The organism is Pseudomonas graminis (assembly GCF_001705435.1).
In the GTDB taxonomy this organism is placed as follows: domain Bacteria; phylum Pseudomonadota; class Gammaproteobacteria; order Pseudomonadales; family Pseudomonadaceae; genus Aquipseudomonas; species Aquipseudomonas graminis_B.
On the sequence record NZ_MDEN01000061.1, the window covers coordinates 1 to 112750 of the forward strand.

At 61.9% G+C, this 112750-nt stretch carries 107 protein-coding genes (1 of these 107 cut by a window edge); 48 read left to right on the forward strand and 59 right to left on the reverse strand.

All coding sequences use genetic code 11. The features are described from left to right. Window positions 1–292: 292 nt before the first annotated feature. Window positions 293–1849: a nitric oxide reductase transcriptional regulator NorR gene (norR, locus tag BBI10_RS10695; protein ID WP_065988483.1), complete on the reverse strand. Its 1557-nt coding sequence runs from the start codon at window positions 1847–1849 to the stop codon at window positions 293–295. A gap of 373 nt (window positions 1850–2222) precedes the next feature. On the opposite strand from norR, the gene BBI10_RS10700 reads away from it, so the two are divergent. The 7 genes from BBI10_RS10700 (at window position 2223) to BBI10_RS10730 (ending at window position 9263) form a co-directional block, all read left to right on the forward strand. Beyond that, window positions 2223–3674: a UbiA family prenyltransferase gene (locus BBI10_RS10700; RefSeq protein ID WP_065988484.1), complete on the forward strand. Its 1452-nt coding sequence runs from the start codon at window positions 2223–2225 to the stop codon at window positions 3672–3674. Then, entirely contained in the window at window positions 3671–4987 is a 1317-nt protein-coding gene (locus BBI10_RS10705; protein ID WP_065988485.1) for an FAD-binding oxidoreductase, read from the forward strand. Before BBI10_RS10700 ends, BBI10_RS10705 begins: the two co-directional genes overlap by 4 nt. 8 nt (window positions 4988–4995) lie before the next feature. Further along, entirely contained in the window at window positions 4996–5736 is a 741-nt protein-coding gene (locus tag BBI10_RS10710; protein WP_065988738.1) for an SDR family oxidoreductase, read from the forward strand. Beyond that, the gene (locus BBI10_RS10715) at window positions 5733–6719 is read left to right on the forward strand and encodes a lysylphosphatidylglycerol synthase transmembrane domain-containing protein (protein ID WP_244160341.1); all 987 of its coding nucleotides are present in this window, start codon (window positions 5733–5735) and stop codon (window positions 6717–6719) included. The genes BBI10_RS10710 and BBI10_RS10715 overlap by 4 nt, the downstream gene beginning before the upstream one ends. A gap of 38 nt (window positions 6720–6757) precedes the next feature. Further along, entirely contained in the window at window positions 6758–8242 is a 1485-nt protein-coding gene (locus BBI10_RS10720) for a DUF2723 domain-containing protein (RefSeq protein WP_065988486.1), read from the forward strand. Window positions 8243–8320: 78 nt separating this feature from the next. Then, window positions 8321–8635 (forward strand): hypothetical protein, encoded by a 315-nt coding sequence (locus BBI10_RS10725; protein ID WP_065988487.1) that lies wholly within the window; start codon window positions 8321–8323, stop codon window positions 8633–8635. Between the two features lie 361 nt (window positions 8636–8996). Then, the gene (locus BBI10_RS10730) at window positions 8997–9263 is read left to right on the forward strand and encodes a hypothetical protein (RefSeq protein WP_065988488.1); all 267 of its coding nucleotides are present in this window, start codon (window positions 8997–8999) and stop codon (window positions 9261–9263) included. A gap of 91 nt (window positions 9264–9354) precedes the next feature. Here BBI10_RS10730 and BBI10_RS10735 read toward each other — a convergent pair whose 3' ends face one another. Continuing rightward, window positions 9355–10116: a carbon-nitrogen hydrolase family protein gene (locus BBI10_RS10735; protein ID WP_065988489.1), complete on the reverse strand. Its 762-nt coding sequence runs from the start codon at window positions 10114–10116 to the stop codon at window positions 9355–9357. A 142-nt stretch (window positions 10117–10258) separates the two neighbouring features. After that, a complete protein-coding gene (locus tag BBI10_RS10740) occupies window positions 10259–11803 on the reverse strand; it encodes an EAL domain-containing protein (protein WP_065988490.1) in 1545 nt (514 codons plus the stop codon). A 222-nt stretch (window positions 11804–12025) separates the two neighbouring features. On the opposite strand from BBI10_RS10740, the gene BBI10_RS10745 reads away from it, so the two are divergent. After that, window positions 12026–12418, forward strand: a complete 393-nt coding sequence (locus BBI10_RS10745; RefSeq protein ID WP_065988491.1) for a RidA family protein — start codon at window positions 12026–12028, stop codon at window positions 12416–12418. Window positions 12419–12519: 101 nt separating this feature from the next. Here the strand turns inward: BBI10_RS10745 and rlmKL are convergent, their stop codons facing one another. Then, entirely contained in the window at window positions 12520–14790 is a 2271-nt protein-coding gene (gene rlmKL, locus BBI10_RS10750) for a bifunctional 23S rRNA (guanine(2069)-N(7))-methyltransferase RlmK/23S rRNA (guanine(2445)-N(2))-methyltransferase RlmL (protein ID WP_065988492.1), read from the reverse strand. 571 nt (window positions 14791–15361) lie between these two features. Here rlmKL and rmf point away from each other — a divergent pair. Next, window positions 15362–15577, forward strand: coding sequence for a ribosome modulation factor (rmf, locus tag BBI10_RS26575; RefSeq protein WP_074887169.1), 216 nt, complete (start codon window positions 15362–15364; stop codon window positions 15575–15577). A gap of 140 nt (window positions 15578–15717) precedes the next feature. On the opposite strand, the gene BBI10_RS10755 is transcribed toward rmf, so the two are convergent. Beyond that, window positions 15718–16740 (reverse strand): quinone-dependent dihydroorotate dehydrogenase, encoded by a 1023-nt coding sequence (locus tag BBI10_RS10755; protein WP_065988493.1) that lies wholly within the window; start codon window positions 16738–16740, stop codon window positions 15718–15720. Between the two features lie 273 nt (window positions 16741–17013). Between BBI10_RS10755 and BBI10_RS10760 the strand changes: the two genes are divergently transcribed. The 4 genes from BBI10_RS10760 (at window position 17014) to BBI10_RS10775 (ending at window position 22020) form a co-directional block, all read left to right on the forward strand. Continuing rightward, the gene (locus BBI10_RS10760; protein WP_065988494.1) at window positions 17014–18222 is read left to right on the forward strand and encodes a CmpA/NrtA family ABC transporter substrate-binding protein; all 1209 of its coding nucleotides are present in this window, start codon (window positions 17014–17016) and stop codon (window positions 18220–18222) included. 12 nt (window positions 18223–18234) lie between these two features. Beyond that, window positions 18235–18810, forward strand: a complete 576-nt coding sequence (locus BBI10_RS10765) for an ANTAR domain-containing response regulator (protein WP_037011032.1) — start codon at window positions 18235–18237, stop codon at window positions 18808–18810. 294 nt (window positions 18811–19104) lie between these two features. Beyond that, the gene (locus tag BBI10_RS10770; RefSeq protein WP_065988495.1) at window positions 19105–20316 is read left to right on the forward strand and encodes a nitrate/nitrite transporter; all 1212 of its coding nucleotides are present in this window, start codon (window positions 19105–19107) and stop codon (window positions 20314–20316) included. Between the two features lie 51 nt (window positions 20317–20367). Further along, complete coding sequence (locus tag BBI10_RS10775; RefSeq protein ID WP_065988740.1) at window positions 20368–22020, forward strand: bifunctional protein-serine/threonine kinase/phosphatase; 1653 nt, start codon at window positions 20368–20370, stop codon at window positions 22018–22020. A gap of 160 nt (window positions 22021–22180) precedes the next feature. Here BBI10_RS10775 and BBI10_RS10780 read toward each other — a convergent pair whose 3' ends face one another. The 8 genes from BBI10_RS10780 to ppsA all read right to left on the reverse strand — a co-directional run bounded on the left by BBI10_RS10780 (window position 22181) and on the right by ppsA (window position 30494). Continuing rightward, complete coding sequence (locus BBI10_RS10780; protein WP_065988496.1) at window positions 22181–23215, reverse strand: OmpA family protein; 1035 nt, start codon at window positions 23213–23215, stop codon at window positions 22181–22183. Between the two features lie 107 nt (window positions 23216–23322). After that, window positions 23323–23913 carry an RNA polymerase sigma factor SigX gene (gene sigX / locus BBI10_RS10785; RefSeq protein ID WP_065988497.1) on the reverse strand — a complete coding sequence of 197 codons (591 nt, stop codon included), beginning with the start codon at window positions 23911–23913 and terminating at the stop codon, window positions 23323–23325. Between the two features lie 89 nt (window positions 23914–24002). Continuing rightward, window positions 24003–24827, reverse strand: a complete 825-nt coding sequence (locus tag BBI10_RS10790) for a mechanosensitive ion channel family protein (RefSeq protein ID WP_065988498.1) — start codon at window positions 24825–24827, stop codon at window positions 24003–24005. Window positions 24828–24829: 2 nt separating this feature from the next. Continuing rightward, complete coding sequence (locus BBI10_RS10795; RefSeq protein ID WP_065988499.1) at window positions 24830–25099, reverse strand: CrfX protein; 270 nt, start codon at window positions 25097–25099, stop codon at window positions 24830–24832. 86 nt (window positions 25100–25185) lie between these two features. Further along, the gene (locus BBI10_RS10800; RefSeq protein ID WP_065988500.1) at window positions 25186–26181 is read right to left on the reverse strand and encodes a zinc transporter ZntB; all 996 of its coding nucleotides are present in this window, start codon (window positions 26179–26181) and stop codon (window positions 25186–25188) included. A 42-nt stretch (window positions 26182–26223) separates the two neighbouring features. Beyond that, window positions 26224–26712 (reverse strand): ribonuclease E activity regulator RraA, encoded by a 489-nt coding sequence (gene rraA / locus BBI10_RS10805; protein ID WP_065988501.1) that lies wholly within the window; start codon window positions 26710–26712, stop codon window positions 26224–26226. Between the two features lie 239 nt (window positions 26713–26951). After that, window positions 26952–27947, reverse strand: a complete 996-nt coding sequence (locus tag BBI10_RS10810; protein ID WP_065988502.1) for an alpha/beta fold hydrolase — start codon at window positions 27945–27947, stop codon at window positions 26952–26954. 171 nt (window positions 27948–28118) lie between these two features. Continuing rightward, window positions 28119–30494, reverse strand: coding sequence for a phosphoenolpyruvate synthase (gene ppsA, locus BBI10_RS10815; protein ID WP_065988503.1), 2376 nt, complete (start codon window positions 30492–30494; stop codon window positions 28119–28121). Between the two features lie 150 nt (window positions 30495–30644). On the opposite strand from ppsA, the gene ppsR reads away from it, so the two are divergent. Then, window positions 30645–31463: a posphoenolpyruvate synthetase regulatory kinase/phosphorylase PpsR gene (gene ppsR, locus BBI10_RS10820; RefSeq protein WP_065988504.1), complete on the forward strand. Its 819-nt coding sequence runs from the start codon at window positions 30645–30647 to the stop codon at window positions 31461–31463. A gap of 63 nt (window positions 31464–31526) precedes the next feature. Here ppsR and prpF read toward each other — a convergent pair whose 3' ends face one another. From prpF to BBI10_RS10845, 5 genes are all read right to left on the reverse strand, one after another. Beyond that, window positions 31527–32717 carry a 2-methylaconitate cis-trans isomerase PrpF gene (gene prpF / locus BBI10_RS10825; protein WP_065988505.1) on the reverse strand — a complete coding sequence of 397 codons (1191 nt, stop codon included), beginning with the start codon at window positions 32715–32717 and terminating at the stop codon, window positions 31527–31529. A 51-nt stretch (window positions 32718–32768) separates the two neighbouring features. Then, window positions 32769–35363 carry a Fe/S-dependent 2-methylisocitrate dehydratase AcnD gene (gene acnD, locus BBI10_RS10830; RefSeq protein ID WP_065988506.1) on the reverse strand — a complete coding sequence of 865 codons (2595 nt, stop codon included), beginning with the start codon at window positions 35361–35363 and terminating at the stop codon, window positions 32769–32771. 62 nt (window positions 35364–35425) lie between these two features. Then, window positions 35426–36553 carry a bifunctional 2-methylcitrate synthase/citrate synthase gene (prpC, locus tag BBI10_RS10835; protein ID WP_065988507.1) on the reverse strand — a complete coding sequence of 376 codons (1128 nt, stop codon included), beginning with the start codon at window positions 36551–36553 and terminating at the stop codon, window positions 35426–35428. A 54-nt stretch (window positions 36554–36607) separates the two neighbouring features. Next, a complete protein-coding gene (gene prpB, locus BBI10_RS10840; protein WP_065988508.1) occupies window positions 36608–37498 on the reverse strand; it encodes a methylisocitrate lyase in 891 nt (296 codons plus the stop codon). Continuing rightward, window positions 37495–38202 (reverse strand): GntR family transcriptional regulator, encoded by a 708-nt coding sequence (locus tag BBI10_RS10845; protein WP_065988509.1) that lies wholly within the window; start codon window positions 38200–38202, stop codon window positions 37495–37497. Before BBI10_RS10845 ends, prpB begins: the two co-directional genes overlap by 4 nt. 293 nt (window positions 38203–38495) lie before the next feature. Between BBI10_RS10845 and BBI10_RS10850 the strand changes: the two genes are divergently transcribed. The 9 genes from BBI10_RS10850 (at window position 38496) to BBI10_RS10890 (ending at window position 49342) form a co-directional block, all read left to right on the forward strand. Beyond that, a complete protein-coding gene (locus tag BBI10_RS10850; RefSeq protein WP_083233081.1) occupies window positions 38496–39059 on the forward strand; it encodes an ATP-dependent zinc protease family protein in 564 nt (187 codons plus the stop codon). Between the two features lie 4 nt (window positions 39060–39063). Next, window positions 39064–40614, forward strand: coding sequence for an inactive transglutaminase family protein (locus BBI10_RS10855; protein ID WP_065988742.1), 1551 nt, complete (start codon window positions 39064–39066; stop codon window positions 40612–40614). Next, the gene (locus tag BBI10_RS10860; protein WP_167355790.1) at window positions 40614–41582 is read left to right on the forward strand and encodes an alpha-L-glutamate ligase-like protein; all 969 of its coding nucleotides are present in this window, start codon (window positions 40614–40616) and stop codon (window positions 41580–41582) included. The genes BBI10_RS10855 and BBI10_RS10860 overlap by 1 nt, the downstream gene beginning before the upstream one ends. A 414-nt stretch (window positions 41583–41996) precedes the next feature. Further along, entirely contained in the window at window positions 41997–43016 is a 1020-nt protein-coding gene (locus BBI10_RS10865; RefSeq protein WP_065988511.1) for a FecCD family ABC transporter permease, read from the forward strand. Further along, the gene (locus BBI10_RS10870; RefSeq protein WP_065988512.1) at window positions 43013–43777 is read left to right on the forward strand and encodes an ABC transporter ATP-binding protein; all 765 of its coding nucleotides are present in this window, start codon (window positions 43013–43015) and stop codon (window positions 43775–43777) included. Before BBI10_RS10865 ends, BBI10_RS10870 begins: the two co-directional genes overlap by 4 nt. 8 nt (window positions 43778–43785) lie before the next feature. Further along, the gene (locus tag BBI10_RS10875) at window positions 43786–45897 is read left to right on the forward strand and encodes a TonB-dependent receptor (RefSeq protein WP_065988513.1); all 2112 of its coding nucleotides are present in this window, start codon (window positions 43786–43788) and stop codon (window positions 45895–45897) included. A gap of 17 nt (window positions 45898–45914) precedes the next feature. Then, window positions 45915–46982, forward strand: coding sequence for an ABC transporter substrate-binding protein (locus tag BBI10_RS10880; RefSeq protein ID WP_083233082.1), 1068 nt, complete (start codon window positions 45915–45917; stop codon window positions 46980–46982). A gap of 61 nt (window positions 46983–47043) precedes the next feature. Further along, complete coding sequence (gene pabB, locus BBI10_RS10885; protein WP_065988514.1) at window positions 47044–48387, forward strand: aminodeoxychorismate synthase component I; 1344 nt, start codon at window positions 47044–47046, stop codon at window positions 48385–48387. Window positions 48388–48607: 220 nt separating this feature from the next. After that, on the forward strand, window positions 48608–49342 hold the full coding sequence (locus tag BBI10_RS10890) for a phosphoadenylyl-sulfate reductase (RefSeq protein ID WP_065988515.1): 735 nt from the start codon (window positions 48608–48610) through the stop codon (window positions 49340–49342). Window positions 49343–49451: 109 nt separating this feature from the next. Here BBI10_RS10890 and cysB read toward each other — a convergent pair whose 3' ends face one another. The 5 genes from cysB to BBI10_RS10915 all read right to left on the reverse strand — a co-directional run bounded on the left by cysB (window position 49452) and on the right by BBI10_RS10915 (window position 53451). Further along, on the reverse strand, window positions 49452–50426 hold the full coding sequence (gene cysB / locus BBI10_RS10895) for an HTH-type transcriptional regulator CysB (RefSeq protein WP_065988516.1): 975 nt from the start codon (window positions 50424–50426) through the stop codon (window positions 49452–49454). A 151-nt stretch (window positions 50427–50577) separates the two neighbouring features. Continuing rightward, complete coding sequence (locus BBI10_RS10900) at window positions 50578–51072, reverse strand: universal stress protein (protein ID WP_065988517.1); 495 nt, start codon at window positions 51070–51072, stop codon at window positions 50578–50580. 95 nt (window positions 51073–51167) lie between these two features. After that, window positions 51168–52088: a 5'-nucleotidase gene (locus BBI10_RS10905; RefSeq protein ID WP_065988518.1), complete on the reverse strand. Its 921-nt coding sequence runs from the start codon at window positions 52086–52088 to the stop codon at window positions 51168–51170. Window positions 52089–52134: 46 nt separating this feature from the next. After that, window positions 52135–53103, reverse strand: a complete 969-nt coding sequence (locus BBI10_RS10910; RefSeq protein ID WP_065988519.1) for a putative 2-dehydropantoate 2-reductase — start codon at window positions 53101–53103, stop codon at window positions 52135–52137. Window positions 53104–53115: 12 nt separating this feature from the next. Continuing rightward, window positions 53116–53451, reverse strand: coding sequence for a thioredoxin family protein (locus tag BBI10_RS10915; protein ID WP_244160342.1), 336 nt, complete (start codon window positions 53449–53451; stop codon window positions 53116–53118). 212 nt (window positions 53452–53663) lie between these two features. Here BBI10_RS10915 and BBI10_RS10920 point away from each other — a divergent pair, with 212 nt between their 5' ends. After that, entirely contained in the window at window positions 53664–54740 is a 1077-nt protein-coding gene (locus BBI10_RS10920) for a 3-deoxy-7-phosphoheptulonate synthase (protein ID WP_065988520.1), read from the forward strand. A 65-nt stretch (window positions 54741–54805) separates the two neighbouring features. Here BBI10_RS10920 and BBI10_RS10925 read toward each other — a convergent pair whose 3' ends face one another. Then, window positions 54806–55087: a GNAT family N-acetyltransferase gene (locus BBI10_RS10925; RefSeq protein ID WP_065988521.1), complete on the reverse strand. Its 282-nt coding sequence runs from the start codon at window positions 55085–55087 to the stop codon at window positions 54806–54808. Window positions 55088–55732: 645 nt separating this feature from the next. On the opposite strand from BBI10_RS10925, the gene BBI10_RS10930 reads away from it, so the two are divergent. After that, the gene (locus tag BBI10_RS10930; protein ID WP_065988522.1) at window positions 55733–55984 is read left to right on the forward strand and encodes an Lpp/OprI family alanine-zipper lipoprotein; all 252 of its coding nucleotides are present in this window, start codon (window positions 55733–55735) and stop codon (window positions 55982–55984) included. A gap of 77 nt (window positions 55985–56061) precedes the next feature. Here BBI10_RS10930 and BBI10_RS10935 read toward each other — a convergent pair whose 3' ends face one another. The 4 genes from BBI10_RS10935 to BBI10_RS10950 all read right to left on the reverse strand — a co-directional run bounded on the left by BBI10_RS10935 (window position 56062) and on the right by BBI10_RS10950 (window position 58671). Continuing rightward, window positions 56062–57030: a L,D-transpeptidase family protein gene (locus tag BBI10_RS10935; protein ID WP_065988523.1), complete on the reverse strand. Its 969-nt coding sequence runs from the start codon at window positions 57028–57030 to the stop codon at window positions 56062–56064. Window positions 57031–57113: 83 nt separating this feature from the next. Further along, window positions 57114–57410, reverse strand: a complete 297-nt coding sequence (locus BBI10_RS10940) for a hypothetical protein (protein WP_065988524.1) — start codon at window positions 57408–57410, stop codon at window positions 57114–57116. A gap of 71 nt (window positions 57411–57481) precedes the next feature. Then, window positions 57482–57946: a thiol-disulfide oxidoreductase DCC family protein gene (locus BBI10_RS10945; protein WP_065988525.1), complete on the reverse strand. Its 465-nt coding sequence runs from the start codon at window positions 57944–57946 to the stop codon at window positions 57482–57484. 119 nt (window positions 57947–58065) lie between these two features. Continuing rightward, the gene (locus tag BBI10_RS10950; protein ID WP_065988526.1) at window positions 58066–58671 is read right to left on the reverse strand and encodes an arylesterase; all 606 of its coding nucleotides are present in this window, start codon (window positions 58669–58671) and stop codon (window positions 58066–58068) included. Between the two features lie 10 nt (window positions 58672–58681). On the opposite strand from BBI10_RS10950, the gene BBI10_RS10955 reads away from it, so the two are divergent. Both BBI10_RS10955 and BBI10_RS10960 read left to right on the forward strand, forming a co-directional pair. Continuing rightward, window positions 58682–59365, forward strand: coding sequence for an ABC transporter ATP-binding protein (locus BBI10_RS10955; protein WP_065988527.1), 684 nt, complete (start codon window positions 58682–58684; stop codon window positions 59363–59365). After that, window positions 59365–61878 (forward strand): ABC transporter permease, encoded by a 2514-nt coding sequence (locus BBI10_RS10960; protein ID WP_065988528.1) that lies wholly within the window; start codon window positions 59365–59367, stop codon window positions 61876–61878. Before BBI10_RS10955 ends, BBI10_RS10960 begins: the two co-directional genes overlap by 1 nt. A 78-nt stretch (window positions 61879–61956) precedes the next feature. Here the strand turns inward: BBI10_RS10960 and greB are convergent, their stop codons facing one another. Continuing rightward, a complete protein-coding gene (gene greB, locus BBI10_RS10965) occupies window positions 61957–62430 on the reverse strand; it encodes a transcription elongation factor GreB (protein ID WP_065988745.1) in 474 nt (157 codons plus the stop codon). 126 nt (window positions 62431–62556) lie between these two features. After that, window positions 62557–63540: a GlxA family transcriptional regulator gene (locus BBI10_RS10970; RefSeq protein WP_065988746.1), complete on the reverse strand. Its 984-nt coding sequence runs from the start codon at window positions 63538–63540 to the stop codon at window positions 62557–62559. Between the two features lie 253 nt (window positions 63541–63793). Between BBI10_RS10970 and BBI10_RS10975 the strand changes: the two genes are divergently transcribed. The 5 genes from BBI10_RS10975 (at window position 63794) to BBI10_RS10995 (ending at window position 68378) form a co-directional block, all read left to right on the forward strand. Then, window positions 63794–64972, forward strand: a complete 1179-nt coding sequence (locus BBI10_RS10975; protein ID WP_065988529.1) for a GGDEF domain-containing protein — start codon at window positions 63794–63796, stop codon at window positions 64970–64972. A 24-nt stretch (window positions 64973–64996) separates the two neighbouring features. Continuing rightward, complete coding sequence (locus tag BBI10_RS10980) at window positions 64997–65515, forward strand: GNAT family N-acetyltransferase (protein ID WP_065988530.1); 519 nt, start codon at window positions 64997–64999, stop codon at window positions 65513–65515. Window positions 65516–66014: 499 nt separating this feature from the next. Further along, window positions 66015–66368 carry a hypothetical protein gene (locus tag BBI10_RS10985; RefSeq protein WP_065988531.1) on the forward strand — a complete coding sequence of 118 codons (354 nt, stop codon included), beginning with the start codon at window positions 66015–66017 and terminating at the stop codon, window positions 66366–66368. Between the two features lie 342 nt (window positions 66369–66710). Beyond that, complete coding sequence (locus tag BBI10_RS10990) at window positions 66711–67193, forward strand: DUF2938 family protein (protein WP_065988532.1); 483 nt, start codon at window positions 66711–66713, stop codon at window positions 67191–67193. 123 nt (window positions 67194–67316) lie between these two features. Then, window positions 67317–68378: an SDR family oxidoreductase gene (locus tag BBI10_RS10995; RefSeq protein WP_065988533.1), complete on the forward strand. Its 1062-nt coding sequence runs from the start codon at window positions 67317–67319 to the stop codon at window positions 68376–68378. 94 nt (window positions 68379–68472) lie between these two features. On the opposite strand, the gene BBI10_RS11000 is transcribed toward BBI10_RS10995, so the two are convergent. From BBI10_RS11000 to BBI10_RS11010, 3 genes are read right to left on the reverse strand one after another with little or no spacing between them, the layout of a single operon-like run. Beyond that, on the reverse strand, window positions 68473–68682 hold the full coding sequence (locus tag BBI10_RS11000; RefSeq protein ID WP_065988534.1) for a DUF2945 domain-containing protein: 210 nt from the start codon (window positions 68680–68682) through the stop codon (window positions 68473–68475). A 25-nt stretch (window positions 68683–68707) separates the two neighbouring features. Next, window positions 68708–70549 carry a glycoside hydrolase family 15 protein gene (locus BBI10_RS11005; protein WP_141695158.1) on the reverse strand — a complete coding sequence of 614 codons (1842 nt, stop codon included), beginning with the start codon at window positions 70547–70549 and terminating at the stop codon, window positions 68708–68710. Beyond that, window positions 70542–71342 (reverse strand): glucose 1-dehydrogenase, encoded by an 801-nt coding sequence (locus BBI10_RS11010; protein ID WP_065988535.1) that lies wholly within the window; start codon window positions 71340–71342, stop codon window positions 70542–70544. Before BBI10_RS11010 ends, BBI10_RS11005 begins: the two co-directional genes overlap by 8 nt. Window positions 71343–71800: 458 nt before the next feature. Between BBI10_RS11010 and BBI10_RS11015 the strand changes: the two genes are divergently transcribed. Beyond that, complete coding sequence (locus BBI10_RS11015; RefSeq protein WP_065988536.1) at window positions 71801–72724, forward strand: LysR family transcriptional regulator; 924 nt, start codon at window positions 71801–71803, stop codon at window positions 72722–72724. Window positions 72725–73013: 289 nt separating this feature from the next. On the opposite strand, the gene pstB is transcribed toward BBI10_RS11015, so the two are convergent. The 13 genes from pstB to cydP form a co-directional block, all read right to left on the reverse strand. After that, complete coding sequence (pstB, locus tag BBI10_RS11020; protein ID WP_065988537.1) at window positions 73014–73793, reverse strand: phosphate ABC transporter ATP-binding protein PstB; 780 nt, start codon at window positions 73791–73793, stop codon at window positions 73014–73016. Next, the gene (gene pstA, locus BBI10_RS11025) at window positions 73793–74671 is read right to left on the reverse strand and encodes a phosphate ABC transporter permease PstA (protein WP_065988538.1); all 879 of its coding nucleotides are present in this window, start codon (window positions 74669–74671) and stop codon (window positions 73793–73795) included. Before pstA ends, pstB begins: the two co-directional genes overlap by 1 nt. After that, a complete protein-coding gene (gene pstC / locus BBI10_RS11030) occupies window positions 74668–75663 on the reverse strand; it encodes a phosphate ABC transporter permease subunit PstC (RefSeq protein ID WP_065988539.1) in 996 nt (331 codons plus the stop codon). Before pstC ends, pstA begins: the two co-directional genes overlap by 4 nt. Before the next feature lie 70 nt (window positions 75664–75733). Further along, entirely contained in the window at window positions 75734–76753 is a 1020-nt protein-coding gene (pstS, locus tag BBI10_RS11035; RefSeq protein ID WP_065988540.1) for a phosphate ABC transporter substrate-binding protein PstS, read from the reverse strand. Between the two features lie 413 nt (window positions 76754–77166). Then, complete coding sequence (gene bla / locus BBI10_RS11040; RefSeq protein WP_065988541.1) at window positions 77167–78057, reverse strand: class A beta-lactamase; 891 nt, start codon at window positions 78055–78057, stop codon at window positions 77167–77169. Window positions 78058–78235: 178 nt separating this feature from the next. After that, window positions 78236–78439, reverse strand: coding sequence for a hypothetical protein (locus BBI10_RS11045; RefSeq protein ID WP_065988542.1), 204 nt, complete (start codon window positions 78437–78439; stop codon window positions 78236–78238). Between the two features lie 29 nt (window positions 78440–78468). Continuing rightward, window positions 78469–80526, reverse strand: coding sequence for a pyridoxamine 5'-phosphate oxidase family protein (locus tag BBI10_RS11050; protein ID WP_065988543.1), 2058 nt, complete (start codon window positions 80524–80526; stop codon window positions 78469–78471). A gap of 28 nt (window positions 80527–80554) precedes the next feature. Continuing rightward, entirely contained in the window at window positions 80555–81178 is a 624-nt protein-coding gene (locus BBI10_RS11055; RefSeq protein WP_065988544.1) for a glutathione S-transferase family protein, read from the reverse strand. Between the two features lie 304 nt (window positions 81179–81482). Beyond that, a complete protein-coding gene (locus BBI10_RS11060; RefSeq protein ID WP_065988545.1) occupies window positions 81483–81785 on the reverse strand; it encodes a cyd operon YbgE family protein in 303 nt (100 codons plus the stop codon). After that, window positions 81775–81891 carry a cytochrome bd-I oxidase subunit CydX gene (cydX, locus tag BBI10_RS11065; RefSeq protein WP_065988546.1) on the reverse strand — a complete coding sequence of 39 codons (117 nt, stop codon included), beginning with the start codon at window positions 81889–81891 and terminating at the stop codon, window positions 81775–81777. Before cydX ends, BBI10_RS11060 begins: the two co-directional genes overlap by 11 nt. Window positions 81892–81916: 25 nt before the next feature. Further along, window positions 81917–83059: a cytochrome d ubiquinol oxidase subunit II gene (cydB, locus tag BBI10_RS11070; protein ID WP_065988547.1), complete on the reverse strand. Its 1143-nt coding sequence runs from the start codon at window positions 83057–83059 to the stop codon at window positions 81917–81919. A 10-nt stretch (window positions 83060–83069) separates the two neighbouring features. Then, window positions 83070–84662 carry a cytochrome ubiquinol oxidase subunit I gene (locus BBI10_RS11075; RefSeq protein ID WP_065988548.1) on the reverse strand — a complete coding sequence of 531 codons (1593 nt, stop codon included), beginning with the start codon at window positions 84660–84662 and terminating at the stop codon, window positions 83070–83072. Then, window positions 84659–84856, reverse strand: coding sequence for a cytochrome oxidase putative small subunit CydP (cydP, locus tag BBI10_RS11080; RefSeq protein ID WP_065988549.1), 198 nt, complete (start codon window positions 84854–84856; stop codon window positions 84659–84661). The genes BBI10_RS11075 and cydP overlap by 4 nt, the downstream gene beginning before the upstream one ends. A 747-nt stretch (window positions 84857–85603) precedes the next feature. Between cydP and BBI10_RS11085 the strand changes: the two genes are divergently transcribed. From BBI10_RS11085 to BBI10_RS11105, 5 genes are all read left to right on the forward strand, one after another. Continuing rightward, the gene (locus BBI10_RS11085; RefSeq protein WP_065988550.1) at window positions 85604–86401 is read left to right on the forward strand and encodes a substrate-binding periplasmic protein; all 798 of its coding nucleotides are present in this window, start codon (window positions 85604–85606) and stop codon (window positions 86399–86401) included. Window positions 86402–86403: 2 nt separating this feature from the next. Next, window positions 86404–87762: a GGDEF domain-containing protein gene (locus tag BBI10_RS11090; protein WP_083233084.1), complete on the forward strand. Its 1359-nt coding sequence runs from the start codon at window positions 86404–86406 to the stop codon at window positions 87760–87762. Between the two features lie 15 nt (window positions 87763–87777). Continuing rightward, window positions 87778–88518, forward strand: coding sequence for a substrate-binding periplasmic protein (locus BBI10_RS11095; protein WP_065988551.1), 741 nt, complete (start codon window positions 87778–87780; stop codon window positions 88516–88518). A gap of 232 nt (window positions 88519–88750) precedes the next feature. Then, on the forward strand, window positions 88751–90388 hold the full coding sequence (locus tag BBI10_RS11100) for a phosphoethanolamine transferase (protein WP_065988749.1): 1638 nt from the start codon (window positions 88751–88753) through the stop codon (window positions 90386–90388). Between the two features lie 6 nt (window positions 90389–90394). Further along, window positions 90395–91228, forward strand: coding sequence for an AraC family transcriptional regulator (locus BBI10_RS11105; protein WP_065988552.1), 834 nt, complete (start codon window positions 90395–90397; stop codon window positions 91226–91228). Between the two features lie 28 nt (window positions 91229–91256). On the opposite strand, the gene BBI10_RS11110 is transcribed toward BBI10_RS11105, so the two are convergent. The 3 genes from BBI10_RS11110 to BBI10_RS11120 form a co-directional block, all read right to left on the reverse strand. Continuing rightward, window positions 91257–91844, reverse strand: a complete 588-nt coding sequence (locus BBI10_RS11110) for a LysE family translocator (RefSeq protein ID WP_065988553.1) — start codon at window positions 91842–91844, stop codon at window positions 91257–91259. Window positions 91845–91943: 99 nt separating this feature from the next. Further along, window positions 91944–93413: an MFS transporter gene (locus BBI10_RS11115; RefSeq protein WP_065988554.1), complete on the reverse strand. Its 1470-nt coding sequence runs from the start codon at window positions 93411–93413 to the stop codon at window positions 91944–91946. Between the two features lie 470 nt (window positions 93414–93883). Next, window positions 93884–94183: an ArsR/SmtB family transcription factor gene (locus tag BBI10_RS11120; protein ID WP_065988555.1), complete on the reverse strand. Its 300-nt coding sequence runs from the start codon at window positions 94181–94183 to the stop codon at window positions 93884–93886. Between the two features lie 216 nt (window positions 94184–94399). On the opposite strand from BBI10_RS11120, the gene BBI10_RS11125 reads away from it, so the two are divergent. Together BBI10_RS11125 and BBI10_RS11130 are read left to right on the forward strand one after the other, a co-directional pair. Next, the gene (locus BBI10_RS11125; protein WP_065988750.1) at window positions 94400–95881 is read left to right on the forward strand and encodes a nucleobase:cation symporter-2 family protein; all 1482 of its coding nucleotides are present in this window, start codon (window positions 94400–94402) and stop codon (window positions 95879–95881) included. 42 nt (window positions 95882–95923) lie between these two features. Further along, entirely contained in the window at window positions 95924–96406 is a 483-nt protein-coding gene (locus BBI10_RS11130; protein WP_065988556.1) for an LEA type 2 family protein, read from the forward strand. A 156-nt stretch (window positions 96407–96562) separates the two neighbouring features. Here BBI10_RS11130 and BBI10_RS11135 read toward each other — a convergent pair whose 3' ends face one another. Next, window positions 96563–96820: a hypothetical protein gene (locus BBI10_RS11135; RefSeq protein WP_065988751.1), complete on the reverse strand. Its 258-nt coding sequence runs from the start codon at window positions 96818–96820 to the stop codon at window positions 96563–96565. A 201-nt stretch (window positions 96821–97021) separates the two neighbouring features. Between BBI10_RS11135 and BBI10_RS11140 the strand changes: the two genes are divergently transcribed. Then, window positions 97022–97342 (forward strand): DUF883 family protein, encoded by a 321-nt coding sequence (locus tag BBI10_RS11140; protein ID WP_065988557.1) that lies wholly within the window; start codon window positions 97022–97024, stop codon window positions 97340–97342. A 73-nt stretch (window positions 97343–97415) separates the two neighbouring features. Here BBI10_RS11140 and BBI10_RS11145 read toward each other — a convergent pair whose 3' ends face one another. Then, complete coding sequence (locus BBI10_RS11145; protein WP_065988558.1) at window positions 97416–97769, reverse strand: SPOR domain-containing protein; 354 nt, start codon at window positions 97767–97769, stop codon at window positions 97416–97418. A 404-nt stretch (window positions 97770–98173) separates the two neighbouring features. Here BBI10_RS11145 and BBI10_RS11150 point away from each other — a divergent pair, with 404 nt between their 5' ends. From BBI10_RS11150 to BBI10_RS11170, 5 genes are all read left to right on the forward strand, one after another. Continuing rightward, the gene (locus BBI10_RS11150; protein ID WP_065988752.1) at window positions 98174–98800 is read left to right on the forward strand and encodes a paraquat-inducible protein A; all 627 of its coding nucleotides are present in this window, start codon (window positions 98174–98176) and stop codon (window positions 98798–98800) included. Beyond that, entirely contained in the window at window positions 98797–99414 is a 618-nt protein-coding gene (locus BBI10_RS11155; protein ID WP_065988559.1) for a paraquat-inducible protein A, read from the forward strand. Before BBI10_RS11150 ends, BBI10_RS11155 begins: the two co-directional genes overlap by 4 nt. Beyond that, window positions 99404–101080: an intermembrane transport protein PqiB gene (locus BBI10_RS11160; protein ID WP_065988560.1), complete on the forward strand. Its 1677-nt coding sequence runs from the start codon at window positions 99404–99406 to the stop codon at window positions 101078–101080. The genes BBI10_RS11155 and BBI10_RS11160 overlap by 11 nt, the downstream gene beginning before the upstream one ends. Beyond that, the gene (locus tag BBI10_RS11165) at window positions 101077–101700 is read left to right on the forward strand and encodes a PqiC family protein (RefSeq protein WP_065988561.1); all 624 of its coding nucleotides are present in this window, start codon (window positions 101077–101079) and stop codon (window positions 101698–101700) included. The genes BBI10_RS11160 and BBI10_RS11165 overlap by 4 nt, the downstream gene beginning before the upstream one ends. 321 nt (window positions 101701–102021) lie before the next feature. Then, a complete protein-coding gene (locus BBI10_RS11170; protein ID WP_065988562.1) occupies window positions 102022–102492 on the forward strand; it encodes a helix-turn-helix domain-containing protein in 471 nt (156 codons plus the stop codon). A gap of 73 nt (window positions 102493–102565) precedes the next feature. On the opposite strand, the gene araH is transcribed toward BBI10_RS11170, so the two are convergent. The 5 genes from araH to BBI10_RS11195 all read right to left on the reverse strand — a co-directional run bounded on the left by araH (window position 102566) and on the right by BBI10_RS11195 (window position 108040). Then, window positions 102566–103531 (reverse strand): L-arabinose ABC transporter permease AraH, encoded by a 966-nt coding sequence (gene araH / locus BBI10_RS11175; RefSeq protein ID WP_065988753.1) that lies wholly within the window; start codon window positions 103529–103531, stop codon window positions 102566–102568. 45 nt (window positions 103532–103576) lie between these two features. After that, window positions 103577–105106 carry an L-arabinose ABC transporter ATP-binding protein AraG gene (gene araG / locus BBI10_RS11180; protein WP_065988563.1) on the reverse strand — a complete coding sequence of 510 codons (1530 nt, stop codon included), beginning with the start codon at window positions 105104–105106 and terminating at the stop codon, window positions 103577–103579. Between the two features lie 93 nt (window positions 105107–105199). After that, entirely contained in the window at window positions 105200–106210 is a 1011-nt protein-coding gene (locus tag BBI10_RS11185; RefSeq protein ID WP_065988564.1) for a substrate-binding domain-containing protein, read from the reverse strand. A gap of 164 nt (window positions 106211–106374) precedes the next feature. Beyond that, window positions 106375–107253, reverse strand: coding sequence for an SMP-30/gluconolactonase/LRE family protein (locus tag BBI10_RS11190; RefSeq protein ID WP_065988565.1), 879 nt, complete (start codon window positions 107251–107253; stop codon window positions 106375–106377). Between the two features lie 76 nt (window positions 107254–107329). Then, on the reverse strand, window positions 107330–108040 hold the full coding sequence (locus BBI10_RS11195) for a FadR/GntR family transcriptional regulator (RefSeq protein ID WP_065988566.1): 711 nt from the start codon (window positions 108038–108040) through the stop codon (window positions 107330–107332). 359 nt (window positions 108041–108399) lie between these two features. Here BBI10_RS11195 and BBI10_RS11200 point away from each other — a divergent pair, with 359 nt between their 5' ends. Then, a complete protein-coding gene (locus BBI10_RS11200) occupies window positions 108400–109542 on the forward strand; it encodes an aldose epimerase family protein (protein ID WP_065988567.1) in 1143 nt (380 codons plus the stop codon). A 260-nt stretch (window positions 109543–109802) separates the two neighbouring features. Continuing rightward, window positions 109803–110027 carry a DUF6555 family protein gene (locus BBI10_RS11205; protein ID WP_037011182.1) on the forward strand — a complete coding sequence of 75 codons (225 nt, stop codon included), beginning with the start codon at window positions 109803–109805 and terminating at the stop codon, window positions 110025–110027. Between the two features lie 390 nt (window positions 110028–110417). On the opposite strand, the gene BBI10_RS11210 is transcribed toward BBI10_RS11205, so the two are convergent. From BBI10_RS11210 to BBI10_RS11220, 3 genes are all read right to left on the reverse strand, one after another. Continuing rightward, window positions 110418–111158: an S-methyl-5'-thioinosine phosphorylase gene (locus BBI10_RS11210; protein ID WP_065988568.1), complete on the reverse strand. Its 741-nt coding sequence runs from the start codon at window positions 111156–111158 to the stop codon at window positions 110418–110420. Window positions 111159–111167: 9 nt separating this feature from the next. Next, a complete protein-coding gene (nagZ, locus tag BBI10_RS11215) occupies window positions 111168–112169 on the reverse strand; it encodes a beta-N-acetylhexosaminidase (protein ID WP_208600751.1) in 1002 nt (333 codons plus the stop codon). Window positions 112170–112274: 105 nt separating this feature from the next. Further along, window positions 112275–112750 carry the 3' portion of a TetR/AcrR family transcriptional regulator gene (locus BBI10_RS11220; RefSeq protein WP_065988570.1) on the reverse strand. The gene runs 235 nt beyond the window's last position, so the window shows 476 of its 711 coding nt (coding positions 236–711); its start codon lies beyond the right edge, outside the window — the gene reads right to left on this strand; the stop codon is at window positions 112275–112277.

Consider the following 112750-nt stretch of genomic DNA (forward strand, 5'->3'; position numbering starts at 1 on the left):
CCGCATGGATGCGGCGAGAGCGCCGTCAGGACATGGATGTCCGTTCGGCGCGGGCCCACGGAGCGGGACCGGAGTGAGGGTATTCCGACGAAGGAGGAACCAAACCGAGAGCAAGCACCTTTGGTTACTTGGGGTGCTTTTCCAAGTAACTCGCCGAAGGCGAAACAGTCTGCCCCTAGGCAGACGCCCTTGATCTTGACGTAGGAAGCCGCACCGCATACCCCGGGGACAGATTAATTTACGGTGAAGCGCTGTAAATAAATCAGTCCCCTCTGGCCTTGATTTAAAGAACCTACCGAATCCCGAGTCGCCGGGCCAGGCGACTGAGGTTAGCTCGATCAACGTCCAGCTCCCGCGCCACATCCGCCCATTTCCCCTGATGCCGCTCCAGCGCCTCGCCGATCAACCGCTTCTGAAACCCATCCACCGCCCCCTTCAACCCCTCGCCCGGCTGAATCACCGGCATGACGCCATTCGAATGCAACACAACAGGAGCAGGCCCCCCTGACTCCTCAAGCCCCAACACATCCGCCTCGATCGTCAAAATCCGCGGCCGCTCACCCTGCACCGACAGCGCCTTGAGCACCGCGCGGCTGATCAGATGCTCCAGCTCCCGCACGTTTCCCGGCCATGCATACGCCAACAGCACCGCCTGCGCTTTCGGGCTCATGCGCAAACTGCGCAGCCCCATCCGCGCCCGGTTCTCCTCGAGGAAATACCCCGCCAGCAACAACACATCGCGCCCCCGTTCGCGCAACGGCGGCACCACCAACGGGTAAACGCTCAGGCGGTGATAGAGATCCGCGCGGAAGCGCCCGGCGCGCACTTCTTCTGCCAGATCACGGTTGGTCGCGGCGATGATGCGCACGTCCACGCGATGCTCCTGATCGGACCCGACGCGCTGCAACTGGCCGCTCTGCAACACCCGCAGCAACTTCGACTGCACCGGCAGCGGCAGCTCGCCGACCTCGTCGAGGAACAACGAACCGCCATGGGCCAGCTCGAACTTGCCGCTGCGTCCGCTGACCGCTCCGGAGAACGCGCCTTTCACATGGCCGAACAGCTCGCTCTCCACCAACAGTTCGGGCAGCGCGGCGCAGTTAAGGCTGATCAGTGGCTTCGCCGCCCGCGGCGACTGAAGGTGAGTGGCCTCGGCGACCAGCTCCTTGCCGACGCCGGTTTCGCCCGTGATCAGCACCGTCAGCGGGCTGTTGCCCACCAATTGGATTTCCTGCTGCAAACGCCTGTGCACCGGGCTTTGCCCGATCAGCTCCCGAGGCCCGCGTCCGCCTGCGGCGCGTTTGTACACCTCGGCCAACTGGCGCTGATCCTCAAAGCCACGGGCCAGTTGGCTGATCCGTTCGCTGGCCATCACCGTTGCCGCCGCCAGGCTGGCAAACGCCTGGAGATTGCCCAGATCGGCCTGGCCAAAGCGTGCAGGATCCAGGGAATCCAGGGTCATCACCCCCCACAGCGTGTTCTGCACATACAGCGGGCAACCGAGGCAATCGTGCACTTCCAGGTCGCCGTGCACGCCTTCAACCAGCCCGTCGTAAGGGTCCGGCAGATCGCAGTCGGTGGAGAAGCGGGTCGGTTCGCGGTTTTGCAGAATGATGTCCAGCCGCGGGTGCTCCCCCAGTCGGAACCGTCGCCCCAGGGTATCCGGACTCAGTCCCTCGACCGACAAAGGCACCAGCGCCTCATCCTCCAGCTTGAGCAACGCCACGGCGTCACACGGGAATAGCTGGCGCAGTGACCGCAGCAGGCGTCGGTAGCGCTCATCGTCCGGCAGGTCCCGGGACAGGTCGGCGACCAGCGGAGTGAGCGCCAGCAGCAAAGGATGGGTCATGAGAACTCCCGGTAACGGCATGGGAAGGGGGCAGTGGCGAGTCATTATGACTGCGATGCCAGTCGAAACGACAGCGCCGTCGCCAAGGCGGCTCCTGCCGGTCTGCAGGAAGCACGCTCGACACACATAGCCGTGAATCGCCTTATTAAACACGGCACTAAACCGTCATTACCGAGAAGTCATTAGTTGGTCGCCAATTCTCCGGCAGCGCTTGTGTAATAAATGAAAAACTGCCGCGCTCACTTTTCTCAAAAACTCGCTACTTAATTCTGACGCCACCTCGCCGACGTCACGCGCGGGGCCCTTTAATTTAAATGAAGTTGTGAACATCCGATTTTGTTTATAGTCAGCCGACCCCACAGGAGCACTCACTATGGCCAGAATTCAGGGACGAGTTCTTGAAACTTACCCTCCCTTGGTAGTTGATCTCGACGGCACGTTATTGCGCTCGGATTTGCTCATGGAGACGGCCATGGCGTTCATTCGCGGCCAGCCGCTGAAAACCCTGAAAATGCTGGGCTGGCTGTTCAAAGGCAAAGCCGCGCTGAAAGAAGGCCTGGCGCTGAGCACCGAAATAGACGTCTCCGTGCTGCCTTACGATCCGCAGATCATCGAAATGATCCAGCGCGAACGAGACACCGGCCGCATGGTGGTACTGGCCACGGCGAGTCATGTAAGCCTCGCCGAGCGAATCGCCGAACACTTGCAGTTATTCGATCTGGTGCTGGCGTCCAATACCCACCGCAACTTGTCCGGCCACAACAAACGTGACCTCTTAGTTGCTCACTTCGGCGAGGGGGGATTCGATTACATCGGCAACTCGAAAGATGACTTGCCCATATGGGATGTGTCCCGCCAGGCCTATGTGGTCAATCCCGACAGAGGCGTGGAAGCCCAAGTAAAAGCACAAGTCAGCGTCGAGCCGACTATCCGCAGCAACTCGCCGGGCCTTCGGGACTGGCGCAAGGCCCTGCGCTTGCACCAGTGGTTGAAAAACGCGCTGATCTTCGTGCCGCTATTGGCGTCCCATCGCCTGGCGCAGTTCGAGTTGATGCGCGACGGCGTCATCGCGTTCCTTTGTTTCGGCCTGTGCGCCTCCAGCGTCTACATCCTCAATGACCTGCTGGACCTGTGCGACGACCGCCATCACAAAAGCAAATGCAACCGACCGTTCGCCAGTGGCCGCCTGTCGATCAAGACCGGGCTAGTGATGGTGCCGGCGCTGCTGGCGATGGCCTTCGGCGCCGCGATGCTGCTGTTGCCGTGGCAGTTTTCAGCGGTGATGGCCGCCTACTACGGCCTGACCCTGACCTACTCGCTGAGACTCAAACGCCTGATGGCCTGGGACGTGATCGCCCTGGCGATGCTCTACACCGCGCGAATCATCGCCGGCGTCGCGGCGTTCAGCCTCACTCTGACGTTCTGGATCCTCGCGTTCTCGATGTTCATTTTCCTCAGCCTGGCCATGGTCAAGCGTTACGCCGAGCTGCGCGATGCCCGCGCCCGGGAGATCAACACGTTGGCGAGGGGTCGCGGTTACCACCCCGGCGACCTGGACATGATCGCCTCACTGGGAGCGTCGTCGGGTTACCTCGCGGTGATGGTCCTGGCGCTGTACATCCAGGACGCGAAAACCACTGAGCTGTACGTCACCCCGCACATCATCTGGCTGGCCTGCCCGCTGCTGCTGTTCTGGGTGACGCGGGTGTGGATGCTGACCCATCGCGGGCAGATGAACGAAGACCCGGTGGTGTTCGCCATCCGCGACCGCACCAGTCAGCTGATCGGCGCGGCGTTTCTGATGATGTTCTGGATCGCCGCATGAGCACGCCGTTGTATTCCTGGGGACGTTTCCCCCGTCGTCCGCAACGCGGTCATGGCTGTGTGTGGCTCGACGAATTGCCTGCGCAGATGGACCGCGTGATCGGCGCCCACCGCAGCAGCCTGCCCTACGGCAACGGCCGCAGTTACGGCGACAGTTGCCTGGCGGCCAGCGATGAGGTGCTGCACATGCGCTCGCTGGACCGGCTGATCGAGGCCGACTGGAGCACCGGCGTGATCAAGGCCGAGGCCGGCATCACCCTGGCGGAAGTGCTGGCCGTGGCCATCCCCCAAGGCTGGTTTTTGCCAGTGACGCCCGGGACCCAGTTCGCCACCCTCGGCGGCGCCATCGCCAACGACGTTCACGGCAAAAACCATCATGTGCGCGGCACCTTTGGCCGCTACCTGCTGAGCTTCGGCCTGTTGCGCCACGGCGAGCCGGAGGTGATCTGCTCGCCTGAAGATCATCCAGCCCTGTTCGCCGCGAGCATCGGCGGGCTCGGCCTGACCGGGGTCATTCACTGGGCGCAGATCCAGTTGATGCCGATCCGCGCCAGCCAGATCGACACCACCACGGTGCGCTTCGCCAATCTGGCCGAGTTTTTTGCGCTGTCGGCCGAGCTGGACGCGCGTCATGAGTACAGCGTTGCCTGGGTCGACTGCCTGGCCAAGGGCGCCGAGACCGGACGCGGGGTGTTCATCGTCGGCGATCACGCGCAGTACGGCTCCCTTGACGTCGGTCAGCGCAAGAAACTCAGCGTGCCCCTGACGCCGCCGGTGTCGCTGATCAACACAGTCTCCCTCAGCGCCTTCAACAGCCTGTACTGGCGCCTGCACACCCGCCAGCGCAAGCAGGGCCGCAACGCCTACGAACCGTTCTTCTACCCCCTCGACCGGATCCTGCACTGGAACCGGATTTATGGCCGCCGGGGGTTTCAGCAATACCAGTGCGTCGTGCCTGCGGCGAATGCCGAAGCGGCCATGGGCGAACTGCTGCGCACCATTGCCGACGCCGGCCAGGGGTCGTTCCTTGCCGTGCTCAAGCGCTGTGGCGATATAGCCTCGCCGGGGCTGCTGTCGTTCCCCCTGGAAGGCACCTCCCTGGCGCTGGATTTTGCCCAGAGCGAGGCGCTGGAGAACGTGTTGTTCCCGCGTCTGGACGACATTGTTCGCGCCGCTGGCGGGCGCTTGTACCCGGCCAAGGACGCCCACATGAGCGGTGCCGATTTCCGGCGGGCCTACCCCGCCTGGGAGCAGTTGGAAGCGCTGCGCGATCCCTCTTTGATGTCCCGTTTCTGGAGCCGTGTGATCCTATGAAAACTGCAGTGAAGAAAGTCCTGATCATCGGCGCCACCTCCGCCATCGCCAGCGCGTGCGCACGGTTGTGGGCCACGGAAGGCAGCGATTTTTTCCTGGTGGCGCGCAACGTCGAGAAGCTGCAGCAGACCGCCGCCGACCTCAAGGCGCGCGGAGCGACCCACGTCACGCTGCACGAGATGGACGCCAACGACATCGAGGCGCATCCGCTGATGATGGGCCGCTGTCTGACTGCGCTGGGACAGATCGACATCGCCCTGATCGCCCACGGCACGCTGCCCGATCAGAAGGCCTGTGAGCGCGACGTGCACCTGGCGCTGAAGGAATTCGCCAACAACTGCACCTCGGTGATCGCCCTGCTCACGGTGCTGGCGATGCAGTTCGAAACCCAGCGCTGCGGCAGTCTGGCGATCATTTCTTCGGTAGCGGCTGACCGGGGTCGCCCTTCCAATTACCTCTACGGCAGCGCCAAGGCGGCGGTGTCGACCTACTGCGAAGGCTTGCAGGCGCGGCTGTTCAAAGTCGGCGTGCACGTCACCACCATCAAACCGGGCTTTGTCGACACGCCGATGACCCAGGGGCTGTCGTTGCCGGCGGCCCTGCTGGCACAACCGGCGCAGGTCGCCCAGCGCATCGTCAAAGGCATCGCCAACAAGGTGCCGACGCTCTACGCACCGGGTTTCTGGGCGCTGATCATGCTGGTCATTCGTTCGATCCCGCAGCCGGTGTTCAAGAGGCTGAACCTGTGAGCGAAGCGGTGCCCGAGACTTCGCACCTGTCCGGCTGGCGCTACCGCGCGGTGGTGCTGTCGGTGGTCGGCTCGGCGTTGGGCTATCTCGGCTTTTCGCTGTGGGGCGGCTGGCAGGCAGTGGGCGCTGCGGTGAGCGAGGTCGGGCTGGTGGGCATTGTCATCGCGCTGCTCATGTCATCGGTCAACTACGGCCTGCGCTTTGTGCGTTGGCAGACCTACCTGAAAGTGCTCGGCCATCCCATGCCGTGGCGGCCGAGCCTGAACATTTATCTGGCCGGCTTTGCCCTGACCACCACGCCAGGCAAGGCCGGAGAAGCGTTGCGCGGCGTGCTGCTGAAACGCTGGGGCGTGCCCTACCCGCAGAGTTTCGCGGCGTTTTTCAGCGAGCGGCTGTCGGACCTGTTCGCGGTGGTCTTGCTGACCCTGTTCGGCCTGTCGCTGTACCCCCAGGCGTGGCCGATGATCGTGGTCGGCGTGGCGCTGGTGGCGGTCGGGCTGGTGGTGCTGTCGCAACGTCGCCTGCTTGAGCGGATCACCGACAAGGTGCCTGTGGGTGGCGGCAAGGTGCTCGGGCTGCTGCGCCATCTGCTGCAAGTGATGGTGCATGCGCAGCAATGCCATCGTCTGCGACTGATGCTCGGGCTGACCGCATTGAGCGTGGTCGCCTGGAGCGCCGAAGCCCTGGCGTTCGACTGGATTCTGAAATGGATGGGCGCGGATATCCCGCTGACGTTCGCGGTGTTTGTCTACGCCCTGGCAATGCTGGCCGGCGCAGTGAGTTTCATGCCTGGTGGACTGGGCGGCGCGGAGGCGGTGATGGTCGGCCTGCTGGTCTGGAAAGGCATGGACAGCGCCGACGCCGTGGCCGCCACCGTGCTGATTCGTCTGGCCACGCTGTGGTTCGCCGTGGCCATCGGCGCGGTGATGCTGATCAGGCTCAAAAGCGAGGCTGCGACGCCTCAGGCTCAACCGGTTCAATAACGCTTTTCGACGGGATTAAAGGGACAGGAGTGCAAGTCATGGTGGCAGCAGTACGTTATCGAGCGTTATTCGGCATTCCCCTGTTGCTGGCGGTGGCCGCCGTGGTCTGGAGCTTTCTGGCCTCCAGCGGCCCGATTCAATGGATGGACAACGGCATCTTCATCGCAGACGCCTCGGAGGGTCGCTATTTCAGCGACACCCTCGGCCCGCTGGATCACCCGTTGTACCTGTTCGTGACCACGGCGCTGTTCGCTCACTTCGGCCCGCTGGTGCTGAGTTTCATGAACTCGATGCTGCTGATCCCGCTGGGCTGGGCGATCTTTCGTCTGGCCAAAGGCGTCGGCGCGACGTCGCAGCAGGCCTTGCTGGCGATTGCCGCGGCGGTGTTGTGCCATTGCGTGTTCTGGGTCTCGACCAAAGCCGAGGTTTATCTGCTGCACACGCTGCTGGTAACCCTGGCCTACATGGTGCATTTTCGCGATAAATCGCGCTTGGGCCTGCTCACCGCGCTGTTCGTCATCGGCATCCTCACCGGCCTCGCCGCCGCCATTCACCAACTGACGTTCATCGTGCTGTTCCCGCTCTACGTGCAGCTGGTCTGGCAGCACAGGGCGCGGGTGCTGTTGACGATCCCGGGGTTTGTGCTGGGCTTTGCGGTGGCGATCCCCGGTATTTTGCAGGAGCTGCAAAACGGCTTGAGCCTGATCGACATCGGCCACCGTTACCTGATTGGCATCCCCGACAAGACCACGGAACAGAGCTGGCAGGGTTCGCTGTTTCGCTTCGACGACATGTGGCACGAGAAGAACTCGGTGGTGCTGCTGATGCTTTCCCTGCTCGGCCCGCAACTGGTGGCGCTGGTGCTGTTCCCGAAAAGCCGGCGGCTGCGGCTGCTGTGGTGCGCGGCGGTGCTGAACTTCCTCTTCGCCGTGTCATACAACGTCACCGACCGCTTCACGTTTTTTCTGCCTGGCGCGGTGCTGCTGAGCATCATCGGCGTGATCCATGTGCAGGCGTGGCTGGCGCGGCACAATGCCGCCGTTGTCGCCTATGCCCTGCCCCTCAGCGGCCCGGTGACCCTTCTGACGGTGTACGCGATTTACGCCAGCGGTGTCGTTGCGCTGCCCACCCACAAGGAAGCGCTGCCTTTCCGTGACGATATCCATTACTTCATGGCGCCGTACCTGCGCGATCGTTCGGCGGAGGCGTTCGTGCACAGTTACGAACAATCAGCTCCCCTAGGCGCGCTGATTGTTGCGGACTGGACGCCCAACGGCGCATTGCGTTCGGCGCAAGCCAGCGGCCTGCTCAAAGGACGAACCGTGGCGCTGTGCGAAGGCGCAAAAAACATCGAGTCGTACTTGAACGGCCCGGGTGCCTTCCTGGCGCGGACCAGTTACTGCTCGAGCATCTCGGATCGCTTTGATCTGCAGACGTTGGCGGTGGGGTACGAATTGCGCGCGAAAAAAGCGGACGGGCAAAGCAGCCCAAACGTGCTCGTGAATCCACTGAGAGGCGGATGACCGTCCGTCGGATCGAATGCACCTCTTGCGTTGGCGGGTTGACCAATAGGTATCCATGACAACAAAGGGATTCACATCATGATCAAGACTAAATTGACTGCCCTGACACTCGCTGGCCTGATGGCTGTTGCTACTGGCTCCGCGTTCGCTGGTTCCACCGGCCCAACCGATCCGATCGACAAGAATGGCCCGAAGCCAAGCACCTCGACCAGCGGTCAAAACAACGACGGCAGCTCCCCAGGCACGTCGACCCCAGGCACCAAAGGCATGGGCAGCACCAACGGCACCAACCGTGGTGACGCTGACGGCGGCGGCATGACCAATGGCAGCGGCATGGGCGGCAGCGGCGGCGGTACCGGTGGTGGCGCGAGCGGTTCCAGCGGCAGCAAGTAAATCGCTGTGCTGACCGTGTGCCTCTGAGCGAGCTTAGCGCCGAGGCAGCACTGAATACGATGAAGGGCCGAATAAGATTCGGCCCTTTTTTCGTTTCTGGTTTTATTCCCGGGAAAGGCCGACCTCCTCACGCCACTGCCCAAATGTCATCAAGGGTGGACCACCCGGCCTCTTCCCGGCTGAAGCCGGTCATCCGATGGAATTGCGGCATTCCGCAGGACTGCTTTAGGCGGGAAAGCGTATGACTTTTCATTGCAAAACCCGAGGAGAAACACGGGCCTAAATTTTCCGCCGTCGCTGTCGATACGCTATTTGTAGAGCCCCAATAGCGGGTTGGACCCGATCAGTGAAAGGCAAAAGCATGTACACAAACATTTTTCTGCTGGTAGAGCATGGCCGCGATCAAGGTGAAGTATCTGTTTTGGGCTGGTTCGATGACGAACGCGCCGCGCAGGACACCGCCGAGGCCATGGAGTGGAAAGCGTATCGCGACGAAGCCAAACGTCATCATCAATGGTCGAGCCAGCCGTTGCTGCCGCCGGACCAGACGGCCCATCGACGGTTCTGGGTCAAAGGCATCTCGAAATTCAGCCACACCCCGGCGCCCCGTTCGTGGGCGGTGCATTGATCTCTGTTGAGCAGAAACTCAGCGCAGCGGGCACCGCCGAGGTGCCCTGCTACTTGTAATTGCCCGACGCTGGCTTGTCAGCAGAACTGATTCAAGACAGAGTCGGTCGCTCGACAACCTCGCCCTCCCACACGCCTTCATGCCGACGGGCAATCACCAGGCAGTCGCCCGTACCCGTCGCGCTTACCACCCGCTCACCTCTGGGTGACCAAAATGCGCTGCGTCCCGCGCAGGCCCAGCCTCCCGACGGTCCGCCATGGTTGGCCATCAACACGCCCATCGAATGCGCACAGGCATAGCTCTGCAGCAATTCAGCGTCTCGCGCATAGCCTTCTTCGCTGATCAAGACGCTGCTGGCGTACAGACTGGCGCCAACTTGCGCCGCTGCCTGGGCGTGGCTGGCGTGGGTAAAATCCGCACAGACCGACAGCGCAATGCGCTCGGCGCCGATATCCACCAGCGCACCGCCCTCCCCGCCACTGAAAACCGCCTCTTCTCCCGAATGAAGATGCTGCTTGGTGTAGACCGACTGCGATCCATTGGCGGCCATCACCAGTGCGCCAATCAAGATGATTTCGCTGCCGGGTTGACGCAGTGGCAGCCCCACCACGGTGGTCATCCCTGACTGCGACGCGAGCTCACGCAGCGGTTGCAAACACTCGGCGTCAGGTGTCTGAGCGAGTTCGCGCGCGAGGAACGGCTCGTAGCCGGTCAAGGACAACTCGGGGAACAGCAGAAACTGAACGCCATGCTCGACCGCGCGGCGCATGGTGTGAAGATGCCGGTCGATGTTGACGTTGATGTCACCGGCGACCGAGCAGTATTGAGCAGCACATATCACGAGGTTTGTCATAGGAACTCGTTTTTTTCAGACAGCGAGGGAGTGACGAATGCTTCGATCAACTGACGTTGCGGCGGCGGCAAGCGGTCAGGCACGCGCAGTGTATTCTTCACGCTGCACAGCTCCTCGACCCGTCTGACATCGCGGAGACTCCCTAGCGGTTTTTCTGGGTATTAACAAAGTTTAGAAAATCCTGAGAGGGCAATGCTTTCGAATATAACCAGCCCTGGGCGTAATCCACCTTATACAGCCGCAGGTAATCTGCCTGATGGGGGCTCTCGATGCCCTCGGCAACAATTTCCAGACCCAGCGTTTTAGCCATTGCAATAATATGCGTCACCACCGAACTGGACGCTGAAGATTTATCGATGGCGTCCACGAAGGATTTATCAATCTTGAGCACATTGACAGGAAGGCGCTCAAGGTATTGCAAGCTGGAGTACCCCGTACCAAAGTCATCGATTGCAATCTTGAAGCCCAGCGCCCGCGCTTTTTTTAATGTCGTAACGGCCGATTCAACATCAATGAAGCCTCGCTCAGTGGCCTCTATCCATATTTGACTGTTGTTAATCATCGAGCCTTTCAGTGCCTGATCAAGCGTGTCAAGAAAACGCCCGGATTTTAGATCATCTGCACAGATGTTGATGGCCACATGAAGACGGCGGTTATCTCGTAGAAGTTGCGCCATGTCTCTGACGACGCCTTGGATGACTTGGTCAGTGATAGGCAAAATCAGCCCTGTTTCTTCAGCCAGCGGAATGAACTGATCAGGGGCCACAACCGTGCCGTCTGGTCTCAGCCACCGAACCAACGCCTCGGCCCCAATACATGCTTCTGTTTCAAGATCTATAATCGGTTGATAGTGAACAGTGAACTCCCGCTGGGCGATTGCGATCTGCATCTCGGCCATCGGCGAGAGTCTGATTCGCATGATCCGGATGACTGACAATACGACAATCAAGCCGATCCCAAGGCCTATGGGCAGCATCCAGGCCAACTCGCTATAAAAGCTGGTGTCGACGCTTTTTATCGGCTCAGCCACAAGGGCGGACCAGTCGTCTTGAGTGGAAACAGCATAGAGATAGTCTTTACTTTTGCGATCTCGGTTTGATACGAGTTGGGAAATCGTCTTCTCATCCGCTCCCTGAGAAATATTCACCAATTGGCCTTGGTAGAAAACACCGAGTTGCATTCGATCATCCAGAATGATGTCGCTGAGCCTTCCCGCATTTATAAGGACGCGGTAGGCGCCACGATGCATGATCGTGATCGGCTGGATCCCCTGGTCACTCGGGATCAGGCGAACATTGATTTTATAGCCTCTCGCATCGGTATAAGTCGACGTCGTCGATTCAGACAGTATCGACGTGCCCCCCCATGATGTGCAGGCAAGCGACCCTCGCTCCAGATAATCAATTTCTTCGACCGCACGGGTGTTCACGGTCGCTTTTCGCATTAACGAAATATGCTCTGGAGAACACGGCACCCCAGCCCAGTTCTCCATCTGCGCTATAACATTGAGCCCTTGTTGCAATGACAAGCTAATGTTTTTGAGCGCTCGCTCGGAGTAAGTCGCCAAATGAGTCCTTTCTTTGGCCAGCGCCCTTTCCCAGGAAATGTAAGCCATCGTGATCATAGGCAGAACTGCCCCTATCAGCCCTGACAGGGTGGCTATGATGATGACTCTGGATTTACGCATTCCCTTGCCTCAAAAAATGGACTCATCCTGTACTGATGCTCATTACCTCTCGTTCAGAGTGTGATTTATCCGGAACGACCGAGCAAGAAGGCGCGGAACGTTTTCACCCCTAAGAAATTCTGCGCACCCCATCGCCGCTCGAAAACCCAAAGGCCACTCACTGGACGGACGTCCGGCACCTGAGATAGCGTGCGGCTCCGACCGACTTCCAGGCAGCCTCCCATGACCGACCGTCAACTCATCGTCCCGGATGAAATGCGCCTGCTCGCCGAACGCGCAGGCTATGCCCCTGCCGTCAAGGTCGGCAAAACCCTCTACTGTGCCGGCCAGGTCGGTCGAACCCATGAGCTGGCCGTGATCGAAGACCCGGAGCAGCAATTCCTGGCAGCGTGGGAAAACCTGCGGCGTGTATTGGCCGCTGGAGGATGCACCTTCGAGGACGTCGTCGATCTGACCACCTACCACATCGATCTGCACCGCCATATGCCCGTATTCAGGGCGGTCAAGGACAGCGTCTTCCCTCGGGGCACCTGTGCATGGACATGCCTGGGCGTCAGCGACCTCGCAAAGCCTGGCCTGCTGGTGGAAATCAAATGCGTCGCGGTGCAGCGCTGATCATGAAGGGGGTGCCTTGCGCGGGACACGCAAGGCGAAAGGGCTCGGATAACGCAGGCTGACCCGCCGGGTATTCCGACACGTCAGCCTGGCGATTTGCCTCAACGCGCGGTGATTTTCCAGGCGCGGTGGATTTTGCCGTTGCGTGCAAAGTCCGGGTCGACCGTGTGCTGGGTGATTTCTTCCACCGCATAACGCTCGACCAGCGTCTCTTCGAGCTGGAATTTGCGGAAGTTGTTGGAGAAATACAGCACGCCGCCCGGCGCCAGGCGCGCCATCGCCAGGTCAATCAGTTGAACCTGATCGCGCTGCACGTCGAACACGCCTTCCATGCGCTTGGAGTTGGAGAAGGTCGGCGGGTCGATGAAGATCAGGTCGTACTCATCGCGACTGGCCTCCAGCCACACCATCACGTCGCCCTGCTCCAGACGGTTCTTGTCCGAGAAACCGTTCAGCGACAGGTTGCGACGCGCCCAGTCCAGATAGGTTTTCGACAGGTCGACGCTGGTGGTGCTGCGCGCCCCGCCCTTGGCCGCGTGCACGCTGGCGGTCGCGGTGTAGCAGTACAGGTTGAGGAAACGCTTGCCCGCCGCTTCGCGCTGAATGCGCATGCGCATCGGCCGGTGATCGAGGAACAGGCCGGTGTCCAGGTAATCGGTGAGGTTGACCAGGAGCTTCACGCCGCCTTCGTTGACCTCATTGAATTTGCCCTGGGCGCTCTGGCGTTCGTACTGCTTGGTGCCGCTCTGCCGTTCGCGGCGCTTGACTACCACGCGGCTCTTGTCGATGCCGAGCGCCTGGGGAATGGCCGCCAGGGCGTCGAACATGCGGATCGAAGCCTTTTCCGGGTCGATGGACTTCGGCGCGACGTATTCCTGAACGTGGACCCAGTCGTGGTACAGGTCGATGGCCATGGCGTACTCGGGCATGTCCGCATCGTAGACGCGGTAGCAATCGATGCCTTCGCGCTTGACCCACTTGCTCAGCGCCTTGACGTTCTTCTGCAAGCGATTGGCGAACATCTGCCCGCCCTCGCTCAGGCGCGGTTGCTCGATGACCGGCGCAGGGGCCGGCATCGGCTTGATCGGGTTGCCATTCTTGTTGTACTGGCGCTCTTGGGTTTCGTCCCGCGCCTGATCGTAAGCGGCTTGCTCACGCTCGGCCTGACGCTGCTCCGGGGTGCGACGCTCGCCGGTGACGAACTGATCCGGCAGCACTTTGATCAACAACAGCTTGCAGGGCAGTGCGCCGTTCCAGAACGCGTATTGCTTGTGGCTGCGAATGCCCATGCGCTTGCCCAGATCGGGCGCGCCGGTGAACACCGCCGCTTCCCAGTTCAGGCAGGCCTGACGCAGACGCTCGCCGAGGTTCTGATAGAGGTACAACAGGCTCGCCTCGTCGCCAAGACGCTCGCCGTACGGCGGGTTGCAGATCACCAGACCGGTCTGGTTCTGGTCGGGACGCGGCTCGAACGTCGCCACTTCGCCCTGGTAGATCTTGATCCACTCGCTCAGGCCTGCGCGCTCGACGTTGTTGCGGCCTGGCTGAATCAGGCGCGGATCGGCTTCGTAACCACGAATCCACAGCGGCGGCTTGGCCAGGCCCGCTTGCGCACGTTCCTGCGCTTCGTCATGCAGCTTGCGCCAGATCGCCGGCACATGGCCGAGCCAGGCGGAGAAACCCCAGCGCTCGCGCTTGAGGTTGGGCGCGATGTCGGCGGCAATCATCGCCGCCTCGACCAGGAACGTACCCACGCCGCACATCGGGTCAGCCAGCGCGCCGCCTTCAGCGGCAATGCGCGGCCAGCCCGAACGGATCAGGATCGCGGCGGCGAGGTTTTCCTTGAGCGGCGCGGCGCCCTGCTGCAGACGATAGCCGCGCTGGTGCAGGCTGTGGCCGGACAGATCCAGGGACAGAATCGCTTCGCCCCGGTCCAGACGCAGGTGCACGCGCAGATCCGGGTTGAGCTTGTCGACCGACGGGCGTACGCCTTCTGCCGTGCGCAGGCGGTCTACGATGCCGTCCTTGACCTTCAAAGCACCAAAATGGGTGTTGTCGATGCCCGAACCGTGACCGCTGAACTCCACGGCCAGCGTGCCTTCCGCTTCCAGATGGTCAGCCCACTCGATGTCGTGCACGCCGTGGTAGAGGTCCTCGGCGTCCTTCATCGGGAAACGCTTGAGCACCAGCAGCACCCGGTTGGCAAGCCGCGACCACAGGCACAGCCGGTAGGCAGTTTCCATGTCGGCGGTGCCGCGGATGGCGGAAGTGTGTTCGCGGGTTTCCTCGAGACCGAGGGCGGTGGCTTCCTCGGCCAGCAAGCCTTCGAGGCCTTTTGGGCAGGTGAGGAAAAGTTCGTAACGGTCCGACATGAGTATTCCAGAGCCTAAGGCTATAGCGGCCGGACAACGCATTGTCCGGCCCGATTCCAACAGACGCCTTTCAAGGAGGACGCCTGCGCGGCACACAGTTTGTGCCTGTCCCTCGCACCGATACATTTCGAGTGCGACGGTCCGCCAGCACTTGAGCGCCAACGTTTTGATGCTAAAAAAACACTATTCAGCACGACGGCGGCTGCAATAAAAAGTCACATCGCTGACCCTTCGTCGTTTTTCCTCTGAGCGCAAACCGCCAGTACTCTCAATTGCGAAACACTTGCACTGCGACTTGAGAGCCCCGTTTAAAAGGGGCCCCCGCAAAAAACACTGGTCAAACGAGTGATTGCTTATGGTCGTAATGCCTGAATGGTTACGTTCTTATGACAAAACGATCATTCACAGCGCATCTTTCATTGGTTAGAAATCACTCAAGGTCATCGCCGCAACGGCGGTGGCATCAAGCCCGCGACGCCGGCAGCGGGCCGCTAACGGCAGAAGATTTTCTGCCGGACCTCAACCTGAGGTCTCCAGGGACATTACAGTCAACAAACGAGGGCGATACCCTATGAGAAGACTTAAGCGTGATCCGATGGAAAGAGCATTTTCGCGCGGATACCAATACGGCGTATCCGGTAAATCCCGTGAGCTTTGCCCATTTACTCTACCGTCAGTGCGTCAAGCCTGGATCAATGGCTGGCGAGAAGGACGCGGCGACAACTGGGACGGTATGACCGGCACTGCGGGCATTCACAGACTCAACGAACTTCACGCGGTCGGCTGACGCAACCCTCACGTTACAGCCTGACCTAAAGCTTTTTCGACATTCTTGATCGCTTCACCATTACCACGCACGCCCCACCCGGGCGGCGGGCCAAGGCCCAAGAGGGGTTCCAGTCGGAACCCCTCTTTTCGTCTGGATGATCAGTGGGACATCGACGCGATCGCGTCCACCGACTGGCGAATCAACGCCGGCCCCTTGTAGATAAAGCCTGAATAAATCTGCACCAGACTCGCCCCTGCCGCGATCTTCTCGGCCGCGTGCCTGCCTTCGGTAATGCCGCCGGCGGCAATGATCGGCAAGCGCCCGCCCAGCTCACCGGCCAGCACCTTGACGATGTGCGTGCTCTGCTCGCGCACCGGCGCGCCTGACAGGCCGCCTGCCTCGTCGCCATGGGGCAACCCTTCGACGCCCTGACGGCTGAGGGTGGTGTTGGTGGCGATCACCGCGTCCATGCCCGACTCCAGCAGCGCGCCGGCAACCAGCACGGTCTCTTCGTCGCTCATGTCCGGGGCAATCTTGATGGCGAGCGGCACGCGTTTGCCGTGGATCAGCGTCAGCGCTTCCTGACGCACCCGCAGGGCTTCGAGCAGTTGCTTGAGTGAATCGCCGAACTGCAGGCTGCGCAGGCCCGGCGTATTGGGCGAGCTGACGTTGACGGTGACGTAACTGGCGTGGGCGTACACTTTGTCCAGGCAGATGAGGTAATCATCCACGGCGCGCTCCACCGGCGTATCGGCGTTCTTGCCGATGTTGATGCCCAGCACGCCTTTGTACTGCGCGGCCTGCACCCGGCTGACCAGATTGTCGACGCCCAGGTTATTGAAGCCCATGCGGTTGATGATGGCTTCGGCGTGGGGCAGACGGAAAATGCGCGGTTTCGGGTTGCCCGGTTGCGGGCGCGGCGTGACGGTGCCGACCTCGACGAAACCGAAGCCCAGCTGCGAGAAGCCGTCGATGGCCGCGCCGTTCTTGTCCAGCCCCGCCGCCAATCCGACCGGGTTGGGGAAGCGCAGGCCCATGACGGTCACCGGCAGCTGCATCGGCGCCTTGTTGAACAGGCCGTTGAGCCCCAGACGCCCGCCCGCTCCGATCAGGTCGATGGACAGATCGTGGGAAGCTTCGGGGGAGAGTTTGAACAGTAACTGGCGGGCCAGGTTATACATGGGCGGGGGCGGCTCGATTGCGGCTGGGATCAGCGGCGGATTATAAACGCCGGTGCAGGCGAAGCGCGAGGCATGTCGCGAACTTTGCTGACTGCCCTGCTCGACGCTGGCATATCGCTTGCTTTAAGTCCTGCATCGACTCGATCCAATGGCGGAGCGAGACACTGGACAATGACGTCGCTGTCGCCCCGGTTTCAATGGGGCGAGGCGGCGTTTTTTTTGGACGACCGGCAGCGTTGAAAGGCGCGTCGGCCTCCACGCGGAATGGCACTCATGAATGACACGCTCACCCCCTCGCTGGCCTGGGTCAACGGCAGCGATGCACCGGAGCTGGCCAGCGTCGACCTCGGTTTCATGGCGCTCACCGACAGCGCCTCGCTCATCGTCGCCGCGACCCAGGGCTTCGCCCAGCCCTATGGCCTGCACATCAATTTGCACCGGCAGTCATCGTGGGCCAGCCTGCGCGACAAACTGGTCAGCGGCGAACTGCATGCCGCTCACAGCCTTTACGGGCTGGTCTACGCCGTGCAACTGGGGCTGGCCGGGCCGGCGAAGCACATGGCAGTACTGATGGGGCTGAACCAGAACGGTCAGAGCATCAACCTGTCGAGGGCGCTGCAGGACGCAGGTGTGACCACTCCTGATGCACTCGATCGACGCACGCACCAAAGCGACCCAAAACTCACGTTCGCCCAAACCTTCCCCACCGGCAACCACGCCCTGTGGCTGTATTACTGGCTCGCGAGCCAGGGCATTCACCCACTGCGCGACGTCGACAGCGTGGTGGTGCCGCCGCCGCAGATGGTCGAGCACCTGCAGGCCGGTCGCATCGACGGCTTTTGTGTCGGCGAGCCGTGGGGTGCCAGCGCCGTTCAGCAGAACCTGGGCTTCACCCTGGCGACGTCCCAGGCCATCTGGCCGGATCACCCGGAAAAGGTGCTGGGGTGCAGCCTGGAATTCGTCGAGCAATACCCCAACACGGCGCGCGCCCTGGTGATGGCCGTGCTTGAAGCCAGTCGCTTCATCGAAGAAAGCGCTGACAACCGCCGAAGCACCGCGCAGTTGCTCGGCGCCGCCGAGTACGTCAATGCACCCGTCGGCGCTATCGAATCGCGGCTACTGGGCGAGTACGACGACGGGCTCGGCAACCGGTGGCACGACCACCATGCCATCCGCTTCCATGATGAAGGCCGGGTCAACATGCCGTGGCTGTCTGACGGCATGTGGTTCATGACCCAGTTTCGCCGCTGGGGCTTGCTGCGCGAAGACCCGGATTACCTCGGCGTCGCCCGCACCGTCCAACAGCTTGGCCTGTACCGCGAGGCCGCCGAGGCACTGGGCATCGCCGTGCCGCCCTCGCCCATGCGCAGCAGCCAGTTGATCGACGGCAAGATGTGGGACGGCAGCGACCCGGCGTGTTATGCCCGCAGCTTCAAGCTGCACGCGCTGGCCGATGCCGCCCTCGCTCATGCCGATCGCTGAGGAGACGCCACCATGCTGCGAATCCTGCTGATCAATGACACCCCCAAAAAAGTCGGTCGCCTGAAAGCGGCGCTGACTGAAGCCGGTTTCGAGGTCATCGATGAATCCGGGCTGATCATCGACCTCCCCGCACGGGTTCAGGCCGTGCGACCGGACGTGATCCTCATCGACACCGAATCACCGGGGCGTGATGTGCTGGAGCAAGTGGTGCTGGTGACCCGGGATCTGCCGCGCCCGATCGTGATGTTCACCGACGAGCACGACCCCGGCGTGATGCGCCAGGCGATCAAGTCCGGGGTCAGCGCCTACATCGTCGAAGGCATTCACGCGCAACGCCTGCAGCCGATTCTGGACGTCGCCATGGCCCGCTTCGAAAGCGACCAGGACCTGCGCGCGCAACTGCACGCCCGCGATCAGCAATTGGCCGAACGCAAACGCATCGAGACGGCGAAAGGCCTGTTGATGAAGATGAAGCAGTGCAACGAAGAAGAGGCCTACACCCTGATGCGACGCCAGGCCATGAGCCGGCAGCAGAAACTGATTCAGGTGGCGGAGCAGATCATTGCCATGAGCGAACTGTTGGGCTGAGCCCCTCCACGTCCGAACCGCGCGCGCTGATTTCATTCGGCCTGCATACCGGCGCACCTTTGGCCCATGTATTGCTAGTCACACCTCACAGGTAGCCAACGGCGGTTGCCCACTCACGACAAAGACGTCGCACCCCTTCGCGCAAGCGCACAGGGCTGCGGCGTTTTTTCGTTTTTGCCTTGAACACATCGAGGCGGGTGGAGTGCCGGTCTGGTGCTTCGCCTGCATGACCTGACCCGTAGCGGTGCGAGCAACACCTCCACCGAACACGAATCCCTGCAGATGAGGTGTTAGATGAACACGAGTTTCTGGAAAGCCGGCCACAAACCGACATTGTTCGCAGCGTTTCTGTATTTCGACCTGAGCTTCATGGTCTGGTACCTGCTTGGCCCGATGGCCGTGCAGATTGCCGCCGATCTGCACCTGACTACCCAGCAACGCGGCCTGATGGTTGCCACGCCGATTCTCGCGGGTGCCGTGCTGCGCTTCATCATGGGCATGCTGGCCGATCAGTTGTCGCCGAAAACCGCCGGAATCATCGGCCAGGTGACTGTCATCGCCGCGCTGCTCTGCGCCTGGCAACTGGGCATTCACAGCTATGAGCAGGCGCTGCTGCTCGGTGTGTTCCTCGGGATGGCGGGCGCATCGTTCGCCGTGGCGCTGCCGCTGGCTTCGCAGTGGTATCCGCCGCAGCATCAGGGCAAAGCGATGGGCATCGCCGGCGCCGGCAACTCCGGTACCGTGTTCGCGGCACTGATCGCACCTGTGCTCGCCGCCAGCTTCGGCTGGAACAATGTGTTCGGCTTTGCCGTGGCGCCGCTGCTGCTGACCCTCATCGCGTTCTCGCTGATGGCAAAAAACGCTCCGGAACGTCCGAAAGCCAAATCCATGGCTGACTATTTCAAAGCCCTGGGCGACCGCGACAGCTGGTGGTTCATGTTCTTCTACAGCGTGACTTTTGGCGGCTTCATCGGCCTGGCCAGTGCCCTGCCCGGCTATTTCAACGATCAATACGGCCTGAGCCCGGTGACCGCGGGTTACTACACCGCCGCCTGCGTCTTCGGCGGCAGCATGATGCGCCCACTGGGCGGCGCACTCGCCGATCGCTTTGGCGGCATTCGAACGCTGTCCGGCATGTACGCCGTCGCGGCGATCTGCATCGCCGCCGTCGGTTTCAACCTGCCCAGCTCGTGGGCAGCGCTGGCACTCTTCGTCGCGGCCATGCTCGGCCTTGGTGCCGGCAACGGCGCGGTGTTCCAGCTCGTGCCGCAACGCTTTCGCAAAGAGATCGGCGTCATGACCGGCCTGATCGGCATGGCCGGCGGCATCGGTGGCTTCCTGCTCGCCGCCGGGCTTGGCGCCATCAAGCAGAACACCGGCGAGTACCAACTGGGCCTGTGGCTGTTTGCATTCCTGGGTGTGCTCGCCTGGTTCGGCCTGATGAACGTCAAGCGTCGCTGGAGAACCACCTGGGGTTCGGCCGCTGTCACCGCTGCCCGCGTTTAGACCGTGAGCGTCAATCAGCCGCTGACGCCGGTCGCGCCCACCACGAGCGGCTTGCAGCTGCGCGTTGCCGAATTCAGCGCAACCGGGCCGCGGGCGGAGAATCAGGACGCCATTCGCGTGGTAACTCCTGCTCCGGCGCTGGCGGCCAGCAAGGGGTACCTGTTCGCCCTCGCCGACGGCGTCAGTCAATGTGCCGACGGCGGACTGGCGTCCCGGGCCACGCTGCAGGCGCTGGCCATGGATTACTACGCAACCCCGGAAACCTGGAGCGTCGCCCAAGCCCTCGACCGCCTGCTGCTGGCGCACAATCGCTGGCTGCTGGCCAACGGCTTATTGACCACGCTGAGTGCGCTGGTCCTGCGCGGGCGTCGCTTCACCCTCGCCCATGTCGGCGACTGTCGCGTGTATCGCTGGCACACAGGGCAGCTCCAGCGCATCAGCCAGGACCACGTCTGGGAACAGCCGGACATGCAACACGTGCTGAAACGCGCGCTGGGTCTGGATCAATACGTGGTCATGGATTACCTCGACGGCGAACTGCGCCAGGGCGAGCGCTTGCTGCTGGTGAGCGACGGCGTGTGGGCAACGTTGGGCGATGAACGAATCGCCTCGATTCTCAACGAACAGGCCGATCTGGATACGACAGTCCGAACGCTGATCAACGCCGCTCATCTGTCTGGCAGTGCCGATAACGCGAGCGCGTTGCTGATTCAGGTCGATCAGTTGGGCTCCGACAGCCTGGGCGAAACGCTGCTGCAACTTCAGCAATGGCCTGTCCCGCCCCTTCTCAAGGCAGGCCAGACGTTTGAAGGTTGGCAAGTCGAGACACGTTTGAGCGACTCGCGACAGTCCCTTGTGTATCGCGTACGCGACAGCCAGCAGCAACATTGGTTATTGAAGACGCTGCCGCCTTCTCGCTTTGACGAGGCCGGCGCGGCGAAGGCTTTGCTGCTGGAGGAGTGGTTCTTGCGTCGCGTCGCGGGTCGCTTCTTTCCAGCCCTGCACCCCCTCGGCCAGCGCCAGCATCTGTACTACGTGATGCGTGAGTACTCCGGCCAGACCCTGGCTGAAATCTTCGATCAGGAAGGGCCAATGGCGCTGTCGCCGTGGCTGAGTCTGGCCCGGGAACTGATCGCTGCCGTCGGTCTGCTGCACCGGCGCAACATCATCCATCGAGACATCAAGCCTGAGAATCTGCTGCACGAGCGGGCGGGAGGTTTACGCATTCTGGATTTCGGGCTTGCCTACAGCCCGGGCCTATCAGTGGATCAAAGCGGCGATGTACCCGGCACCCCCAGCTTTATGGCCCCTGAAGCCTTCGACGGCGCAGAGCCAAGCCCAGACTTTGATCTGTATGCCGCCAGCGTCACGCTGTACTTCCTGCTGACCGGCCACTACCCCTACGGCGAGATCGAGCCCTTTCAGCGCCGCCGCTTCGGTAATCCGCTGCCCGTCAGCCGTTACCGACCGGATGTCCCGGAGTGGCTGGATCAGCATCTGCAGCGCGCCCTGCAAGCTGATCCGCAGAGGCGCTTCGAGACCGCAGAGCACTGGCTCGTGCACTTTCAACAGGGAGAGCTTTCGCCGCTGAATACACGTACGACACCACTGCTGGAGCGTGAGCCCCTCAAGGTCTGGCGCGCAGTGGCCTTGTTGTCGCTGCTGATCAATCTGGTTTTGTGGGTGCTGCTGGTCAAACGATAGTGCGGACTTAGTCGTTTAAGTGGATCCGCTTAGAGGGATCCAGTGTGACCCCGGTCTCTTTGCTTAGACGGCCGGACAGCGAATCAGGGGGGACTGCGGGGTTAAATCGCAGGCAAAGAAAAACCCGGCCTGAGCCGGGTTTTTCGTGAAGCGAGGCTAATTACTTAGCTTGGGCTTCTACTTGTGCTTCTACGCGACGGTTTACAGCGCGGCCAGCGTCAGTTGCGTTGTCAGCAACTGGGCGGGATTCGCCGTAGCCAACCGAGTTTACGCGGTTAGCGCCAACACCGTACTGGTTAACCAGAACTTGCTTAACGGCGTTTGCACGACGCTCGGACAGCTTCTGGTTGTAAGCGTCAGGACCGACGGAGTCAGTGTGACCTTCAACAGTGGTGGTGGTCTGTGGGTACTGCTTCATGAAGTCAGCCAGGTTCTTGATGTCGCCGTAGCTGTTTGGCTTCACAACCGACTTGTTGAAGTCGAATTTAACGTCCAGCTCAACACGTACGACTTCAGCAACAGCTGGGCAGCCGTTAGCGTCAACAGTCACGTTTGCCGGGGTGTCCGGGCACTTGTCAACGTTGTCGCAGACGCCGTCGTTGTCGCTGTCGGAGCACACTTCAGCTACTGGAGCTGGTGCTGCTTCAACTTTCTTCGAACCGCCGCCGAAGTTCACACCGATACCGACGCTTGGCGCCCACTCGGTGTCGCCTTGGTCGATGTTGTACTGAGCTTCAACGCCAGCACGGGCATAGAAGTTGTCAGTGAAGTACAGCTTGGCACCGCCGCCGATGTTGGCGAAGGTGGAGCGGTTACGACCGTTGCTGCCGTTCTGATCGATGCTCTGATCGGAGAAACCAGCCGAAACGTATGGACGCAGCATGTCGCCCGGGTTGTTGAAGTGGTACAGAGCGTCCAGAGCGGTGTTCGCGCCCTTGATGTTCTGGCCATTGTCGCTACGGACGTTGTGCACTTCGTCATAGCCCAGACGCAATTCAACGTCGTCGGTCAGGAAGTAGCCAACAGAACCGCCGAACAGGTTGCCGTCGTTTTTGAAGTTACGAGCGCTGTCGAACTGTTCTTTCTTGGCGAAGCCTTCGATTTCGACTGCGCCTTGGCCTTGAGCCAGAGCGCCGAACGAAGTTGCGGCAACAATAGTACCAATGGCCAAGCCCAAGGTGTTTTTCAGTTTCATCCGTTAAATCCCCATCTGGTGATTGTAAAGCAGTCCCCCTTAGCGAGAGACAACTCGTCGGCAAGTCTATCAGAACTTGCCTGCTCGTTAGAGATATTTGCACCGAGTTAAGTTTCGGTAACGCCTGCAAATTTCTCACGTAATTTATCAAGTGCCCGTTTGTAACGCATTTTCGTGGCACTCAGGCCCATGTGCATGATGTCTGCGATCTCCTGAAATTCCAGCTCTGCGACAAATCGTAGCACCAGAATTTCCCTGTCGATCGGGTTCACATGCACAAGCCAACGATCAAGCCCGCCCTTTTCTTCTGGTTTCGGCGTCTTTTCTTCCGACGCTTCCTCGAGGGGGTCAAGACTCAAAGCGTCCAGTAACCGACGCTTTCGCCGCTCCTTCCTGTACTGCGTGATGCATTCGTTGTACGTGATGCTGTAGAGCCAGGTTTTGAACTTCGATTTACCCTCGAAGTTCTTCAAGCCATACAACACCTTAAGCATCACTTCCTGACAGACATCATCAGCATCGCGATCGTTCCCCAGATACCGTGCGCAGACGTTAAAAAGTGTCCGCTGGTAACGACGCATCAGCTCTTCGTAGGCACGCGTCACATGAAACAGCTCGGCGTGCGAACGCGCAACCAGCTCCTCATCGGAGAGCTCGCGTGGGTCGTAGCGCAGAGAGGGCGTTTGAACGTTATTCAAAACAAGTCGTGCCGACAGTCGGGTAGATGTCCGCCGCGCCCGGGAATCGCCCGGGTTTTGCGGCGGCATACATTAGCAGATTCGCCGGCTCAACGGCTGCTCACTCGCTGCTCGAGGAGGACCCGGTTGGACATCGATACCAACTCGCCTTCCTCGGTCAGCAGGGTGGTCTTCACCGTGCCAATTTCTTCGATCTGCCCTTCGACCTCTCCAACGCGCACTTGTTGCCCTACCTGGTACAACTCACGTACATAAATTCCTGCCAGGATCTGGCTCGCGATCTCGCGACTTCCCAGACCCATGGCCAGCGCAACGGCCAGACCAACGGTAATCAATCCGATAACGATCACATGGTTCAGCAGGTCGGTCTTGACCTCCAGCTGACTGATCGCCACCGAAATACTGATGATGATCACCAGCCACTGGGCGATTCGCCCCAGGCCAGCCGAGTAATCCAGGCCTACGCCTTCCGCAGCGCCGCGAACAATACCGTTGACTAACTGCGCGAGCAAGACCCCGACCAGCAGCACCAGTGCAGCGCCGAACACCTTCGGCAGGTACAGCGCCAGCATGTCCAGCGTCGCGGAAACCCGCTCCAGCCCCAGCGATTCTGCCGCCGACACCAGAAAAATCAAGAGCACGAACCAGTAAACGATCTTGCCGATCAGCGTCGATATCGGGACCTGAATACCCGCGCGGCTGATCAGCTTTGTCAACCCGGTGCCGCCCATCAGGCGATCCAGACCGAGCTTGGCCAACAACTTGGAAAGCAGGGTATCGAGCAGCTTTGCCACCACGAAACCCAGAAGCACCACGACCAGCGCGCCGAACAGATTCGGGATGAAGTTCGCGACTTTGGTCCACAACGCAGTCATTGCAGTAACCAGGCTCTGCGTCCAGAGATCCAATTCCATATTCAATCAGCCTTGTCTTGTACACCGGTCCCGGCAAACGCAGTACCGGTACCTTTCGCCTTGCGGCGGGAAACGGGTGAAACGTGGGCGGAGCCGTTATTCACGGCAATCATCAAAGCCTGCGTGCAACGACCCAGAAGACTGAACAGATCACCGGCGCCGACCTGACGGTTGGCGGTCTTCAACACTCGGCCCAGAACGGCATCATCGTCCCGGCTGCTGGACGAAGCGTTGAGCATGTCGCGCAGTGATTCTTCAAACGGGTCGTGCATAGGCACCTCACGCAATATCACTGAAAGACGCAGCCAATTCTGCTGGAGTCACACGACACTCGTGTGCGCCTTCCGTTTTTTTACACTCACACCCACCGCAATCGCTTGAACAACCACATTTGCCCCACCGCGACGGCCAGCATCAACAGGCAGGCGTACATAAATCCGTAGGGGTTTTCCGATCCCGGGATGCCTCCCACGTTGATACCCAACAAACCGGTCAGGAAGCTCATCGGCAGGAAGATGCCGGTGATGACTCCAAACCGATAGACGGTCCTGTTCATGCGCTCGTTGCGGCGTCTGTCTTCGGCCTCAAGCACAAGCCCCACGCGCTCTTTGGTCAGTTCCAGCTCTTCGAGATAGCGTGTCAGGCTGTTGTTCAACTCGTTCCAGTAATCGGCGTCATCCTCCACAAACCACGGCATCTTGCTGCGCGTCATCTGGGCGTAGATCTCCCGCTGCGGCGCCAGGAACCTTCGCAGCCCCGCCGCTCGCCGACGGATGTGCACCATGTTGCCGTGCTCGGGCAGATACCGTTCGTCGGCATCTATGCGCTCTTCCATGTCATCGACCAGTTCTGTGAGCTCGCCCACCACCGCTTGAACCTTGTCGGTGAGGAACTGAGCCAGATACAACAGCAATTCCGAGGCTGTTTTCGGGCCCTTGCCTTCATCCAATGACGCGATCAGTTCGTCGGTTGCCCGCAGCGAACGAAGGCGCAACGAGATAACGCGCTGGGCGGCGGCAAAAATACGCACCGACACCATGTCTTCGGGCTCGGCGCCAGGGTTCAGGTTGATCCCGCGCAGAAACAGCAGCAATTCGTCGTCCGGCAAGGCCAGCAGCCGTGGCCGGGTGTTCTCTTCCAGCATCAGGTCACAGACGAACTCGCTGAGACCGCTGGTCTTGCGCAACCACGTCTGGGTCTGCGGATGGCTGCGGTCCCAGTGGAGCCACACACTTTCGTGGGGCTCCAATTGAAGGCCATCCAGTGCAGTGCGGGGGATTGAACGCGCCCCGCCCTTTCCGTCCAACACGAGGGCATGAACCAGCCCCCACTGCGCGTTTGTTTCGTCGAACATTCGTGTCCTTGCTGAGTGAATCGCTAACCGCGTAAAGAATAATCAGTCCGGCATTTTCAGTGCGCTGGGCGAGACGATGATGCCGTTGTTGTCGGCATAGATGAATTCGCCCGGCTTGAAGGTCACACCGCCGAAGCTCACCACCGTGTTCAGATCACCCAGGCCGCGTTTTTCAGTCTTGAGCGGGTGACTGGCCAATGCCTGCACACCCAGATCGGTCTGCGCGAGGACGTCGACGTCACGCACGCAGCCGAAAATCACCATGCCCTCCCAGCCGTTTTTCGCCGCCTTCTCCGCGATCATGTCGCCGAGCAGTGCGCAGCGCAGAGAGCCACCACCGTCCACGACCAGGACTTTGCCGTGCCCAGGCTGGTCAGCCTGCTCACGCACCTTCGAATTGTCTTCGAAGCACTTGAGCGTGACGATCTCGCCACCAAATGAATCACGGCCACCAAAATTGCTGAACATCGGCTCTACCACCTGAATCAGCTCAGGGTAGGCGTCGCACAAGTCCGGGGTGATGTAGTGCATGGGTAACTCCTGTCAGGAAAGCTCTGTGATGAGGGTAGACAGCCACTAGGATAGACGGCTACGAGAATAGACGGTCTGTTTGAACGACCGACGCTCCCCGCGCATTGCATCCTTATATAGCACCTCATGGCGCACAGAAAAATCTGACCAACGAGTCGCCACCTGCCGTTCGGCCCCGGTGTCGAGAATGGGTGCAGCTTAGCGCCAAGTCAGCGCCCAAGGAATGGGTGAAACCGCGACTATGACGGAGTTGCCATCATGTTCAGCGTTGATTCAGCCTTTGCCACCGGAACATGGCGATTCAGCCAGTCCGCCACGCGCGGCCACACCTGGGTTTGCGCGGCTTTGCTGACCAGCATCGGCACGTGGCCGAAGTCTTCGCTGAAGCCCTGTTCGCGGCCCAGGACGAGAAACGTCTTGTCGTCGCTGCCGAAGCGCTCGAAGAGCTCGCGGCAGGCCCATTCCGGGTCCTGATGATCGCCAGCGCCAGCCACGCACAGCAGCGGGACCGTGACCTGTTGCAGCCCGGCCCACCAGTCATCCTTCTTGTGGCCGAAGCTGCCGAACAGGCCGCGCCAGCGCATGTTCTCCAGAAGGACGCCCATGGGTTCGTCTTCCGGGCCACGCTTGAAACGCGGGCCCGAAACGTGCTCGAAGCGCTTGAGCAGCAGCCGTGCGACCCATTGCAGCGGCGGCACTTTGAGCGGCCAGTGGCTGCGGGTGACCTGACTGCCGAACAACGCCACCGACGCGGCGTCGTCCGTCGTCAGGTAGTGCCCGCCCAAAGCCGCAGCGAGGGTCGTGCCGCCCAGGGAATGGCCGATCCAGTGGGGCGCCTCGCCAGTCTGCTCGCGCACGAACCCGGCGATGGCCGGCAAGTCAAAGCGCGCATAGTCAGCGACGCCGTTGGATTTATACGCGCTGTTACGCGCCGACAGGCCGTGCCCGCGCATTTCCGGGATCCACACATCGAACCCGGCACGGGCCAGATAAGCGCCCAGTCCGATGCCTTTGGGGGAATACCAGAAGCGTCGATTGGAAAAGCTGCCGTGCAGCAGGACCACCGGCACGCCTCGGGCATCGGGGGCGGACACAAGACCCAGCCGGGTGACGGCGATTTCGACGGTGAAATCCGGGCTGTTGCCGGGCTTCAAACGGTAGACGTCCTCGGTCAGGTCGCCACGACGCTCGGCACTGATCAGGGCCACGGGGAAGAGATGACTGCTGCTTTGCATGGTGCTTTTGCTGGATGCTCTTGGTGGAGGGGGAACGGCGGTTGGGCGAGACAGCAAGTTGACGCTACCAGCGCGCTGAAAATCACCCACAAAAAAGGGCGGATTCGTTAAAGAACCGCCCTCTCGGGAAACCGGCCCATTGAAACGGGCCGGCATCTTACTCGATCTGCATCAGGTTGGAGCGTCCTCTTCGGACAGGAAGAACCAGGTCTCCAGTACCGAATCAGGATTGAGGGACACGCTTTCGATGCCTTGCTCCATCAACCAGCGCGCGAGATCCGGATGATCGGACGGGCCCTGGCCGCAAATGCCGATGTACTTGCCGGCCTTGTTACAGGCCTGAATGGCGTAGGACAGCAGCTTCTTGACCGCAGGGTTACGCTCGTCAAACAGGTGGGCGATGATCCCGGAGTCACGGTCCAGCCCCAGGGTCAGCTGGGTCAGGTCGTTGGAGCCGATGGAGAAGCCGTCGAAGAATTCGAGGAATTCATCGGCCATCAGGGCGTTGGACGGCAGCTCGCACATCATGATCACGCGCAGACCGTTCTCGCCACGGGCCAGCCCGTTTTCGGCGAGCAGATCGATGACCTGACTCGCTTCGCCCAGGGTGCGCACGAACGGCACCATGATTTCGACGTTGGTCAGGCCCATCTCGTTGCGCACACGCTTGAGGGCACGGCACTCCAGCTCGAAACAGTCGCGGAAGTTTTCGCTGATGTAACGGGACGCGCCACGGAAGCCCAGCATCGGGTTTTCTTCTTCCGGCTCGTAAAGCTTGCCGCCGATGAGGTTCGCGTATTCGTTGGACTTGAAGTCCGAGAGGCGCACGATGACTTTCTTCGGCGAGAACGCCGCCGCCAGGGTGCTGATGCCTTCCACCAGCTTCTCGACGTAGAAACCGACCGGATCGTCGTAACCGGCGATGCGTTTGTCGACGCTTTCCTTGATGTCCTGAGGCAGGTTGGCGTAGTTCAGCAGCGCCTTGGGGTGCACGCCGATCATGCGGTTGATGATGAATTCCAGACGCGCCAGGCCGATGCCGGCGTTGGGCAACTGGGCGAAATCAAACGCGCGGTCGGGGTTGCCGACGTTCATCATGATTTTGAACGGCAGGTCAGGCATGGCGTCGACGGAGTTCTGCTTGATGTCGAAGCCCAGCTCGCCTTCGAAGATGTAACCGGTGTCGCCCTCGGCGCAAGACACGGTAACGCCCTGACCTTCCTGCAACAACTCCGTGGCGTTGCCGCAACCCACTACCGCCGGAATGCCCAGCTCGCGAGCGATGATCGCCGCGTGGCAGGTGCGCCCGCCGCGATTGGTGACGATGGCGCTGGCGCGCTTCATCACCGGTTCCCAGTCCGGGTCGGTCATGTCGGAGACCAGTACGTCGCCGGGCTGGACCTTGTCCATCTCGGACACGTCCTTGATGATCCGCACCTTGCCGGCGCCGATGCGCTGGCCGATGGCGCGGCCTTCCACCAGAACGGTGCCCTTCTCTTTCAGCAGATAGCGTTCCATGACATTGGACGAGCTGCGGCTTTTCACGGTCTCTGGACGCGCCTGCACGATGTACAGCTTGCCGTCATCGCCGTCTTTCGCCCACTCAATGTCCATCGGGCACTGATAGTGTTTTTCGATGATCATCGCCTGGCGTGCCAGGTTGCTGACTTCCTCGTCGCTGAGGCAGAAACGCGCGCGATCGGCCAGGTCAACGTCGATGGTCTTGACCGATTTGCCGGCCTTGGCTTCTTCGCCGTAGATCATCTTGATCGCCTTGCTGCCCAGGTTGCGGCGCAGGATCGCCGGGCGACCGGCTTCAAGGGTGTTTTTGTGAACGTAGAATTCGTCCGGGTTGACCGCGCCCTGTACGACGGTCTCGCCCAGGCCGTAGGCACCGGTGATGAAGACGACATCGCGGAAACCGGATTCGGTGTCCAGGGTGAACATAACGCCTGCGGTGCCGGTTTCAGAACGCACCATGCGCTGCACGCCAGCGGACAGCGCCACCAGCTTGTGGTCGAAACCCTGATGCACGCGGTAGGAAATGGCGCGGTCGTTGAACAGCGACGCGAAGACTTCTTTGGCCGCGCGGATCACGTTTTCCACCCCACGGATGTTCAGGAAGGTTTCCTGCTGACCGGCGAAGGAGGCGTCCGGCAAATCTTCTGCGGTGGCGGAGGAGCGCACGGCAACCGCGATGTCCGGGTTGCCCGCCGACAGCGCGGCGAAAGCGGTACGGATTTCGGCGTTGAGCTGCTCGGGGAATTCAGCCTCCATGATCCACTGACGGATTTTCGCGCCGGTTCTGGCCAGCTCGTTGACGTCGTCAACGTCCAGAGCGTCGAGGGCCTGATGGATCTGATCGTTCAGGCCACTCTGCTCGAGGAAATCACGGTAGGCCTGAGCGGTAGTGGCAAAGCCACCGGGAACGGACACGCCTGCGCCCGCCAGGTTGCTGATCATCTCGCCGAGGGATGCGTTCTTGCCCCCCACGTGCTCAACATCATGTTTGCCGAGCTTATCGAGGGAAACTACGTACTCTACCAAGGTGATCTCTCCACTAACCGGTTATTGTTGGGAACGCTTTTGGTGCGGGAATCGCGGCGATTGAAAACAGGTAGAATGCGGCCAGTCATGGCCCGCAAGCCGGCCTATCATATCCACAAATTGTCTTCAGCTTAAGGCCCCGGGGCGCAAATGAAACGATCCGCTTTTTTCATCTCCGATGGCACCGGCATCACCGCCGAAACCCTTGGCCAGAGTCTGCTAGCGCAATTTGAAAACATTACATTCAACAAGTTCACGCGGCCCTATATCGACAGCGTCGAGAAGGCGCGGGCCATGGTGCAGCAAATCAACAAGGCCGCCGAGAAGGACGAAGCCCGTCCGATCATTTTCGACACCATCGTCAACCAGGACATCCGCGAGATTCTCGCGACCTCAGACGGCTTCATGATCGATATCTTCTCGACCTTCCTCGCCCCGCTGGAGCTGGAGCTTAGTTCACACTCGTCCTACTCGGTGGGGAAATCCCACTCGATCGGGCACAACTCCAACTACATGGAGCGGATCGAGGCGGTGAACTTTGCGCTGGACAACGACGACGGCGCCAGAACCCATTACTACGACAAGGCCGACATCATCCTGGTGGGTGTGTCGCGCTGCGGCAAAACCCCGACCTGCCTGTACATGGCCATGCAATTCGGCATCCGTGCGGCCAATTACCCGCTGACCGAAGACGACATGGAGCGCCTGCAGCTGCCCCCTGCGCTGAAACTGCACCGGGACAAACTGTTCGGCCTGACCATCGATCCCGACCGCCTCACCGCGATCCGCCACGAACGCAAACCCAACAGCCGCTACGCCAGCTACGCCCAGTGCGAGTTCGAAGTGCGCGAAGTCGAGGGCCTGTTCCGCCGCGAAAACATCCCGCACATCAATTCCACGCATTTTTCGGTGGAGGAAATCTCGGCGAAGGTGCTGGTGGAGAAAGGCGTGGAGCGGCGGTTTAAGTAGCTGCGCAGCGGCAAGTTTGAAGCTGCAAGCTGCAAGTTGGCCGGAGCAGGCCATGCGCTCCGGTCAGAAGCTGTTGCCCGGCACTCGCACCCATCCTTCCATCAAGACCCGCGCACTGCGGCTCATGATGGCTTTTTTGACTTGCCATTCGCCGTCGACCAATACCGCTTCAGCGCCGACACGCAGGGTTCCGGAAGGATGGCCGAAGCGCACGGCACTGCGCTCGCCGCCGCCCGCTGCCAGATTGACCAGCGTTCCGGGAATCGCGGCTGCCGTGCCGATGGCCACTGCTGCGGTGCCCATCATCGCGTGGTGCAGCTTGCCCATGGACATGGCGCGCACCAACAGATCGGTGTCTGCGGTGGTGACCCGTTTGCCGCTGGAAGACAGGTAGTCCGCAGGCGCGGCCACGAACGCTACTTTGGGCGTGTGCTGACGCGTCGCTGCCTCCTCGACCGTGCCGATCAGCCCCATGCGCAAGGCGCCATAGGCCCGGATCGTTTCGAACATGCTCAGGGCCTTCGGATCGCTGTTTATTGCGTCTTGCAATTCGCTGCCGGTGTAGCCGATGTCCCGGGCGTTGACGAAAATCGTCGGGATGCCGGCATTGATCATCGTCGCCTTGAACGTCCCCACGCCCGGCACTTCAAGCTCGTCCACCAGATGGCCGGTGGGGAACATCGAGCCGCCTGCGCCCTCCTCGTCTGCGGCAGGGTCCATGAATTCCAGCTGCACTTCCGCCGCCGGAAAGGTCACGCCGTCGAGCTCGAAATCGCCGGTTTCCTGCACCGCGCCGTCGGTCATCGGCACGTGGGCGATGATGGTTTTGCCGATGTTGGCCTGCCAGATGCGCACCACCGCCACGCCGTTCCAGGGAATGCGCGCCGGGTCAACCAGACCGTTGCTGATCGCGAACGGGCCGACTGCCGCTGACAGATTGCCGCAATTGCCGCTCCAGTCGACGAAGGGCTTATCGATGGCCACTTGACCAAACAGGTAATCGACGTCGTGATCGGCTTTCTCGCTCTTTGACAGGATCACCGTTTTGCTGGTGCTTGACGTCGCGCCGCCCATGCCATCGATCTGCTTGGCGTAGGGGTCGGGGCTGCCGATCACCCGCAACAGCAAGGCATCACGGGCCGCACCGGGGGTTTGCGCGGCTTCAGGCAGGTCGTCCCGGAGGAAAAACACGCCCTTGCTGGTGCCGCCGCGCATATAGGTCGCGGGAATCTTGATCTGTGCGGTGGAAGCCATCAACTGCTCCTTCTTTATATAGAGCGCGCGTCATAAAGAGCGCGCGTCGGCTCAGGCGACGGCGGAGGATTCGAGGAAGTCCTGGGCGAAGCGTTGCAGCACGCCGCCGGCCTCGTAGATCAACACCTCTTCCCCCGTGTCGAGACGGCAGGTCACCGGCACCTCCACACGCTCGCCATTCTTGCGCTGGATGATCAGCGTCAGCGTTGCGCCCGGCGTACGCGCGCCGATCACGTCGAAGGTTTCAGTACCGTCGATACCCAGGGTCAGGCGATTGGTGCCCGGTTTGAACTCCAACGGCAGCACGCCCATGCCCACCAGATTGGTGCGATGGATACGCTCGAAGCCCTCGGCGACGATGACTTCAACGCCCGCCAGACGCACGCCCTTGGCGGCCCAGTCCCGGGACGAACCCTGACCGTAATCGGCGCCGGCAATGATGATCAGGGGCTGCTTGCGCGCCATGTAGGTTTCGATGGCCTCCCACATCCGCGTGACCTGGCCTTCCGGTTCGATCCGCGCGTAGGAACCCTGCTTGACCTTGCCGTTCTCCACCACCATTTCATTGAACAGCTTGGGGTTGGCGAACGTGGCGCGCTGGGCCGTCAGGTGATCGCCGCGATGGGTGGCGTAGGAGTTGAAGTCCTCTTCCGGCAGGCCCATTTTCTCCAGGTATTCGCCAGCGGCGCTGTCGAGCATGATCGCGTTGGAGGGCGACAGATGATCGGTGGTGATGTTGTCCGGCAGCACCGCCAGCGGACGCATGCCCATGAGGGTTCGTTCGCCGGCCAGGGCGCCTTCCCAATACGGCGGGCGACGAATGTAGGTGCTCATCGGGCGCCAGTCGTAAAGCGGCGCGACTTTCGGGCCGGTGTCTTCGTGGATGGCGAACATCGGGATGTACACCTGACGGAACTGCTCCGGCTTGACCGAGGCCTTCACCACCTGGTCGATCTCGGCGTCGCTCGGCCAGAGGTCTTTCAGGTGGATTTCTTCGCCGTTGGGGCCGAGGCCCAGCACGTCTTTCTCGATATCGAAGCGGATTGTTCCGGCGATGGCGTAGGCCACCACCAGCGGCGGCGAGGCGAGAAACGCCTGCTTGGCGTAAGGGTGAATGCGCCCGTCGAAGTTGCGGTTGCCCGACAACACCGCCGTGGCGTACAGGTCGCGGTCGATGATTTCCTGCTGGATCACGGGATCCAGCGCGCCGGACATGCCGTTGCAGGTGGTGCAGGCGAACGCGACGATGCCGAAACCCAGTTGCTCCAGCTCGCCGGTCAGCCCTGCTTCATCCAGGTACAGAGCGACGGTTTTCGAGCCCGGCGCCAGGGACGACTTCACCCAGGGTTTGCGCGTCAGCCCCAAACGATTAGCGTTGCGCGCCAGCAAACCTGCGGCGATGACGTTGCGCGGGTTGCTGGTGTTGGTGCAGCTGGTGATGGCGGCGATGATCACCGCGCCATCCGGCATTTCGCCCGGGGTCTCCTGCCACGGCGCCGCGATGCCTTTGGCGGCCAGATCGGCCGTGGCTACACGTGCATGGGGGTTGGACGGCCCGGCCATGTTGCGCACCACGCTGGACAGGTCGAAACGCAGGACGCGCTCGTATTCGGCGGTGGTCAGGCTGTCGGCCCAGAGCCCGGTGTGGCGGGCGAAGGTCTCGACCAGCTGCACTTGCTGATCTTCGCGGCCGGTCAGCCTGAGGTAGTCGATGGTCTGTTGATCGATGCTGAACATGGCCGCGGTCGCGCCGTATTCCGGGGCCATGTTCGAGATGGTCGCGCGGTCGCCGAGGGTCAGCGCGCGGGCGCCCTCGCCGTAGAACTCCAGGTACGCGCCGACGACCTTTTGCTGACGCAGGTATTCGGTGAGCGCCAGCACCACGTCGGTGGCGGTAATGCCTGGCTGCGGACGGCCCGACAGTTCGACGCCGATGATGTCCGGCAGGCGCATCCACGAGGCGCGGCCGAGCATGACGTTCTCGGCTTCCAGGCCGCCGACGCCGATGGCGATGACGCCCAGCGCATCAACGTGAGGGGTGTGGCTGTCGGTGCCGACCAGCGTGTCCGGGAAGGCGACGCCGTTCAGCGTCTGGATCACCGGTGACATCCGCTCCAGATTGATCTGATGCATGATGCCGTTGCCCGGCGGGATCACTTCGACGTTCTTGAAGGCCTGCTTGGTCCAGTTGATGAAGTGGAAACGGTCTTCGTTGCGACGGTCTTCAATCGCCCGGTTCTTGCTGAAGGCATCCGGGTCGTAGCCCCCGCATTCGACCGCCAGCGAGTGGTCGACGATCAACTGCACGGGCACCACCGGATTGACCTGCGCGGGGTCGCCGCCCATGTCGGCGATGGCGTCGCGCAAGCCGGCCAGGTCGACCAGTGCGGTCTGGCCAAGGATGTCGTGGCAGACCACGCGCGCGGGAAACCATGGGAAATCGAGGTCGCGCTTGCGTTCGATCAGTTGTGTGAGCGAGGCTGTCAGCGTCGTCGGATGGCAACGGCGCACCAGGTTTTCGGCGAGCACGCGGGAGGTGTACGGCAGCGTGGCGTAGGCACCGGGCTTGATCCCATCGACCGCCGCGCGGGCGTCGAAGTAATCCAGCGCCGTGCCGGGCAGCGATTTGCGGTATTCAGTGTTCATCGTCAGGACTCGATCACGGAAAAGTTACGGGTGGAGAGCCCCGTGGAACTCTCCTTTGCCCATCAGCGCTGTTCGATGGGCACGAATTTGCGCTGTTCGACGCCGATGTATTCGGCGCTCGGTCGGATGATGCGGTTGTTGGCGCGCTGTTCGAACACGTGGGAGGCCCATCCGGTCAGGCGCGAGCAGACGAAGATCGGGGTGAACAGCTGAGTCGGGATGCCCATGAAGTGGTACGCCGAGGCGTGGTAGAAGTCGGCGTTGGGGAAGAGTTTCTTCTGCTCCCACATGGTCTTGTCGATGGCTTCGGAGACCGGAAAGAGCACCGTGTCGCCCACCTCCTCCGCGAGCTTTTTCGACCAACCCTTGATCACCTCGTTACGCGGGTCGTTGTCCTTATAGATCGCGTGGCCGAAGCCCATGATCTTGTCCTTGCGTTCGAGCATCGCCAAAGTGCCCTTCGTCGCTTCTTCGGCGGAGGCGAATTTCTGGATCATCTCCATCGCCGCTTCATTGGCGCCGCCGTGCAATGGCCCGCGCAGGGTGCCGATGGCCGCTGTGATGCAGGAAAACAGGTCGGACAGGGTCGATGCGCAAACTCGCGCGGTAAAGGTCGAGGCGTTGAATTCGTGCTCGGCGTAGAGAATCAGCGACACGTCCATGACCTTGCGGTGCAGTTCGCTCGGCGCCTTGTCCAGCAGCAGCTTCAGGAAGTGTCCGGCAATGGACACCTCGTCGGTGACGCAGTCGATGCGCTTGCCTTCGTGGCTGAAGCGGTACCAGTAGCACATGATCGCCGGGAACGCGGCCAGCAGCCGGTCGGTGGAATCGAGCTGCTGGGCGAAGCTGGCTTCGGGCTCGAGATTGCCGAGCATCGAGCAGCCGGTGCGCATCACGTCCATGGGGTGGGTGTCGGCGGGAATGCGCTCCAGCACTTCTTTCAACGCCTGGGGCAGGTCGCGCAGGCCCTGGAGTTTCTTCAGGTAGCCGTCGAGCTGCGCCTGGGTTGGCAGATCGCCGTACAGCAACAGGTACGCGACCTCTTCGAATCGGGCGTCGGCGGCGAGTTCACGCACGTCGTAGCCGCGGTAGGTCAGCCCGGCGCCGGCCTGGCCGACGGTGGACAACGCGGTCTGCCCGGCCACCTGGCCTCGCAGGCCTGCGCCGCTCAATACTTTTGCTTCAGCCATTGCTGTCTCCAGTCTTGTAGTTGTGTGGGAATCGGCAATTCGTTTGCGGCTTTTCTACGGTTTCTTCTGCGCAAACAGCGCATCGAGCTTCTGCTCGAACGCGTGGTAGTCGATGCGCTCGTACAACTCCATCCGCGTTTGCATGGTGTCGATCACGTTCTTCTGGGTGCCGTCGCGACGAATCGCCGTGTAGACGTTTTCCGCCGCTTTGTTCATTGCCCGGAACGCCGACAGTGGATACAGCACCAACGCCACTTCAGCGGACCTCAGCTCGTCGGTGGTAAACAGCGGCGTCGAGCCGAATTCGGTGATGTTGGCGAGGATCGGCGCCTTTACCCGCGAGGCAAACAGCTTGTACATCTCAAGCTCGGTGATCGCTTCCGGGAAGACCATGTCCGCGCCCGCCTCGATGCACGCTGCGGCGCGGTCCAGTGCGGATTCAAGGCCCTCAACCGCCAGCGCATCGGTGCGCGCCATGATCACGAAACTGTCGTCGGTTCGCGCATCCACCGCCGCCTTGATGCGATCGACCATCTCCTGCTGCGAGACGATTTCCTTGCCGGGCCGGTGACCGCAGCGCTTGGCGCCGACCTGGTCTTCGATGTGCATCGCCGCCGCGCCGAACTTGATCATCGACTTGACCGTGCGCGCCACGTTGAACGCCGAAGCACCGAAACCGGTGTCGACGTCCACCAGCAGCGGCAGGTCGCATACGTCGGTGATGCGGCGCACGTCGGTGAGTACGTCGTCCAGGCCGGTAATGCCGAGGTCCGGCACCCCCAGCGAACCCGCCGCGACACCGCCGCCGGACAGGTAAATCGCCTTGAAGCCCGCCCGTTGCGCCAAGAGCGCGTGGTTGGCGTTGATCGTGCCGACCACTTGCAGCGGATGTTCACTGGCGACAGCGTCACGGAAGCGTTGGCCGGGAGTGGTGCTTGTGGTCATTGTTCACCTCGGGCAGTGGCAGCGTGAAAGCGCTGCTCAATATTGCGTTTGGACGCGGCAATGTGTCGGCGCATCAACAGCTCGGCCAGCTCACCGTCACGCTCGGCGATGGCGTCGAGAATACGGTGATGCTCGGCGAACGCCTGGCGCGGACGATTGGGCGTCGTCGAGAACTGGATGCGGTACATGCGCACCAGTTGGTAGAGGTCATCGCAGAGCATCTGGGTCAGCGTGCTGTTACGCGCGCCCTGAATGATCCGGTAATGAAAGTCGAAGTCGCCTTCCTGCTGGTAATAGCCGACGCCGGCCTGAAAGGCGCTGTCACGCTCATGGGTTTCCAGCACGCGGCGCAGTTCGTCGACCTCTTCAACCGTCATGCGCTCGGCGGCGAGGCGACAGGCCATGCCTTCAAGGGATTCGCGGATTTCATAGAGCTCGACCAGCTCGGCATGGCTCAGGGAAACCACGCGAGCGCCGACGTGGGGCACGCGGACCAACAGGCGCTGGCCTTCAAGCCGGTGGATGGCCTCGCGCAATGGCCCACGGCTGATGCCGTAGGTGCGCGCCAGCTCGGGCTCGGAGATCTTGCTGCCGGGGGCGATGTCGCCCTTGACGATGGCCGCCTGTATGCGGCGAAAGACGTTCTCGGACAGGGTCTCGGCATCGACCGGCGAAGCAGGGAGAATGTCTGCGGCATCCAACATTGTTGACACCTGAAGAGTGAATGCCAGTAAATCTAGCGAAACACGGCTATTACGTCAAAGCTAAATGATTGATTGTCGACAATCGTCTAATGGCGACACGTTCTGGCGAAGTGTCTGACGGCACCTGTCCGCGCCGCCCCTCGGTCGCGCCACAAAAGCTTCATGCTAGAATGCCGGCCGCTCCAGCCCCCAAGGGGCAGCAAGCGGCTTTCGCAGGATCGGCACCCTTGGTCAAACCAAAACCCGATTTCGGCGTCAAAGCAGCTCTTTCACTTTTCATCGCGCCTGGACTTATGAGCCGCCACCCTCTTCTCTTCCTCTTATCCCTGTACCTGCCGGGCCTTTTTCTGCCCGGGGTTTTTCTCCCCAGTCTGGCCTTAGCCGCTGAAAAGACCGTCTATGGCCTGAACGAATACGCGGAGCTTGCCGACATCGACCTGCAGGTTGCCGCCAAACTGGACACCGGCGCCAAAACCGCCTCCCTGAGCGCCCGAGACATCAAACGCTTCAAGCGCAATGGCGAATCCTGGGTGCGTTTTTACCTGGCCATCGACGATGCCCACGAACACCCCATCGAACGTCCCCTGGCCCGGGTCAGCAAGATCAAGCGCCGCGCCGGCGACATCGACGCCGATGACGACAAGAAGTACACCGCCCGCCCGGTCATCAGCCTGGATGTCTGCATGGGCGGGGCGCTGCGCACCATAGAAGTGAACTTGACCGACCGCAGCGCATTCCAATACCCGCTTTTGATTGGCTCCGAAGCCCTCAAGCACTTCGATGCGCTGGTTGATCCAAGTCTGAAATACGCAGCCGGCAAGCCTGCCTGCGTCACCGATGCTCAAACCGCAGAGTAACGACATGCGCTCTCTTACCCTCCATCTGAAAATCCTGATCGCGACCCTCGTCACGCTGGGCATCGCGATCACGGCTTACCAGATATTGGTGCTCGGCATTCCGGTGACCGAAGACGAAACCGACGACCTGTGGAACATCGACGCCAAGGTCGAGTTCGTCGCCAACCCCAAGGACACGGTCAAGGTGCAGATGTACGTGCCACCACTGTCCCGGGATTACATCAGCCTCAATGAAAGCTTCATCTCCAACAACTACGGCGTGAACGTCAATCGTGCCGACGGCAACCGCAAGGTCACCTGGTCCGCGCGCCGGGCCAACGGCAATCAGACGTTGTACTACCGGCTGGTGTTGACCAAGCGCTACAGCGGCGAGAAAGCCAAGATCAAAGGGCCGATCTTCCGCGACAGCATCGTTGTGGAAGGCCCGGAAAAAATCGCCGCCGACGCGCTGCTTGCGCCGATCCGGCAACATTCCGCCGACGTCGAAACCTTCGTCAGCGAAGCCATCAAGCGTGTCAACAATCTGAGCGACGACAACGTCAAGCTGCTGCTGGCCGGCGACACGTCGGTGCAGAACAAGGCGCGGATCACTGAAACCCTGCTGTCCATTGCCCACGTGCCGGTGGAGAAAGCCCATACCATTCGCCTGGTCGCCGATCAGCCGCAGTCACCCGAACTGTGGCTGCGCAGCTTCAATGGCAAGGACTGGCTGTATTTCAATCCGGAAACCGGTGAAGCGGGCCTGCCCCAGGACCGCCTGCTGTGGTGGATCGGCAACGACAACCTGATCTCCGTGGAGGGTGGCAAAAAAGCCACCGTGAGTTTCAGCCTGAACAACAGCGAGATGAACGCGATTCGTCTGGCCAAGCTGACCGATGAAAGCACCGACGCCGACTTCCTCGAATACTCGCTGTACAGCCTGCCGCTGCAAACCCAGCAGACCTTCATGATCATGGTGATGATCCCGATCGGCGTGCTGGTGATCCTGATCCTGCGCAACCTCGTAGGCCTGCAGACGCTGGGGACCTTCACCCCGGTGCTGATCGCGCTGGCGTTCCGCGAGACCCAGCTGGGCTTTGGCATCGTGCTGTTCACCATCATCACGGCGCTGGGCCTGTCCCTGCGCTCGTACCTCGAACACCTGAAGCTGCAAATGCTGCCGAGGCTGTCGGTGGTGCTGACCTTCGTCGTGGTGCTGATTGCCGCCATCAGCCTGTTCAGTCACAAGCTGGGCCTTGAGCGCGGGTTGTCGGTCGCGCTGTTCCCGATGGTGATTCTGACCATGACCATCGAACGCCTGTCGATCACCTGGGAAGAACGCGGCGGCGGCCATGCGATGAAGGTCGCCATTGGCACGCTGTTCGCGGCGTCCCTGGCGCACATCATCATGAGCATCCCGGAGTTCATCTACTTCGTGTTCACCTTCCCGGCCATCCTGCTGATCCTGGTGGGTTTCATGCTGGCGATGGGGCGTTATCGCGGTTATCGGCTGACCGAACTGGTCCGCTTCAAGGCCTTCCTCAAGGAAGACGCCGAGCGGGAAACCCATAAATGATCGGCTGGTGGAAAACCTGGAAGGCGCTGGAAGCCAAGGGGATCATGGGCATCAACCGGCGTAACGCCGACTACGTGCTCAAGTACAACAAGCGCAGCCTCTACCCCATCGTCGATGACAAGATCATCACCAAGGAGCGGGCGATCGCGGCGGGCATTCACGTGCCCGAGATGTACGGGATCATTTCCACCGAGAAGGAAATCGACAAGCTCGACACGATCATCGGCGGGCGCAGCGATTTCGTCATCAAGCCGGCCAAGGGTGCAGGCGGCGACGGCATTCTGGTCATCGCCGACCGATTCGAAGAGCGTTTCCGCACGATTTCCGGGCGCATCATCAGCCACGACGAAATCGAGCATCAGATTTCCAGCATTCTCACCGGGCTGTATTCCCTGGGCGGCCACCGTGATCGCGCGCTCATCGAATACCGGGTTACGCCGGACCAGATTTTCAAGAGCATCAGTTACGAGGGCGTACCGGACATCCGCGTGATTGTGCTGATGGGGTACCCGGTGATGGCGATGCTGCGCCTGCCCACCCGGCAGTCCGGCGGCAAGGCCAACCTGCACCAGGGCGCCATCGGTGTCGGCGTCGATCTGGCGACCGGCCTGACGCTGCGCGGCACCTGGCTGAACAACATCATCAGCAAGCACCCCGACACCACCAACGCGGTGGATGGCGTGCAGCTGCCGAACTGGGACGGTTTCATGAAGCTCGCGGCAGAGTGCTACGAGCTGTGCGGCCTGGGTTATATCGGCGTCGACATGGTGCTGGACCAGGACCGCGGGCCGCTGATTCTGGAGCTGAATGCGCGGCCGGGGCTGAACATCCAGATCGCCAATGACTGCGGGCTGACTCACCGGACCGTGGCGGTGGAAAAGCGCCTCGAAGAGCTGGCGGCGGACGGTGTTCAGGAGAGCCCGGAAGAGCGGGTCAAGTTTGCCCAGGGGTTGTTTGGGCACGTTTGAGTTGTGTCGATTGATCAGGCTGATCGGTGTTCGCCGACAAACTGATGGCGATCACACCGGCCCCTTCCCGGCTAAAGCCGTTCCCACCAGGCAGCGCGTGCGGTCAATGGAATTGGCTGAAATGCCGACTGTGGGACCGGCTTTAGCCGGGAAAACGTCACGCGCCACACCGCAAAACGAATGGCGCCCCCACCGGCCCCTTCCCGGCTGAAGCCGGTCCTACCAAGCACCGCACACATTCGTAGGACCGGCTTTAGCCGGGAAGGCGTCAGGCGGCACACCGCAAAATTCAGCCCAATATTCCCGCCCACAACCTCCTGCCAAATGAAGATTCACCCCATGCGGCATTCCGTCCCTAGAGAACCCTCGCCTATCGCTGTATAGTTTTTTACATACCGAAACAACGAGCAACAGATGTCTTCTGCCAAGCTGTATTCCCCTCTGTTGCTCAGCCTCTTGGCATTGATCGTGACGGCAGCCTGCGCGCTGTTATTGGGTCGCTATCACATCTCAATCCACGAAATCAGCACGTTCATCGCAACGATGCTCGGCCTCAGCGACATGCCCGCCCAGCGCTATGACCTGCTTCACAGCCTGATCATCGAGGCGCGCCTGCCTCGGGTTATCGCAGCGGTTCTAGTGGGCGCCGGGCTTTCCGTCTCGGGCGCGGCGTATCAGGGCGTGTTTCGCAATCCGCTGGTGTCGCCGGGTTTGCTGGGGGTGTTGAGCGGTTGTGCGTTCGGCGCTGCGCTGGGGATCATCTGGCACCTGCCGCCTTTGGCCATTGCGCTGGTCGCCTGCATGACCGGGCTGATCGCCGTGGCGGTCGGTCTGGGCATCGCGCACATGTTCCACACCCCGTCGATCTTGCTGCTGGTGCTCGGCGGCATTGTCGCGAACGCCCTCTTCACCTCGCTGCTGTCCATCGCCCAATACATGGCCGATCCGGTGGATCAATTGCCGAGCATCGTCTATTGGCTGCTCGGCAGCCTCAGCGCCGTGGATGCTCAAGCACTGTGGATCATCGGCCCGATTCTGGCCGTGGCGATTGTGCTGTTGTGCCTGACGGGCCGCGCCATCGATGCGCTGTCCCTGAGTGATGACGAGGCCCTGAGCCTGGGCGTGCCGGTCGAGCAGATCCGTGGCGGCCTGATCGTGCTGACCACGCTGATCTGCGCACTCACTGTGAGTCTGGCGGGGATGGTCGGTTGGATCGGCTTGTTGATTCCGCATCTGGCGCGGCTGCTGGTCGGCCCCGGCAATGCGCGCTTGCTGCCCCTCAGCGCCTGCCTGGGCGGGATCTTCCTGCTGGCGGCCGACGGCGTCGCTCGCAGCGTGTCGGCGGGAGAGATCCCCCTCGGCATCATCACCGAGCTGTTCGGCGCGATCGCCTTTGTGCTGGTGCTGCATCGCGTGCGCAAGGGTTGGCTATGAAACGCTTGCAGGCCCGTCAACTGAGCTATCGAATCGGCGACCGCGTGATCCTCGATAACGTCTCGCTGGACATCGCCGCCGGCGACAACATCGCCCTCCTGGGGGCCAACGGCGCCGGAAAAAGCACGTTGATGAAACTGCTGCTGGGGTTGCTGACACCCCACGCCGGCGAGGTGCTGCTCGACGGCCAACCGATGCGCTCGATGAAGCGCCGTGCCATTGCCCGGCAGATTGCCTACGTACCTCAGAGCCATGTGCCGAGCTTTCCGTTCAGCGTCGCCCACATCGTTGGGCAGGGGCGATTGCCCAGCGTGGGCCTGGGCCATGCACCGAGCCGCGACGACAAGACCTCTGTGCAGCAGGCCCTGACCGACCTGGGCATCCTTCATCTAAGTGAACGGCCGTACACCGAGCTGTCCGGCGGCGAGCGTCAGTTAGTGCTGATCGCCCGGGCCATGGTCCAGCGCGCCAATACCATCATTCTTGATGAGCCGGTCACCGGCCTCGACTACGGCCATCAGCTGCGCCTGCTGGCCTTGCTCAAGCGCCTCGCCGCCCAAGGCATCAGCATTTTGTCCAGCACCCATCGCCCTGAACACGCTCTTGCCTCGGCCAATCGCGTGCTGGTCCTGCACGACGGCCGACTCATCGCCGACGGCGCCCCCCACGACGTCATCGACAGCGCGCTCATGGCGCGTCTTTACCAGGTCGCCGTCGAGCAGATCGACAGCAGCGGCCACCGCTTTTTCATTCCTTGCTGAGTGTTTGCATGACCCGATCCCTTTCCACGCGCCTGGCCTTTGCGCCACTCTTGTTCGGCGGCTTCGCCCAGGTCAGCCTGGCCCAAGAAATGACCCTGGCGCCGCTGGACATCAGTGCCGAACAGTCGATTGCCGATCAGGCGCGGGAGAAGTCGGCGACCCTCGGCCCGATGGGTGAGCGCAGGCTGCTGGACACGCCCTATTCCATTAGCGTGCTGTCCTCGGACCTGATCGACAGCCAGCAGCTCAAGAGCTTCAAGGACATCATCCGCTACATGCCTTCCGTGCAGGCCGACGGCGCCCGGCCGCAAACCCGGGGCCTGCAGGGCAGCGTGGTGCAGAACAGCCGGCTGGACGGCCTCAATGTGGTGTCGACCACCGATTACCCGGCCGAGCAACTGGGCGGCGTCGAAGTGCTGAGCGGACTGTCGGGGTCGCTGTATGGCCCGGCGAATCCGGCCGGCACCTTCAACCTGCTGTCGAAACGCCCGACCGATTTCACCCGCAATCGAGTGACCCTCGGCGTAGGCACCGGGCTGACCTGGCCCAAGGCCGCAGACCTGAGCGGCCCGTTCGACCCGGACGGCAAGATCAAATACCGCCTGAACGTGGCCGACGAGCAAGGCCACAGCTATGCCCCCGGCAGCACCTTGCGTAGGCAACTGGTGAGCCTCGCCACGGATTTCCAGATCGGTGACGACAGCGTCATCGAGACCAGCGTCAGCCACTACAGCTATCTATCCAAGGGCCTGCCCGGCAAGTTCGCCGTCGCCTCGGGCGTGACGCTGCCCCACGCGCCGGACCCGACCCGCAGCAATCTCGGGCAGAATTATTCCGGCGACAACAACACCACGGACACCGCCAGCACGCATTTCAAGCATGACTTCGACGGCAACTGGAAACTCGACATCGGCGCGCTGCGGCAGATCGCCGACCGCGAGTCCACCGCGGTCACCAACACGCTGATCAACAACGCCGGCACCTATCGCAGCTCGGTGGCAAGCGCGACCGCCAGCCGCTTCACCATCAACAGCTATCTGGCCAACCTCAACGGCAGCGTCTACACCGCCGGCATTCGCCACGACCTGACCGTCGGTGTCACCGGTTTCGACTGGGACAACTACAACCCCGTGAACGGCGGCACGAAGACCTTGGGCAGCGCCTCATTAAGCAATCCGGTCGGCTTCGACGAGCCTGACTTCCCCGACTTCACCGATCGATACCACTCGGCCAACGCCCGCCAGCATTCCTTCGTACTGGGCGACACCCTGACCTTCACGCCGAAATGGAGCCTGATGCTCAGCGGCAGCCAGAGCCGTTTGACCGCCGACAACTATTCTCAAGCAGGCGTCCACACGTCATCCCAAGACTCGGGCATCAGCACGGCGACCAGCGTGATGTACAAGCCGGTGGACGACCTGACGCTGTACCTGACGTACGCCGACAGCCTGCAACAGGGTGACAGTGCGGCGGCCGGCAGCAGCAACGCCGGGGCGATCCTGTCGCCGTACCGCAGTCGCATGTGGGAGCTGGGTGGCAAATGGGTCGCGCGCGGGGTCAACCTGTCGCTGGCAGCGTTCCAGATCAAGCGGCCCTTCGCCTACACCCAGGCGGATAACGTCTACGCCGTGGCGGGTGATCAGCGCAATCGCGGGGTGGAATTCCTCGCCGACGGCGACCTGAGCCAGAATCTCAAGCTGTTCGGCGGCATCACCTGGCTGGACCCGAAGCTGCTGTCCACCGGCAACGACAGCACCGAAGACACGCGCATCGTCGGGCTGTCTCGGGTCACTGCCAGCCTGCTGACCGAATACCGCATCGACCAGGTGCCGGGCCTCGCCGTCAACCTCAACGCCCGTTACGCCAGCGCGCGCCCCACCGATGACAGCAACGATCACTGGGTGGGCAGCTACACAACCTTCGACGCCGGCGCCAGCTACAGCACCCGGTTGATGAAACGCGACACGGTCTACCGCCTCGAAGTCACCAACCTGGCCAACGAACGCTACTGGACCAACATCGTCCCCGGCGGGCTGAACGGCTATACCGGTGCCGGGCAAGCCAGCGCCACCCCGGCCGCGCCGCGCATGGTGCAGGCGTCGATTCAGGTGGACCTGTGAACAGGCGGCGGGGCGGCATGGGTCGTTTGCTGAGCGGTTTGCTGCTGGTCAGCCTGAGTGCCAGCGCCTTCGCTGATCCGGGCGACGAGGGCCAGACCATTCAGGCCAGCCGGCTGAAACCCAGGCAGGTGGAGGAGGATGGCGGACAACAGGTCAACGTCCCGGCAGCACCCGCCCGCATCGCTGACGCCTGGTATGCCCACCATGTGCTGCTGATGACGCTGGGGGCCGGTTCGCGCATCGTTGCGACGGTCAACCACCCTGAAAGCCAACCGTGGATGTTCAAGATCCTGCCAACGCTGAACCAGGCCACGGCCATCCAGGGCACGGCGTTCAATGCCGAGAGCTTGCTGGCCGAGCACGTCGATCTGGTGTTCACCGCCCTCGGCGACCGTCAGGCCATCGCCTATCGACAGCTGGGCCTGCCGGTCATGCAGATGGGCTACACCGACCTGGCCGGGTTGAAACGCTCGATGCTCAACACCGCTCAAGCCCTTGGCGGCACAGAACCCGGCGTTCGGGCCATTGCTTACAACAGATTTCTGGATCAGCAATTGGCAGCAGTCAATCGCGTGGTCGCGGGTATCCCGGCGGAGCAGCGGCCCAAGGTGCTGCACATCGCCTCGGTCAATCCGCTGAAAGTGGACGGCGCCGACACGCTGATCGACGACTGGATCAAGCTCGCCGGAGGCCGCAATGCCGCGACGGGACTCAAGGGCAACCTGCAAATCGTGTCGGCAGAGCAGTTGCTGGCCTGGCAGCCGGATGTCGTCATTCTCGCTGCCAACGCAGGCCGGCTGGACCAAGCAGCGCAACCGCAACTGCTGAACCAGCTTGAGGCCGTGCGCAACGGGCGCGTCCTGCGCAACCCGGCCGGAGTTTTTCCGTGGGATCGGTACGGCACCGAAGTGGCGCTTCAGGTCCCGTGGGCGGCGCAGCAGTTGCATCCTGCTTTGTTCCGGGACGTGGACATGGCGGCACAGACGATGGACTTCTACCGGCGCTTTTTCGATTACCCGCTGACGCCGGAGGAGGCCCAACGAATTTTGCACGGTGAGCCGCCAGCGACTGCGCCTTCCCCCTAGGACTCGCCCTTGGGGAAGACTACAATCGCCGTCCTCGCGCACTGACTGATCCACGCCTCGCATGCCAACTTGCTCTGTACACCCACTGCCCTATTACGCCGACCCCAGCGGTTACTTCGCCCACGTGCGCGGTGCCCCGGGCGCCGTGCTGCTGGACAGCGGTCGCCCGACGGCGGACCGTGGCCGCTTCGATCTGATCAGCGCCTGGCCGCTGGAAACCCTGCAGCCGGTGGCGGACGAATCCGGTCCGGGCTTTCTCCAGCGCCTGCGTGAATCACTGGCTCGGCTCGGTGAAGCTGATCTGCCCGAGCACTGCGCGCTGCCGTTCGCCGGTGGGTTGATCGGTTACTTGGCGTATGACTTCGGCCGTCTGTTCGAGCCCCTGCCCGATCAGGCCATCGATGACCTGCACCTGCCCGCCGCGCGGTTGGGCCTCTACGCCTGGGCGCTGGTCAGCGATCACCACGACCACACCAGCCAGTTGGTGTTTCACCCCGCCCTTGATCACGCCGAACGCCAGCGTCTGATCGCGCTGTTCGAGCAACCCGTGGCGCAACCGGCACCATCGTTCACGCTGACAGCGCCCTTCGCGCCGGACATCAATGCCGAGCAGTACCGGCAGGCCATCGAGCGGATTCACGCCTACATTCAGGCCGGCGACTGCTATCAGGTCAATTTCGCCCAGCGCTTTCGGGCGCAGTACCTCGGTGATCCGTGGGCGGCGTATCAAGCACTGCGGGTGGCCTGCCCCACGCCGTTCGCCGGGTATCTGGCCCTGCCAGAGGGGGATGCGGTGTTGAGCCTGTCGCCGGAGCGGTTCGTCAAAGTCAGTCAGCGTCAGGTCGAGACCCGGCCGATCAAAGGCACGCGGCCGAGAGGGCGAGATGCCGTTGAGGACGCCGCATTAGCTCAAGCGCTGCTTGCGAGTGCGAAAGACCGCGCCGAGAACCTGATGATCGTCGACCTGCTGCGCAACGATCTCGGCCGGACCTGCCGGATCGGTTCAGTGAAGGTGCCGGAGCTGTTCAGTCTCGAGAGCTATCCCAACGTGCATCACCTGGTCAGCGCCGTCACCGGCGAATTGGCCGACGGCAAGGACGCGCTGGACCTGATTGGCGGCAGTTTTCCCGGCGGCTCGATCACCGGCGCGCCGAAGATCCGCGCGATGCAGATCATCGACGAACTGGAGCCCAACCGTCGCGCCTTGTATTGCGGCTCGTTGATGTACCTGGACGTGCGCGGCAGCATGGACAGCTCCATCGCCATCCGCAGTCTGCTGGCAAAAGACGGCCAGGTTGCGTGTTGGGGCGGCGGCGGGATCGTCGCTGATTCGCAGTGGGAGGCGGAATATCAGGAGACCTTCACCAAGGTGCGGGTGCTGATGGAGACGCTGGAGGGGATGTGATCGGGACGGTGAACCTGTCCGTTTCGGGTGGCAGCCTTTAGGTGATGTATGGCGGGGAATGCAACCCTGTGGGAGTGACCGGGGTGGCGACCCGACAGGTTTGCCGCCCGCCAAAGCACCCGTGCTCTCCTCGCTTTCAGCCAAACGGCCCGACGTTTTTTGTTACCATCTGCGCCATTACGAGCGCCTAAGCGCCAGCCCTGATCAGGAACCCGCCCAGATGAACCACCCTTTTGACGTTGACGACATCGCCGCCACCTTCGCCAGCAAATCCCCGTCCGACATCCTCAAATTTGCCTTCCAGCACTTCGGCGATGACCTGTGGATTTCCTTCAGTGGCGCGGAAGACGTGGTGCTGGTGGACATGGCCTGGAAAATCAACAAGAACGTCAAGGTATTCAGCCTGGACACCGGCCGGCTGCACCCGGAGACCTATCGCTTCATCGATCAGGTCCGCGAGCAGTACAAAATCGACATCGACATCGTCAGCCCGGACCGCGAAAAACTGGAGCCGATGGTCAAGGAAAAGGGCTTGTTCAGCTTCTACCGCGACGGCCATGGCGAGTGCTGCGGGATCCGCAAGATCGAGCCGTTGCGCCGCAAGCTGTCCGGCGTGAGCGCTTGGGCCACCGGTCAGCGTCGGGATCAGAGCCCGAGCACGCGCAACAACGTCGCCGTAGTGGAAATCGACAGCGCCTTCTCGACCCCGGAACGCACGCTGTACAAATTCAACCCGCTCGCCCAGATGAGCAGCGCCGACGTGTGGAACTACATCCGCATGCTCGAACTGCCGTTCAACAGCCTGCACGAGCGCGGCTTCATCAGCATCGGCTGCGAACCCTGCACGCGCCCTGTTCTACCGAATCAGCACGAACGCGAAGGCCGCTGGTGGTGGGAAGAAGCGACGCAGAAGGAATGCGGGCTGCATGCCGGGAATATGATCGCGAAGGGATAGAGGAGCAGCGCTAAGCGGCAAGCTTCAGGCTGCAAGAGAACAGCAGTCCGCGTGAGGTCTGCTCCTTCTAGCCGCTTGAGACTTGCCGCTTGAAGCTGAGGCTCGCCTATCAATGCTCCGGCAGTTGAACCCCGGCAAACAGCTCTTCCAGCTCCTGCTTGTTGTGGCACTGAATGGCTCTGGCCATAACCTCGCGGGTCAGGTGCGGGGCGAACTTCTCGATGAAATCGCACATGAAACCGCGCAGAAAGGTGCCGCGGCGGAAACCGATCTTGGTTACGCTGGCTTCGAACAATTCGCTGGCGTCGAGCACCACCAGATCGCTGTCCAGCTTCGGATCGACGGCCATTTTCGCGACGATGCCGACGCCTAATCCCAGTCTCACGTACGTCTTGATCACGTCAGCGTCGGCGGCGGTGAACACCACTTTCGGCGTCAGCCCACGGTGACTGAACGCCTCGTCGAGCTTGGAACGGCCGGTGAAACCGAACACGTACGTCACGATGGGATATTCGGCAAGTATTTCCAGGGTCAGCTTCGGCACCTTGGTCAGCGGGTGGCCCTGGGGCACGACCACGCAGCGGTTCCAGGTGTAGCACGGCATCATCACCAGATCGCCGAACAGCTCCAGCGCTTCCGTGGCGATAGCGAAATCAACGGTGCCGTCGGCGGCCATTTCGGCGATCTGCATCGGTGAGCCCTGATGCATGTGCAGCGCGACGTCCGGGTACTGCTTGATGAAATTGCTGATCACCGGCGGCAACGCGTAACGCGCCTGGGTGTGGGTGGTGGCGATGGACAGCGTGCCCTTTTTCTCGTTGGAGAATTCCTGGGCAATCTGCTTGATGCTTTCGACTTTGCGCAGGATCTCGCCGGCGGTCGTGATAATGCGCTCGCCTGCCGGGGTGACGCGGGTCAGGTGCTTGCCGCTGCGGGCGAAGACCTCGACGCCCAACTCGTCTTCCAGCAGGCGGATCTGCTTGCTGATGCCTGGCTGCGAGGTGTAGAGGCTTTGCGCGGTCGCTGAAACGTTGAGGTCGTGGTGCGCCACTTCCCAGATGTAGCGCAGTTGTTGAAGCTTCATATGTATCCCTCAAAGCCGGAAGACGCCACGGGCATCAGCGACGGTATATAACTGGATTATTGGTCAGGAAGGCAAAGCTAGAACTTTTTATCACTTTTATCCGGTAATGGCACGCAGCTTTTGACGCCCTTGGCACATTCCCGGAATGCGATCACCTCGGTGTGTGCCTGTGCAGCATCGGCACCATGTACACCGGCACGTCGGACAGTTGCAGGACTCGCGCCGCCGTCCGGCCAATCGGCGTATCCCCCTCCCCGCCGTGGCTGCGACTGCCCACCACCAGCAGGTCGACGCTGAGCAGGCGCGCCTGATCGAGTATCACATTGGATGGATCGCCTTGGACCACGCGAACGCTGCGAATCAGGGCAAGGTCCTCATGCCCCTCCCCCAGTTCTTCACGAAAGCTGTCCATGACCCGCGCCTCAATGCCATCGATCACCGTGTTGACGCCCTCACTGTGCAGCTCTTTGAGCACGTCGGCGGCCAGATAACTCTGCAACACGGACTCGGCAAACAGGCCCATTGGCTCCACCACATGCACAACGTGCAGCTCGGCATCGAAGGTCCGTGCCAGCACCAGCGCGTGCTGCAGGGTATACGGCGCATAAGCACCGAGGTCCGTGGCGTAGAGCATCGAGCGGATCATGGGACCCCCGGACAGCCTTTGAAGTGAAGACTTAATCAGCGTAGCAGCGCGCCGCGCACTCAGGCGGCCCGACTGCTGCTTTTCGGTCTAACGCCTCAAGGTTTTAGCTCGTTGCTGATGCCGTGGGGCACATGCCCGGTCGCCACCACTTCCCGCGCGCGCTCACAGTGGCCCGGCTGATCGTCGAAGAACACGTCCGCCGCGAAGGCTTCGAGAAACGCAGACTTGTCCAGACCGCCGAGAAACAGTGACTCATCCAGACGAATGTCCCACTCGCGCAGTGTGCGGATGACCCGCTCGTGAGCCGGCGCCGAGCGCGCAGTCACCAGCGCCGTGCGAATCGGGCAGGACTCTTCAGGGAATTCACGCTGCAAGGCGTTCAATGCCGCGAGAAAGGGTTTGAACGGGCCGCCGGGCAAGGGCCGTCGCGCCGCTTCGCGCTCATTGGCCTGAAACGCCTCAAGCCCTCCGGACTGATACACGCGCTCGGACTCATCGGAGAACAGCACGGCGTCACCGTCGAAGGCGATGCGCAGCTCGGCACTGGCCGCGCGACGGGCGCCACCAGAGAGAATGGTCGCGGCGGCGAAGCCGGCGTCCAGCGCGCTGCGCACGTCTTCGGCGTGGGTGGACAGGAACAGATGACTGCCGAAAGCGGCCAGATACGGAAACGGACTGCGCCCGCCGACGAACGCCGCGCGGGAAATGTCGAGGCCGTAATGCTGAATCGAATTGAATACGCGCAAGCCGGTGTCGGCACTGTTGCGCGAGACCAGCACCACTTCCACCCGGGACTGGTTCAGGCTCGCGTTCAGGCTGAGCAGTTTTTCCACCAGCCGGAACGCATCACCGGGCTCAAGGATTTCGTCCTCGTGGTCGATCTGGTACTGGCGATAGGCAGCGACGCCGCTGGCCATATAAACGTCATGGCTTTCCCGCAAATCAAACAGCGCCCGCGAGGAAATCGCCAGCACCAGCTTGCTCCCCGGGGTTTTAACGTTCAGCTCAGTGCTCATCAGTCTTCCTTAAAGCGGGAGGTGGGCAAGCGCACGGCATTGGCCGTCAACGATTGCCGCGATCAATACACGCCAGCGCGTGATACAGGGCGCGCACCTTGGGCATGTCGCAGCCGGCGGCCAGCGCAGCCGCAAGGGGCCGGGCGTAGATGGCGTCAAGTTCCAGCGGGCGTTTTTCGGTGAAGTCGTGGTACATGCTCGGCCGATAATCCGGCATCTGGCCAGTGACCTTGAGCAATTGCTCGGCGTAACCCTCCGGCAGCACGTGCCCGCACGCTTCGGCGCCCTGCACCACTTCCGCCATCAGGCCCTGGATCAGCGCGCGACTGTCGGCGTCAGCCATCAGCGGCGTGGTGCTGGCGTTGAGCAGCACCGATAGCCCGTTGTAGGGCACGTTCCACACCAGTTTCTGCCAGCGTGCTTTGTCGAGGTTGTCCATCGCCACGGAGTCAATGCCCGCCTGGTGAAACAGCGAAGCGCCCTGCTCGACCCAGTGCCCGCGCGTTGCCAAATCGGCCGGCCCGCTGTGGTAGCCGATGTTCACGGCACCAAAGGCCTGATGGGTGATCTGCCCCGGACCTGTGCGATGCACGCAGACAAAACACAGGCCGCCCAATAGATGAAGGGAATCGGGCAGCTCTTCGCGCAACTGGTCCTCAACGCCCAACCCGTTTTGCAGCAGCAACACCTTGGCGTCTGGCGCCGAGGCTTGGACGATAGCGTTGGCCACCCCGCCGTTGCCGGTGGTCTTGGCGCCGACCAGCAGCCAGTCACAGGGCGGCATATCAGCCGCTGAGGCGTAGGCCTGGACATTCTCCAGCACCAACGGGCCGTGCACCTGACTGTCCACGTGCAGGCCGTTGCGGGCGACGGCCTCGAATTCGCTGCGCAGCAGAAAATGTACATCGAAGCCGGCCCGGGCCAGCATCACGCCATAGAAGCCGCCGATCGCACCGGTGCCGATGATGCCGATCCGGGGTTTGACTGCGCTTTCGCTCGTTGCACTTTCGCTCATGGAAACTCCGCTTCAGGGTAATTCGTCTGGCGGCGTCGCCAGCGCGTGTGCCAGGCCCGTGACAATAGCGTCGGCTGACATCTGCGTGCGAAGGGCCCCGAAGAAGGCGCCGTCGCGTATCACAAACATCGTCGGCAGATGAAACACGCCGTAGCGCTCCACCGCGCCGCCGTTTTCTTCGGCATCGATCCAGCACAGCCGATCCAGCGGCAACGATTGCTCGGGCAAATGATGCCGGGCCCAGCGGCAACTGGAGCAGCCCAGGCTGGTGAAAATCAGCAGTGAGACGCCGGGCAGATTGAGAAGTTGCTGGTCGAGGTCGAAGTCCGTCAGTTGCAGTTGATCCACGCGCTTCTCCTCTGAATGATGTTTGGGTGATGCCTGTCGCAACCCCAGACAGGTCAGACAATGCCGCAACCGTTGGACGAAAGCCACGTTTACCCATTGTCGAACCACCGGCTAACGCGCTAAGGTTCGGCTCCCCCGTTGCGCTCAATCATGCTCGGCTCCGCCGCACGGGGACGCTGGCGGCCAGCATCCGTGACCTGATGAGTAACACGATGGCTGATTTACCGATTGACGACCTCAACGTTGCCTCCAACGAGACACTGATCACCCCGGATCAGCTGAAACGCGAAATCCCGCTGACCGCCGCCGCCCAGGCCACTGTCAGCCAGGGCCGCGAAGTCATCCGCAACATCCTCGATGGCAAGGATCACCGCCTGTTCATCGTGATCGGGCCCTGCTCGATCCACGACCTCAAGGCCGCCCACGAATACGCCGATCGCCTGAAAGCGCTGGCGGCCGAGGTGTCCGACACACTGTATCTGGTCATGCGCGTCTATTTCGAGAAGCCACGCACCACTGTCGGCTGGAAAGGCCTGATCAACGACCCGTATCTGGACGACTCCTTCAAGATTCAGGATGGCTTGCACATCGGCCGTCAACTGCTGCGCGACCTGGCCGAAAAAGGCCTGCCGACCGCGACCGAAGCCCTCGACCCGATTTCGCCTCAGTACCTGCAGGACCTGATCAGCTGGTCGGCCATCGGCGCGCGCACCACCGAGTCCCAGACTCACCGGGAAATGGCCTCGGGCCTGTCCTCGGCAGTTGGCTTCAAGAACGGCACCGACGGCGGTCTGACCGTGGCCATCAACGCCCTGCAATCGGTGTCCAGCCCCCATCGCTTCCTCGGTATCAACCAGGAAGGCGGCGTGTCCATCGTCACCACCAAAGGCAACGCCTACGGTCACGTGGTATTGCGCGGCGGCAACGGCAAGCCCAACTACGATTCGGTCAGCGTTGCCCTGTGCGAACAGGCGCTGAACAAGGCGAAGATCAAGCCGAACATCATGGTTGATTGCAGCCACGCCAACTCCAACAAGGACCCGGCGTTGCAACCGCTGGTGATGGAAAACGTTGCCAACCAGATTCTCGAAGGCAACCAGTCGATCATCGGCCTTATGGTCGAGAGCCACCTGAACTGGGGCTGCCAGGCCATTCCCAAAGACCTCGCCGACCTGCAATACGGCGTGTCCATCACCGATGCCTGCATCGATTGGGACAGCACCGAGAAAACCCTGCGCAGCATGCACGCCAAGCTCAAGGACGTACTGCCAACGCGCAAACGCGACTGACCGTACTGCAGAAACGACAACGCCGAGCACATGCTCGGCGTTTTACGGTGTGAAGCGCGGTTCGGTCAGATCTTGGCAGCCTGCCGCTGGTTGCGCTCCATGTAACGCTCCACATAGGAGCACGAAGGAATCACGGTGTAGCCGATCCGGTCGGCATAGTCGAGGGCCACCTTGGTCAAGGCTGCCGCTATCCCACGTCCGCGCAATTCGTTGGGAACGAACGTACGGTAGATATCCAGGGTCTCTTTACCCAGGTCCATGTACGTCAGATAGGCACGGTAGCCGTCGATATTGACTTCGAACTGGTGACCGGTCTCGTCATGGTGGATGGACAACGCCTCGCTCATCACTACTCCTCGCGGGTCTTAGAATTGGACCCTTACCTTATCGACATTTTCCCGGCGAAGGAACCTCTACAGGCAGTACGACTACTATTGGCTTCTGCAATAGGGCCTTCTGCAATAGAGCTGACTGCGCCACCCTGTGCCGTTTGGACACCGCGAAGAGCATCGCTGTTCTCAAACAATTTGAGCACAGGCGAATATAGGCGCCCCGAGCGAATGCGCTCAAGTGAATCAACTGTTAATTGCGTTGCCGCGCATCTGACTGCATGCCCCATGGAACCTGTTATCGCCGACGAATGTCCATTGAGACGCCATGCCCGGACTCAAGTCACTTGAGGGCCATTTAAACGGCTCTCAAGGGTGCGCCTGTCACGATAATCGACTATATAAAAATGGTCGCCGATACGTGGATGGTAGTGGGAAATCGCCTGGGCCGGAGTCACCTGACAGACACCTGCGCCCTGGGGCTTTCTGCGTGCGAAGAAAAAGCGTGAGGAGTTCGACGGAACCCGTTCAAACCCAAGAATTTTCTGCAGATGTTGCGCGCGGTCCGTTTACTTACTACAAACAATGAGTAAGATGTACGCCGGTCATTTTCTCACTCTCGAGAGATGACTAATTTGATAGAAGTCCTTTAAGGGGAACACGATGAACAACGTTCTGAAATTCTCTGCTCTGGCCCTGGCCGCAGTTCTGGCTACCGGTTGCAGCAGCGCATCCAAAGAAACCGAAGCTCGTCTGACTGCAACTGAAGACGCAGCCGCTCGTTCGCAAGCCCGTGCCGATGAAGCCTACCGCAAGGCTGATGAAGCTATGGCTGCTGCTCAAAAAGCTCAGCAAACTGCTGACGAAGCCAACGAGCGCGCTCTGCGTATGTTGGACAAGGCTAGCCGCAAGTAATAATCCCTCGGGATTATTGATAAGCCGACCCCTTAACGGGTCGGCTTTTTTATTGCCCGGCGTTTGGCGTCGCAGCGTTACTGCAGCGTCATCGGCGCGTCGCCCACCACGGGGGCCGGCGTGGTCGGCACGGCAATTTCGACCGGCATGCCGTCTTCGGCAGCCACCACGTCCCGCACTTCGTCCCAATTGATCCGCAGGCTGTTGGCCAGGTCTTCACGCTTGAGCAGTGCGTTGATCACGGCGGTGTGCTTGTCGACCACCGACGGCTTGCCGCTTTCGTCCAGCGGTGTGTGCGCTTCGAGGTAAACCTTGCCGCCGCTGACGCCGAACTTGTACGGCTCGCTCATGATGCGCACGGTGGTGCCCACCGGGACCATGTCCGCCATTTCCAGCACGTTGTTGTTGTACATGCGGAAGCAGCCGTGACTGGTGCGCATGCCGATGCCGAACTTCTTGTTCGAGCCATGGATCAGGTAGCCCGGCAGCCCGAGGCCGAATTTGAACGGGCCCAGGGGGTTGTCCGGGCCGGCCGGGACCACGTTGGGCAGGATATCGCCGTCGGCGGCGTGCTCGGCCTTGACCGACGCCGGCGGCGTCCAGGTCGGATTGGGTGTTTTGGCGGTGACCTTGGTGGTGGAGACCGGCGAACCCCAGCCTTCGCGACCGATACCCAGCGGGAAGGTGTACACCACGTTCCGGCCTTTCGGGTAGTAGTACAAACGGTACTCGGCGAGGTTGATGACGATGCCTTCCCGCGGACCCGGCGGCAGGATAAAACGCGTCGGCAGCACCACCTGGGTGCCTGCGCCCGGCAGCCAGGCATCGACGCCCGGGTTGGCGGCGATCATTTCCAGGTAACCCAGGTCGTAGCGCGTGGCCAGGTCGGCGAAAGTGTCTTCGTACTTGGCGGTCACGGTCTGCACCTGGCCGATGATGTCCTCACCGGGCGGCGGCAACGGAAACTCCAGGGCGGAGACGGGGCCGGCCGCGCACAGCGCAGCGAGCGACAGACAGCGGGCGAAAGCTGGAATGCGCGACAACATCCGGAGAATCCTTGGTAAACGGAAGGCTTGATTGTGCGCGATTGTACACGCACCTCTGCGCGTCCGGGAGTGTTCGCGTGGCCTTAAACGCCGGCTTCCAGTTCCGGCCAGATCGGGTGCCAGCCGCGCCGTTGCGCGTCGATGATCGCCCGGCACAGCGGGCACAGGCGCTCGTCCTGATAAACCGTCTGCTGCACTTCCGACCAGCGCGGCTGCGCCGGCAACAAGGTGCCGCACAACGTGCGGTCGGCGGAGCCTGCCAGTTCGAGCTGGCGAGCGACCAGATGCACAAGGATTTCCTGGCACGCGAACAGGTCGAGCTGTTCGTCAGGCTCGATCAGTTGATAGGCATAAAGGGACCAGGCAGGACGGCGCGGCATTGGGGGCTCCAGAGCGGGGGCGCCACATTAGCCGAAAGCCCCCGTCCGGAAAAGGCCTGCAGGCCTTTAAATCAGCGGTTTTGGTCTGAGGGCTTGGAAACCGTACAACTGCCGTCGCGGCATCGGCGGCTGCCATCCGGATGAGGTAACCACGCCAGCTGGGGACGAAAGCGGCAGAACAGCCGATAACCGAGGTTCAACAGGGGTCTCAACGGCCGCCATGACAGTGGCGCAGCCCAGGCGCCAAGCCCGGCTGCACGCCAGCTCCAGAGCGTCGCATCCAGGCCCGTGACCCAGGTACCATCGTCGAAACGGGCATGCAAAACAGACTGCATCTGCTCATGGGTGAATCCAAGAGCCGGTGCATCAAAGCCCTCTTCGCTCATGTCGACGAACAGCAGTCGCGCGGTTGTTGCGTCTGCGCCTGCCTCCGCGTTCGCGCAAGCGTGGGAACGCAGGAGTTTGATCTCCCGCGCGCAAAGCGGGCAGTCACCGTCGAAGTACAGCGTGAGTGGCCACGGCTCTTTCTTGTACATCTTTTGGGTCCTGTATAGGTTTGGGCCACCATAGGCGCAAACCTTCGTGCTGGCAATGAGCGGTCCCTCGCACCCGATGTTTGACCCCATCGCCGAACGCCTGATGTCTGCAGCCGCGACTAAAGCAAGGGTTTAAGGACCGGCCAGACGTTATCCAGCAAGTACGGCTGAGCCGGAACATTGGGGTGAATGCCGTCTTGCTGGGTCATGTCAGGCCGGCCGCCAACCCCTTCCAGCATGAACGGCACCAGAGGCACATTGGTCTCCTCAGCGACTTTCGGGTACACCGCCGCGAAGGCCGTGGTGTAGCGTTCACCGTAGTTGGGCGGGATTTTCATGCCCAGCAAGAGCACCTTGGCCCCCGCCGCCTTGGACTGCTCAACCATGTCGGTAAGGTTTTGTTGCAATTGCGCCGGCGGTTGCCCGCGCAGGCCGTCATTACCGCCCAGTTCGAGGATCACCAGATCCGGTTTGTGCTCGGCAAGCAGCGACGGCAGCCGCGCCTGGCTTCCTGCGCTGGTGTCGCCGCTGACCGACGCATTGACCACTTTTTCCTTGAAGCCTTCCTTCGCCAGACGCTGTTCCAGCAGACTGACCCAACCCAACCGGGTATCCAGGCCGAAAGCCGCGCTGATACTATCGCCAACGATCAGCACCGTGCCTGCCATCGCGCCTTGTGATACCAGCAGCAAACCCAGGCCAGCACTTAAAAACCACGCACGCATCGGATTCTCCATGAGCGAAAGTATTCTCAGTGCTCGGAACCTCAGCAAAGTGGTCCCAAGCACCGAAGGTGACTTGACCATCCTGCACGAACTCTCCCTGGAACTAAACAAGGGCGACACGCTGGCCATCGTCGGCGCGTCGGGCTCGGGCAAATCCACCCTCCTCGGCCTGCTGGCCGGTCTCGACCTGCCCAGCGCCGGTTCCGTCGTCCTCTCCGGTCGCAACCTCAGCGAGCTGGATGAAGATCAGCGCGCCCGGGTTCGCGCCGAACACGTGGGCTTTGTCTTCCAGTCCTTCCAGTTGCTCGACAGCCTGAACGCGCTGGAAAACGTCATGCTGCCCATGGAGCTTGAGGGCCGCAAAGACGCCCGCGATCAGGCCCGGCATCTGCTGGAGCGGGTCGGCCTGGGTCAGCGCCTGACCCACACACCACGGCAGCTGTCGGGCGGCGAGCAGCAACGGGTCGCAATCGCCCGTGCATTTGCCGCCGACCCGGACGTGCTGTTCGCCGATGAGCCCACCGGCAACCTGGACAGCCACACCGGCGAGCGCATCAGCGATCTGCTGTTCGAGCTGAACCAGGAGCGCAACACGACGCTGGTGCTGGTCACCCACGATGAGCGCCTGGCCCACCGTTGCCGGCGCCTGATCCGTCTGGAGGGTGGCCGACTGGTCGCCCCAATGGAGCCTTGATGGCACGCCTGCCTTTCTCACGCCTGCTCAGCCTCGCGGCGCGCCAGCTCATGCGCGATGCCCGCGCCGGCGAGCTGCGCGTGCTGTTCTTCGCACTGGTGGTGGCGGTTGCCGCCAGCACCGCCATCGGTTATTTCGGCGCACGCCTCAACAGCGCCATGCTGCTGCGAGCGACGGAGTTTCTCGGTGCTGACCTGATCCTCGGCGGCTCCACGCCGGCGACACCTGCGCAGATCAATGCCGGCAACGCGCTGAAGCTGGATCACTCGCAGATCGTGATTTTCTCCAGCGTGGTGGCCACCGATAACGGCATCCAGCTGGCCAGCGTCAAGGCCGTCGATGGGGCGTACCCGTTGCGCGGCGAGTTGAAAAGCGCGCCTGCCCCCTACGAAGCGGAAACCGTTGGTGGTGAGCCCCAAGCCGGCGAAGCCTGGGCGGAAGCGCGGATCCTGGTGGCGCTCAACTTGAAAGTGGGCGACAGCATCGACGTCGGTTCCAAGACCTTGAAGCTGACCCGGGTGCTGACCTACGAGCCCGACCGCGCCGGCAACTTCTACAGCCTGACGCCCCGGGTGATGATCAACATGGCCGACCTTGAGGCCACCAAGGTCGTGCAGCCCGGCAGCCGCGTCAGTTATCGAGATCTGTGGCGCGGCACGCCCCAGGACCTCGCGGCTTACCGCAAGGCCGTCGAACCCGGGTTGGCGCCGAATCAGAAAATCGACGACGCCCGTGATGGCAATCAACAGATCGGCGGCGCGCTGGGCAAGGCCGAGCGTTACCTGAACATGGCCAGTCTGGTCGCGGTGCTGCTGGCCGGCGTGGCGGTGGCCTTGTCGGCGGCGCGTTTCGCGGCACGGCGTTTCGATGCCAGTGCGCTGCTGCGTTGCCTGGGCCTGTCGCGCAATGAAGCACTGGTGCTGTTCGGTTTGCAGCTGGCGATGCTCGGCGTTGCGGCCAGTGCGGCAGGCGCCCTGCTCGGCTGGTTTGCCCAACTGGGCCTGTTTCATCTGCTGGAGAGCCTGCTGCCCGCCGCCGTGCCTCCGGGTGGCTGGCTGCCGGCAGTCGCCGGTATCGGCACCGGGCTCGTCGCCCTGGCCGGCTTTGCACTGCCGCCGCTGGCAGCGTTGGGTCGCGTGCCACCGCTGCGGGTATTGCGTCGGGACATGCTGCCGATCCCGGCCAGCACGTGGCTGGTCTATGGCGCGGCGCTGTTCGCGCTGGGCCTGATCATGTGGCGCTTGAGTCTGGACCTGGTGCTGACGTTCGCCCTGCTCGGCGGCGGTCTGATCGCGGCGCTGATGCTCGGCGGTGTATTGCTGCTGGCCCTGAAAAGCCTGCGCCGCTTGCTGGCCGGGGCCTCGCTGCCGTGGCGCCTGGGTCTGGGTCAGCTGTTGCGCCACCCCATGGCCGCCGCCGGCCAGTCCCTGGCGTTCGGGCTGATTCTGCTGTCGATGGGACTGATTGCGCTGCTGCGCGGCGAGCTGCTCGACACCTGGCAGAACCAGCTGCCCAAGGATGCGCCGAACTACTTCGCGCTGAATATCCTGCCCAACGACAAGGATAATTTCGCTGAACGCATGGGGCGTCTGTCGACCCACAGCGCGCCGCTGTACCCGATGATTCCAGGGCGCTTGATGACCATCAATGGCGAGCCGGTGAGCAAGTTCGTCACCAAGGACTCCCGTGGCGAAAACGCCACCCAGCGCGACCTCAACCTGACGTGGGCGGCCACGATGCCGGAAGGCAACAGCATCACCGCCGGCCAGTGGTGGGCGAGCGATCAGCCGCCTGCGGAGGGCGTGGTCCCCGGCGTGTCGGTGGAAACCAAACTGGCCAACAGCCTGAACATGAAACTGGGTGACACCCTCGGTTTCGTGATCGGCGGTCTGACCCGCGAGGTCAAGGTCACCAGCCTGCGCGACATCAACTGGGACACCTTTCAGCCCAACTTCTTCATGATCTTCCAGCCCGGCACCCTCAAGGACGTGCCGGCCACGTACCTGACCAGTTTCTATCTGGCGCCGGGCAATGATCAGCAGATCGTCGAGCTGTCCCGGGCCTTCCCGGCCGTGACGATCCTGCAGGTGGAAGCGTTGCTGGAGCAGCTGCGCAGCATTCTCGATCAGGTGACGATGGCGGTGCAGTACGTGCTGCTGTTCGTGCTGGCGGCGGGGATGGCGGTGCTGTTCTCCGGCTTGCAGGCGACGCTCGATGAGCGGATTCGACAGGGCGCTCTGCTGCGGGCGCTGGGCGCCAACCGCGCGTTGCTGATCAAGGCCCGGCGCATCGAGTTCGGTCTGCTCGGGGCGGTCAGCGGTGTGCTGGCGGCGATTGGCTGTGAACTGGTGAGCTTTGCCCTCTACCGCTATGCCTTCAACCTGCAGTGGCACCCCCACGTCTGGCTGCTGGTGCTGCCACTGATCGGCGCCTTGCTGGTCGGCGGCGCAGGCGTGTTCGGCACGCGGCGCGCGTTGAACGCCAGTCCCCTGCAAGTGCTGCGCGAGGGTTAGGGGCAGGATCTGACGGTGGGCGGCAATCCCCCGCCACCGTCTGCTCGAGAAGCCAGACCGGCCAGCGCAACGCTGCGGCTAGTTCAGGTATTCGATTTTAGTGATCCACCATTGCTTGCTGCCGGACGGAACCGGCACCGAGACTTCATCGTCGACTTGTTTCTTCAGCAGCGCCCGGGCCATGGGCGAATCGATGGAGATGTAGTCCATACGGCCGTAGATTTCGTCATAACCGACGATGCGGAAACGCTTGCTCTCGCCCTCCTCGTCCTCGACCTCGACCCACGCGCCGAAGAACACCCGGCCTTCCTGCTCCGGCGAATAGGCAACCACGCGCATGTCTTCCAGACGTTTGCGCAGGTAGCGCACCCGCCGGTCGATCTCGCGCAGCAGCTTCTTGTTGTACTGATAATCGGCGTTCTCGCTGCGATCCCCCAGGGAAGCGGCCCACGCCACTTTTTGCGTGATGTCAGGGCGGTGCTCGCGCCAGAGGTAGTCGAGCTCTTTCTTGAGGGCGGCATGGCCCTCGACGGTGATTATTTTGGTGCTGATTTCACTCATTGACGCTGTCTCTGTGCGGCCAGGCCTGGGTCCGGCAGTGCTGGTCTGTGCCTGCCTGTCCTTGTCAGAACGAAGCCTACAGGGTTGGGCTGGCGGGCGGGTAAATCAAGGCGGCGCTCATTTGACCAGACGCTTTTCTTTGGAGGGCCGATAGCCGAAGTAGGCGCTGTAGCATTTGCTGAAATGGCTCGGCGAGACAAACCCGCAGGCCACCAGCACCTCCACCTGGGTCAACTCGGTGTGCTGCAGCAGGCGCCGGGCCTCGGTGATGCGCAATTCCAGGTAATAGCGTTGCGGGGTGGTGCCCAACTGCTCCTGAAAGAGCCGCTCGATCTGTCGCCGCGAACGCCCGGCGTACGCCGCCAGTTGCTCAAGCTCCAAGGGTTCTTCCAGGTTGGCGTCCATCAACTTGACCACTTCCTTGAGCGGTGCGCTGACCGTCATGTGCCGGCTTTGCTTGATCCGCCGATAGCGCGACTCCTCGAAAGACAGAATGTCCTCGATGCCTTCGATCAGGGCCTTGTCGTGCAGGGTCTTGATCCATTCCAGCGCCATGTGAAACGCCCCCGCCGGGCTGGCGGCGGTGAGGCGATCGCGGTCGATGACGAAGGCTTCGCTGGTCACCTCACTGACTTTGCAGATCTCCGCCAGGGCGGCGCGGTGCTCGGGGTGAATCGCGCACCGGTAGCCGTCGAGCAGGCCCGCTGCGCCAAGGAACCAGGCGCCATTCCACAGCCCGGCGAGGGTAATGCCATGCTCGGCAGCCGTGGTCAGCAGGTGGGACAGTCGCTCATCGGCCTTTAGCCCGGTGCGATAACCGCCACAGACCACCAGCAGGTCGAGGTCCTTCAGCGCCGAGACGTCGAGCCGCGCGTCGGGCCGAATGACGAGCCCCAGATCACTGATCACTTCGCACTCGTGCAAGCCGAATGTCTGCGAGGTGAACAGTTCGGGGCGCAGAAGGTTGGCCGTGACGAATGTGTCCAGAGCCTGGGTGAAAGCCGGCAACGAGAAGTGTTCGAGCAGCAGGAAGCCGGTTCGGGTCTGGGCCGAGGGGGCAGGCTTGTTCTCATCCACGTAGCGAAGATTCTTGCCCTTCATGCCCCCGCTGAATTCTCGCCGCTCGATCACTGCCGCCTCGCTTTTGCGTCCTGCCCGGGGTGCCGATGGTCGCACCCGTTCGCTCCCCAAGGAGAATTCCTTGATCAACGACGGCCGGGTCTGCGCCATTCTAGCGGAACGGCGCCGGCGTTAAAGTTTTGTCGAGGTGGCCGATACACATCCGCCTGCGAAAAAAAGCCTGCCAGGGCTGACATTCGCCCAACCACCACCCTCCTTACCCACCAGGCTGCTTATGGCGCTCGACCCGACCACCCTGCTGACGATCACCATCGCCCTCGCTGCGGCGGCCGCGCTGTACCTGGCCGTGGAATGGCAGACGGTGCGGGGGCCTTCGTTGCTGTTCTGGAGCGCAGGGTTCGCCACCATTTCGGTGGGCTCCACCCTGGCATTGCTGCGCAGCAGCGGCATTCTGGTGATTGGCATCTGGTTCGCCAACGGCTTGCTGGTCACCGCACACTGGCTCTTCCTGCTGGGCGTTGCGCGGTTTACCGAAGCCCGGCTGTCCAAGGCCTGGTACCTGATCTTCGTCGTGTGGCTCGGGCTGTTGCTGCTGCCGGACCAGCCGTGGTGGTCAAAGCTGATGCTGGCCGCCAACTCGCTGTTGATCTCGCTGCTCATGGTTAAGGCCAGCGGGCTGCTGCGCCCCCATGGCAAGTCCCTGAGCGTCGGCGCGGTGCAGTTGCGCTATGTGCTGCTGGTCCACGGCCTGTTCTATTTTTCCAAGGCGGTCACAGCGGTGGTGCCTGGCACGCTGATCGATCTGGCGGCCTTTCGTGGCGAGATCATCCAGATTTCGCTGGTCGAAGGGACGATGGCGGTGATGCTGATCGCCCTGTCGATGACCGGCTCGGAGCGTCATCGCCGGGAAAAACGCATGGCCCGGCTGGCGGCGCGGGATCCGCTGACGGCGCTGTACAACCGCCGCGCGCTGGAAATGCGCGGGCAGCGTCTGCTGGAAAGTGTCTCGCAGGCTCGGCCGGCAGCGTTGCTGCTGATGGACATCGACAATTTCAAACTGGTCAACGACCTCTATGGCCACAGCGCCGGCGACCGGCTGCTGGTCGCGCTCAGCGACATCATCCGTGCGGCCTTGCCCCACGGGTCGCTGGCAGCGCGCCTGGGCGGTGACGAATTCGTGGTGTTGCTCAGTGACACGTCCAGCGAGCACTTGCTGGCCGTAGGGAGCACGCTGCGTGAGGCCTTTCACGCGACGGCCTCGGCAACCTTTTCCACGCCCCAGCCGGTGACGTTGAGCATCGGCGCCAGCCTGTTCAGCCAACCGCCGCCCAACCTGGCGGCGGTGATCGAGCGCAGCGATGCGGCCTTGTATGAATCGAAACGGGGTGGACGCAACCGCATTCAGCTGGTAGATCAGAGCGTCAACGGCAGCGATCCGCTGCCAACACAGTGAAGGCTCACCGATGGAACACCGGCCATGCCCATGAGCAGCCCTCATCTGATCTACCGCGCCCCTGACCCTGAAGATCTTGCCCGCCTGTTCGCCATCTACAGCGACCCGCAGACTCAACTGTTCAACCCTTCGGGGCCCATGACTGATGAGGCCCAGGCAGCCGCCATGCTTGAGGGGTGGATCGAGCACTGGCAGGCCAACGGCTTCGGCTGGTGGGCGATTGCGCACAAGGATGCTCCCGAACACATCATCGGCTTCGGCGGCATCGGGCTTCATGATTTTATGGGCGAGCAGCGGGTCAATCTGGGCTATCGGTTTGCCGTTGAGGCGTGGGGACGGGGGTTTGCCACGGAGATGGGCCTGGCCGCGCTGGAGCACGCATTCTCGACGCTGAGGCTGGATGAGGTGCTGGGTTACGTGCGGCCGACCCACGCTGCATCGATCCGCGTACTGGAGAAAATCGGCATGCAACGCTGCGGCGAGCTCGATGACGTGCCCGGCCAGGCCCCAAGCCTGATGTTCAGAGCAGTTGCGGCGCGGTGAGGGGCGGCGAGGTTCAGTGAGAGGTCTGCAGTCCGCAACTGGCGTCGAGCTCATCCCAGGGGTGCGCGGATTCGCGGGCATAGCCGCACGTCGGCAAATGCACAAACGTCGCTTCCCGTTCTGCTTCGCTCTGCCGGGCCTTGCAGGTCCTGCACAACACAGTGTGGTCATTTAGCCGCCAGTGGCTGTTCCACCGGACGAGATCGTCGGTCACCATCTTACTTCCCCTCACCCTCACATACGTAACCAGTTGATTCAACTTGTCGCCGGAGGTTTCGCCCGCAAGGCCGCTGGCTGATCGGCGGTCGTTGTTTTTTGCGGGTTCGGCGCAGGGATGGTATGCGTCGGGAGGCAAAACCCGAGGCCCAGGCCTGCGCCACGGGTCGTTTCGAGCTCGACCCGGGTTTACGCAACCTTTACCGATCCTAGACGTGGGTTTACACGGATCCGGTGTTTCATACGTCCATGGCGAACCCACTCTTTCGCCAAAGGAGACACCATGATGTCCAAGATGACCCAAGCCCTGATCCTGTCCGGTCTGCTCGCCAGCGCCGGTGCGGCGTCCGCCAGCGAACGCAACGTGATTGTGCCCGTCATCGCCGGAGCCGCCGTGGGTGCCGTACTGGCCGCGGTGATCAGTCAGTCCAGCCACGACCGCCACGATCGCTATCAGGATTACCGCCCGCAACCGCGCTACGCGCCGCGTTATCAGCCGCAGTACCAGCAGGTTGTCTATGTGCCAGTGCGTGAGCGAGTCGAATATCGTCGCTTCGCGCCACCGCCGCCCCGTGGCTACTACGACGGCGGTTACCGCAGAGGTTTTGACCACGGTCCGGGCAATGACCGCTGGTAAGCGCTTGAGCGGCCGTTAATGTGGAACCGGCATTAGCCGGCAAGGCCTCGGATGTCACACTGCAAATCTCACGGTGTTTATGCAGGCCTCTTCCCGGCTGAAGCCGGTCCCACCAAGGGAATTGCGTGCAGTCAATGGGACTGGCTGCGAACCTGAATGTGGGACCGGCTTTAGCCGGGAAGGCGGCCGCTGTCACACCGCAAACCCAGCCGTGTTCATGCGGGCCTCTTCCCGGTTGAAGCCGGTCCCACCAAGGCGTCGCGTTCAGTCAACCGGCGCGCTTTCTCTGACAAAACTGCTAACGTGTCCGCCCATCACTCGCCCATCGACGCAGGGACGGACATGTTCGAATTCATTTACCTGGCAATTCTCATCGGCATGGGCGGCACCGCGCTGCTGGATCTCTGGGCGTTGTTGCTGAAAGCGGTGCTGGGTTTGCCGACCCCGCCCTGGCACCTCGTCGGGCGCTGGTTTGCCGGGATGCCCAAGGGACAGTTCGTGCACCGCGGTGGCATCGGTACTTCCCCTCCCGTCCCCAATGAACTGGCAATTGGCTGGTTCATGCATTACACCGTCGGCGTGCTGTTCGCCGCCGCGCTGTTATTCATCTGGGGCGTGCAATGGGCGCATGGGCCGACCTTCCTGCCGGCCCTGATCGTCGGGCTGGTCACCGTCGGCGCCGGCTGGTTCATCCTGCAGCCCGGCATGGGTGTCGGGGTCGCCTGCAACAAGGCACCGCAGCCGACCGTGGCGCGGCTGCAAAACGTGGTCGGGCACATAATCTTTGCCATCGGCATGTATGGCGCGGCGCGACTGGTCGGGTGATCAAGCGCGGTTTGAGGTCGCACCCGGCCAATCGCGGTGAACCTATCGACGCCGCTGCCGTTCTGAAACCTGAGGGCTGCATGATTATGAAGCCCGTTCCACTCGATCAATCAGGAGACCCCCATGACTCAAACGGCCTTGGTCGTCGGCGCCAGCGGCATCGTCGGCAGCGCAACCACTCAACTGTTGCTCGATAACGGTTGGCAGGTGGCCGCCCTTTCCCGCCGTCCCTCCCAAACGCCGGGCGTGATCCCCGTCGCAGCGGATCTGCAAGACCCGGCATCGGTCAAGCAGGCCCTCGCGGACCTCAAACCGAGCCACGTCTTCCTCACCACCTGGTCGCGTCAGGCGACCGAAGCCGAAAACATTCGCGTCAACGCGGCCATGGTGCGCAACGTGCTGGACGCCCTGAGCCCGGCGAAGAGCGTCAAACATGTCGCGCTGGTCACCGGACTGAAGCATTACCTTGGCCCGTTCGAAGCCTACGGCAAAGGCACCCTGCCGCAGACCCCGTTCCGCGAGTCCCAGGGTCGGCTGGACATCGAAAACTTTTACTACGCTCAGGAAGATGAAGTCTTTGCCGCCGCCAAACGCGATGGCTTTACCTGGAGCGTGCACCGTCCGCACACCGTCACCGGCGTCGCGGTGGGCAATGCGATGAACATGGCGACCACCCTCGCCGTGTATGCGTCGATCTGCAAAGCGACCGGCCGCCCGTTCGTGTTCCCCGGCTCCCGCATGCAGTGGGACAGCCTCACCGACATGACCGACGCCCGGCAACTGGCCAAACAGCAACTGTGGGCGGCGACCACGCCCGCTGCGGCGGACCAGGCGTTTAACATCACCAACGGCGACGTGTTTCGCTGGAAGTGGATGTGGGGCCAGATCGCCGAGTACTTCGGTGTGCACCCTGCCGAATTCCCGGAGAAGGTTTCCCCACTGGAAGAGCAGATGGCAAACGATCAGGCCGCATGGGACGAACTGGTCCGCACTCACGGTCTGAAAGAAGCCGACATCACGCGCCTCATTTCGCCATGGCACACCGATGCCGACCTCGGCCGCCCGATCGAAGTGGTGACCGACATGTCGAAAAGCCGAGCCCTGGGCTTTAACGCGTTTCAAGCCAGCGACCAGGCGTTCTTTGACGTGTTCGATACGTTGCGGGCACAGCGCCTGATTCCGTAACGGCACCGATCACCGCCACAAAAAAACGCAGCGATGATGACCATCATCGCTGCGTTTTCGTATCCGGATCCCCTCGACAGCGAAGAAGCGAAGCTCACGCCTTTTCCAGCGCGTCCTCCTTGTGCATCGCCAGGTGGCCGGTCTTGTCACTCCTGACCTCGTACTGCGGCGCATCGGGTGAGGCATGGCGATGACGGCCCATGAACTCCACCTCCTTGGTGTGCACCTTGGTCACTTTGCCGACGACGTGCCCGGCTTCGGAATTCCAGCGCACGTGGTCACCGACCTTGAATGCATGAGCCATCGATTTTCTCCTTTAATCCCGGAAGTCAGGGCTGCCAGAGGGTCTGGCTGCCTTCGAGTTTGCGGTCCAGAAAACTCGCCGCACTGATCAGCGCGAGGTGGCTGAGGGCTTGCGGCGTGTTGCCCAGATGGTGGCCGTGGGCGTCGAACTCCTCGGCATACAGACCCAGCGGGTTGGCGTAGCGCAGCAGTTGTTCAAACTCAAGATGCGCCTGCTCCACCCGCCCGGCGCGGGCCAGGCACTCGACGTACCAGAACGAACAGGCCACGAACGCGCCTTCCTCACCCTCAAGGCCGTCCTGATGGTCATCGTCATTGCGATAACGGAACACCATGCCGTCGCGCACCAGCGTCCGCTCGATAGCCTCCAGGGTCTTCAGCCACTTGGGATCGCTGGCACCGACGAAGCGCACCAGCGGCATCAGCAGCATCGACGCGTCGAGGTTTTTGCTGCCCTTGTGCTGGACGAAATGGCCCAGGTCGGCGTCCCAGAAGTTGTCCCAGATGTCGTCATGGATGGCCTGGCGCGCCTTGTCCCAGCGATCGAAGGGTGCCGGCAGGGAACGTTTCAGCGACAGGCGAAGCGCGCGGTCCAGAGCGACCCAGCACATCAGCCGCGAATGCAGGAAATGCTGGTCGTCGCCACGCATCTCCCAGATCCCGACGTCCTTGCTGTTCCAGGTTTCGCACAACTCGTTCACCAGCCGGGTAACGTGCTTCCAGCCCTCGTGGGAAATGGCCTCACCGTATTTGTTGGCCAGGTACACCGCGTCAAGCAGCTCGCCATAGATGTCCAGTTGCGTCTGCTTGTAGGCCTCGTTGCCGATGCGCACCGGCGACGCACCGCCGTAGCCGCTGAGGTGATCCAGCTCTTCTTCGGGCAATTCTTCGCGGCCGTCCAGGGCGTAGAGAATGCCGAGCTTGTTGGCGTCCTCGCAGCAATCGCCCATGCGGTCGCGGACCCAGTGCATGAAAGCGTTGGCCTCCTCGGTATACCCCAGGCGCATGAAGGCGTAGACGGTGAACGACGCGTCGCGGATCCAGGTGTAGCGGTAATCCCAGTTGCGCTCGCCGCCCTCTTCTTCCGGCAGGCCGAAGGTCGCCGCAGCGACGATACCGCCATGCTTGCGCGAGGTCAGCAGCTTGAGCGCCAGGGCCGAGCGGTTGACCATTTCACGCCAGCGACCGCGGTAGTTGGAATGCCGGCTCCAGTGCTGCCAGTAGTTGACGGTGTTTTTGAGATCGCAATCGCAATTGGTCGCTTTGACCAGCGGATCGTCGGCACCGCCGAGCATGAACTCGACCACATCGCCCTGCTTCATCTCGAACTCTGCCACTGCGGCCTGGCCTTCGAGCATCAATCCGGTGGTCGCCGCCAGACGCATGGCAGGCTGGCCTTCGGCCTCAAAACGAATGTCCTCACCGTCCATCTGCGCGGTGGTGTCAGCCCGGCTGTAGTCATGGCGCACCCGGCAGAGCATGCGCACCGCGGCCTGGCCATGACGAACATGAATGCGGCGGATCAGGCGCGGCAGGCTGTCGACTTCGGACGCAATGGGCATCAGGTCAGTGACCTCGACGACCGCGTCCTTAGCGATCCAGCGTGTCATCAGCACGTTGGTTTGCGGCAGATACAGCTGCTGGCGACGGGCATCCGGCAAGATCGGCGCCAGCTGGAAAATCCCTGCGTCAGGGGTGTCCAGCAGCGCGGTGAAAATACTCGGGCTGTCGAAATCGGGCCAGCAGCAGAAGTCGATGCTGCCGGTGTCGGCCACCAGCGCGGCGCTGCGCATGTCGCCGATGATGCCGTGGTCTTCGATGGCGTTCTGGGGCTCTTGTTCATCGGGGATCGGAGAGTGTTCAGCCATTGTTGCGGAACTCCGGGTAGAGGCTCATGCCACCGTCGATGAACAGCGTCGTGCCATGCACATAGTCGGACGCATCCGACGCCAGCCAGACAACGGCATTGGCGACATCATCGGCCTCGCCCACGCGACCGTAGGGGATCAGCTCCAGCAGTTTCTTCTCGGCGTCGCCGCTGGTGGCCTTGGTGTTGATGGCCGTGCGAATCGCCCCGGGCGCAACGCTGTTGACGCGGATGCGCTGCTCGCCGACCTCTTGCGCAATGCTGCGCATCAACAGATCGACGCCGCCCTTAGATGCGGCGTAGTTGACGTGGCCGGCCCAGGGGATGACCTGATGCACCGAACTCATGTGGATGATCTTGCCCCGGGCGCGGGACACCTCGGGGCGGATGTCCTGTTTGGCGAACTGGCGCACCGCAGCGCGGGCGCAGAGGAACTGGCCGGTGAGGTTAACGTTGATGACGGTGTTCCAGTCTTCGAGGGTCAGGTCGGCGAAGGCGGCATCCTTCTGCAGCCCGGAATTGGCGACGAGGATGTCCAGGCGGCCGAACGCCTTGAGAGTCTCGGCGAACAGCTTCTCCACGTCCTGCTCGTTGGACACGTCGGCGCCTATGGCGATGGCCTGGCCGCCGGCGTCGATGATTTCTTGCGCAAGCTTCTGCGCGGGTTCGGGCTGCGAGTGGTAGTTGACGACCACTGCCGCGCCTGACGCTGCGAGCCCTCTGGCCGCGCCAGCACCCAGTCCGGAACTGGCGCCAGTGACAAGGGCGACCTGGCCTTTCAAGGAAATCTGCATGGAATGTGGAGCCTCATGGTGAGCGTTTTAATGCTGACTCATGGGGTTCTGCTGAAGTTCATCGGGATGAGTACGCCCGTGGCGAAAACCCAGGAGCGGCCGGTATTGGCAGACAGGGCCTCGACGGTCACGCCGCAAAATCGAGGATGCGCACGCTGGCCTCTTCCCGGCTGAAGCCGGTCCTACTGAAAGCACACATACACCTGTAGGACTGGCTTTAGCCGGGAAGGCGTCGGTGATCACGCCGCACAATCGAGGGGGCCCGGACTGGCCTGTTCCCGGCTGAAGCCGGTCCTACAATTCGCGGTCCAGCCGGGCCCACTGAACGTACGCATCCACCGGTAGGACTGGCTTCAGCCAAGAAGGCTGGACGCCGAACGACCGCGCTCCATAAACTGCGTCCATCTGTCGCAGACCTCTACAGCAGGGTGACGAATGTCGGGTAACGGGGACGATGTATGAATCGCAATGAGCTGCGCAAGGCCGACATCAACCTGATGGTGGTGTTCGAGACCTTGATGCAAGAGCGTAACGTGACCCGCGCCGCCGAGAAGCTGTTCCTCGGCCAACCCACCATCAGCGCTGCCCTCAACCGCCTGCGTGCGCTGTTCAACGATCCCTTGTTCATTCGCGTCGGGCACCGCATGGAACCCACGGCGCGGGCCAACGAGATCATCAGTCACCTGTCGCCGGCGCTGGACGCGATGTCCGTGGCCCTGAGCCTCACGCGGGAATTCGATCCGGCCAGCAGCGACATGACCTTCCGCATCGGGCTGTCCGATGACGTCGAATACAGCCTGCTGCCGCCGATGCTGCGAGCAATCCGTGAAGAAGCGCCGGGCATCGTGCTGGTGATCAAGCAGGTCAATTTCTGGAATGTTTCGGAGCTGCTCATGTCCGGCGACATCACCGTCGGCGTCTGCCTGACCCGTGAGCTGCCGGCCAATGCCAAGCGAAAAATGCTGCGCATCATGCGGCCGATGGTGGTGCGGGCCGATTCTTCGCCCGAGCCAATCACCCTGGATGAATACTGCACCCGGCCACACGTCGTGGTTTCACACGTGGCGAACATTTCAAGCTTTGCGGATGAGTGGCTGGCGGCGATCGGGCGCAAGCGCACCGCCGTGTTGTCGGTGCCGCAATACAGCACGTTGCCGGCGTTGATGGAGGGGACGGATCTGCTGTGCAACTTGCCGGATCACCTGACCCGTGCCATGGCCCGGACCGGTCTGCGCGGTGAGCCGCTGCCGTTCGTGACGCCGAATCTAGAGCTGTCGATGGTCTGGCTCAGCGTCATGGACACCGACCCCGCCGAACGATGGCTGCGCAAGCGGCTGGAGGCGTTCATGGGGGATTCAAGCGCTACCAGCTCTGCGCGGTAGCCCCTGACCCCTTCCCGGCTAAAGCCGGTCCCACAAAACACCCCGCGATCAACTGTAGGACCGGCTTCAGCCGGGAAGACGCCGGTTAATACACCACCAAATTTCCGGTGTAGCGGCCGACGCCTTCCCGGCTAAAGCCAGTCCTACGATGCGCGCGTGACTTAGTGGGACCGGCTTCAGCCGGGAAAGCGTCAGCGGTGACAGCACAAAATGATGGCGTTCACACCATTCTCTTCCCGGCTAAAGCCGGTCCCACTAAAACCTTTTACAGCGCCAGCAATACCCTCAATCAGCCAAAACGACCGGTGATGTAATCCTCGGTCTGGGTCTTGGATGGCTTGGTGAAAATGGTGTCGGTGTCGCCGTGTTCGATCAGTTCGCCCATGAACATGAACGCGGTGTAGTCCGAGCAGCGCGCGGCCTGTTGCATGTTGTGGGTGACGATGATCACGGTGAACTGCTCTTTGAGCTCGGTGATCAGCTGTTCGATGCGACCGGTGGAGATCGGGTCGAGGGCTGAAGTCGGTTCGTCCAGCAGCAGCACTTGCGGGCGCAGCGCGATAGTGCGGGCGATGCACAGGCGCTGTTGCTGACCACCGGACAGGCTCTGGGCGCTCTGCTTGAGCTTGTCTTTCACTTCATCCCACAACGCCGCGCCGCGCAGGGCCTGCTCGACGCGCTCTTCCATCTCGCGACGAGACAGTTTCTCGTGGTGACGCACCGCGTAGGCGATGTTGTCGTAGATCGACATCGGGAACGGCACCGGCTTCTGGAACACCATCCCGACATTGCTGCGCAGGCGGTTCATCGAGTAGCCCGGGGCGAGAATATTCTCACCGTTGAGCATCACTTCGCCTTTGGCTTCCTGCTTCGGGTACATCGAGTAAATGCGGTTGAACACGCGCAGCAGCGTGGACTTGCCGCAGCCGGACGGGCCGATGATCGCGGTGATGCGCTTCTCGGGGATGATCATGTCGACCGACTTCAGCGAACGCTGAGTGCCGTAGTAGAAATCGAGACCGCGTACCTGGATTTTGGTTTTTTCGTCGGCGAGGGAAAGGTTGTTCATCAGGACGCCCTATTGCGCAAAAGGAGAAGACGGGAACTGAGGCTCAGTACCAGCACAAACATGGTCATAATCAAGGCGCCGGCCCAGGCCAGGGAGTGCCAGTCATCGAACGGACTCATCGCGTACTGGAAGATCACCACAGGCACGCTTGCGATCGGTTTGAGCAGGTCACTGCTCCAGAACTGGTTGCCGAAGGCGGTGAACAGCAGCGGCGCGGTTTCGCCGGTGATGCGCGCCAGCGCCAGCAGAATGCCGGTCACCACGCCGGCCTTGGCGGCACGCAGGACGATCTGCAGCGTCAGCTTCCATTGCGGCACGCCGAGCGCCAATGCGGCTTCGCGCATGGTCGACGGTTGCAGCTGAAGCATTTCGTCGGTGGTGCGCACCACCACCGGGATCACCAGCAGAGCCAGGGCCAGAGCGCCGGCGATGGCGGAGAAACCCACCTGGTGGTTGGTCACGGCGCTGAGGGGCAGGATCACCGCGGTGTACACGAACAGACCGAGCACGATCGACGGCGCCGACAACAGAATGTCGTTGATGAAGCGCACCGCGTTGCCCAGCTTGGTGTTGCGGGCAAACTCTGCCAGCCAGATACCGGCCATCAAACCAATCGGCGTGCCGATCAGCAGGCCGATGCCGGACATCAGGATGCTGCCGTAGAAGGCGTTGGCCAGACCGCCGGACGAGCCCGGTGGCGGGGTCATTTCAGTGAACAGCCGCAGGTTCAGCGCTTCGAATCCGTTGACGATCGTGGTCAGCAGAATCCACACCAGCCACAACAGGCCGAAGGCCGTCGCGGCGCAACTCAGGACCATCGCGATCCTGTTCTTGATGGCGCGTGAGCGGTACAGGTTTTCGTTATCGGCCTTACTCATAGACCCTCCTTGCGCGACAGACGAGAGAGCATCAGACGGGCGATCGCCAGCACGATGAAGGTAACCACGAACAGCAGGAAGCCCAGGGCGATCAGTGCAGAACGGTGCAGGTCGGTGTAGGCCTCGCTGAACTCGTTGGCAATCACCGAAGCAATCGAGCTGCTCGGCATCATCAGCGATGCGGAGAACTGGTGCGCGTTACCCAATACGAAGGTCACCGCCATGGTTTCACCGAGCGCACGGCCCAGACCCAGGAACACACCGCCGACCACCGCCGAGCGGGTGTAAGGCAGGACGATGTCCCAGACCACTTCCCACGTCGTGCCGCCCAGGGCGTAAGCCGACTCTTTAAGGGCGATGGGCACGCTGCGGAACACTTCGGTCATGACCGAGGTGATGAACGGGATAATCATGATCGCCAGCACGATGCCGGCGGTGAGCATGCCGATGCCCAGGGGCGGGCCTTGAAACACCGGGCCGATCAGCGGCAGCGCGCCAAGGTTGTCGTTGATCCAAGGGGCCATGTACTGGGCCATGAACGGGCCGAACACGAACAGGCCCCACATGCCGTAGATGATCGAAGGAATGCCCGCCAGCAGCTCCACCGCCGAAGCGATGGGCATGCGCAACCAGGGCGGTGCGACTTCAGTCAGAAAAACCGCGATGCCGAAGCTCACCGGAACGGCGATCAGCAGGGCGAGAAAGGAGGTGACCAGCGTGCCGTAGATCGGTACCAACGCGCCGAACTTGCCGTTGACCACGTCCCATTCGGTACTGGTAAGAAATTCGAAGCCAAACGTCTTGAATGCCAGGGCACCGCCCCAGAGTGTCGAGCCGGCGATACTCGCCAGCAACAGCAGCACCAACAGAGCCGCTCCCAGCATCGTGCGCCGAAACCAGGCGTCGTGTCGGTGATCGCGGGCCGCGCGTTTTTCGCTCTCGGATATTGCATCCGGAATCACAGCGGACATGTATTGGGTGTTATCAGTCATGGTAGGTCCACTCGCAAGGAAACCCTGCCATCGAGCGCTCGGTGGCAGGGGTAAGCCGGATTACGTCGAGTTACTTGGTGAACTCGGTTTTCCAGTAGTCTTCGATCTTGCTGACCAGCGATGCAGGCAGAGGTACGTATTCCAGTTTTTCAGCGGCGCTCTGACCTTTTTCCAGGGACCATTTGAAGAAGTCGAAAGCAGCCGCGCTTTTCTCGGCGTTCTTCGGTTGCTTGTACATGATGATCCAGGTGGTCGCGGTGATCGGCCATGCCGTCTTGCCCGGCGCGTTGGTCATGATCAGGTTGAAGTCTTTGGCGTTGGCCCAGTCGGCGGTGTCGGCCGCTGCGGCAAAGGCTTTGGCGTCAGGCTTGATGAACTCGCCAGCCGAGTTTTGCAGTTGGGTGAAAGCGATATCGCTCTTGGTGGCGTAGGAGTATTCAACGTAACCGATCGAGCCCTTGATCTGTTTTACGTAAGCCGCCACACCTTCGTTGCCCTTGCCGCCCACGCCCACTGGCCATTGAACGGCGGAACCGGTGCCTGGACCGGATTTCCATGCGTCGCTGACTTTGGTCAGGTAGCTGGTGAAGTTGAAGGAAGTGCCCGAGCCGTCCGAACGGTGAACCACGGTGATGTTGGTTTCAGGCAGTTTCACGCCTTCGTTCAGTTTGACGATCTCAGGGTCGTTCCACTTGGTGATTTTGCCCTGGAAGATGTCGGCGAGGACCTGCCCGCTCAATTTCACGTCGTTGGCTTTCACGCCTTCGAGGTTGACGACCGGAACGATACCGCCGATCACGCTTGGGAATTGACCCAGACCGCCGGCCTTGAGGTCCTCCGCGGACATCGGGGCGTCGGACGCGCCGAAGTCAACGGTGGCAGCCTTGATCTGGGCGATACCGCCACCCGAACCGATCGACTGGTAGTTGACGCGATTGTCAGCAGTTTTGCTGTAGTCCTGCGACCACTGGGAGATAACCGGGAATACGAAACTCGAACCAGCGCCAGTCACATCAACGGCGTGTGCCATACCCGACAGGCACATCGAAGCCATCAGAAGCGACAGGCGTTTTTTAGTCAGCAGAATCACGGCAATACCTCAACAAGAGAATTTTGTGTGTGTGGTCACAGTTGAAGACCCGAGGCAGATTTAAAACCGGAAACATTTCTGTTTGATGACAGTCTTGAGACCGCGCGCAAAAACGGAGGCGTCTGTCAGCCATTTCTTACAGCGCGTAAATCTGAAGTGCCCGGTTTTGCTGGCCGAGGCTGAAGTTGTCTAGCGGAGGGAATTTAATATCAATGCGCCATATATCGGCGTGAGAGAAAGGCGTTTTTCGGCCATTGAGCGCAACATCGGCCGCAGCAGGACCGGCCTAAGACCAGCCCAGCGCCGTCATCGGGCGTGGGCAGAGACGACCGGCAGGCTGCGCACGGCCGATTCATCGAAGCAATGTGTATCGAGATTTTTCGGCCTGTCCCAATCCCTTCGAAAGCCAGCCTTTACATCGCTGCGGCAAGTCGCCCGATGTCTGTCATCAGCGCGTTGATCTGATCACCGCTGGCCTTGGAACAGGTGTAATAGGCCGTGACCAGCATGGGACCCCGCTCGCCGGGCCAGATGACGGCGACGTCGTTGCTGGCATTGTTGGCCCCGGAGCCGGTTTTATCGCCCACACGCCAACTGACAGGGACCCCGGCGCGCAGCTTCTTGTCCCCGGTCTGGTTGTTCACCAGCCACGCCGTCAGCTGATCCCGCGAGGCCGGCGTCAGCTTTTCACCCAGCACCAGCGTGTTCAGTGTCTGCAACATGGCGACGGGGGTGGTGGTGTCGCGCAGGTCGTCCGGCCGGTTTTCATTCAGTTCGGGCTCACGGCGGTCGAGGCGGGTCTGCGTGTCCCCCATTGACCGCAACCAGGCGGTCAACCCTTCGGGACCGCCCACGCTGTCGAGCAGCAGGTTGGCCGCGGTGTTGTCGCTCAGCGTCATCGCCGCCTCGCACAGCGAACCCACGCTCAGCCCCTGCCCGCCCGCATGCAGCTCGGTGGTCGGCGAATACGCCACCAGTTGCTCGGCGGAATAGACGATGCGCCGCGACAGGTCTTCGTGCTTTTGGTCGACCCGCGCCAGCACGCAGGCGGCGGCCAGGCATTTGAAGGTGCTGCACAGGGGAAAGCGTTCATCGCCGCGATGGCTGATCAGGCGCTGGCTGGAGGTGTCCAGAATGGCGACACCCAGGCGGCCGCCGTGGCGACGTTCGAGTTCGGCAAGTTGCTGCGCAATGGCCAGGTCGGAAGACGGCCCGGCGCGACGCTCGGCAGCCAGTGAGGAAAGGCTCAACAACGTGGGCACGGCCAGCAACGACGCGCCGATGAGGGTTCTGCGGGTGATCAAGATGAACGTCCTTGTGAAGGGCAACGAGCGCCGCACGGCTCATGGCACTCACCCCGATGGGATGAGTCGCCGGTGAGCCGATGCGAACGGTGAGCAAACCGGCGCACATCATCCGACCAGACGCGGCTTCATTTCAACCGTTGGCAGCGCAAACGTCCTGTTTTCCCTACCGTTGCCATTATCGCGGCCGGTCGAGTCCCGACACCGACCGCACCCACATGAACAGCCGCAGGGTCGCCGGGTTGTCGATGGGCTCGTGGTTTTCTGCAAGCTCGCCGGCCAGGGACGCCAGCGACTGCGGCAACAACCAGGAAATCTCCTGCTCGGTGGCCTGATAGGGCATCGGGGTTTCATCGTTCTCGATCGCTGGCCATGGGTTCATCGCCTTCTCTCCCGCACACGCATGGGTGGTTACAGATCGAGCACCAACGGCCCTGAAGCCGGGACTGCGCAACAGATCAGCACGTGGTCCGCCGCCGGCCTTTCAGCGGGCGGGACCGGGTAATGCACCTGGCCACTGACGAGCCGGGTCTTGCAGGTGCCACAGGATCCAACGCGGCAGCTGAATTCCGGGTTCAGACCGCGGCTCTCGGCCAGTTCCAGCAAGCTGCCACCGCCGGGCCGCCAGCGTGCTTCCTTGGCAGAACGTTCGAACACCACCGGCACCGCTTCTGTCGCAGCGGGCGGTTGCTCAAAGGCGATCGCCTGGGAATCGCCGCTGCGCTTGAGGCTGGACGGGCCGAAGGTCTCGGCATGAATGCGCTCATCGCGAATGTGCATGCCGCGCAGGCCGTCGTAGATCTCTTGGGTAAATGCCGCCGGCCCGCACACATAGAAATCAAAATCGTCGAACGGCAGCAGTGCCTTGAGCAGACCGAGGTCGATGCGGCCGGTCAGGTGAAAATCTTCACCCACACGCGCCGACGTTTCCGGCTGGCTCAGCACGCGGATCACGGTCAACTGATCGCCGGCCTTCGCAATGAGTGTGTCCACTTCTTCGCGAAACGCCAGGTCGACCAGACGACGGGCACTCTGGATGAACCAGGTTGCCCGCCCTCCCCGCACCCGTTTGCCTTCGTAGATGACTTCTCGCAGCATCGACAGCATGGGCGTGACGCCAATGCCCGCACCCAGCAGCACCAACGGCCGGCGCTCTTGCGGGTCCACCACGAAACGGCCCTGGGGTGCCCGCGCCTCAAGCAGATCGCCGACCTTCACCTGATCATGCAGATACGCCGAGGCGAGCCCGTCGCGCTTGACGCTGATGCGGAAAAATCCGTCGGACGGCGCGCTGGACAGGCTGTAGGTGCGAATTACCGGCGGCGTATGGCCTTCAAGCGCCAGGCGCAGCGGCAGGTGCTGACCGGCCTTGAACGCGGGCAACCCTGCGCCGTCGGCTGGCTCGAAATAAAACGAACGGATGCCGTCGCTTTCGTCCTCGATCCGCGTCACCCGCAGGGGCCGCCATTGATCGCGCAGGGCATCGGCCTGCAAACGGGCGGCGGGTTGCTGCCAGTCGCCGGTCATCAGGCTGTTCGGCGACCACCCCTGAAAGGCCCAGCGTGAACGCAACGCCGCCGGCCGACGCAGCACCTGTTCCACACGCACCTGCCAGAGCCGTTCGGCGCCCTGGAACGCCGCGATTTCCGGCCCTTCGAGCACCAGCGTGACAGTGCCTGCCACTTGCAACAGCTCGCCGATCTGGAAATCAACGAACAGCAGACCGGCCTTGGGATTGAGCTGGAAGTTGCCCAGCGTGTTGAAAAACAGGTTGCCGGCGAAGTCCGGAATGGTCAGCACATCGCCGTCCACCCGCACGAACCCGGTCTGGCCGCCGCGGTGGGACACGTCCACCGATCGATGGGGCTGCGCGCCTTCAAGGTCGACATAGCTGGCGACGAAGAACGTGTCAGCACCACGAATGGTGGCGATGGCGGCGTCATCCAGCGCGGTCAATCGCTGCACAGGGGGACGCTCCGCCACAGCTTTGAGCGGCACCTGCTTCAATGCCCGCAGCTGAATGTACTGCGGACAATTGCCATACGAGTGCTCGACGCTCACGGAAAAACCGTTTTCCCACACCTTACTGATGTGCCCGTTGAGGCGATTGCGACGGCGGGTGTGCAGGTCGATACCGAGCATGCCCACCGCCGCCCCCGGCGCGAATCCGGCGCCGGCCGGGTCTTCGGCATCGAGGCGTCGGCTGATGTCCAGACGCCTGGCATCGGGGGATTGGATAAACCCTGACTGGGCGTCCAGCAGGGTTGCCCACGGCCAGCCTTCAGGGTCCACGGCGCCAATGATCAGGTACGGCAGGTGCTCGTAAAACTCACGGTGCTGATCGGGCATGTAGTCACGAATGACGCGCTTGCCCAAGGTTTCCATGCGCTCTGCAACGCCGACTTTGGCCTGCAGAGCGCGCTCGCCGGAATGCCATGGCGATGCCGTTTCAGTGCGAATCTCGTTCATGGCGCGAACTCCTTGGCATCACGGAGGGTTACTTGACCAGGCCTGCTGCCGTGCGCGGCATGGGCGTGAAGCCCGGCAGCTTCTCGATGCGCGCGAGCCATGCCTGCACGTTGCCGTAGTCGTCCAGCGAGACGTTGCCCTCCGGCGCGTGGGCGATGTAGCTGTAGGCGGCGACATCGGCGATGGTGGCGTGATCGGTGGCGAGAAAATCGCGGCCGGTCAGGTGCTGATCGATGACCAAGAGCGTCTCGTGGGCCCGCTGGATCGTGTCCTGGGGATCGAAACCGGCACCGAACACGGTGATCAGACGCGCCCGCGCCGGGCCCAGATAAATCGCGCCGGAGGCGGCAGACAACCAGCGCTGCACCTGCGCCGCGCCCTCGGGATCATTCGGCAGCCAGCGGCCCGAGGGGTCGTACTTCTTCGCCAGGTACACCAGGATCGCCGTGGAATCGGCGACGATGCCCCCGTTGTCGTCAATCACCGGCACTTGGCCGAAAGCGTTGATAGCGAGGAATTCCGGCTTCCGCTGCTCGCCCTTGGCCAGGTCGACGAACTGAATGTTCGGTGCAAGACCCAGCAGCGACAACATCAACTCGGCGCGATGGGAGTGGCCGGACAGCGGAAAGTGATAGAGGGTAATGGCGGTCATGGGTGGGCTCCTGAGCAAGGTTCGACTCAGCGCGGGGCGGCGGTACTGCCGTGGTTGTGCCGCGCTGGTGAAACCGATAGTGGGCCCGACCACTGGATTGGGGAATCACCAGAAACGGCAATCCACTGTTTCACTGGGTGAAATGCTGAGGACGGCATCATGTTGCTTTGCCGGCGCGCGGGGCTGACCACCCTCTATAGGCGCCATTCAGAAATATCCCCGGCCTGCTGAGCGCGATGGCCCCATTGATCGCGCACAGCCGGCCGGGGGAAACGGCCGAGGCTACTTCTACCTCACAAAGGGCTCACAGCCACTGCCGTGCCGTCAGCCACATCCCATAACCCACGGCCATCAGCGCCCAGGCCAGCAGCGGGTGAAACATCACCCGCCAGGCCAACGCCCGCGGCTCGAAACCGACGCCGTGGACGAACCCTCCGGCCACGCCCCACATGATCAGCATCAGCAGGCCGTGGGAATAACGGCCGTTGGCGTCAAGCATCGACGCGGGGTGAATCAGCAGCACCAGGCTCAGGGGCACGGCCATCAACACGGACAATGTCCGGCCGACGGCGTGCCTGAAGGGTGCGTTCAGCGCTTCAGCGGTCACGGCCGCTCTCCAGCGCGGCGGCGTCGGATGACTCCAGCCACAGCGCGTTGATGATGCCGAAGCTGCAGGCCAGCAACACGCCGAGAATCCAGGCGAAATACCACATGATTGTCTCTCCTCTTAAACGCGGGTCAGTACAGGCCGTGGGGGTTGCGATCGATGTGCGCGGTGGTGACCTTGCCCCACATTTTGGCGTAGCACCACAGCGTGTAGCAGAGGATCAACGGCACGAAGATGGACGCCGCGATCAGCATGATCATCAGGGTTTTATGGCTGGACACGGCGTCCCACACGGTCAGGCTCGACGCCGGGTCCAGGCTCGACGGCATGACGAACGGGAACAGCGCAAAGCCTGCCGTGCACAGCGCGCCGACGATCGCCAGGCTGCTGCCGAGGAACGCCGTTCTGCCCTGCCCCGCACTGGCGCCGAGCAAGGCCAGCAAGCCACCAAAGATCCCCAGCAGCGGCGCGATCACCGTCAGCGGGTGCTGCTGATAATTCGCCAGCCAGCCGTGGTTGCTGGCCGTCACGGTTTTCGCCAGCGGGTTGAGCGCAGCGCCCGCATCGAACGCCGAGGTGATCGCCAGGCCTTGAATGCCGCCCAGCAACAGCCACGCGCCGGCGCCGATGAACGACAGCAAAAACAACAGCGACAGCCACTGGGCCGCACGGCGGGAGCGTCGGGCAATGGCGCCTTCGGTGCGCATCATCAGCCAGCTGCCGCCGTGCAGGCCGAGCATGCTCAGGCTGACCACCCCGGCCAGCAAACCGAACGGGCTCAGCAGCTGCCAGAAGTTGCCGTGATAACTGGAGCGCAAGGTCTCGTCGAACTGGAACGGCACGCCCAGCAACAGGTTGCCGAACGCCACGCCGAAGACCAGCGACGGCACCACGCCACCGACGAACAGGCCCCAGTCCCAGCTCTGCCGCCAGCGGGTGTTTTCCAGTTTGCTGCGGTAGTCGAAACCCACCGGGCGCACGAACAGCGCAAACAGCACCAGCAGCAGCGCCCAGTACAAGCCGGAGAACGCAGCCGCGTACACCAGTGGCCAGGCCGCGAACAGCGCGCCGCCGGCGGTGATCAGCCAGACCTGATTGCCATCCCAGTGCGGGGCGATGGTGTTGATGACCACGCGCCGCTCGGTGTCGCTGCGCCCGACGTAGGGCATCAGCATCGCTGCGCCCAAGTCGAAGCCATCGGTGAGGGCGAAGCCGATCAGCAGCACGCCGACCAGCACCCACCAGATCATTTTCAGTGTCTCGTAATCGAACATCGGGAATTCCTCAGGCCAGGGCCGGTTGTCTGGCGTCAGCAGCGTTGCCCTGCGCGCCTTGCTCGAAGTGGTAGCGACCGGTGTGCAGGCTGCTCGGGCCGAGTCGGGCGAACTTGATCATCAGGTACATCTCGATGATCAGCAGGACGGTGTAGAAGCCGACCAGCGCCACAATCGAACCGATCACATCCGCCGCCGACAGGGTCGAGGCCGAGAGGTGCACGGGCAGCACTTCACCGATGGACCAGGGCTGACGACCGTGCTCGGCGACCCACCAGCCGGTCTGGGTGGCAATCCACGGCAGCGGCAGGCTGAACACCGCCCACTTGAGCAGCCAGCGCTTGCGGGTTTCGTTCTTGCGCGCCGAGGCCCAGAAGGCACAGGCGAACAACAGCAGCATGAGCATCCCGCTGAGCACCATCACGCGGAAGGTCCAGAAGATCGACGCCACCTGCGGGATCGAATCCAGCGCGGCCTGTTTGATCTGCTGCTCGTTGGCGTCGACCACCTTGTCGGTGTATTTCTTCAGCAACAGGCCGTAGCCGAGGTCTTTCTTCACCCCATTGAAGGCGTCGAGGGTCTGCTCACTCTTGTCGCCGCCGCGCAGCTGGCCGAGCAAGTCGTAGGCAGTCATGCCGTTACGGATGCGGCCTTCGTGTTCGCGGACCAGGTCCTTGATGCCGGTGACCTGTTTATCCACCGAGCGGGTGGCGATGATGCCCATCACGTAGGGAATCTTGACGGCGTAATCAGTGCGCTGCTCGGCCTGGTTGGGCAGGCCGAACAAGGTGAACGCCGCCGGAGCCGGTTCGGTGTCCCATTCAGCTTCGATGGCGGCCAGCTTGGTCTTCTGTACGTCGCCGATTTCGTAGCCGGATTCGTCACCCAGCACGATCACCGACAGGATCGAAGCCAGGCCGAATGCCGAGGCGATGGCGAACGAACGCCGGGCGAAGGCGATGTCGCGGCCCTTGAGCAAATACCAGCTGGAAATCGCCAGGACGAAGATCGCGCCGGTGACGTAGCCGGAGGCCACGGTGTGGACGAATTTGACCTGGGCGACGGGGTTGAACAGCAGGTCGCTGAAGCTGGTGAGTTCCATGCGCATGGTGGTGAAGTTGAACTCGGCGCCGACCGGGTTCTGCATCCAGCCGTTGGCGATGAGGATCCACAGCGCCGACAGGTTGGAGCCGATCGCCACCAGCCAGGTGACGCTCAGGTGCTGGACGCGGGTCAGGCGGTCCCAGCCGAAGAAGAACAGGCCGATGAAGGTCGATTCGAGGAAGAACGCCATCATGCCTTCGATGGCCAGTGGCGCGCCGAAGATGTCGCCGACGTAGTGGCTGTAGTAGGCCCAGTTGGTGCCGAACTGGAATTCCATGGTCAGGCCGGTGGTGACGCCGAGGGCGAAGTTGATGCCGAAAAGTTTGCCCCAGAACTGGGTCATGTCTTTGTAGATCGGCTTGCCGGTCATGACGTAGACCGATTCCATGATGGCGAGCAGGAAGGTCATGCCGAGGGTCAGCGGGACGAACAGGAAGTGGTACAGCGCGGTCATCGCGAACTGCAGCCGGGAGAGGTCGACGACTGATTCCGATATCATTTTGGGTTTTTCTCAGAGGGTGCGGGTGGGGTGCTCAGCAGGTGCAGGCCGGCTTGCACGCCGTCGTCCTTGACTTCGACCGGGGCGTCGAACCAGACGCTGCGGATGCCCATGAGCAGGACGAGTTTGATCAGGAGGATCAGACTGATGTCTTTGGCCAGGGGGTGTTTGAGGAAGTCGAAGGGGCCGGGCATGTTGAGGACTCGTCGGGGTGCGGGGTATTTTTCCTACAGGGCCTTGGTGCACCTTTGATCCAGGTCAAGGAAGCGCATTTACTCCGGTGTGGCAGAACGCCACAGTTATTTAAAAGCATCTGCCTGGGGGCAGATTGTTTCGCCTTCGGCGAGTTACTTGGAAAAGCACCCCAAGTAACCAAGGGTGCTTGCTCTCGGTTGGGCCCTTCCTTCGTCAGGGTTCCCTCACTCCGGTCTCGCTCCGTGGGCCCGCTGCCATCCGCCATCCATGGCGGGGGGCAGCTCTCGCCGCGTCCATGCGGCTCGGCCCACGGAGCGAGACCTGCGTTCAGCCTGCACCCAAGTCGCGTTTGGCGGTGACTGAGCTTTTTGTGTATGAAGATCAAGATCAACAGCGCGTTTAGAGCTGACTGATCGTGCCCCACGCTCTGCGTGGGCATGCATCCCGGGACGCTCCGCGTCCCTTCCCGGCTAAAGCCGGTCCCACTGACTGCACGCGCTGCTTTTTGTGGGACCGGCTTCAGCCGGGAAGAGGCCAGTCTGGGCACTGGAGATCGCAGAGGTTATTCACGGTAGCTGGCGAACCCGGACTCGTGCGCTCAAGCTGTTAGGATGAACGGCAGGATGCCGTCTCAAGTGGCGGATTATTCAGCCGATATTCCGGTGTGCAAGGCAGTCGGTGACGGTTGCGCCGGTGTGTTCACGGCCCGGAATCTGTCGCTTTTGCACCCCATGAGGTAGTTATCGATGACACTCCATTCGCTCATTCACACACTGGGCAGCGCACTCTGTGTGGCGCTGTTGCTGTGCGTGGGGTCTGGCGCGTCGGGGGCTGAATCGATTAACTCGAATGCGCCTAGGGTCGAGATCCATGTCGTGACCGAAGAGCTTGCGCCCTACAACATGACCCGCGACGGGGTGCTCACCGGTATGAGCACCGAGGTGGTTCAGGCGGTGCTGAAGGAGGTCAATGTGCAGGCCCCCATTCAGTCCATGCCCTGGGCGCGGGCTTACGATCTGGCGCTGCACAACCCCAATGTGCTGATCTACTCCATCACCCGCACCGCCGAGCGCGAGCGGCTGTTCAAGTGGGTCGGGACCATTGCCGCGTCGCGCTGGTTTCTGTATTCGTCCGCCCGCCATCCCGTCACGCTGCTGAGCCTGGACGACGCCCGGGGCTGGCAGACCGCAACCGTCAATGAAGACGTTGGCGAGCAGTACCTGATGGCGCGCAGATTCGAGATCGGTCATCAGCTGCAATCGAGCAACCGCTACGAATTCAATTACCAGAAACTGCAGACCGGCCACGTCGACCTGTGGATTTCCGACGAGCTCAACGCTTACTACCTGGCCCGGCAGGTCGGCGATGACCCCGCGCGGACCCTGGTGCAATCCCTGCGCATTAAAGAGCTGGAGGAAGCCGGCGGGTTCAACATGGCGTTCAGCACCGGAACGCCCGACGCCACGGTGCAGCTGTTTCAGAAAGGCCTCGACACCCTTCGCGCCAATGGCACCTACGACGCCATCGCGCGCAGGTGGCAGTGAGCATGCAGAGCGAAACGCCTTCCGATCCACCCGGCGCACCACACCCGCCCCCGCGCAGCGCACAGCGCACCGGTTCGCTGGCGCGGCGTCTGGTGCTGGCGACGCTGGCGTTTTGCGTGCTGTTCACGGCGGCGACGGTGCTGGTGCGCACCTGGTTCGCCTGGAACACCAACCTGGCGAACATGAACGCCGAGCTGACCCTGATCGATCAGGTGTTCCAGGGCACGCTGTCCAAGGCCGTATGGGAGATGGATGATCAGGCGCTGCAGACCCAGATCGACAGCGTGGCCACGGCGGCGCCGGTGGGCCGGGTCCAGCTGAAAATCCTGCGGCCCGGCCGCGCCCCGGAAATTCTGGAGCGCCAGCACCCCGGCCACACCGGCTCGATCCGCGCCCCGACGCTGCATCGGCAGTTGACCATCGCCCCCTACCCCGGCGCCCGCGAAGTGGTCGGCGAGCTGACCATCGAAGGCGACGAAAGCCTGCTGTGGAAACGCCTGTGGAAAGAAGTCGCGGTCATCATGGTCACCCAGATCATCCAGTCCCTGGCGCTCGCCGGGCTGATCATGGGCATGTTCAACCGCTCGGTGACCCTGCACGTGCGGCGCATTGCCCGGCACCTCGAACACCTGACGCCGCTCAACCTGAAGACGCATCTGACCCTGGACCGTCGCGGCAAGGGGGGTGACGAACTCGACCTCCTCGAAGCGGGCGTCAATGACCTGCAAGACAAACTGGCCGCGCACCTGGAGCGTCAGGCCCATGACGAAATCGCCCTGGCCGCCAGCCGCGACCAACTCGCCGAACTGGTCGAGCAGCGCACCGCACAGCTCAAGGCCGCGAACACGCGACTGGAAGCCCTGACCCGCTTCGACCCGCTCACGGGCCTTGCCAACCGCCGCCATTTCGACGAGCTCAAGGAGCTGGAATTCAATCGCGCCTTGCGTCATCGCCACCCGCTGTCGGTGCTGATGTGCGACATCGATTTCTTCAAGCGTTACAACGACACCTACGGCCATGCCAGGGGCGATCAATGCCTGCGCGATGTGGCGCTGGCCATGAGCGCGCTGTTCTCGCGTTCCGGCGAACTGGTGGCGCGGCTCGGCGGTGAAGAATTCGCCGTGCTGCTGCCGGGCCAGGATGATCAACAGGCGCTGGCGTCGGCCGATCGCCTGCGCGCCCTGCTGCACCGGCAACAACTGGTGCACAGCGCTTCACCGGTCTCGCCTTTCGTGACCCTGAGCATCGGCGTGGCCGAGCTCGATCCGGCGAACATGGAGCACTTCGATCAACTGCTGCAGAGTGCCGACCGGGCGCTGTACCGGGCGAAAAGCCAGGGCCGGGACCGCTGTGTGATCTGAACCGAGAGGGATGCCATGGGAAATAATCATTGTCAGCGCAGCGTTCTGGCCGCTTTCCTGATGCTGTTCGTGGGTCTGAACGCCAGCGCCACGACGCTGCAAGTGGTCACCGAAGACTCCTCGTACAGCGCACTTGAGGGCGACAAGGTGGTCGGGGTCGCCAGTGAAGTGGTCGAGATGACCCTCGCCAAAGCGGGCATCAGCGACTACCACATGGCGCTCTATCCCTGGGCGCGGGCCTATGACATCGCCCGGCTCGAAGCGAACGTGCTGATCTACCCGATGATTCGCAACAGCGCACGTGAGGCGCTGTTCAAGTGGGTCGGCGAGCTGGAACACGTCACACCGTCGTTTTACAAACTCCGCGAGCGCCGGGATGTGGTCGTCAACGCCCTGGAGGACGCCAGCCACTACACCGTCGGGGTCGTGCGTGACGATTCGCGGCAGCAGTACCTGGAGGGCAAGGGTTTCAACAGGATGGTGGTCTCGCCCAATAACCTGGACAACCTGCGCAAACTGATCAGCGGCCAGGTCGAGCTGATTCCCATGCCCGAGCGCGAAGCGCGGGAGCAGTGTGCCGATCTGCAGATCGCGTTCGAGGACCTTGAAAGCGTCTACACACTCGACGAACTGTCCAAAGGTCTGTACGTGGCCCTCAGCGCCAGCACGCCGGACGAAACGGTCCAGCGAATCGCCGCTGCATTTGCCCGGCTCAAGCAGGAAGGCACGGTCGACAAGGTGATCGCGGGACAGTAGTTGCAGTCCACCGCAAGCGCATTACCGCTTGGGCAACCGGTATTCAGGCCCCGAAAGCCGCTGCCTCGGACATTTCACAAAGCCTTCACAATCGTTTTGGAAAACTCCGCGCGATCTGTCCCCGCCTCCCCCTTCCAGCAGCCATCGACTCGCGCTGCGGACGCCTCGGCACCCCGGATGGAGCGGCCTGGTGAACCCGCACACCCGGCACTGCGCGGCCCCTTATACGGAAATGAATTCGATGGTCAAACCGGTCACGTCCACCCGTCTGGTGATGCTGTTTTCCCTATGTCTCGTAGCGTTTTACAACCTGGCGACCTGGCGCGCACTGGTTGATCTGGCGCAGCTGCACGGCGTCAAAGCCATCGCGTTCTATGCCTCGTTTGCCTTCCTGCTGTGGGCCGCGATCACCCTGCTGCTGACGCCCTTCTCCTTCCGCCCGACGCTCAAACCGGTGCTCAGCCTGGTCGCGCTGTGCTCGGCCGCCGCCGCCTATTTCATGAACACCTACGGCATCAGCATCGACACGACGATGATGCAGAACGTGCTCGAAACCAATCCTGGCGAGGCCGAGGCCCTGTTGAGCTGCACGCTGCTTTTCTACCTGGGCCTGCTGGCCGTGCTGCCGATTGCACTGATCTGGTGGCTGCCGGTGACCTATCGCCCCGTGCTGCCCGGGCTGGTCAACAAGGTGCTGGTGTGCGTTGGCTGTGTGCTGGTGATCGCTGCCGCCGTCGGGCCCTTCTACTCAACCTACGCGCCGATCTTTCGCGATGAAGACAAGCTCACCCACTTCATCAATCCGACCAACTACCTCTACGCCATCGGCAAGCTGACCAAGCAGACCGTGGCCATCAAAGAGACCCTGAACATCCAGACCGTCGGTGCCGACGCCGCCCTCAGCCCGCAAGCGCAACAGCGGCCGAAAAAGAGCCTGATGATCTTCGTCGTCGGCGAAACGGCCCGGGCCGACCACTTCTCCCTCAACGGTTACGGGCGGGAAACCAACCCGGAACTGAAGCAGCAGGACATTCTCAATTTCACCCACGTGGCCTCGTGCGGCACCTCCACTGCCGTGTCAGTGCCGTGCCTGTTTTCGAAGTTTCCGCGCACCGATTACAGCGACAAGAAGGGCAAGACCTACGAGGGTCTGCTGGACATGCTTCAGCGCGCCGGCCTGAAGGTGCTGTGGCTGGACAACAACAGCGATTGCAAGGGCACCTGCCTGCGGGTGCCCCACAGTGACATTCCGAAAAACCAGCCGAGCCCGTTCTGCGATGGCCAGAATTGCCTCGACGAATCGCTGCTGGTGGGTTTGCAGGACTACATCGAGTCGCTTCAGGACAACGCCATCATCGTCCTCCACTCCGATGGCAGCCACGGTCCGGAATACTACGACCGCTACCCCAAAAGCCTTGAGCGCTTCACCCCCGTTTGCCACACCAATCAGCTGGGCAGTTGCACGTCCGACGAGCTGAAAAACGTCTACGACAACACCATTCTCTACACCGACCACTTCCTGTCCCAGACAATCGAGTTGCTCAAGCGCAATCAGGACAAGGTCGATGCGTCGATGATCTATGTCTCGGACCACGGTGAGTCACTCGGTGAAAACGGCATCTACCTGCATGCCGCGCCCTACGCCATTGCTCCGTCAGCCCAGACCCACGTGCCGATGGTGATGTGGTTCGGCCACTCGACCCTGGAAGACGCCAGCGTCGATCGCAGCTGCCTGGCCGCCAAGCAAGACCAGCCGGACTTGAGCCATGACTACCTGTTTCATTCGGTGCTAGGCTTGCTCGGCGTCACCACCACGGAATACCAGCCGGCGCTGGACCTCTTTCACAGCTGCAAACGCGACAAGGGATGAGTTGAAATGACCTGCCAGAACCCGTTGAAACGTCTTGATCAACCGGTGTTCTGGCGGGACGCTCAGCTGCCTTTCATGGAGGCGCGCTCCATTGATGACGGCCGCAAGGTCTGCTATTCCCGTCACGCCCACGACGTGTTTTCCATCGGCGCAATCACCGCCGGGCGAAGCACGTATCTGCACGAGAAAACCACCCAGACCATCACCACCGGCACCGTTGTGGTGATGAACCCCGGCGAGGTCCATGCCTGCAACCCCATCGACGATCAGCCGTGGTCCTACCTGATGCTGTACGTCAACGCCCAGTGGCTGGGGGCGCTTCAGCGCGATTGCGGGGTCAGCAACGGCGGCGTGTTCCGAGGATATCCGGCCACCCATTGTCGTGACCCGCTGTTGTTCAACGGGCTGCTGGAGCTGCACCGGCGGCTGGTGGATGCGCAGCTGGACACGCTGGCAAAAGAGGAGGCCGCTGTGAGGTTTTTCACCCTGGTCGAACAGCGCCTGGGCGGCTCGACATTGACGCCCAAACGGGCCAATCCCAAGGTCGAACGTGCGGCGCGTTACATTGATGCGCATTATCTGCAGCCGATCCGGCTGGAGGACCTGTGCGCGGTGGCGAATCTGTCCGAGGCCTACCTGATTCGTGCGTTCGAGCAGCATTACCACATGACCCCGCACGCCTGGCTGGTCAACCGGCGCATCCAGCACGGCCAGGCGCAATTGCGCAGCGGCGAGCCCATCGCCGACATCGCGCAGCAGAGCGGTTTTGCTGATCAGGCGCACTTTCAGCGGGCGTTCAAAAAGCATCTGGCGGCAACGCCGGGTCAGTACAAGCCCTGATCAGCGGTTGCTGCTCGCAAGGGAGGGCTCAGACGTAAAACAGCGACACCGCGCAGCCTGCCAACAGCGCTGCCATGCTGCGGTTGAACACGCGGATGCGCCGAGGACTGCGCAGATACGGACCGAGAAAGGCACCGGCGTAGGCCCAGCAGCCCACTGACAAGTAGCACACGACGAAGTAGATCAGCGCAAACAGACCGATCAGTCGCGCTTCGCCATCGGCCACGAACGCGCCCATTCCCGCCACCGCCGCCAGCCACGCTTTCGGGTTCAGCCACTGCATCGCCGCGCCATGGAAAAACGACGGCTCGCGGGTCGGTCTGGTGACGTCGAGGCGGCCGTCGTCCATCGCCAGCTTCCACGCCAGATAGAGCAGAAACGCCACTCCGGCCCAGCGAATGATGTCGGTCAGCATCGGGTAGCGCTGCAGCACTTCATGCAGCCCGAACCCGGTGAACATCAGCAGCACGACGAAGCCCACCGTCGCGCCGAGCACGTGGCGCAAGCTGGGTATCAAGCCGAACTGCGCGCCCGAGCTGAGCGCCACGACATTCACCGGGCCCGGCGATATCGACGCCGCCAGCGCGAACGCCGCCATGGACATCATCAGGTTCATTGCACGTCTCCCCACCTCATTGACTGTGGGTTGAGTGTACGAAGGGCGCACGAGCGGGCGATTGAACAAAACTGACCAATCGCCGACAGCCTGCCGGGGTCAGTCGTGGGCCTGGGACAACGGCCGCGCCACTTCTTCGAGGGATTTACCCTCGGAGGCGACGCCCCAGATCGCCTGCACCACGGCGGCCAGCACCATCAGCGCGGCGCCAATCAGGTAGCCGAAAAACACCGGGGCCCGCTCATGGGTGTCGATCAGCTCACCAAACAGCATTGGGCCGACGATGCCGCCCAGCGCCGTGCCAAAGGCGTAAAACACCGCGATGGCCAGCGCGCGGATTTCCAGCGGAAAGGTTTCGGCGACGGTGAGATACGCCGAACTGGCCGCTGCCGAGGCGAAGAAGAAAATGATCATCCAGGCGATGGCCTGCTGCGTGACATCCAGAACGCCCTGCTGGAACAGATAGCCGCTAATGGTCAGCAGGACCCCGGACACGGCGTATGTCAGGCTGATCATCACCCGCCGACCGACCACATCGAACAGCCGGCCCAGCAGCAAGGGCCCGCAGAAATTGCCCAACGCCAGCGGCAGCACGTACCAGCCGATCGAGGCGGACGGCACTTGGTAGAACTCGGTGAGCACCAGCGCGTAGGTGAAGAAAATCGCGTTGTAAAAGAACGCCTGGGCGGTCAGCAACGTCAGGCCCACCAGGGCGCGACGGCGGTAGGTGTTGAACAGCGTATGGAAAATCTCTTTCAGCGGCGTGTGGTCCCTCGCGTGCAGACGCAAGGGCGGGCCCGTTGGCGCTGACAGGTCATGGCCCTGGCGACGCAGGCGTTCTTCGATGCCTTCCACGATCACCCTCGCCTCCTCGCCCTGGCCATGGATCAGCAACCAGCGCGGGCTTTCCGGCAGCCACAGGCGCATCAGCAGAATGATCAGGCCGAGCACCGCGCCGATGCCGAAACACAGGCGCCAGCCCATGTCCGCGCCGACCCACGGGGCGTCCAGAAGCACGATGGAGCCGACCGCGCCCAGGGCCGCGCCGATCCAGAAGGTGCCGTTGATGGTCAGGTCGACCCAGCCGCGAAACCGTGCCGGCGTGAATTCCTGGATGGTCGAGTTGATCGCCGTGTACTCGCCGCCGATACCCATCCCGGTGAGAAAGCGGAACAGCAGGAAACTCCAGAGGCTGAAGGAAAACGCCGTGGCGGCGGTGGCGGTGATGTACAGCGCGAGGGTGATGAAGAACAGCTTGCGCCGGCCCAGACGGTCGGTCAGCCAGCCAAAGAACAACGCCCCCAGCACCGCGCCGCAGATGTAGGCGCCGCCGGCCAGACCGATGTCAGCGTTGGTCAGGTGCAGGACGGGGCTGTCTTTCAACGCCCCGGACACCGAGCCCGCCAGCGTCACTTCCAGCCCGTCGAGCAGCCAGGTGATGCCCAGCGCGAAGACCAGCAACGTGTGAAAGCGCCCCCACGGCAGACGATCGAGCCGGGCCGGGAGATCCGTTTCGAACACCTCCCCTTTGCCGTCTGCCGCTCCTGCCTGCACGCCGCTGATCGCCATGACTCGTCCCCGTGGATCGGAAGTGATCTGTGGGTTCAGAGTTCGCGGGGGACGTGGGAGTTCAGCGGGGTGTTGCCCGATATCTTCGGCACGCCACCGAACCTGTGGGACCGAGCTTGCTCAGGAAGGGGCCGGAGCAGTCAGCTACTTTTTTTCGGTGGGTGAGAGCAAGCCTTCGCGAGCAAGCTCGCTCCCACAGGATCGCGGCCGGCTCGGTGGCAGAGAGTGACAGAGCGAGTGGCAAAGCAGGGCAAAGGGGACTGATTTATTTACAGCGTTTCATCGTAAATGAATCTGTCCCCGGCTGGATTCAACATTGAGGCTGCCGGTACTGGCGCCTTCCCGGCGGAAGCCGGTCCTACAGTCAATGCCAATCCTGCTGGATGCATGCGATGCCATCGTAGGACCTGCTTTAGCCGGGAAGGCGCCAGTGCAGGCGCTGACATTCGATCGGTACCAAGCGGCGCACGCTAGATCTGCATCAACTGCTGGGCGTAGGCGTGGAGGACCTCTCGCTGGATCATGAAGCTGGCGTATTTGCCCTCGCGCAGGGTGGCGATGAGGCCGGCGCGCTCGAGCTCTTTGGTGTGGTGGGAAACGGTAGCGGCGCTGACCGGATTGACCTTCAGCACCTCGGCGCAGGGCAGCGCCTGTTCGCTGTTGCCAATCTGAACCAGTATCCGGAAGCGGCGGCTGTCAGCCAGCGCCCGGGCTATCAATGCGATTTGCGACTCACTCAACGGAAACTGCTGTGCCGTGCTCTCGATCATCGTGACGCCTCAGTAAAAACCTCCTTGTCCAGAGATACTGCGGAATAAACCGACAGGCTAATGACGGTGGGCACTGGCGGTCAATACTATGGAGGCTCACGGCAAAAGATGGTTCAGCGCCGTGAGGATTCGCCTGCGAACAACTCTACGCTGCCCGCAGACCTGCGTAGCGTTTTCTGGCATCCTGCGCGCCCTTTTCCCCTGCGATCGACCGCCATGCCTGCACCCTCCGACCTCATCTACGGGCTTGAAGACCGGCCGCATTTCACCGCCGCGATCTTCGCGGCGTTGCAGCACGTGCTGGCCAGTTTCGTCGGCATCATCACCCCCACCCTCATCGTCGGCAGCGTGCTCGGGCTCGACAGCGAAGTGCCCTACCTGATCAGCATGGCGCTGTTCGTCTCCGGGCTGGGCACCTTTGTTCAGGCCAAACGCTTCGGCCCGATCGGCTCGGGGCTGCTGTGCCTGCAGGGCACCAGCTTTTCCTTCCTCAGCGTAATTCTAAGCGCTGGGTTTCTGGTCAAGAGTCGCGGCGGCGGCACCGACGAAATTCTCTCGACGATCTTCGGCGTGTGCTTTTGCGCCGCGTTCGTCGAGGTGGTCCTCAGCCAGTTCATCGGCAAGTTGCGCAAGCTGATCACCCCGGTGGTCACCGGCACGATCATTACCTTGATGGGTCTGTCGCTGTTGAAAGTGGCCATGACCGACATGGCCGGAGGCTTCGGCGCCAGCGATTTGGGCTCGGCGGCGAACATGGGCCTGGCCGGTCTGGTGCTGATCACCATCGTGGTGCTCAACCGGTTCAATATTCCGTTACTGCGCCTGAGCGCGATCATCATCGCCCTGACCCTGGGCTTCGCGGTCGCTTGGCTTATGGGTCGGGTGGATTTCGCGCAGATGCCTCAGGTGCCGGTGATGAGCCTTCCGGTGCCGTTCAAATACGGGTTTTCCTTCGACCTGCTGGCGTTCATCCCGATCGCGGTGATCTTTCTCGTGTCGCCGCTGGAGGCCGCCGGAGACCTCACCGCCAATTCGATGATTTCCCGGCAGCCGGTGAGCGGACCGGTGTACATCCGCCGAATCAAATCGGGGCTGCTGGCGGACGGCCTGAATTCGGCGCTGGCCGCGACCTTCAACAGCCTGCCCATGGTGACCTTCGCGCAGAACAACGGGGTTATTCAGCTGACCGGTGTGGCAAGCCGCTACGTGGCGTTTTTCATCGCCGGGATTCTGGTGCTCCTGGGCCTGTTTCCGATCATCGGCGCCGTGCTGCAACTGATGCCGAAGCCGGTGCTGGGTGGCGCGACCCTGATCATGTTCGGCACGGTCGCGGTGGCGGGGATCAAGATCCTGTCGGAGGCCGGCCTGCATCGGCGCAATATGCTGATCGTGGCGATTTCCCTGGGCATGGGCCTGGGCGTCGCTGCCGTGCCGGAAGTCTTGCGCGACCTGCCGAAGGCGCTGCACAACATTTTCGAATCGCCCATCACCGTCGGCGCGTTCTGCGCGATCATCCTCAATATCTTCCTGCCGGAGGAGTACCAGGAGCCGGAGCTGACTGAGTTCGACCCGGAAGCCGCGACCTTGAAGGTGCTGCAGGACCCGCCCCCCGGCTCTCGCGCAGACCTTGGCGCAGAACCTGCCGGAGAACCTCTTGGGGCCCGCGAGGTCGCACAGTTGAATCGTCAGGACGTTTGAAGGGGCGTGTTGCGCCCCAGCTGCCTGCCACGGGAGTCACCGATGCCGCTACGCCCGATCCGCACCCTCCTCGCCGGCCTGGCCATGGTTCTGGCACTGAGTGCCTGCGCGCTGTTTCCCAACCGCGACCCGCTGAACATCAACGTGGTGGGCATCGATCCCCTGCCCGGCCAGGATCTGGAAATTCGCTTCGCCGTGAAGCTGCGCCTGCAGAACCCCAATGACACCGACATCCAGTACGACGGCGTGGCGCTGAATCTGGACGTCAACGGTCGTTTGCTGGCGTCTGGCGTCAGCGATCAGAAAGGTACGATCGGGCGGTTCTCCGAAGGCGTGCTGACGGTCCCGGTCACCGTTTCAGCCTTTGCCGCCTTGCGCCAGGCGGTGGGCCTCGCCGATCAGCAGCGCCTCGACAACCTGCCCTACGAACTGCACGGCAAGCTGGCTGGCGGGCTGTTCGGCACGATGCGCTTTGAGGACAGCGGCACGCTGAGCCTGCCGAAACCGGCCAGCGGCAGTTGGTGATGGCGGACTGCGTGACCGGCTTTACGCTTTTAGTGGGACCGGCTTTAGCCGGGAAGGCGTGAGGCACCACACCGCAAAAATCAGGCAAAAGTAACGTCGCCAGGACCGGCCTCTTCCCGGCTAAAGCCGGTCCTACAATGGGCGGGATCGAATGCCTCAGCCCCGCGCCGCTGCCACCTGACGATTGACCTCGGCGCGCACCATGTTGGCGTACTCCGGCGGCGACATGGCGTCGAGTTCGCCGCGCACCCACTCCGACCATTTGCCCTTGCGCTTGGCCCGCTCGCCCATCAGCCGGGCGGCGTCAGCCTTGGCCTTGCCCAGATTGCTCTGCCACAGATCGAACAGGCGAGACTTTTCGTCCTCGATGGCGGCGCGTTCCGGAAGGGTTTTGTTGGCCAGGTTGTAGCTCATGGTATGTACCTCGATGTGCAAAACGAAACGCATAAACGGAGCCGGTGGCCGGCTCGAAAAACGTCAGCATCTTACACCCGCGGACGGTGAATCCCGACCCCATTCGTTGTACTTTTTGGTCGCTGGCAGAATTGGGCTGCAACTTTTGGGGCGCTCAAAACTCCATTGCACACTGCTATAACCACTGAAAGGAAATTTGCCATGGCTCGTAAAACTGCTGCTCAGAACGCCGCTGTCGAACAGATCAAGGATCAAGCGTTCAGCGAACTGGCCGCCCTCATTGAAGAGTCCGACAAACTGCTCAAGGACAGCGCCTCGCTGGTTGGCGAAGAAGCCGACACCGTGCGCGCCCAATTGAGCCAGAAGCTCAAGCAGGCCATGGAATCGGTGGGCAGCGTGCGCGAACGCGCCAAGCCAGCCGTTGATGCCACTGAAAACTACATCGGCGGTCACCCATGGCAGACCGTGGCGATCTCGGCAGGCTTCGGTCTGGTGGTGGGTCTGCTGCTGGGCCGTCGTTGATTAGCGACCTCTGATTCTGTAGCCAGATTCGCTCTGGCCGGTGGCATCGCCTGATGCCACCGGCTTTACATCCTCAAGATCGAGGCGAGATCACTTCCAGCTGTGACAGGCGGTGGCCTTTGACCATCGCGGCATCGATCTCTGTCTTGGCCTTCTCGGCGTCTGCCTGAGACTCGAACGGCCCGATCATCACCACTTCCCTGCCATCGACCTTCACCACATAAGACGGGTAATGGTGCTCGACCAGCCAATAGGTCATGTCACTCAGCGCTTCTTTCAAATGGACACGAATGGTCCATTGCGGCGAAGCCGGCGTCGGCGCTTCCGCGGTCGAATCAGTGCTCGGAACCTGGGCGGGCGTTGCGGGCTTGCCGCCATCACAACCCGCCAGCATCAACACCGCCACCATCATTGCCATCTTGCGCACGTCTGTCGCTCCTCGTTTGAAGTGGCGGGAGTCTACCACCGCAGGCGAGTGCGAGTTTAACGTCCAGCCGGTACACTGCTCGGCGACCGCCCTGAACGGGTCTTCAACCCTCACCGGTGACCGAGCCCCCGGAAGATTGCTGCCGGGCCTACAAATAACCGAACGCGATGATGGCACTGTGGTCAATCTCTCAAGTCTTTTCGCAGGCGCACCTTGATGACGTTCATTTCCGATAATGCCAGCCTGCGCCTCACCGACCGGGTACTGCTGCCCGCCAGCCCCACAGGCGCGCAATCGACAACAGCCGATCTATCGCGAACACGCCCATGAATTCCGCGACGCCCACGCCGATGACTGACATTTCTCACCGCCAGGCTCATGCACCCCAGCAGCCGACCGCGCCAATGATCGCCGAGCCCCATAGCCACGGTGATCAGTGGATCATTTGCGAGCACTGCGACTCGGTCTATGAGTCCATGCCCCTGAACAAGGGCGAGGCAGCCTATTGCCTGCGCTGCGCCGCGATCCTGCGTCGCAGCCACCGGCTGACCCTCGAACAACTGCTTGCCCTGAGCATTGCGGCCTGCATTCTGTTCATATTCGCCAACGTATTCCCGGTCATCACCATCAGCATGCAGGGCCTGCACAACGAGGTGACGCTGTGGGGTTCGGTTCAGGCGCTGGCACAGGGGCAGATCACGCTGATCGCGCTGGTCGCCGGGCTGGCCATCATTCTTGCCCCGGCACTGCAGATCGCCTTGTTGTTCTGGGTGCTGGCCCATGCCCATCGCGGCGAAATCGCCCCCGGCTTCAAAATGTGCATGCGCACCCTCGAACACCTGCGGCCCTGGAGCATGCTGGAGGTATGCCTGCTGGGGATTCTGGTGGCCATCGTCAAACTGGCGGGCATGCTCGATGTGCACGCAGGCGTCGGCCTGTGGGCCATGGCGATGCTGATGGTGCTGATCCTGCTGATCGCCGGCAAGGACATCCGCCGCCTGTGGGATGAACTGGGAGTCCAACCTGAATGAACGGCATCCCCTACGCTCGGGAGTACAAGATCACCCTGTGCCACGTGTGCAGTTACGTCTGTGCGGAAGAGGCCCATGAATGCCCGCGCTGCAACTCGCCCGTGCATCGGCGCAAGCCCAACAGCCTGACGCGCACCTGGGCCTTTCTGATCGCCGGTCTGATCTTCTATATCCCGGCCAATCTGTTGCCGGTGATGTACACGACGATGCTGGGCAGCAGCAGCGAGAACACCATCATGAGCGGGGTGATCGAGTTCGCCGAAAGCGGCTCGTGGGACATCGCCATTCTGATTTTCATCGCCAGCGTGGTCGTGCCCTGTATCAAGTTTCTGGTACTGGGGCTGATGCTGGTGACCTGCCAGCGCCGCAGCACCTGGGCGATGCGCGAACGTTCGCGGCTGTTTCGTTTCATTGAGTTGATCGGCTACTGGTCCATGCTTGATGTGCTGGTGGTCGCGCTGGTGGCAGCCCTGGTTCAGTTTCGCGGGCTCAGCACCATCGAGCCGCGCCTTGGCATTCTGTTTTTTGGTTTGGTGGTGGTGATGACCATGCTTGCCGCCATGACGTTCGATCCCCGGCTAATCTGGGACGCAGAGGTTGAAGATGTCCGATAACACCCTACCCCCCTCCCCGCCGACTCGACCGCAAGTCAAAGCGCGCAAGATGCGCGTTTCGCTGGTCTGGCTGGTGCCGATCGTCGCGGCCCTGATCGGCCTGTCGATGGTGGTTCATGACTTCCTCAACGTCGGCCCCAAAGTGGTGGTGAGCTTTCTCACGGCAGAGGGCCTGGAAGCCAAGAAGACCCAGGTCAAGTACAAGAACGTAGTCATCGGCATCGTCACCGACATCGAACTCAGCGATGACCGCACCCACGTGCTGGCGAGCATCGACCTCAACCAGTCGGCCGCGCCATTCACCCGCGCCGATACGCAGTACTGGGTGGTGCGTCCGCGCATCGGTGCCCACGGCGTCACCGGTGTCGACACGCTGTTGTCGGGGGCTTTCATCGGCGCCGACGCGGGCAGCTCGGAAGAAACCAAAAAAGACTTCACCGGTCTGGAAACCCCGCCCGCCGTGACCTTCGGTGAGAAAGGCAAACGCTTCATTCTGCACACCGACGACCTCGGCTCGCTGGACATCGGCTCGCCGGTGTACTTCCGCCGCATCCAGGTGGGCCAGGTCGTGGCCTACGAACTGGCGAAGGACGGCAAGGGCGTCGACGTCGAAATCTTCGTCGGCGCGCCCAATGATCAATTCGTGCTCACCGACTCGCGCTTCTGGAACGCCAGCGGCGTGGACGTGACCCTCGGCGCCTCGGGCCTTAAAGTATCGACCCAGTCCATGGCGTCGATCCTCTCCGGCGGTATCGCCTTCCGCGAACCCAAATACAGCCCCGATGCCAAGCCAGCCGACGGCAACGCCGAATTCAAACTGTTCGAAGATCAGACCACGGCACTGGCGCCGCCCGATGGCGAACCCAAATACATCCGCATGCGCTTCAACCAGTCGCTGCGCGGCCTGGTGGTCAATGCGCCGGTGGATTTCCTCGGCGTCAATATCGGCCGTGTGGTGTCGGTGGACCTCGACTATGACGCTGCCACGGGCACATTCCCCGGCATCGTGGGTGCAGTCATTTATCCCCAGCGCCTCGGTGCGGCCAATGACAAGCTCAAAGAGCAGGCAGGCGCTGGCGATGACGAAGAGCAGACCTCAAGGATTCTCGGGAAGTTCGTCGAACGCGGGCTGCGGGCGCAAGTGCGTACCGGCAACCTGTTGACCGGCCAGCTGTACGTCGCGATGGATTTCGATCCCAAGGCGGCGAAGATTTCCTACAACGCCAAGGCGCGGCCGCTGGAGATCCCGACGGTGCCCGGCAGTTTCGACAAACTGCAGGAGCAGTTGCAGGCGTTCGTCGACAAACTGGGCAAGATCCCCCTCGACGACCTGGCGAAGAACCTCAACGGCAGCCTGATCGAACTTCAGAAAACCATGAAGCAGGTCAACAGCGATGTGTTGCCGCAAATGCGCGGCGCGTTGCAGCAAGCGCAGAAAACACTGGGCACGGCCAACGAAGCGTTGTCGGACGACTCGCCTGCCCGTCAGCAACTGGGTCAGGCCATGGACGAAGTCCAGCGCACGGCGCGCTCGGTCCGTGTGTTGACCGATTTCCTCAGCCGTCACCCTGAATCGCTGATTCGCGGTCGTACCGGCGATGCGGCGCCCGGCTCGTACAAAGGATCATCCTCTTCCCGTGAAATTGCTCCGGAGCCTGCTCAATGACCTTGCGTAACTCGTTCCTCGCCCTGACCTGTGTGCTGGGTGTGACGGCCTGCTCCTCCACGCCGACCCACTATTACACGCTGATCGCGCCGGCCACTCCGACGCCTGCAAGTGTGGGTCAGACGCCGTTCCAGTTTGAAATGCAGGCGGTGCTCATGGCGGTTCAGGTCGATCAGCCGCCGCTGGTCATCCGGCAGGGCAACGGCAGCCTGGCGATTCTGGAGAATGAGCGCTGGGGCGCCCCATTGGGCGATGAGTTCCATGACGCGCTGACCGGGCAACTGGAGCGCCGCTTCGGCTCACGGGACTTGGCGGGCTTGCCCAAACAACGTGATCAACCGGTGCTGTCGGTCCGAACCGACGTACGTCGCTTTGAATCGGTGCTGGATCAATATGCGCTGATCGATGTCGTCTGGAACCTGAGCCTGCGAGGCATCGGGGCCGAGCCCGGTACCCGGCGGCAAACCCTCACCTGCAGCAGCGTCATCAGGCAACCGGCGAGCATCGGCATGGAAAATCTGGTCATCGCGCACCAGAAAGCCGTGTCAACGCTGGCCGACACCATCGCCCGCACCGCCACGCAATGGGCGCGTCAACCCGACGCCCGCTGCCCTTCCTGAGAGCATCGACGCCGGGGCTGCAGAGGCCCCGGCTGTTTACCGCCCTTCGCTCCCTCGCACCCCCGCTCAGAACGCCGAACAGTCCACATAAAAGCACTTCATTCGGGCAGTTATCGTACAACTGTTTGAGAATAATCCTACAAACCGGTATGTTTGGATCCACATTCCAACCAGATGGTTGTATTGTCTGGCCCGGTATGAGTTGGTTAAACCTCATCAGCCGCACCCGTTTGCGTTGATCTGCTCATTCTCGCGCCGAGTCGATTCATGAATTCGCAATCAGCTGCTTAACGTCAGGGATCGTCAAATGGAGTTGATCACATGAACGGCATAGGCCTGCGACTCAGGCAGGAACGCACCAGACTGAAGCTGTCACAGAGCGCATTGGGAGCGATCGGTGGCGTCGAGACGAACGCTCAGGGCAATTACGAGAACGGCACTCGATCGCCCAAGGCCGATTATCTGCTTCGCATTGCGCAAGCCGGTGTCGACCTCAACTACGTCCTGAGCGGCAACCGATCTTCTGCGGACGTCATGAATAGGGCGGCTGTGATTGATCCTGAGGGGAAGCCGGACGTCTATCCGCATCTGACCAAAGTCACCCACCAGCTGCACCGTAACCTCTATGGCCTCATCGACGCCTCGCTGCAACTGACGCAACTCATTGAGGTGCGCAACCACGACGCCCGGTTTAACGAGGCCAAAGTGCAGCTGGAGACGATACGGGTTGAAGCGCAGTCGCTGGCCCAGGCGACGATGAAGTTGATCTTCGAGACCTCGAAGCTGGTGTAAGGCGGCTTCGTAGCAGGCTTGCGCTGTGTGGGGAGGGCCTCTCCCTACACAACGCACGCCTGGAAACTCCGAATCAGCGACGCTTCAACCGGTCGATGATCACCGCCAGCAGCAGGATCGTGCCGCGAATCACGTATTGGTAGAAGGTGTCGATGTTCTTCAGGTTCATGGCGTTCTCGATAATCGCCAGAATCAGCACCCCGGCGATGACATGGCGAATCATGCCGATGCCGCCACTGAGGGAAACCCCGCCCAGTACGCACGCGGAAATCACCGTCAGCTCGAAACCCTGGCCGATCATTGGCTGACCCGAGGTCATGCGCGAGGCCAGCACCACACCGGCCAGCGCGCCAATCAAGCCGTGCACGGCGAAGATGATGATCTTGGTCCGATCAACGTGGACGCCTGCCAGCAGCGCCGCTTCCTGGTTGCCGCCGATGGCCAGCGTGTTGCGGCCGTAGGTGGTGTAGTTCAGTAGCCAGCCGAAGAATATAAAGCAGACGATGGTGATCAGAATCGGCACCGGCACACCGAACAGCTGACCGTTACCGAACACGAAGAAGGCCTCGTCGCCCACGCCCACGGCTTTACCGTTGGAGAAGATATAGGCCAGCCCCCGCACGATCTGCATGGTCGCCAGGGTGGTGATCAACGCATTGATGCGCAACTTCGCGATGACGATGCCGTTGATCAGCCCGACCAGCAAACCCATGGCCAGAGCAGCCGATACGCCGAGAAACACGCTGTCGGTGTCGCGAATGACGATCCCGGCAATGACCCCGGAGCATGCCAGCACCGAACCGACCGACAGGTCGAAATGCCCGGACGCCAGGCAGTAGAGCATGGTGCAGGCGGCGATGCCGACCGTGGAGATCGCCAGGCCCAGGCCGCGCATGTTCAGCGGCGACATGAAGTTGTCGATCAGCAGCGCACAGAGCACAAAAATGCCCAGGGCGGCCATGAGCATGGCCCAGTCGTCGACGAATCGACGCAAGTTCATGCCTTGGCGGGGAGCCGTCAGGCTGGATTCGGTAGACATACGCACCTCGTTCTTATTTTTCATAGCCAGTTTTCATAGCCAGGTTCAACCGCGCGTACGCGGCAATGCCAGTTGCAGAAGACGCTGTTCATTAGCCTCTTCCCGGGACAATTCGCCGGTGATGGCGCCTTCACTCATGACCAGAATGCGATCGGAAATGCCCATCACCTCCATCAGGTCGCTGGACACCACGATGACCGCGATGCCATCGGCAGCCAGGTTATGGATGATCTGATAGATCTCGGATTTCGCGCCGATGTCGATGCCGCGGGTGGGCTCGTCCAGCAGCAGCACCTTCATTGGCATCGACAGCCAGCGGCCCAGAATGGCCTTCTGCTGATTGCCACCCGACAGGAACAGCATCTGCTGCTCGGGCGAAGGCGTCTTGACGTTCATTGATTTGATCTGGTGCCGGGCGTTGTCCCGCTCCCAGCGCCCCTGGATCAGGCAACCCAGGCTGAGGTGCCGAGGCCGCGCGCCGATGTTGATGTTCTCCGCGACACTGGAGAGCGGCACGATGCCTTCTTTCTTGCGGTCTTCCGGGCACAGCAGAATGCCGGCGTCGATGGCGTCACGGGGTGAACGCAGGTTCAGCGGCTTGCCTTCCAGCTGCAAGGTCCCGGCCTGACTGCGCGTGAGCCCCGACAGCATGCGAAACATCTCGGTCCGACCGGCACCGACCAGGCCGAAAAAGCCGAGAATCTCGCCCTTCTCCACGGCAAAACTGGCGGGCTCCTGCAAGCCCGGACCCATCAGGCCGGTCACCCGCAGGCTCGGCCCCTGGTGCTGACGCGGCCGATAGTTATAGATGTCCTGAATATCGCGCCCGACCATGCAGGTCACCAGGCGGTCATGGTCCAGATCGGCCATGTCCTCGAAGGTGCGCACGAAGCGGCCGTCTTTGAACACGGTGACGGCGTCGCAGACGCGGAAGATTTCTTCCATCCGGTGGGAAACGTAAAGAATGACCCGGCCTTCATCACGCAGCCGGGTGATGATCGCCATCAGACGATCGATCTCCCGCGCCGACAGGCTGCTGGTGGGTTCGTCGAACGCGATGACGTGGGCATTGCGCGACATGGCCTTGGCGATTTCCACCAGTTGCCGTTGACCCAGGGACAGATCACCCAGGCGCGTGTTCGGGTCGATCTCGTCGGCCAGGCCTTTGAGCAGTTCCCGCGCGCGGCGGACCATCGCCCGACGGTTGATCATGCCCCAGCGATTGGGCATGTGACCAAGCAGCAGGTTTTCCGCCACCGACATTTCCGGGACCAGATGCAGTTCCTGGTGAATCACCGCCACGCCGGCCGCGATGCTGTCGGCAGTGGATTTGAACGCCAGGTGCTGATCGCCGATCTGCAGATCGCCGCTGTTGGGTTGGTAGGAGCCGCCGAGAATCTTCAGCAGCGTCGATTTACCCGCGCCGTTCTCGCCCATCAGCGCGTGAACGCTGCCTGGCCGAGCTTCGAAATTGATGTCCGACAGCGCCTTCACGCCGGGGAAGGTTTTAGCGATCCCGTTGAAGCGCAGGCTGCCGCCGTGCTGGATCTGTTGCTGAACCGATGCCTGTTGCATGAACCACCTCCACCCCGCCCCACCCTTGTCGGGTGGAGCGAGGCCTCGCAGATATCCGCCTGATTGCCAGGCGTCCCGACTCGACTGCCGCGCTTACTTGTACAAACCGAGCGGGGTCAGCACGTCCTTGAAGTTGCCGCGATGAATCAGGGTCACGTCATCCATGGCGGTGTATTTAGGCGGTTCTTTGCCGGTGGTGACCCACTCGTACACCATCAGCGCCGTGTTATAGCCCTCTTTGTCAGGGCTTGGCAGCATCGACCCGTAGAAGCCGCTTTCCTTCTTCTTCAGTTCATCGATGGCGTCAGTGCCATTGATACCGATGCCGATCACGTTGGCCGGTGCGAAACCTGCCCCCGCCGTGGCCCGCACGCCACCCAGAACGGTGTTGTCGTTCATGCCGCCGACAATGAGGTTTTTCGCCCCGCTTGGAAGCTTGGGCAGGGCAGCGCCGGTGGAATCCATGCTGCCCGGCACATCGAGGGTCTTCTGTGGTGCGAAGAGGATGTGATCCTCAGGCAGCCCGGCTTTCTTCAACGCATCCACCGAACCGTCGGTGCGCTTCTTGCCGGTGTCCAGCTCGTTGTAGGTGTTGATGATCGCGTAGGTTTCTTTCCAGTCCCACTTGCGATTCTTCGCTTCGTCGGCCATGGCGGCGCCCTGTTTCTGGCCGACTTCGAACGCGGCCATGCCCAGGTACGGCACGTCTTCCATGAACTTGCCTTTGGCATCGACGAAACGGTCATCGACGGCCATGACTTTCAAGCCGTTGGCCTTGGCTTTGGCGACGATGGACGGGCCGAGGGAAACATCAGGCGGGCAGATGACAAACCCTTTGGCGCCGTTGGCGGCGAGGCTGTCGATGGCAGAGAGTGTTTTTTCACCGTCGGGAACGGCGATTTTGATGACTTCGAAACCGTGTTCTTTACCGGCCTTTTCGGCGAACTGCCATTCGGTCTGGAACCAGGGCTCTTCAGCCTGCTTGACCAGAAAACCAATCTTGACCTTTTCGGCGTCGGCGGCGGATGCACCGGCGCTCATGCCCAGAATGGCGGTGGCAACAGCAGCACAGCACAGGGAACGAATCCCGTGGCGACTCAACATAGCTAACTCCTTATTTTTATTGACTAGCTACAGCGTTCAGCAGTGAGTGTCGGGGCGGCATACAGCTGGAAACAGTGCAGGCCGCTCGACTGAAAACAGTCATATCATATTATCAATGAAGCCTATGTAACCGAGTGTCACACCCCTTTAGCACAGGGTTTGGATCATCCCGCGAAGCGGTGTGAGGCCATGCCCTTGACGCCGATTTCCATCTGAATCACAGACCCGTCCAGCTCCAGTGCGCCCTCCGCAGGCCGCGCGCTGGTCACAAATAAAGTGGTCATGTCGGGCCCGCCGAACACGCAGCTGGTCGGGTGACTGACCGGCAGTTCGACGATCCGGTCAACGCTGCCATCGGGGGCAAAGCGGATCAGGCAACCGCCATCCCAGCGGGCGTTCCAGACAAACCCGTCTTCGTCCATCGCCGAGCCATCGGGTGCGCCGCGAGCATGCTCATGGGCCCAGACTTCCCGCTCGCCGAGGGAATGATCATCGTTGATCGGGTAGCGATAGATCACGCCGTCCAGGGTGTCGGCGGTCAGCACCGCTGAACCGTTTTCCGGCCAGACCAGGGTGTTGACGATGCCCTGACCTTGGACCAAAGGAGCGACCGAGCCATCGCTGTCGACGCGGTAAAGCCCGCCCGAGCGACGCTCGATAGGCAAGTCGTTGCCCTGCTCGTCCAGGTTGTTCTGCATCGTCCCCAGCCACAGTCTGCCGTGCCGGTCGCAACGGGCTTCATTGGCACGGTTGCCCGGCACCGGGTCGGCTGCGCACAGCAGAGAAACAACGGGCTGATGGAACGGGGAATCAAGGTCGAGACGATGGACGCCGCTGGCCAGGGTGACCAGCGCATCACCTTGCGTGGTGGGGATGAAGGCCGAAACCGGCTCGCTGAATTGCCAGTGGGACAGCGTGCCTGCATGCAGGCGCAACGCACGGAAGCCGGCGATATCGACCCAGTACAACGCCTGCTGGGCATGATCCCAGAACGGCCCTTCGGCCAATTTGAAACGCTGGTCACAGACCGGCAGCCATTTCATGAACAATTTCCTGCTTATTATTGTAGGTCCGTGAGCCACTCAAAAAGCTCACCTGTAGAACGTCAAACTGGCCTGTTCAGGACTCGCGCGCCAGCGGTTGCTCCCGTGAACGCGCAATCACTTCACCCGCGTTTTCAATCAGGCTCATGCAAGCCCAGACACCCCGCGCCGAATCCCGGTTGGCGATGGCATCCGCCAGATCCTTATGCAGCGGCAAGGTTCTGCCGAGCTCTCCGGGCACCCCCGACGACACTTCGAACGAGATCGCCAGCAAGGCGCCCAGTGCCGGCAACATCTGCTCGATGAACTGGTTATGACTGGCCGCCAGCACCGCTTCATGGAAACGTTGGTCCGCAGCGTTGTAATCACTCGGGTCCGCGACGCTGGCCGCAAGCCGCGCATAGGCCGCCTGAATCCCGGCAATCTGCTCCGGTGTCGCCCTTTCACAGGCCCAACGCACCGCCATCGGTTCTATGGCGCGCCTCAAATCTAGCAGGTCCAGCACAAAACTCTGGGGCAGGCCTTTGGCCGCCAACCAGCCCACGACTTGTGGGTCGAACAGATTCCAGCTGCGTACCGGCATGACCCGCGTACCCACTTTGGGCCCGACCTCCAGCAACCCTTTGGCCACCAGTGTTTTGATGGCTTCGCGAATCACCGTACGGCTGACCCCGAATTCTTCACCCAATGCCGCTTCAACCTTCAGCGACTGGCCCGGCGTTACATTGCCTTGAGCAATCCAGGCTCCCAGACGGTCTACCGTCGACGCGTGAAAACTGCTGCTCATTGATCCGCCCCTGTCTGCGTTGTGTTCCGCAAATCGAGGCTAATGATCATACGATTAGGAGTCAAACGCCTGTACAGACGGGCAATCCTGGGCTAGACCTTCCCGGGTCGTAACCGACACGGCCTTTCGCCAAATAGTATTACAATTTATTTTTAAAGCGAGTGCTTTTGATCTATAACTCGAAATATCAGGGCCGACCGGCTCAAATAGTATGACCAATCAGCCGTCGCTGCGCCTTCTTCGGTGGCGACGGGCTGCAGCATCCCGCGCAACAAGGGTGCTGCCCTGAGCGGGACCCGCGACAACGTCCACAGCAACATGCTCATAACTACCTCCCATAAGAAGAAAGGATCAACGCAATGAGAAAGACGCTCATACCTGCCCTAGGCCTGTCGCTGATGGCCGCCGCCCTGCAAGTGCACGCCGCCGGACTGACCACCGAACACGGTGCGTTCGGCAAACTCGCCGATGGCACCCCGGTCGAGAAATACACCCTGCGCAACAGCCAGGGCATGCAGGCGACCGTGATCACTTACGGCGGCACGCTGCAGTCGCTGCTGGTACCGGACAAGCACGGCAAGGCTGAGGACGTGGTCCTGGGCTTCGATGACGTGGACGGCTACGTCAAAGGCACCGCGTTTTTCGGCGCCACCATCGGCCGCTTCGGCAATCGCCTGGCCGGCGGCAAGTTCTCCCTGGATGGCAAGAGCTATCAGGTGCCGCTGAACGACAAGACCAATTCCCTGCATGGCGGCCCGAAAGGCTTCGACAAGCAGATCTGGAAGGCAGAAGAGGTCAAGGACAAAGGCTCGGTCGGGGTCAAGCTGACCTATGTCTCCGTCGATGGCGAGATGGGTTTCCCCGGGACGTTGAAAACCGAAGTCACCTACAGCCTGAACGACAAGAACGAGTTGCGCATTCAGTACCACGCCACAACTGACAAGCCGACCGTGCTCAACCTTACCAACCACAGCTACTTCAACCTGGCCGGCGCTGGCAACGGTGACATCCTCGACCAGGTGGCCGTGGTGCACGCAGCACGCTATACGCCGGTGAACGAGACGCTGATCCCGACGGGTGAGCTGGCGCCTGTGGCGGGCACACCGCTGGACTTCCTCAAGCCTGTCGCATTCGGCAAGCGCATCCGTGAAGACAACGTGCAGCTCAAGTTCGCCGAAGCCACGCAGGGCGGCTACGACCACAACTGGGTGCTCGACACCAAGGGCAAGCTGTCGAATCTGGCAGCGGACGTGGTCGATCCGAAGTCCGGTCGCCGTTTGCAGCTCTTCACCACCGAGCCCGGCGTTCAGCTATACACGGGCAACTTCCTCGACGGCACCGTCAAAGGCAAAGGCGGCAAGATCTACCCGCACTGGGGCGCATTCACCCTGGAAACCCAGCACTACCCGGACTCGCCCAATCAGCCAGCCTTCCCTTCCACTCGCCTGGACCCGGGCAAGTCTTACACTCAGACCACTGTGTTCAAATTCCTGAACAAGTAACCATTTGAGTGTAAAAACGGTGCGGCAGGACGGCTTTCATCGTCGTCCCCGCCGCATCGCGTCCTGCTTCATGCCGCCATGGCGCCGCTGAAACCGCTCAACACCGGGGGTTTGCCATCCATTTGTGAGGGTGGCCGACGATTCGCTCACCGTTCTGTACTAAAGCTAACCGTTTGGCTTAGAACGGTAATTTCGAGTGAATTTTCCCGGCGGTGACGACTCAGTTACAAAGAGAGTGACTGATAGGGAGGTTTGCAAGCGTGGCACAGTACAAGCATTTCAGAATCGATTATCTGCTGCACGGCAGTTACAAAAGCTTTTACATCAGCGCCGAAGCCATGGACAACGCGTCGGCCTGGCACTGGGCCTCGGTGGATGCCGGGTTCGGTCAGATTCCAAAATACCGCTCGGACCGAGTCCCTAAAGTGACCAAGCCAAAAGCCGAGCAACTGGGTCTGACCGATGTTGAGTGGGCCGAGTCCTGATCAGCTGATCAGGACTTCTTACCCGCTAACCTGTTCGCTTAACCACCTGATTGCTCCCTACGGGAATCTGCCTTGGCAGGGCGTCATTGTCGTCGTCCTGCCGGGCATACCGTCGGCCCATCCCTCCCCCGCGTTAACCCGCTCAGTCCAGGCCTGATCCGAAGAGAATTCTGACGATTAGCTCGCCCCATCGACGCCATTAGCAAACCTGATCATTAAACGACCATTGCAGCTAAAGCCTTGCAACTACAGGCTTACAGAAACTTATCCACAGAGATATTCACGCTTTCCGTGGACAACTTTTTCAACGAAATGGCGTTGACTTTATTGCCCTCTCCAGCCTAGCCAGCTTTCTAAAAAAAATCCTGTCCATCCCGACAACAGCCTGCTTCAAGCGGCGCTGAGTACCCTTGCCAGTGTGGCCTTGACCTTGCCAATCCCGTCGTGCAGCGCCTGCTCGATTTCCGCCATCGTAATGACCGCTGCCGACTTGCCGGCGGCCGGATTCACCACCAGCGCCAGGCAGGCGTATTCCAGCTCGAGCTCACGGGCCAAGGCCGCTTCCGGCATGCCGGTCATGCCGACGATGTCACAGCCGTCGCGCTCCAGACGCGCGATCTCGGCCACGGATTCCAGGCGCGGGCCCTGGGTGCAGGCGTACACGCCGAAGTCGCTATGGGCGCACCCTTCAGCGGCCAGTGCTGCAATCAGTCGAGCCCGCAGTGGCGCGCTGTAGGGGAAACTGAAATCGATGTGGGTCACGTGCTCCAGGTCATCGGCAAAGAACGTATGTTCGCGACCGCTGGTGTAGTCCACCAGATCATGGGGCACGCAGAAATGGCCGGTGCCCATGTCGGGATGAATCCCGCCGACGGCGTTGACCGCCAGAATCGCCTCGGCCCCGGCCTGCTTCAGGGCCCAGATGTTGGCGCGGTAGTTGACCTTGTGCGGCGGAAAGCGGTGCGGGTGCCCGTGACGCGCCAGAAACATCACCTCGCGGCCGGCGTATTCGCCCAGATGGATATCGCCCGACGGCGTGCCGTACGGGGTATTCACTGACAGGGACTGACGAATCGTCAGCCCGTCAAGCTGGGTCAGGCCGGTGCCGCCGATAATTGCGTAAACAGTCATGGGGATTCCTTATTCGATCAGTTGAGCAGCGCGCAGGGCACTCAGCGCCGCCAGCCAGCTGGGGTGCTGCCGGTATTCGGTGGACGCCATGCCCAGGCCGCGCATTCTGTGAAGTCGCGCCGCAGGAGGCGAGACTTTCATGCGCTGCGCCGCGCTCAACGCGAGCTCAGCCGCCGCCCGGTCGTTGCAGACCAATCCCATGTCACAGCCTGCAGTAAGCGCCGCCTCGATGCGGCTGGCAGCATCACCGACAACATGGGCGCCGGCCATCGACAGGTCATCGCTGAAGATCACGCCGTCGAAGCCCAGCTCGCCACGCAGGATGTCCTGCAGCCAGCGGCGGGAAAAGCCCGCCGGTTGCGAATCGACCTGGGGATAGATCACGTGGGCAGGCATGACTGCGGCCAGGTGTTTGCTCAAGCGCTGAAAGGGCACCAGGTCATTGGCGCGGATGGTTTCCAGACTGCGCTCGTCATGGGGGATGGCCACGTGAGAGTCAGCCTCGGCCCAGCCATGCCCGGGAAAATGCTTGCCCGTGGCGGCCATGCCCGCCGCGTTCATGCCACGGATAAAAGCGCCCGCCAGCATGGCAGCCCGCTCGGGGTCGCCTTCGAATGACCGGGTGCCGACCACCGCACTGCGTTGATAGTCCAGATCCAGCACCGGCGCAAAGCTGAGGTCCAGCCCCACCGCCAGCACTTCGGTTGCCATCAGCCAGCCGCAATGCTCGGCGAGGCTGTCGGCATCCGGATGAGCCGCAATGGCGCGCATCGGCGGCAGTCGCACAAACCCCTGGCGCAAGCGCTGCACCCGTCCGCCCTCTTGATCGACAGCGAGCAGCAATTCGGGACGAATGGCACGAATGGACGCGCAGAGTTCACGGACCTGCCGTGGACTTTCGATGTTGCGCGCGAAAATGATCAGGCCGCCCACTTCGGGCTGACGCAGAAACTGACGGTCTTCGGAGGTCAGCCAGGTACCGGCGACATCCACCATCAGGGAGCCTTGCAGGCCAGAACTCATAGGAAGATCCTTCAACTACCAATGCTCAGGCCGGCATGGTGAGGGATCGAAGGATGTGATGCAAATTCCGCCACCGCCAGCCGGTGACGGGCCTCAGACCTTGGCAGGCACCGGTGTCGGGGTTTTGGTCCGGGGGCGCAGTTGCGCGGTAAGCATGGCGTTGTCGGTGACGCCCGATTCGGCGCGCATGCCGGCCGCCAGAAACGGCACCATGAGGCGCATGACCTGCTCGATGGACGTGTTGACGCCGAAATCGGTCTCGGCGATGGCCCGCAGTGCTTTGATACCGGACATGCTGAACGCGGCAGCGCCCAGCATGAAGTGGACCCGCCAGAACAGCTCGATGGGGGGAATGCGCGGTGCGGCTTCATTGACCAGTAGCATGTAACGACGGAACACCTTGCCGTACATGTCTTCGAGGTAACGACGCAAGTGGCCCTGGCTCTGACTGAACGCGAGGCCCAGCAGGCGCATGAAGATGGACAGGTCGTTGTTGCTGCGCGGCTGAACCACCAGCGCTTGTTCGACGAGGATTTCCAGCAACTCTTCAAGGGTGGGTTTGTGTTCAG

What these genes read in the sequence shown, in the direction of transcription:
- norR (WP_065988483.1), bottom strand. Translation starts at nt 1,849, where the DNA reads ATGACCCATCCTTTGCTGCTGGCGCTCACTCCGCTGGTCGCCGACCTG.
- BBI10_RS10700 (WP_065988484.1), top strand. Translation starts at nt 2,223, where the DNA reads ATGGCCAGAATTCAGGGACGAGTTCTTGAAACTTACCCTCCCTTGGTA.
- BBI10_RS10705 (WP_065988485.1), top strand. Translation starts at nt 3,671, where the DNA reads ATGAGCACGCCGTTGTATTCCTGGGGACGTTTCCCCCGTCGTCCGCAA.
- BBI10_RS10720 (WP_065988486.1), top strand. Translation starts at nt 6,758, where the DNA reads ATGGTGGCAGCAGTACGTTATCGAGCGTTATTCGGCATTCCCCTGTTG.
- BBI10_RS10725 (WP_065988487.1), top strand. Translation starts at nt 8,321, where the DNA reads ATGATCAAGACTAAATTGACTGCCCTGACACTCGCTGGCCTGATGGCT.
- BBI10_RS10730 (WP_065988488.1), top strand. Translation starts at nt 8,997, where the DNA reads ATGTACACAAACATTTTTCTGCTGGTAGAGCATGGCCGCGATCAAGGT.
- BBI10_RS10735 (WP_065988489.1), bottom strand. Translation starts at nt 10,116, where the DNA reads ATGACAAACCTCGTGATATGTGCTGCTCAATACTGCTCGGTCGCCGGT.
- BBI10_RS10740 (WP_065988490.1), bottom strand. Translation starts at nt 11,803, where the DNA reads ATGCGTAAATCCAGAGTCATCATCATAGCCACCCTGTCAGGGCTGATA.
- BBI10_RS10745 (WP_065988491.1), top strand. Translation starts at nt 12,026, where the DNA reads ATGACCGACCGTCAACTCATCGTCCCGGATGAAATGCGCCTGCTCGCC.
- rlmKL (WP_065988492.1), bottom strand. Translation starts at nt 14,790, where the DNA reads ATGTCGGACCGTTACGAACTTTTCCTCACCTGCCCAAAAGGCCTCGAA.
- rmf (WP_074887169.1), top strand. Translation starts at nt 15,362, where the DNA reads ATGAGAAGACTTAAGCGTGATCCGATGGAAAGAGCATTTTCGCGCGGA.
- BBI10_RS10755 (WP_065988493.1), bottom strand. Translation starts at nt 16,740, where the DNA reads ATGTATAACCTGGCCCGCCAGTTACTGTTCAAACTCTCCCCCGAAGCT.
- BBI10_RS10760 (WP_065988494.1), top strand. Translation starts at nt 17,014, where the DNA reads ATGAATGACACGCTCACCCCCTCGCTGGCCTGGGTCAACGGCAGCGAT.
- BBI10_RS10765 (WP_037011032.1), top strand. Translation starts at nt 18,235, where the DNA reads ATGCTGCGAATCCTGCTGATCAATGACACCCCCAAAAAAGTCGGTCGC.
- BBI10_RS10770 (WP_065988495.1), top strand. Translation starts at nt 19,105, where the DNA reads ATGAACACGAGTTTCTGGAAAGCCGGCCACAAACCGACATTGTTCGCA.
- BBI10_RS10780 (WP_065988496.1), bottom strand. Translation starts at nt 23,215, where the DNA reads ATGAAACTGAAAAACACCTTGGGCTTGGCCATTGGTACTATTGTTGCC.
- BBI10_RS10790 (WP_065988498.1), bottom strand. Translation starts at nt 24,827, where the DNA reads ATGGAATTGGATCTCTGGACGCAGAGCCTGGTTACTGCAATGACTGCG.
- BBI10_RS10795 (WP_065988499.1), bottom strand. Translation starts at nt 25,099, where the DNA reads ATGCACGACCCGTTTGAAGAATCACTGCGCGACATGCTCAACGCTTCG.
- BBI10_RS10800 (WP_065988500.1), bottom strand. Translation starts at nt 26,181, where the DNA reads ATGTTCGACGAAACAAACGCGCAGTGGGGGCTGGTTCATGCCCTCGTG.
- rraA (WP_065988501.1), bottom strand. Translation starts at nt 26,712, where the DNA reads ATGCACTACATCACCCCGGACTTGTGCGACGCCTACCCTGAGCTGATT.
- BBI10_RS10810 (WP_065988502.1), bottom strand. Translation starts at nt 27,947, where the DNA reads ATGCAAAGCAGCAGTCATCTCTTCCCCGTGGCCCTGATCAGTGCCGAG.
- ppsR (WP_065988504.1), top strand. Translation starts at nt 30,645, where the DNA reads ATGAAACGATCCGCTTTTTTCATCTCCGATGGCACCGGCATCACCGCC.
- prpF (WP_065988505.1), bottom strand. Translation starts at nt 32,717, where the DNA reads ATGGCTTCCACCGCACAGATCAAGATTCCCGCGACCTATATGCGCGGC.
- acnD (WP_065988506.1), bottom strand. Translation starts at nt 35,363, where the DNA reads ATGAACACTGAATACCGCAAATCGCTGCCCGGCACGGCGCTGGATTAC.
- prpC (WP_065988507.1), bottom strand. Translation starts at nt 36,553, where the DNA reads ATGGCTGAAGCAAAAGTATTGAGCGGCGCAGGCCTGCGAGGCCAGGTG.
- prpB (WP_065988508.1), bottom strand. Translation starts at nt 37,498, where the DNA reads ATGACCACAAGCACCACTCCCGGCCAACGCTTCCGTGACGCTGTCGCC.
- BBI10_RS10845 (WP_065988509.1), bottom strand. Translation starts at nt 38,202, where the DNA reads ATGTTGGATGCCGCAGACATTCTCCCTGCTTCGCCGGTCGATGCCGAG.
- BBI10_RS10850 (WP_083233081.1), top strand. Translation starts at nt 38,496, where the DNA reads ATGAGCCGCCACCCTCTTCTCTTCCTCTTATCCCTGTACCTGCCGGGC.
- BBI10_RS10855 (WP_065988742.1), top strand. Translation starts at nt 39,064, where the DNA reads ATGCGCTCTCTTACCCTCCATCTGAAAATCCTGATCGCGACCCTCGTC.
- BBI10_RS10865 (WP_065988511.1), top strand. Translation starts at nt 41,997, where the DNA reads ATGTCTTCTGCCAAGCTGTATTCCCCTCTGTTGCTCAGCCTCTTGGCA.
- BBI10_RS10870 (WP_065988512.1), top strand. Translation starts at nt 43,013, where the DNA reads ATGAAACGCTTGCAGGCCCGTCAACTGAGCTATCGAATCGGCGACCGC.
- BBI10_RS10875 (WP_065988513.1), top strand. Translation starts at nt 43,786, where the DNA reads ATGACCCGATCCCTTTCCACGCGCCTGGCCTTTGCGCCACTCTTGTTC.
- BBI10_RS10880 (WP_083233082.1), top strand. Translation starts at nt 45,915, where the DNA reads ATGGGTCGTTTGCTGAGCGGTTTGCTGCTGGTCAGCCTGAGTGCCAGC.
- pabB (WP_065988514.1), top strand. Translation starts at nt 47,044, where the DNA reads ATGCCAACTTGCTCTGTACACCCACTGCCCTATTACGCCGACCCCAGC.
- BBI10_RS10890 (WP_065988515.1), top strand. Translation starts at nt 48,608, where the DNA reads ATGAACCACCCTTTTGACGTTGACGACATCGCCGCCACCTTCGCCAGC.
- cysB (WP_065988516.1), bottom strand. Translation starts at nt 50,426, where the DNA reads ATGAAGCTTCAACAACTGCGCTACATCTGGGAAGTGGCGCACCACGAC.
- BBI10_RS10900 (WP_065988517.1), bottom strand. Translation starts at nt 51,072, where the DNA reads ATGATCCGCTCGATGCTCTACGCCACGGACCTCGGTGCTTATGCGCCG.
- BBI10_RS10905 (WP_065988518.1), bottom strand. Translation starts at nt 52,088, where the DNA reads ATGAGCACTGAGCTGAACGTTAAAACCCCGGGGAGCAAGCTGGTGCTG.
- BBI10_RS10910 (WP_065988519.1), bottom strand. Translation starts at nt 53,103, where the DNA reads ATGAGCGAAAGTGCAACGAGCGAAAGCGCAGTCAAACCCCGGATCGGC.
- BBI10_RS10920 (WP_065988520.1), top strand. Translation starts at nt 53,664, where the DNA reads ATGGCTGATTTACCGATTGACGACCTCAACGTTGCCTCCAACGAGACA.
- BBI10_RS10925 (WP_065988521.1), bottom strand. Translation starts at nt 55,087, where the DNA reads ATGAGCGAGGCGTTGTCCATCCACCATGACGAGACCGGTCACCAGTTC.
- BBI10_RS10930 (WP_065988522.1), top strand. Translation starts at nt 55,733, where the DNA reads ATGAACAACGTTCTGAAATTCTCTGCTCTGGCCCTGGCCGCAGTTCTG.
- BBI10_RS10935 (WP_065988523.1), bottom strand. Translation starts at nt 57,030, where the DNA reads ATGTTGTCGCGCATTCCAGCTTTCGCCCGCTGTCTGTCGCTCGCTGCG.
- BBI10_RS10940 (WP_065988524.1), bottom strand. Translation starts at nt 57,410, where the DNA reads ATGCCGCGCCGTCCTGCCTGGTCCCTTTATGCCTATCAACTGATCGAG.
- BBI10_RS10945 (WP_065988525.1), bottom strand. Translation starts at nt 57,946, where the DNA reads ATGTACAAGAAAGAGCCGTGGCCACTCACGCTGTACTTCGACGGTGAC.
- BBI10_RS10950 (WP_065988526.1), bottom strand. Translation starts at nt 58,671, where the DNA reads ATGCGTGCGTGGTTTTTAAGTGCTGGCCTGGGTTTGCTGCTGGTATCA.
- BBI10_RS10955 (WP_065988527.1), top strand. Translation starts at nt 58,682, where the DNA reads ATGAGCGAAAGTATTCTCAGTGCTCGGAACCTCAGCAAAGTGGTCCCA.
- BBI10_RS10960 (WP_065988528.1), top strand. Translation starts at nt 59,365, where the DNA reads ATGGCACGCCTGCCTTTCTCACGCCTGCTCAGCCTCGCGGCGCGCCAG.
- BBI10_RS10970 (WP_065988746.1), bottom strand. Translation starts at nt 63,540, where the DNA reads ATGAAGGGCAAGAATCTTCGCTACGTGGATGAGAACAAGCCTGCCCCC.
- BBI10_RS10975 (WP_065988529.1), top strand. Translation starts at nt 63,794, where the DNA reads ATGGCGCTCGACCCGACCACCCTGCTGACGATCACCATCGCCCTCGCT.
- BBI10_RS10980 (WP_065988530.1), top strand. Translation starts at nt 64,997, where the DNA reads ATGCCCATGAGCAGCCCTCATCTGATCTACCGCGCCCCTGACCCTGAA.
- BBI10_RS10985 (WP_065988531.1), top strand. Translation starts at nt 66,015, where the DNA reads ATGATGTCCAAGATGACCCAAGCCCTGATCCTGTCCGGTCTGCTCGCC.
- BBI10_RS10990 (WP_065988532.1), top strand. Translation starts at nt 66,711, where the DNA reads ATGTTCGAATTCATTTACCTGGCAATTCTCATCGGCATGGGCGGCACC.
- BBI10_RS10995 (WP_065988533.1), top strand. Translation starts at nt 67,317, where the DNA reads ATGACTCAAACGGCCTTGGTCGTCGGCGCCAGCGGCATCGTCGGCAGC.
- BBI10_RS11000 (WP_065988534.1), bottom strand. Translation starts at nt 68,682, where the DNA reads ATGGCTCATGCATTCAAGGTCGGTGACCACGTGCGCTGGAATTCCGAA.
- BBI10_RS11005 (WP_141695158.1), bottom strand. Translation starts at nt 70,549, where the DNA reads ATGGCTGAACACTCTCCGATCCCCGATGAACAAGAGCCCCAGAACGCC.
- BBI10_RS11010 (WP_065988535.1), bottom strand. Translation starts at nt 71,342, where the DNA reads ATGCAGATTTCCTTGAAAGGCCAGGTCGCCCTTGTCACTGGCGCCAGT.
- BBI10_RS11015 (WP_065988536.1), top strand. Translation starts at nt 71,801, where the DNA reads ATGAATCGCAATGAGCTGCGCAAGGCCGACATCAACCTGATGGTGGTG.
- pstB (WP_065988537.1), bottom strand. Translation starts at nt 73,793, where the DNA reads ATGAACAACCTTTCCCTCGCCGACGAAAAAACCAAAATCCAGGTACGC.
- pstA (WP_065988538.1), bottom strand. Translation starts at nt 74,671, where the DNA reads ATGAGTAAGGCCGATAACGAAAACCTGTACCGCTCACGCGCCATCAAG.
- pstC (WP_065988539.1), bottom strand. Translation starts at nt 75,663, where the DNA reads ATGACTGATAACACCCAATACATGTCCGCTGTGATTCCGGATGCAATA.
- BBI10_RS11045 (WP_065988542.1), bottom strand. Translation starts at nt 78,439, where the DNA reads ATGAACCCATGGCCAGCGATCGAGAACGATGAAACCCCGATGCCCTAT.
- BBI10_RS11050 (WP_065988543.1), bottom strand. Translation starts at nt 80,526, where the DNA reads ATGAACGAGATTCGCACTGAAACGGCATCGCCATGGCATTCCGGCGAG.
- BBI10_RS11055 (WP_065988544.1), bottom strand. Translation starts at nt 81,178, where the DNA reads ATGACCGCCATTACCCTCTATCACTTTCCGCTGTCCGGCCACTCCCAT.
- cydX (WP_065988546.1), bottom strand. Translation starts at nt 81,891, where the DNA reads ATGTGGTATTTCGCCTGGATTCTCGGCGTGTTGCTGGCCTGCAGCTTC.
- cydB (WP_065988547.1), bottom strand. Translation starts at nt 83,059, where the DNA reads ATGTTCGATTACGAGACACTGAAAATGATCTGGTGGGTGCTGGTCGGC.
- BBI10_RS11075 (WP_065988548.1), bottom strand. Translation starts at nt 84,662, where the DNA reads ATGATATCGGAATCAGTCGTCGACCTCTCCCGGCTGCAGTTCGCGATG.
- cydP (WP_065988549.1), bottom strand. Translation starts at nt 84,856, where the DNA reads ATGCCCGGCCCCTTCGACTTCCTCAAACACCCCCTGGCCAAAGACATC.
- BBI10_RS11085 (WP_065988550.1), top strand. Translation starts at nt 85,604, where the DNA reads ATGACACTCCATTCGCTCATTCACACACTGGGCAGCGCACTCTGTGTG.
- BBI10_RS11090 (WP_083233084.1), top strand. Translation starts at nt 86,404, where the DNA reads ATGCAGAGCGAAACGCCTTCCGATCCACCCGGCGCACCACACCCGCCC.
- BBI10_RS11095 (WP_065988551.1), top strand. Translation starts at nt 87,778, where the DNA reads ATGGGAAATAATCATTGTCAGCGCAGCGTTCTGGCCGCTTTCCTGATG.
- BBI10_RS11100 (WP_065988749.1), top strand. Translation starts at nt 88,751, where the DNA reads ATGAATTCGATGGTCAAACCGGTCACGTCCACCCGTCTGGTGATGCTG.
- BBI10_RS11105 (WP_065988552.1), top strand. Translation starts at nt 90,395, where the DNA reads ATGACCTGCCAGAACCCGTTGAAACGTCTTGATCAACCGGTGTTCTGG.
- BBI10_RS11110 (WP_065988553.1), bottom strand. Translation starts at nt 91,844, where the DNA reads ATGAACCTGATGATGTCCATGGCGGCGTTCGCGCTGGCGGCGTCGATA.
- BBI10_RS11115 (WP_065988554.1), bottom strand. Translation starts at nt 93,413, where the DNA reads ATGGCGATCAGCGGCGTGCAGGCAGGAGCGGCAGACGGCAAAGGGGAG.
- BBI10_RS11120 (WP_065988555.1), bottom strand. Translation starts at nt 94,183, where the DNA reads ATGATCGAGAGCACGGCACAGCAGTTTCCGTTGAGTGAGTCGCAAATC.
- BBI10_RS11125 (WP_065988750.1), top strand. Translation starts at nt 94,400, where the DNA reads ATGCCTGCACCCTCCGACCTCATCTACGGGCTTGAAGACCGGCCGCAT.
- BBI10_RS11130 (WP_065988556.1), top strand. Translation starts at nt 95,924, where the DNA reads ATGCCGCTACGCCCGATCCGCACCCTCCTCGCCGGCCTGGCCATGGTT.
- BBI10_RS11135 (WP_065988751.1), bottom strand. Translation starts at nt 96,820, where the DNA reads ATGAGCTACAACCTGGCCAACAAAACCCTTCCGGAACGCGCCGCCATC.
- BBI10_RS11140 (WP_065988557.1), top strand. Translation starts at nt 97,022, where the DNA reads ATGGCTCGTAAAACTGCTGCTCAGAACGCCGCTGTCGAACAGATCAAG.
- BBI10_RS11150 (WP_065988752.1), top strand. Translation starts at nt 98,174, where the DNA reads ATGATCGCCGAGCCCCATAGCCACGGTGATCAGTGGATCATTTGCGAG.
- BBI10_RS11155 (WP_065988559.1), top strand. Translation starts at nt 98,797, where the DNA reads ATGAACGGCATCCCCTACGCTCGGGAGTACAAGATCACCCTGTGCCAC.
- BBI10_RS11160 (WP_065988560.1), top strand. Translation starts at nt 99,404, where the DNA reads ATGTCCGATAACACCCTACCCCCCTCCCCGCCGACTCGACCGCAAGTC.
- BBI10_RS11165 (WP_065988561.1), top strand. Translation starts at nt 101,077, where the DNA reads ATGACCTTGCGTAACTCGTTCCTCGCCCTGACCTGTGTGCTGGGTGTG.
- BBI10_RS11170 (WP_065988562.1), top strand. Translation starts at nt 102,022, where the DNA reads ATGAACGGCATAGGCCTGCGACTCAGGCAGGAACGCACCAGACTGAAG.
- araH (WP_065988753.1), bottom strand. Translation starts at nt 103,531, where the DNA reads ATGTCTACCGAATCCAGCCTGACGGCTCCCCGCCAAGGCATGAACTTG.
- araG (WP_065988563.1), bottom strand. Translation starts at nt 105,106, where the DNA reads ATGCAACAGGCATCGGTTCAGCAACAGATCCAGCACGGCGGCAGCCTG.
- BBI10_RS11185 (WP_065988564.1), bottom strand. Translation starts at nt 106,210, where the DNA reads ATGTTGAGTCGCCACGGGATTCGTTCCCTGTGCTGTGCTGCTGTTGCC.
- BBI10_RS11190 (WP_065988565.1), bottom strand. Translation starts at nt 107,253, where the DNA reads ATGAAATGGCTGCCGGTCTGTGACCAGCGTTTCAAATTGGCCGAAGGG.
- BBI10_RS11195 (WP_065988566.1), bottom strand. Translation starts at nt 108,040, where the DNA reads ATGAGCAGCAGTTTTCACGCGTCGACGGTAGACCGTCTGGGAGCCTGG.
- BBI10_RS11200 (WP_065988567.1), top strand. Translation starts at nt 108,400, where the DNA reads ATGAGAAAGACGCTCATACCTGCCCTAGGCCTGTCGCTGATGGCCGCC.
- BBI10_RS11210 (WP_065988568.1), bottom strand. Translation starts at nt 111,158, where the DNA reads ATGACTGTTTACGCAATTATCGGCGGCACCGGCCTGACCCAGCTTGAC.